Origin of the sequence: Hasllibacter halocynthiae, from assembly GCF_003003095.1 — a bacterium.
Classification (GTDB): domain Bacteria; phylum Pseudomonadota; class Alphaproteobacteria; order Rhodobacterales; family Rhodobacteraceae; genus Hasllibacter; species Hasllibacter halocynthiae.
Genome location: NZ_PVTT01000001.1, coordinates 822,843 through 934,012 on the forward strand (window position 1 = coordinate 822,843; position 111,170 = coordinate 934,012).

Genomic DNA, 111,170 nt, shown 5'->3' on the forward strand with positions numbered 1-111,170 from the left:
GGGTCCATGTCGGGCCTGCTGGGCAGCGCCGTCGCGGCCTACGGCCTCATGACCCAGAGCTTCTGGGTCTTTCTCCTCGGCTCGTACATGACGGGCATCTACATGTCCGCGCAGGGCTTCTACCGGTTCGCGGCGACGGACACGGCATCCGACGGGTTCAAGCCCAAGGCCATATCCTACGTGATGGCAGGCGGGCTGATCTCGGCGTTGATCGGGCCGCAGCTCGTGAAGGTGACGGCGGACGGGGCGGTCGCGGCCTCGCTCGGGCTGCCGCCGGTTCAATATCTCGGTACCTACGTAGCGGCGATGGGGATCAACCTCGTCGGCACGCTCTTCTTCTTCCTCCTCGACATCCCCCGGCCGGAGGCGCCGAGACCCACGGACGCGCCCGCCCGCTCGCGGCTGGACCTGCTGCGGACCCCGCGGATCGCGGTGGCGATCGTGGTGGCCATGGTGTCCTACGCGCTGATGAACCTCGTGATGACGTCGACGCCGCTGGCGGTGGTGGGCTGCGGGTTCCAGGGCACCCTCCTGCCCGGCCTCGACCTCGCCGCCCTGCCGGAGGACGACCTGCGAACGCGGTTCGTGGCCCATGCCTCGGACGTCGTGTCGCTGCACGTCATCGCGATGTTCGCCCCGTCCTTCTTCACCGGCCACCTGATCGTGCGCTTCGGGGTCGAGCGGATCATGGCGGCGGGCCTCGTCATCCTCGCGGCGGCAGGCGCGGTGGCGCTGGCCGGGACGGCGCTGCCGAACTTCTTCGGGGCGCTATTCCTGCTGGGTCTGGGCTGGAACTTCGGCTTCATCGGCGCGACCACGATGCTCGCCCAGGGCCACGCCCCGAGCGAGCGGGGGCGCGTGCAAGGCATGAACGACGCGCTGGTCTTCGGCATGGTGACGGTCGCCTCGCTGGCCTCGGGCGGACTGATGAACTGCTCGGGCGGCAGCGCGGTGCAGGGCTGGACGGCCGTGAACGTGGCCATGGCCCCTTTCCTCGCCCTTGCGGGGGGCGCGCTGATCTGGCTGGCCGTGCGCGGACGGCAGGGCCGGCGGGCCGGCTAGAGGCGGCCGGTCAGGGCGGCCTTCGCGAGGGCGACGGGGTCGCCGCCGGGGGCGAGCCGATCCTCGATCACGGCGTAGGGATCGCGCGCCGCGCGCCGCAGCACTGGGCGGGCCCGCCAAGCGGCGAGCATCGCCGGTGCGGCGGCCTTCGGCCAGCCCGCGCGGCGCGCCCCGGCCAGGCGGTCCAGCCCCCGCCGGGCCAGCGCCGCTACGGCATCCGGGCGCCCGTCCGGCAGCGGCCGCTTGCCTGCCGCCTCCAACGCGGGGACGGCCCGAAGCCAGGCGGCGAGGCCCTGGGCATGGGCCGCGCCCCGGATCGCCCCCTCGCCCTCGCCCGCCCCGAGGGCGCGCGCCGCGACCCAAAGGAGGTTCCCGGCCGTCGCGTCCAGATGCGCGTCCAGCGCCTCCCCGTCGTCCATGCCCTTCTCGTGCACGTCCCACCGCCGCGCCTCGACCGCCGCGGTCAGGAGGCGCGCGCCTTCCGCGTCCAGCACGGCAGCCAACGGGGTCGTCACCTCGTGGCGACGGACCTCGCCAAGCCCCGCGATCTCCTCCAGGGCGTCGATCCACCACTGAAGGCGCATCTCGGCGATCAGCGGCTCCTTCGTCAGCCAGGGCGCGCGCGAGACCTCGACGTTGAAGGCATAGAGGGGGAACAGGATCGCGCGCGCCGGAACCGCGGCGGCCATGGCGGCGCGGAACCGGTCGGGATCGCCCCGCTCGACCAGCGCGGCGCAGGCCTGCCAGCTCATTCGGCTGCTTCGGCGGCGGAGAGATCGCGCACCATCTTCCAGCGCACCGCGTCGAGCAGCGCCTCGAAAGACGCATCCACGATGTTCGCGCCGACGCCCACGGTGGACCAGCGCGCGCCCGCCCCGTCCTCGCTGTCGATGACGACGCGGGTGACCGCGTCCGTGCCCTTGCCTGTGATCCGGACCCGGTAGTCCACGAGGCGCATGTCGTTGACGACCTCCTGGAACGGCCCGAGGTCCTTGGCCAGCGCCCGCCAAAGCGCGTTGACCGGGCCCTTATCGCGCCCGTCAGGCCCGATGCTCTCCGAGACCGACAGCATCTTCTCGCCGCCGACCTTCACCACGACGACCGCCTCCGAAAGGCTGACCATGCGGCTCCGCCTGTCGCGCCGCCGCTCGACGGTGACGCGGTAGCGCTCGACCTCGAAGAAGGGTGGCAGACGGCCCAGCTCGGCCCGGGCGAGCAGCTCGAACGACGCTTGGGCGGTGTCGTAGGAATAGCCCTCCGCCTCGCGCGACTTGATCCGGTCGAGGATGCGGGCGAGCGCGGGATCGTCCGGGGCCGCATCGATCCCAGCGGCGGCGAGGCGCTGGCGGAGGTTCGACCGGCCTGCCTGATTGGACATCGGCACGACCCGTTCGTTGCCTACGGCCTTCGGGGGGACGTGCTCGTAGAGGGCGGGGGCCTTGCCGACGGCGCTGGCGTGCAGCCCGGCCTTGTGGGCGAAGGCGGCCGCGCCGACATAGGGCGCCTGCCGCCGGGGCACGCGGTTCAGGATGTCGTCCAGCATGCGGCTGGTGCGGGTCAGGCCCGCCAGCGCCTCGTCGGTGACGCCCGTGGCGAAGCGGTCCCGCCATGGCGCCTTCAGCTCGAGGGTGGCGATCAGGGTGGTGAGGTCGGCGTTGCCCGTCCGCTCGCCCAGGCCGTTGAGCGTGCCCTGGATCTGGCGCGCGCCTGCGTCCACCGCGGCGAGCGAGACGGCGACCGCCTGGCCGGTGTCGTCGTGGGCGTGGATGCCCGTCGCGCCCCCCGGGATCCCGGCCCGCAGCACGGCCTCGACGCCTTTCGCGGCGTCGGCGGGCATGGTGCCGCCGTTCGTGTCGCACAGCACGATCCAGCGCGCCCCGGCCTCATGGGCGGCGCGAAGGCATTCCAGCGCATAGCCCTGGTCGAGGGCGAGGCCGTCGAAGAAGTGCTCGGCGTCGAAGATCGCCTCGCGCCCTTCGGCGACGAGATGGGCGATCGACTCGCGGATGCTCTCCAGGTTCTCATCCGGGGCGATGCCCAGCGCCTGCTCGACATGCGCGGGGGAGGTCTTGCCGACGAGGCAGACCGCCGGGGTGCCGGCGTTCAGCACGGCCGCGAGCACGTCGTCGTTCGCGGCCGAGCGCCCGGCGCGCTTGGTCATCCCGAAGGCGCTCAGGGTCGCGCGCAAGGTCGGCGGCGCCTCGAAGAAGGCGTCGTCGGTGGGGTTCGTACCGGGCCAGCCGCCTTCCACGTAGTCCACCCCCAGCGCATCGAGCGCCCGCGCGATCCGCGCCTTCTCATGGGGCGAGAACTGGACGCCCTGCGTCTGCTGCCCGTCCCGCAGGGTGGTATCGTAGAGGGAGAGGCGGGTGGTCACAGCAACGCCTTCAGCGCGGCGCGGTCCACGCTGGGGCCGGGGGACCATTCGGTTCCGCCAGGGCCGTCGCGCACCTCGATCCCCGCCGCGACAAGACCGTCGCGAATCGCGTCGGCGCTGGCGAAGTCGCGGGTCCCCTTCGCTTCGCTGCGTTTCTCGAGCAGCTTCTCAACCAGTGGGACTACCTCGAATGCATTCTCGATTGTCGCTCGCAGTTGCTGCGAATCGTGCGCAGACGCCAGTGTCTTAGGATGATCCCAAAGGTTGAGCCCCAGTAGGGAGAATGACGCGGCGATGGCCTGTCCGCTCTCAATAAGCTCGGTGGCTGTGTATCGAACGGCCAAAGCACGACGTCGGAGAAGCTGAAGTGCACTTGCGGTATCCAAGTCATTCCGTAGGGCTTCGACGATCTCGGGAAGCGGCGATACCGTCCGATCTAGTCCACCTTCCTGTTCACGAATGCTGCCAAGGGTGCCGGTGAAGTCCCCAATCATCTTCGACGCTTCGTGCAGTCGCACAACCGAGAAATCGAGCGGCTCCCGGTAGCGAGTCATGAGGAATGCCGTTCGTATGGTCGGTCCGTCCACCGGAACCCCACCATGCCTGCCCGTCTCCAGCAAATCCCGCACCGTGAAGAAGTTGCCCAGGGACTTGGACATCTTCTGCCCCTCGACCCGCAGCATCTCGGAGTGGAGCCAGTAGTTCGCGAACCCCTCGTCCGGGTGGGCGCAGGTGCTCTGGGCGATCTCGTTCTCGTGGTGGGGGAACTTGAGGTCCGAGCCGCCGCCGTGAATGTCGAAATGCGGCCCTAGCAGCTCCGCCGACATGGCCGAGCATTCGATGTGCCAACCCGGGCGGCCGCGACCCCAGGGCGAGTCCCAGCCCGGCGTGGCGTCGTCCGAGGGCTTCCAGAGGACGAAGTCCATCGGATCGCGCTTGTAGGGCGCGACCTCGACCCGGGCGCCGGCGATCATGTCGTCGACCGATCGCTTCGACAGCACGCCGTAGCTCGGGTCGGTGCGGACCGCGAAGAGGACGTGACCCTCCGCCGCGTAGGCATGGCCCCTCGCGACGAGGTCCTCGATCATGGCGATCATCCCGGGAACGTGGTCCGTCGCGCGCGGCTCGTCCGTAGGGGGGAGGTTGCCCAGGGCCGCCATGTCCTCGTGGTACCAGTCGAGCGTCTCGTCCGTTATCTCGCGGATGGGGCGCCCGGTCTCGGCGGCGCGGGCGTTGATCTTGTCGTCCACGTCCGTGACGTTCCGGACGTAGCGTACATGATCTTCACCGTAGAGGTGCCTGAGGAGGCGGAACAACACGTCGAACGCGACGGCCGTGCGGGCATTCCCGAGATGCGCGCGGTCGTAGACCGTGGGCCCGCAGACGTAGAGGCGCACGTCCGACGGGTCGATGGGGACGAAAGGGCGCCTCGTCCCGGTCATGCTGTCGTGGAGCCTCAGGGTCGTCATGGCCATCTCCGGCGCTGGCTGCGCGCGGCGGGGGTCGTGACGATGGGATGCCGCGCGCGGAGGGTGTCAGTGGGTCCGGCAAATGCAGGTGCGGGCGGGCATGCCCGGCCGCTAGCCGGTCGTGGAGGCGATGTAAAGATCCTGCCCCCGCTACCCGGACCCTAACGTCCCCGGAAGAGGCCGCCGAGGAAGCCGCGCACCATCCGGCGGCCGGTCGTGCCCTTCAGCTCCTTCAGGACGACCGTGGCGAGGGCCCCGCCGATGCCGTCGACGAAGCCGCCGGAAGCCGGCTTGCGGCCCCGCGCGGCGGAGCGGCCGACCCGCTCGCCCGACCAGCGCCGGCCGGCCTGGTACTCGCGCTGGGCGGGCCCGGCATCCGCCTCGGCTTCCTCGGCGGCCTCGGCTTCCTCGGCGGCCTGCAGCGCGCGCTTCTTCAACCGCTCGTAGGCGGAGATGCGGTCGAACGCGGTCTCGTAGGTTCCTGCGACTGGGCTGGACGCTATGATTTCGGCCCGCTCGGCGTCCGTAATGGGCCCGAGCCGCGACGAGGGCGGGCGGATCAACGTGCGTTGCGCCACGCCCGGCGCGCCCTTGTCGTCGAGCAGGGAGGTCACGGCCTCGCCGGTGCCGACCTCGCGGATCGCGTCCTCGACGGAGAAGGCCGGGTTGTCGCGATAGGTCTCGGCCGCCTGGCGCAGCGCGCGGCGGTCGCGGGCGGTGAAGGCGCGCAGCGCGTGCTGAACCCGGTTGCCGAGCTGCCCCAGGACGTCATGGGGCACGTCGTCGGGGTTCTGCGTGACGAACCAGACGCCCACGCCCTTCGAGCGGATCAGCCGGGCGACCTGCTCGACCTTGTCGACGAGGGCCTTGGGGGCGTCGTCGAAGAGGAGGTGCGCCTCGTCGAAGAAGAAGACGAGGCGGGGCTTCTCAGGATCGCCCACCTCGGGAAGCTGCTCGAAGAGCTCGGAGAGGAGCCAGAGCAGGAACGTCGCGTAGAGGCGCGGCGAGGCCATCAAGCGGCCCGCGTCTATCACGTTGATCCGGCCCTCGCCGTCCGGCGTGGTCGCCATGAGGTCGCCGAGGTCGAGCGCCGGCTCGCCGAACAGGGCCTCGCCGCCCTGCTCCTCCAGGACGAGAAGGCGGCGCAGGATGCTGCCCACCGTCGCGCGCGAGACGTTGCCGTAACGCAGCGCCAGGGCCGATCGGTTCTCGCCCACCCAGACGAGCATGGCCTGCAGATCCTTGAGATCGAGAAGGGGCAGCCCCTCCTCGTCGGCGGTGCGGAAGGCGATGTTCAGCACCCCTTCCTGCGCTTCCGAGAGGTCCATGAGGCGCGACAGGAGGAGCGGCCCCATCTCGGCCACGGTGGTGCGGAGGGGATGCCCCCGTTCGCCGAAGAGGTCCCAGAAGGTGACGGGGAAGGCGCGGTGCTCGAGGTCGAGGCCGATGGTCGCGGCACGCTCGGCGAAGGCCTCGCGCATCTCCGGCCCGGGATCGCCGGCCTTCGCGAGACCCGCGAGGTCGCCCTTCACGTCCGCCAGGACCACCGGAACGCCGGCGGCCGAGAATCCCTCGGCCATGATCTGCAGCGTCACCGTCTTGCCTGTGCCCGTCGCCCCCGCGATCAAGCCATGGCGGTTGGCACGGCGCAGAAGCAGGTGCTGCGGCGTGGCGTAACCCTTGCCGCCGCCGCCGATGAAGATGGCGTCGTCCATTGTCGATCCCTTCGAGAAATTCACAGGCTCCATACAGGGACGATCCTGAGGCGCGCCAGACGGAACGCCGACTGCAAGGCGGTTTGCGCCGCACGACCTGAGCCCCCTCCCCGGTCAGCGGAAGCTGCGCCTTGCCATGCGCTTGACCCCCCCGGCAGCCGGACATAACGTTGCGTCCAATCAACGAGCCGGCCGGTCCGGCAGGGAGTGGGAGGGGGTCCGCGAGGGCCCCCTTCCTTCCGTTCGGAACGCCTCCCGCCGGCCTCGCCCCGCTGCGGGCACCCGCGTTCGAGGGCGGCGCTGACAGCGTCCGGACGCCGTGCTAGGCGGGCGCCAGCCACACTTCGAGGATCCTAAAGACATGACGACCAGGCCCATCGCCCTCTCCGCCCTTCTCGCCGCCACGCTGGCGGCCGCGCCTCTCTCGGCGCAGGACGCAGCGACCGACGACACAGCTGCGGACGCACCCGCGGGCGCACCGGCGGACGCCGGCGCTGCCGCGGCCGACGACGCCGCGCCGGCCGGGGGCGGCGACACGAACGGCGCCGCCGACGCCGGGGCGGAAGGCGCGGAAGACGGCGCCGAGGCGGAGGGCGGCACCAGCGTCGAGGATACGGACCTCAACCTGGCGCCCGACGTGATCGAGGTCGGCGACCGCTACATCGACGCCGAGTTCACCGATTGGCAGCGCCAATGCGTCCGTGCGCCCGAAGATCAGGAAGACGACTGCCAGCTCTACCAGCTCCTGCGCGACCAAGACGGCAACCCCACCGCCGAGATGAGCGTCTTTCCCGTGCCCGGCAACGGCGAGGCGGTCGCGGGCGCGACCATCATCACGCCGCTGGAGACGCTGCTTCCCGAGGGCCTGCGCCTTTCGGTCGACGGGGGCGAGGCACGGGGCTACCCGTTCACCTTCTGCGCCGCGATCGGCTGCTTCGCCCGGATCGGCTTCCGCCAGGCCGAGATCGACGCCCTCAAGCGCGGCAACGCGGCGACCATCGTGATCAACCCCGTCGCCGCGCCGGACACGGACGTAGAGCTGGACGTCTCCCTCTCCGGGTTCACCGCCGGATACGACTCGCTCTCGGAGTAGGGGACGGATCCCCGGGGGCGGCCTAGGCCGCCCTCAGGGCCAGGACCGCGTTGTGCCCGCCGAAGGCGAACGCGTTGGAGAGCGCGGCCCCCACCTTCGCCTCGCGCGCCTCGTTGGGTACGACGTCGAGCGGGCAGTCCGGGTCCGGCGCCTCGTGGTTGACCGTGGGCGCGACCAACCCGTCTCGCACCGCCATGATGACGGCCAGCAGCTCCACCGCGCCGGTGCCGCCGATCAGATGCGCGTGCATGGACTTGGTGGAGGACACCATCAGCCGGTCCGCATGGGCGCCGAACGCGTCCGCCAGGGCGGCGCACTCCGTCCTGTCGTTCGCGGCGGTGCCGGTACCGTGCGCGTTGACGTAGCCGACCTCGGACCGGTCCAGGCCGGCGTCCCGCAGCGCCCCCCGGATGGCCCGCGCCGCCCCTTCGCGCGAGGGCATGACGATGTCGCTCGCATCCGAGGTCATCGCGAAGCCGGCCACTTCGGCGAGGATGTCGGCCCCGCGGCGCATCGCGTGCTCGCGCTCCTCCAGGACGAAGGCGCCGGCACCCTCGCCCTGGACCATTCCCGTGCGGCCCAGGCTGAACGGTCGGCAGGTGTCGCGGGCCATGACGCGCAGCCCCTCCCACGCCTTGATGCCGCCGAAGTTCAGCATCGCCTCCGAACCGCCCGTGACCATCACCGGCGCCAGCCCCGACCGGACGAGCCAGAACGCCTGCCCGATCGCATGGTTGGACGACGCGCAGGCCGAGGCGACCGTGTAGGACGGACCCCTCAGGTCGTGCCGCATCGAGACGTGCGCGCAGGCCGCGTTGTTCATCAGCTTGGGCACGGTGAAGGGATGGACGCGGTTCTTCCCCTCCTCGTAGACCGCGCGGTAGCTCTCGTCCCGGGTGTTGTGGCCGCCGTCCGAGGTGCCGAGGACCACGCCCGACCTCTCCGCCAGCTCGCCGTCGAAGGAGAGGCCGGACTGGGCGATGGCCTCCTCCGCGGCGATGAGGGCGAACTGGGTGCAGCGGTCGTAGAGGGCGAGCTGCTGGCGGTCGAAGCGCGCCGCCGGATCGTAGCCCGGCACCTGTGCGCCGATCCGCACCGAGAGGCGGTCCACGTCGCGGAAGTCGAGCGGGCCGATGGCGCAGCGCCCCTCGCGCATCGCGGCGAGGGTGGCGGCCACGTCCGGGCCGAGCGGGTTGATCGTGCCCGCGCCCGTGACGACGACGCGCTTCATCGGGGCCGCCTCACGCCGCGCCCTTCTGCTCCCGCACGAGATGCTCGACGGCGCCGCAGATCGCCCCGACGGAGGAGATGTCGAACTCCGACGCCTGCGGGTCGTTCGCGTTGAACGGCACCTGGATGTCGAACGCCTCCTCGATGGCGAAGATGCTCTCCACCAGGGCGAGGGAGTCGATCCCCAGATCCTGCAGGCTCTGGTCGTCGGCGACGTCCGACGGGTTCAGCAGGGCCTGTTCGGCCAGGATCGTTCGGGTGCGGCTGCGGATGTCGGACGGCATGGGGGCGATCTACTCCCCCTCGGGCGGGGATTGAAGGCGGGATTTCAGGGCCTGCACGTCCCGGAACAGACGTGGCAGCCGCCGCCATGCCTTCTGTATCTCGATCTGGGTTTCCATCTTCGTCGCCGGGCTGCCGAGCAGCACCCGTCCCGCCGGCGCGTTGGTGTAGATGTTCGTGCCGCCCCCCGCGACCACGTCGTCGCCGACCGTGATGTTGTCCGAGACGCCGACCTTTCCGCCGAGGACGACGCGGTCGCCGATCCGCGCGCTGCCCGCGATGCCGACGAGGCCGCAGAGAAGACAGTCCTCCCCCACCACCACGTTGTGCCCGATCTGCACGAGGCTGTCGATCTTCGTGCGGCTTCCCACCCGCGTCGGGCGGATGGTCCCGGCGTCGAGCGTCGCGTTGGCGCCGATCTCGACGTCGTCGCCGATCAGCACGCCCCCGATGGAGTGGATGCGCGTCCAAGCCGCGTCACCCTGCCCGCCCCCCTCCCCGCCGAGCGAGGCGCGCGCCGCCTCCACCCCCGAACGTTCCGGCGTGACATAGGAGAAGCCGTCGCCGCCGATCACCGCGCCGGGCTGGGCGATGAACCCGTCGCCAACGCGCACCCCGCGGGCGATGCGGACCCCCTCGCGGATCAGCGCACCCGCCCCGAGCGCGCCCATGACCGACGCATGGGCGCCGATGCGGGCGTTCGGGCCGATCCGCGCCTCCGGGCCGATCACCGCGAGCGGGCCGATCGACGCGCCCGCGCCGATCTCGGCGGCAGGGTCGATCACGGCGGACGGATGGACGCCGGGCGCGATGCCGGCACCGGGGTCGAGATGCGCCGTCAGCCGGGCCAGCGCGTAGCGGGGCCGCGGCACGAAGATGGCCGCCTCGAGCCCCAGCGCCCGCCAGTCCGCGCCGTCCCAGAGGATCGCAGCGCGCGCCGCGCCCTCTCGCAGCCCTTCGGCGAACTTCGGCGACATCGCGAGGGCGAGGTCGTCCGCCCCGGCCTCCGACGGCTCGGCAGGGGCGAGGACGGCGAGCGCGTCGTTCCCCTCTACGCGGCCGCCGAGGGCCTTCGCGATGCTGGCGACGGTGTGCATGGCGCGACCTTCCCGGGGGCGGAGGGCCCCTTCACGCGATCTAGGTGCCGTCTGCGGGCGACGGAACCCCGGCCGCGAGCAGCGCTGCGAGGAGGCGGGCATCGCGCCCATAGACGTCGGGCCGCGTGTGCAGCGTGCCGCGATGATCGGTGAAGGCGGTCCGGTACACGAGGTGCACGGGGACCGGATCCTCGAGGTCCACGCGCCGCTCGGCCCTCGTGCCGAGGATGCTGTCGAAGAAGTCCTGCGGCTCGTCCTCCTGTGCCGCGAGGAGGTGGTAGGCGAACCCCAGCGGATCGTTCAGGCGGATGCACCCGTGCGAGAAGGCCCGCCGCTCGCGCGCGAAGAGGTCGCGGGCCGGCGTGTCGTGCAGGTAGATCGCGTAAGGGTTCGGGAACATGAACTTCACCCGCCCTAGCGCGTTCCGCGGCCCGGGGGGCTGGCGCATGGAGAACGGGAAGGTGCGGGCGGTATAGCCCGCGAAGGAGCGGCCGCGCGAGACGACGCGCCCGCTCCGGTCGATCACCTCGAGGTGCGGGACGGCGGCCGGGTTGGCCCTCAGGCGCGGCAGGTACTCGTTCACGGTGATCGAGCGGGGGACGTGCCAGGACGGGTTCACCACCATGTAGCTCATCGACTCCGAGAACTCGGGCGTCTCGCGTCCGTCGTGGTCGGCGCCGATCACGGCGCGGGTCCGGAAGGTGACGACGCCGTCGTCGACCACGGCCGCGTGGAAATCGGCGAGGTTCACCCAGACATGGCGGGCGCCACGCTCGCGGTCCATCCAGCGCTCGCGCTCCATGGCGACGAGGACGGCGCCCAGGCGCTCGGCGGCCGGAACGTTCACCGCCTCGATGGTCGAGGCGCCGGCGATGCCGTCCACCTCGAGGCCGGAGGCTTCCTGGAAGGTGCGGACGGCTTCGGTCAGCGCGTCGTCGTAGCGCGATGATACGGAGCGCCCCATGAAGCCCATCGCGCGGAGCCGGTCCCGCAAGGCGACGACCGCCTCGCCCGACGCGCCGGGCGCGAGACGGCCGGGCGGCACGGCCGGGCCCCATCCGCCGGACCCGACGATCTCGGCGAGGCGGCGGCGCTGCATCATCAAGCGGCCGTACTCGAAGCTGCGGGGTGCCAGCGCGCGCAGGGCCTCCGCCGGATCGCCCCCGTCCATCGCGTCGAGAAGCGCGCGATCGTCCGCGCGCGGAATCTCGCGGCGGATGTCGGGATCGACCCGCGAGGGATCGATTACGCCCGAGGTCAGCGCGTGCGCGAAGTCGAGGTAGGTCTCCGTGAGCTCGACCTCGAGCCGTCCGCGCGCCTGCGGCGCCCGCGCCGCCGCGATACGGGAACGAAGGCCCTCGGCGTCCCAGCGCGCGGAAGGAAGCCCGTGGGCTTCCGCATCCCGGATCGCCTCGAGGAGCGCCCCGAGTCGCGCGCGCGAAGGGAGGTCGCCCGCCGTCCAGAGGGGGGCGAAGTCGCGCATGCGATAGAACGCGGCGACCGGTCCGTCCGCGTCCTCCAGTGCCGCCACGCCTTCGGCCACGGCGAACTGCAGGGCGGTCGGCGCCGCGTCCCGGGCGACTGCCGGTCCGCAGAGGGTGACCGCAGCGACGGCGACGGCTCGAAGGGTCGGGAAGAACATGCTGCGGCTCCGAAGCGAATCGTCGGACCACCAGGCCCATGGGCGGGAGGTTAGGACGCTTCGCGCGGACATGCGATCACGATGCTCGGCGTTGCGTCAATGGCAGGTGCCATTGCAGATACCGCACAGGATGCCCCCGAAGCGGCAGGTTTCTGCCGAAAGGGTAACGGAATCATAAGAAAATTATTTCACAGGTTGGTCAGCGGCGCGTGACGTGACACCAAATCGGCATGCCCTGGGCAGGGGCAGCCGGATGAACGTCGAACACGGCGCGCTGGCTTTGGGGAAGCGACAAACGGGACAGGCAAAATGACAGCGATGACGCGCCGCGGCCTTCTGGCCGCCTTCGCCGCCACGAGTGTGGCTGCAGCACCAACGTTCGCCAACGCCGCCGGGTTCCTTCGGGGCGCCGGCGACATCCGGCGGCTGAAGGTCTACAACGGCCGCACGGGCGAGAGCCTCGACACCATCTACTGGATCGAGGGCAATTACGTCGGACCCGCGATGGCCGAGATCAACCACATCTGGCGCGACTGGCGGCAGAACGAGTCGATCGAGATCGACCGCCGGACCATCGACATCGCCGCGGCCGCGCACAACCTCCTCGACGTGGACGAGCCCTACATGCTGCTCTCGGGTTATCGCAGCCCGCGCACGAACCAGATGCTGCGCTCGCGCGGAAGCGGGGTCGCGCGCAACAGCCTGCACCTGCAAGGCCAGGCCGCCGACCTGCGCCTCGGCTCGCGCTCGGTGAACCAGATCTACCGCGCGGCCTTGGCATGCAACGCCGGCGGCGTCGGGCGCTACACCTCGTCCAACTTCGTGCACATGGATTGCGGCGCCGTCCGCAGCTGGGGGCGCTGAGGCACAGCCCGGCACCTTTCCCGGCTTCCCCGACGCCGCCCGGACCGCATGCGCGAATGGGCGGCGTTTTCGTTTGAACCCGCCGGCCGGGCGGGATAGCAGGCCCCCAAGGACCGTTAGCTCAGCTGGATAGAGCGCTGCCCTCCGAAGGCAGAGGCCAGAGGTTCGAATCCTCTACGGTCCGCCATATGCCTCTCCTCCTCGTCATCGCGCTCTATGCTGCCGGCCTCGTGGCCGCGGCGCAGTTCGCCAAGTTCGGCCTCGCGCTGGAGGTGTTCGGCGCCGCCTACCCCGGGGCCGGTCCGGTGCTGGGCTGGCTGGTCTCGCTCATCTCGGGGGTCGGCGTGGTACTCGGCATGGCCGCGGGCGCGCTGGCGGCGCGAATCGGGTTGCGGCGGCTGCTGCTGGCCGGGCTCGCGCTCGGGGCGGCGTGCTCGGCCTTGCAGGCGCCGATACCGCCCCTTCCGGTCATGCTCGGGCTGCGAGTGGTCGAGGGGCTCTCGCATCTGGCCATCGTCGTCGCGGCGCCGACCCTGATGGGTACGCTGGTCCCGGCGCGGTGGCGTGGCGCGGCCATGACCCTGTGGGGCACGTTCTTCGGCGTGGGGTTCGCGCTGACGGCCTGGGTCGGCGTGCCGCTGGCCGAGATGCGGGGGCCGGGCGCCCTTCTCGTCGCGCATGCGCTGGTCGCGATCCTCGCGACGTTCGCCGTGGCGACTGTCCTTCCGCGCCGGCGGCTGGTCCCGGAAGGGCCCCGCCCGACGCTGGCCTGGATCATGGGGCGGCACCGGGCGGCCTATTCCTCGCCCTCCGTGGCGGCGCCGGCAGCGGGCTGGGTGTTCTACACGCTGACCTTCACGGCGCTGATCGTGGTGCTTCCGCCCCTTCTGCCATCCGATCAAGGGCCGTGGGTCGCGGGGGCGATGCCGCTGATCTCGATCCTCTCATCTCTGACGCTCGGGGTGGCGCTGCTTCGGCACCTGCCGGCCGTCGGGGTCGTATGCCTCGGATTGGCGGCGGCGGCGGGCATCGCGGGAACGATGACCCTGGCGATAACGCCCGCGGGGTGCCTCGCGCTCTTCGCCGCCCTCGGGCTGATCCAGGGGGCCAGCTTCGCGGCGGTCCCGCAACTGAACCCGGGTGCCGAAGCGCAATCGCTCGCCAACGGGGGACTGGCGCAGGCGGGAAACATCGGAAACCTCCTTGGCACGCCCGCTGCCTTCGCGGCAGTGGCGTTGGCTGGCCCTTGGGCGGCGCCGGCGCTGGCGGCCCTGGCCTATCTCGCGGCGTTGGGGGCGCATGCCGCGTTGGCCCGGCGGCGCGCTCACGTCCAGTAGAGGAGCCGGGTGGAAGGGATCGCCTGCGACAGTGCCGCCTCCAACGCCTCGCGCATCTCGGTCATCAACGCCTTCGGGTAGACATATTTCCGTCCTCCGAACTTGTTGCGCTTCACCGCGCGCACGGCCTCGTCCATCTCGAGCGCTGTTGCCGGATACCAGCCGAGAAGGACGTCGCGTGACCCCGGCGTGAAGCGGTGGGTGATCAGCTCGGCAGTGACGTCGGCCGCCTCGGGCAGCGCGGCGGCAGCGCGGTGGAAGAGGTCGGCATAAGCGTCCCGCCACCCCTCGATCGGCATGATGGGCGCGACCGTCAGACCCACGGGATAGCCCGCGCGGGCGAGGCGGCCCATCGCGTCCAGGCGACCCTGCAGGGGGGCGGTACCCCCCTCGAACCGCCGGGTGACCGCTTCGGCGTTCACCGAGAACCGCGCACGGGTCCGGCCGCCGTGATTCGCGGCCTCCAGCGTAGAGGTACCCGCGAACTTGGTGGTGAAGCGCAAGGACATGTCCTCCGGGCGGCGGGCGAACCATTCCACCGTCTCGGCGAGGCCCCCGGTCAGCGGCTCGAAGGCCAGCGGGTCGGTGTAGCAGGACGCCTCGAAGGTCGTGCCCTCGTGCCGTCGGTGGTCCTGCCGCGAGGTGACCGTCCCTTGCCCCGCCAGCGGCGGGAGGCGATCCAGGATCTCCGAAAGGTTCGCAAAGAGGCGCGTGACCGGGGGGCCGGAGAGCGACCCGGCGAGATAGCAGTACTGGCAGTGCGCGGGGCAGCCCGTGGCCAGGTCGAAACGCCAATCGGCCGATGGCGGGATCGGCTGCGGGCGCATGGCCGAAGGGCTGGCGACGGTGACGGCCAGGGTGGACTTGGCGCGCCGATAGGTCTCGCGCTCGGTGTCGCCGCGCAGGCCGGTGATGCGGTCGCCCTTCAGCTCGACCACCTCCGCGCCCCGGGCGGCGGCCCGCTCGGCGACGCGGACGGCGAGGGGCCATTCGCGTGCGGCCCGGGTGATCAGGACGCGGCGGGGGCGCCATGCCTTGGCCTGGGCGGAAGGCAGCGCCTCCAACGTCTCGGGCAGCTTTCGGGGCGCCTCGGCGCGGGTGGGGGCGATGTGCGGGGCCTGCATGGACAGGCAACGCCCGTCCCCGGGGGGCGGGTTTCGCGAGACCTAGCCGAAGAGGTCGTGCGCCAGCTCCAGCGCGTCGACCAGCACGTCCACCTCGGCCTTGGTGTTGTAGGCGCCGAAGCTCGCGCGGCAGGTCGCCGGCACGCCCATGTGGTCCATCAGCGGCTGGGCGCAGTGATGGCCCGCGCGCACCGCGACGCCCTTCTTGTCGAGGATGGTCGAGATGTCGTGCGCATGGGCCGCCCCCTCCATCGTGAACGAGAAGATCGCCCCCTTCCCCGGCGCGTCGCCCTGCACGTTCAGCCAGTTGATCCCGTGCAGCCGCTCTTGCGCGTAGTCGCGCAAGGACGCCTCGTGCGCCGCGATCCCCTCCATCCCGAGGTCCATCATCCATTCCAAGGCAGCGCCGAGGCCGATCATCTGGACGATGCCGGGCGTGCCCGCCTCGAACATCATGGGGGGGTCGGCGAAGGTGATGCGCTCGCGCCCGACCTCGCGGATCATGTCGCCGCCGCCCATGAAGGGCCGCATCTGCGCCGCCCGGTCCGGCCGGATGTAGAGCGCGCCGGACCCCGACGGCCCGTAGAGCTTGTGACCCGTGATCGCGTAGAAGTCCGGATCGATCGCAGCGAGGTCCACCGGCATGTGCACCGCGGCCTGCGAGCCGTCGATCACCGTCGCGATGCCCCGCGCCCGCGCCTCGGCGCAGATGGGCGCGACGTCCACGACCGTCCCAAGGACGTTGGACATGTGCGTGCAGGCGATGACCTTCGTGCGGTCCGTGCAGGCCGCCAGCACCTTCTCCGCCGGCATGGAGCCGTCCGTCTCGGGCTCGACCCAGCGCAGGACCAAGCCCTGCCGCTCGCGCAGGAGGTGCCAGGGCACGATGTTGGCGTGATGCTCCATCACCGTCAGCACGACCTCGTCCCCGGCGGACAGGTTCGGCACGCCCCAGCCATAGGCGACCGTGTTGATGCCTTCCGTGGTGCCGGAGTTCATGACGATCCGATCCTCGGGGGCGTTCAGAAAGCGCCCGATGGTGCCGCGCACTGCCTCGTACCGTTCGGTCGCGATGGTCGAGAGGGCGTGGAGGCCGCGGTGGACGTTCGCGTACTCGTGCCCGTAGGCCCGCGTCACGGCGTCGATGACGGCCTGCGGCTTCTGGGCCGAGGCGCCGTTGTCGAGATAGACGAGCGGCTTGCCGTTCACCTCGCGCGAGAGGATCGGGAACTGCGCGCGAACGGCGTCCACGTCGTAGCCCTGCATGGTGTCCTTCATGATACGGCACCTCCCGCGGCGAGACCTAGCGCGGTCAAGAGGATGGAAAGGATCAGGACGAGCCCGAAGAATCCGACGACGAGGGCGACGACGACCTTGCCGACCGAAGGGAAATCCTGAACGACGGCCGTGAATCCGGCCAGCATCCAGAGGACCAGCGCGAACACCGCCACCTCGAGCAGCGGCGCGAGGCCGGGCAGCAGGACCAGCACGGGCAGCGCGACCAGCCCCAGCCCGATCTGGATCGCCTGCAGCCATGTCAGCGCCAGCGTCTGCTCGGCGAAGCGGCCGGTGCCGCCCGCCGCGCGCGAAAGGCCGTGGATCACGGCCGCCGCAAGGAGGAGGCCGCCGCCGACGAAGGCCGCCGTCTGAAGCCCGTTCGGCAGGACGAGCGGCGCCTCGGTGCCGTCGGGGGCCGTCACGGTCTCGGGCAGGGGCGCAAGAAGGAAGAACCCCTGCACTAGGATCGCCGCCAGCGTGATGACGGCGAGGAAGGCGGTCCAGTAATGCTGGACCGGCAGGCCGAGGTCGAGGACGCCGCGCATCCCTGCCCGCGGGTCGCGCACGGAGAGCCCCGCGAGGGGGAGGAGCTGCCGGAGGGCCATCTAGCGGACCACGGTCGACGGCCGCGCGGCGCTGAACGCGGCCCGCAGGCCGGACAGCCAGAAGAGGACGAAGGCCCCGAAGGCGACCGCCCCCACCGCCGTCAGCGAAGGCCCCCGCCCGATCATCCCCTGCGTCAGCCCGAAGAGCAGCCACGCCGGCATGGCCGCCATCAACGCCCAGAACAGGGTCATGCGCGCCGCGAACCCCCCGATGTCCCGACGCAGGAGGCGTGCCGCCACCCGCACGCCGAGCGCGATCGCGTAGAAGAGGACCGGCGCGACGAAGATCCAAGCCATCAGCGAAGCCCCCAGGAGAGGCTGAAGTTCCACATCCGCCATCAGCGCCCGGCGTTGCAGCGCGGGCCACTGGCCGACGAAGATCAGCCCGCAGGCGAGCATCAGGTACATCAACGCGAGATCCTCGCGCCCGGTCGCGATCTTCTCGGCCTGGACGGCGCCGGGACGTCGCCACGTCCGCGCGATATCGGGCAGCAGGGCCATCAGCGGCGTCGGGTCAGCCATTCCGCCAGACGGTCCCGAAGGTCCGCGGCAAGGGCGTCGTCGTCGATCTCCTCCAGCGCCTCGGCGAGGAAGGCGAGGGTCAGCAGGTCGGCCGCGTCCTCCGCCGGCACCCCGCGCGAGCGCAGGTAGAACAGCGCCGTCCCGTCGATCGCCCCCGAGGTCGAGCCGTGCGAGCAGACGACGTCGTCGGCGTAGATCTCCAACTCGGGCTTGGCGAGGAACTGCGAGTCGTCGTCGAGGAGGAGCGACTGGCTGATCTGATAGCCGTCGGTCTTCTGCGCCCCCTCCCTCACGAGGATCTTGCCTTGGAAGACGCCCCGCGCGCCATTGCGGAGGACCTTCTTGAAGACTTGGCGACTCTCGCACCGCTCGGCGTCGTGGGTAACGAACACGGTGTCGTCGTGGTGGAAGCGCCCCGTCGCCCCGTCGCCCACGGCGGCGCCCGCGACGTGGGCCACGGCGTCGTCGCCCGACAGCTCGACCACGTGCTCGTTGCGGGTGAGGACGCCGTTCACCGTCAGTGTGAACGACTTGTAGGTCGCCTCCGCCCCGAGGCGGGCGAACATCGCCGTGGCGGCGCGCCGGTCGTGATCGCGGCCCTGCGCGCGCACATGGTGGAAGGCGGCACGGTCGGCCACGTCCACCTCCAGGCACTTGTTGAAGCGGGCGGCGGCGGGCCCGGTCTCGAGCACGGTGACCTCGGCCCCCTCCTCGACCCGCACGACATGGTGCAAGACCGCGTCCGAGGTCGCGTCCTCGTGGCGATAGACGAGATGGATCGGCCGCGCCGCCCTCCCCGTCGCACGGATCAGCACGCCGTCGGTCGCGAAGGCCGTGTTGAACGCCGCGAGGGGCCGGTCGACGGGGTCCTGTCCGGCGGCCTCCAGCGCACCGTAGAGCCCGCGCGCCCAGTGGATGTCGGCGGCGTCCGCAAGGCGCGCGATCTCGACCCCTTCCACGGTCAAATCCCCGGAGGCGCCGGGATCGAACACGCCGTCCACGAACACGATCCGAAGCGCGTCCACCTCGCCGAAGACCTGCCCCTCGTCACCGCCCAGGGGCGCCGCGGAGGGCGCGCCCTGCCCGGTAAGGGTGGAAGGATCGGTGTAGCGCCAGTACTCGTCGGACCGGGCCGGCAGCCCCATGGCGCGCACCCGCTCCAAGGCTTCGGCGCGGGCATCGGCGGCCCAAACGGGTCCTTCGGGCGGCGAAAGCGGCGCCAGCCGGGCCTCGGTCGCATCGCGCTTGGCCTTCGCGTTCCTTGCGCGCCGGCCGTTCGGGTTCAGCCCGACGGGGGTTCCGGGATTCGCGGCCATCACGCCACCTCGGCGAGAATGTCGGAATAGCCGTTGTTCTCGACCTCTAGGGCAAGCTCCGGCCCCCCGGTCTTCACGATGCGCCCATCGGCCATGATGTGCACCACGTCAGGCCGGATATGATCCAGAAGCCGCTGGTAGTGCGTGATGACGAGGAACGAGCGACCCGCCTCGCGCAGGGCGTTCACCCCTTGGGCGACCAGCTTCATGGCATCCACGTCGAGGCCCGAATCCGTCTCGTCCAGGACGCACATCCGCGGCTCGAGCATGGCCATCTGCAGGATCTCGTTGCGCTTCTTCTCGCCCCCTGAGAACCCGACGTTCACCGGGCGCTTGAGCATGTCGGCGTCGATGTCCAGCTCCCTGGCCTTCTCGCGCACCAGCTTGAGGAAGTCGGTCGAGGACATCTCCTCCTGGCCGCGGGCCTTGCGCTGGGCGTTCACGGCCGTCCGCAGGAAGGTCATGTTCCCGACGCCGGGGATCTCGACTGGGTACTGGAACGCCAGGAACAGGCCCCCGGCCGCGCGCTCCTCGGGCTCCATCCCGAGGACGTCCTCGCCGCCCAGGATCGCGGTGCCTTCCGTCACCTCGTAGCCGTCGCGGCCTGCGAGAACATAGGACAGGGTCGACTTGCCCGAACCGTTCGGCCCCATGATCGCGTGGACCTTCCCGTCCTCGACCGTCAGGTCGACCCCCTTCAGGATCGGCTTCCCGTCTTCCTCGAGCGCCGCATGGAGGTTGGTGATTTCAAGCATGTGATCGTCCTAGCTCAGTGTGACGGCGGTGCCGGAGACGCTGACCATCAGCATGGAATCCCCGATCACCTCGTAATCCAGGTCGACGCCGATCACGGCGTCGGCGCCCAACTCGCCCGCGCGCTCCTCCAGCTCCCGGAAGGCGACGTCGCGCGCGTCGGCGAGCTTCCCCTCGTAGGCCCCGGAGCGGCCGCCGATCACGTCCGTGATCCTGGCGAACACGTCGCGGAAGACGTTCGCGCCCATGATCGCCTCGCCCACGACGACGCCGTGATAGCGCTGGACGGACCGCCCCTCGACCGAGTTCGTCGTCGTGACGATCATCCCACCGACCCCTCGAGCGAGATGGCGACGAGCTGCTGCGCCTCCATCGCGAACTCCATCGGCAGGGCCTGCAGCACCTCCTTGCAGAAGCCGTTGACAACGAGGGCAACGGCCTCCTCCTCGTCCATGCCGCGCTGGCGACAGTAGAAGAGCTGGTCGTCGTCCACCTTCGAGGTCGTCGCCTCGTGCTCGACCCGGGCCGAGTTGTTGCGGATCTCGATATAGGGGACCGTATGGGCCCCGCACTTGCCGCCGATCAGCAGGCTGTCGCACTGGGTGTAGTTGCGCGCCTCGGCGGCCTTGGGATGCATCGAGACCTGGCCGCGATAGGTGTTCTGCGCCCGCCCCGCGCTGATGCCCTTCGACACGATCCGGGACTTCGTATTCCTGCCCAAGTGGATCATCTTCGTGCCGGTGTCGGCCTGCTGGGCGTTGTTCGCGATCGCGATCGAGTAGAACTCACCCTGGCTGTCGTCCCCGCGCAGGATGCAGGACGGGTACTTCCAGGTCACGGCGGAGCCCGTCTCGACCTGGGTCCACATCACCTTCGAGCGGTCGCCCCGGCAGTCGGCGCGCTTCGTCACGAAGTTGTAGATGCCGCCACGCCCCTCCTCGTCGCCCGGATACCAGTTCTGGACCGTCGAGTACTTCACCTCCGCGTCCTCCAGCGCCACGATCTCGACGCAGGCGGCATGCAGCTGGTGCGTGTCCCGCTGCGGCGCGGTACACCCTTCGAGATAAGAGACGTAGGAACCCTTCTCCGCGATGATCAGCGTGCGCTCGAACTGGCCGGTGTTCTCGGCGTTGATGCGGAAGTAGGTCGACAGCTCCATCGGGCAGCGCACGCCCTCCGGGATGTAGACGAACGAGCCGTCCGAGAAGACAGCGCTGTTCAGGCAGGCGAAGAAGTTGTCGGCCTGCGGGATGACGCTGCCGAGGTACTTCTTCACCAGTTCGGGATGGTCGCGCAGCGCCTCGGAGATCGAGCAGAAGATCACGCCGGCCTTGGCCAGCTCCTCCTTGAACGTCGTGCCCACGGAGACGGAATCGAACACCGCGTCCACGGCGACCTTGCGGTTCGCGTCGGCCGCGCCTTCGACCCCGGCGAGGATCGCCTGCTCCTTCAGGGGGATGCCCAGCTTCTCGTAAGTGCGCAGGAGCTCAGGGTCGACCTCGTCCAGCGACTTGGGCTTGACCTCCATGCTCTTCGGGCGGGCGTAGTAGTACTGGTCCTGGTAGTCGATCGGCGGATAGCGAACCATCGACCAGTCCGGCTCGTCCATCTCCCGCCACTTGCGGAACGCCTCCAGCCGCCAGTCGAGCATCCACTCCGGCTCGCCGTTCTTCTCCGAGATCAGGCGCACGATGTCCTCGTTCAGCCCCTTGGGGGCGAACTCCATCTCGACGTCCGTCTCCCAGCCGTGCTTGTAGGCGCCGGCGAGGGCCGCCACCTGCTCCACGGTCTCGCGGTCGACGCCTTCGCGCACTTCGATCGGATCGGCTCCGTCCATGATACCTCCTCAGGCGGCCCGTTTCAGCCGCTTTGCGTAAGCGCCGCGCCAGGCATCCGCGAAGGCGCGTATCTCCCTTTCGGTCGTCGCGGGCCCAAGGGATGCCCTGATGGCGCAAGCCGCGTGCTCGCCCAGGCCCATCGCCGTCAGGACCCTGCTCTCCCGGACCTTCCCGGACGAGCAGGCCGACCCCGCCGAGATGGCGAACCCGGCGAGGTCCATCGCCATCACCTGCGTCTCGCCGCGCCATCCGGGCGCGATCATGCACAGGGTGTTCGGAAGCCGGGCCGCGCCCTTCCCAACTGAAATAGTCGGGCCCGGGCCGTCTTCCAAGAGTAATTCTAGAACGTTTCTAAGTTCGGTCACGCGCTCCCACGCCCCGCGCGCGAGCTCTTCCTGCGAAGCCCTTGCGGCGGCTGCGAAACCCGCGATCCCGATCAGGTTCTCCGTGCCCGCGCGGCGGGACTCCTCCTGCCCGCCGCCGCGCATCGCGGGCGTGACGCCCAGCCCCCGGCGCAGCACCAGCGCGCCCGCACCCTTCGGCCCGCCCACCTTGTGCGCCGAAAGGAGCGCCATTCCCGCGCCCGACCAGTCGAAGCCCCAAGGAACCTTTCCAAACGCCTGCACCGCGTCCGTCACCGCGATCCCCTTCGGCAAGTCCTGGCGCACCCCCGTCTCCGAGTTCGCGGCCTGCAGCGCCGATCCCGCAGGGTCTGCGACCGCCACCCGGCCGTCCGGGTCCACCGGCAACTTCCCATCCGTCCAGGCGGCGACACAATCATGCTCGACCCCCGCGCCCATCAGGCCGCGCCCCGCGCAGGCCAGCGCGGCGGCCTCCGTCGCGCCCGAGGTGAACACCACGTCCGCCGCGCCCGCTCCGGCCGCCTCGGCGACCTCGGCCCGGCACCGCTCCAGCAGCGCCTTGGCCGCCCGCCCCTCCGCGTGGACCGAGGACGGGTTTCCCGCGACGTCCATCGCCCCCGCCATCGCCTCGCGCGCCTCCGGGCGAAGGGGCGCGGTCGCGTTCCAGTCCAGGTAGACCCGCCTCACGCGCCCCGCCCCTCTTCGCCCGCAGAGACGGCCCCGGCGCCCAGGGGCGGCGCCCCCGGCCGGATCCGTCCGGCAGGGCCGAAGGCGCGAAAGGGCGGCCGCGCGCCCCTCACCCGTCCACCACCTCGAGCAGCGCGGGGACCGCCGGGCACGGGGCCAGCGCGTTGGCCGCCACGTCGGACAGCCGCGTCTGGTGGAGATAGACGTAGACCTGCGCCGAGAGCCCTTCCCACAGGCGGTTGGTCATCGACTGCGCGCGCGACCCCGATCGCGCGCCCGATGCGCCGACGCCGGGTTGCATGGCGCTGACCTGCTCGTCCACGGCGGCGAGGACGTCGAACACCCGGATCTCCGACGGCGCCCGCGCCAGGCGATAGCCTCCCGCCGCGCCGCGCATCGATTCGACGAGGCCCGCGCGCCGCAGCCGCGCGAAGAGCTGCTCGAGATAGGCGAGGCTGATGTCCTGCCGCCCCGAGATCGCCGCCAGCGGCACCGGCCCCTCGCCGCCGTGCAGCGCGAGATCGACGAGCGCCACCATCGCATAACGTCCCTTGGTGCTCAGCTTCATGGAGCGCGTCCCCGCGTTGACGCCCAGCGGGGCGCCCACTACCTGCAATCCGTCCCGGTGCGGCCACCTGCCGCAACCGGTTTAGAACGGTTCTAAAGGACGTGACCCGCCGCGGTCAACGCGCCGCCCACGAAGGACGCCCATGCCCGAAGTCATCTTCCCCGGCCCCGAGGGCCGCCTCGAAGGCCGCTACCATCCCGCAAAGCAGAAGGACGCGCCCATCGCCATCGTGCTGCACCCGCACCCGCAGTTCGGCGGCACGATGAACAACCGCGTGGTCTACAACCTGCACTACGCCTTCCACCAGATCGGCTTCTCGGTCCTGCGCTTCAACTTCCGCGGGGTCGGCCGCAGCCAAGGCGACTACGACCAGGGCGTGGGCGAGCTGTCGGACGCGGCCGCCGCCCTCGACTACCTCCAGCAGCTCAACCCGGACTCGAAGCATACCTGGGTCGCGGGCTTCTCCTTCGGGGCGTGGATCGGGATGCAGCTCCTCATGCGGCGGCCCGAGGTAACGGGCTTCATCTCCGCCTCGCCGCCGGCGAACATGTACGACTTCACCTTCCTCGCGCCCTGCCCGTCCTCGGGCCTGATCGTGAACGGCACCGCCGACCGCGTCGCGCCGCCCGCCGACACGCAGGCGCTGGTCGGCAAGCTGCACGAGCAGAAGGGCATCACGATCACCCATCACGAGATCGAAGGCGCCGGCCACTTCTTCGAGGAGCCGCACATGGAGACGATGCTCGGCTCCGTGCAGACCTACGTGAAGCGCCGGCTCACCGAGAACAGCCGCTAGCGCGCGACCCGCGCCGCCCACTCCGCGACCCTCTTCCCGAGGTGCCGGGCGGTGGCCAGATCGGCGGCCATCGGCTCCTCCTCGGGCGGGGCCTCCTGCCCGGCCTGCGCGGCGGCGCCCGCGAAGAAGCCCAGCCGGTTCAGGTTCCCCGCATCGTCGCATGGATGCTCCGGCCGGCCGGGCAGCAACCCCAGCCCAACCCAGACCATGCCGTGCTGCATCGCGAGCACCTGCATCCGCTGCAGCGTCGATTGCTTGTCGCCCCCCAAGCAGGCCGAGCAGGTGAACCCCGCCGCCAGCTTGTCCTTCCACTTCTGCTCGGCCCAGATGGGCGAGGCGGCGTCGACGAACGCCTCGAACGGCGCGGAGACCGAGCCGATGTAGGTGGGCGAGCCGAAGATGATCGCGTCGGCCTCGTGCAGCGGGGCCCACGCCTCGCCCGGCTCGCCGATCTCCTCCACGGTCAGGACGGTCACCTCGGCGCCCTCGCGCGCGCCATCCGCGACCGCCTCGGCGACCTTCGCGGTGTGGCCGTAGCCGGAATGGTGGAGGATGACGATCTTCGGCATGGAACCCGCTCCCTGAGTGGCAGTCGCCGGACAACGCCGCCCCCGTCCCCCGCGGTTCCGCCCTCCGCTGGCCTTCGCGCCGGCGCGGGGCTACTCGGGCCCGAAACCCGAGACCTCAAGGAGCGCCCATGCCCAAGATCAAGGTGGAGAACCCCGTCGTCGAGCTGGACGGGGACGAGATGACCCGCATCATCTGGCAGTTCATCAAGGACAAGCTGATCCTGCCCTATCTCGACGTGGATCTCCTCTACTACGACCTCGGGATTGAGTCGCGCGACGAGACGAACGACCAGATCACCGTCGATGCCGCCGAGAGGATCAAGGAGGTCGGCGTCGGCGTGAAGTGCGCCACCATCACCCCCGACGAGGGCCGGGTGGAGGAGTTCGGCCTCAAGAAGATGTGGCGCTCCCCCAACGGGACCATCCGCAACATCCTGGGCGGCGTCGTCTTCCGCGAGCCGATCATCTGCCGCAACGTGCCGCGCCTCGTGCCCGGCTGGACCAAGCCCATCGTGATCGGCCGCCACGCCTTCGGCGACCAGTACCGCGCTACCGACATGAAGTTCCCCGGGCCCGGCAAGCTCTCCATGAAGTTCGTGGGCGAGGACGGCACCGTCGAGGAGCACGAGGTCTTCGACGCCCCCTCCTCGGGCGTGTTCATGTCGATGTACAACCTCGACCAGTCGATCATCGACTTCGCGCGGGCATCCTTCAACTACGGCCTCAAGCGCGGCTACCCGGTCTACCTCTCGACGAAGAACACCATCCTCAAGCAGTACGATGGCCAGTTCATGATCCTCTTCCAGAAGATCTACGACGAGGAGTTCAAGGACCGCTTCGAGGAGGCCGGCATCCACTACGAGCACCGGCTGATCGACGACATGGTCGCCAGCGCCATGAAGTGGTCGGGCGGCTACGTCTGGGCCTGCAAGAACTACGACGGGGACGTTCAGTCCGACACGGTGGCGCAGGGCTTCGGCTCGCTGGGGCTGATGACCTCGCAGCTGATGACGCCCGATGGCAAGATCGTCGAATCCGAGGCCGCGCACGGCACCGTCACCCGCCACTACCGCCAGCACCAGAAGGGCGAGGCGACGTCCACGAACTCGATCGCGTCCATCTTCGCCTGGACCGGCGGCCTCAAGCACCGCGCCAGGCTGGACGGGAACGACGCGCTCGCCAACTTCGCCGAGACGCTGGAGGGGACGGTGGTGGCGACCGTCGAGGGCGGCCAGATGACCAAGGACCTCGCCCTCCTCGTCGGGCCGGACCAGAAATGGCTGACCACCCAGGGCTTCCTCGAGGCGGTGGACCAGAACCTGCAGAAGGCGCTGGGCTGATCGCGGCAGCGGGTCCCCGCGGCGGCGTCCGGTCCTCCGGCGCCCGTCGCGCGGCGGACCCACCCCCCACACAGACAGGCCCAAGCCCCCCCGTGAGCGAGCCCGCCCGCCATACGCCGATCGAGAACGCCCAGGGTCTCGTCTGCGGCACGATGCTCGTCGGGCTGGCGGTCTCGCTCCTCCTGCACCTCGGTCTCGTGACCGGACAGGTCGCGGGGGTCGCGGCCCTGACCTCCTATGTCACGGGCTGGTCCTATGGCGCGGTGTTCTTCGCCTTGAACCTGCCCTTCTACGTCTTCGGCTGGGCCAAGATGGGCGCGCGGTTCACCCTGATCTCGCTGGCCTGCGTGGCCACCGTCTCGCTCCTGACCGAATGGCTCCCGGCCGTGATCCCCTTCGGCGCGGTCGATCCATGGGCGGGATCGGTCTGGTTCGGGGTCATGGCGGGCTTCGGCTTCATCGCCATCTTCCGCCACGGCGCCAGCATGGGCGGGGTGGGCATCGTCGCGCTCTGGCTGCAGGACGCCACCGGCTTCCGCGCCGGCTGGACGCAGCTCATCGTCGATGCCGGCGTCTTCGCGGCGGCCTTCGCGATCCTCGACCCGATGCTCGTCCTCGTCTCGCTGCCGGGCACGATCATCCTGAACCTGATCATCGCCTTGAACCACCGCCGCGACCGCTACGTCGCCCGCTGAGGAGGCCAACGCATGCATCCCTACGCCTGGCTGACCCTCGCCATCGTGACCGAGGTGGTCGGCACCATCGCCCTCGCCGCGTCCGCGCAGTTCACCCGCCTCGTCCCCTCGCTCGTCGTAGTGGTCCTCTACGGCGCTTCGTTCTGGCTGCTCGCGGGCGCCCTCAGGACCATCCCGGTCGGGGTGGCCTACGCGATCTGGTCGGGTCTCGGCGTGGTGCTGATCGCGCTGATCGGGTGGGCCGCGCTGGGACAGCGGCTGGACTGGGGGGCGGTCCTCGGGATGGCGCTGATCGTCGCGGGGGTCCTCGTCATCCACCTCTTCTCGCGCACCGCGCCGCACTGACTTGCCGCGGCGCGGCGATGCGCTTACCTGCGCGGCAACTTCCCCGCTGCCGCGCCGCGACAAGGCGCCCCGATCCCCCGAGGTGCCGCCAATGGACCTGCGCAACGTCGCCATCATCGCCCACGTGGACCACGGCAAGACCACGCTCGTGGACGAGCTGCTGAAGCAGTCCGGAACCTACCGTGAGAACCAGGCCGTCGCCGAGCGGGCGATGGATTCGAACGACCTCGAGCGCGAGCGCGGCATCACCATCCTCGCCAAGGCCACGTCGGTCGAATGGCGGGGTACCCGGATCAACATCGTCGACACCCCCGGCCACGCCGACTTCGGCGGCGAGGTCGAGCGGATCCTGTCGATGGTCGACGGCGTCGTCCTGCTGGTCGATGCGGCCGAGGGGCCGATGCCGCAGACGAAGTTCGTGACCTCCAAGGCCCTCGCCCTCGGCCTGCGGCCCATCGTGGTGCTGAACAAGGTCGACAAGCCCGACGCCGAGCCCGACCGCGCCCTGGACGAGGTGTTCGACCTCTTCGCCGGGCTCGACGCGGACGACGACCAGCTCGACTTCCCGACCCTCTACGCCTCGGGCCGCTCCGGCTGGGCCGACGACGAGCTGGACGGGCCGCGCAAGGACCTCTCCGCCCTCTTCGAGATGATCGTCCGGCACGTGCCCAAGCCGCGTCAGGCCGCGAAGTCCGACCAGCCCTTCCAGATGCTCGCCACCACGCTCGGCGCGGATCCGTTCATCGGCCGCCTGCTGACCGGCCGGATCGAGGCGGGGGCCGTGAAGGCCGGCGACACGATCAAGGCCCTCTCCCGCGAGGGCGAGCGGATCGAGCAGTTCCGCGTCTCGAAGGTCCTCGCCTTCCGGGGCCTCCAGCAGCAGCCCATCGACGAAGGGGTGGCGGGCGACATCGTCTCCCTCGCGGGGATGGCGAAGGCCACCGTGGCCGACACCCTGTGCGATCCATCCATCGACATCCCCCTGCCCGCCCAGCCCATCGATCCTCCCACCATCTCCGTCACCTTCGGGATCAACGATTCCCCCCTCGCGGGACGCGACGGCAAGAAGGTCCAGTCCCGCGTCATCCGCGAGCGGCTGATGAAGGAGGCCGAGACCAACGTCGCGATCCGCGTCACCGACACCCCCGGCGGCGAGGCGTTCGACGTCGCGGGCCGGGGCGAGCTGCAGATGGGCGTCCTGATCGAGAACATGCGCCGCGAGGGGTTCGAGCTGTCGATCTCCCGCCCCCGCGTCCTCCTCCGGGAGGAGGGCGGCCAGACCCTCGAGCCCGTCGAGGAGGTCACGATCGACCTCGACGACGAGTTCGCGGGCGCCGTGATCGAGAAGCTGACCGGCCCCCGCCGCGGCGAGATGACCGAGATGCGCCAGGACGGCGGCAAGACCCGCATCGTGGCGCTGGTGCCGTCGCGCGGCCTGATCGGCTACCACGGCGAGTTCCTGACCGATACCCGCGGCACGGGCGTCCTGAACCGCGTCTTCCATTCCTGGGCCCCTCACAAGGGCCCGATTCCGGGCCGCCGCCAGGGCGTCCTCATCTCGATGGAGAACGGCGCCGCCGTCGCCTTCGCGCTCTGGAACCTCGAGGACCGGGGCCGAATGTTCGTCTCGCCCCAGGAGGCGGTCTACGAGGGCATGATCATCGGCGAGCACTCCCGCGACAACGACCTCGAGGTGAACCCCCTGAAGGGCAAGAAGCTGACGAACATCCGCGCCGCAGGCAGCGACGAGGCCGTCCGCCTGACGCCCCCGGTGAAGATGTCGCTCGAGCAGGCCATCGCCTATATCGACGACGACGAACTCGTCGAGGTCACGCCGAACGCCGTGCGCCTGCGAAAGCGCTTCCTCGACCCGCACGAGCGCAAGCGCGCTGCGCGCGCGGCCTCGTAAGGCGGGGCTCGCTCGGCCCCCCGGCCGTTCGGGGCGGACCCCGGTCCGCCCTACAGCCGCAGCTCCCCTTGCCGGGGATCGGCCTGGCGCGGCGGCGGGACGCGGGTGGCCCGCCCGGTGGGGCACAGGTCCAGGATCGGGCAGCGTCCGCATTCCGGCCCGCGCCAATGGCAGGTCTTCTGCCCCAGCCGCATGAACACCTGGTGGTGGTCGTAGACCTCCTGCGCGTCCCACTCGGGCGGCATCAGCGCCTCCAGCGCCGCGTGCGCGGGGCCCACGTCCATGTTCCTGGGGATCAGCCCCACCCGTTGCGCGACGCGGTGATGATGGCTGTCCACCGGCAGCGCCGCCTTGCGCAGGGTCGAGAAGCTCAGCACCGCCGCGCTGGTCTTCGGCCCGATGCCGGGGATGCGCTCCAGCCAGCGGCGGGCGTCGCGCACGGGCATGTCGGCCAGGAACTTCAAGGAAAGCTCCCCGCGCTCCTCCGTGATCGCCCGCAGGACGGATTGCACGCGCGGCGCCTTCTGCTCGGGCCAGTTCACGCCGTGGATCGCGTCCTGCACCTCCGGGGTCGGCGCGTCGCGGACCGCCTCCCAGGAAGGGAAAGCCTCGCGCAGCGCCTCGAAGGCAGCCTTGGCCTGCCGGTTCCGGGTGCGGTGGTTCAGAAGGGTCGAGACCAGCTCCGAGAGTGGGTCGAGATGCTGGAAGTAGTCGATGGGGCAGCCATAGACCGCGCAGAGCCGTTCGTGGATGGCGACGGCCTTCTCGGCCAGGGCGGGATCGACGTCGGCACTCATGGATTCAGAATCCGCGAGGGCCCCGCCGGTTCCGATCCCCCTCAGCCCGGCAGCACCGCGTCGCCGACGGCGATCCGGCCCGGCGCGTCCACTTCGGCATACCAGCCGCCATGGCCGCGGACGGCGTTGTAGCCGCCCTCGCCCAGCGCCTCCTCCATGCGCGAGCAAGGCGCGCAGGGTCCGGTGATCGTCACCACGGACCCGCCCACGCGAAGCCGCCTGCCGCGGCACGCCGCGAGGTTCAGCCCCGCCACGACGAGGTTCCGGCGCAGCGCCTCCGGCGTCGCCTCCCGCCCTGCGAGGGCGGAGATGACCGGCAGGTGCTCGGCCTGGATCAGCGTCACCGCCCGCTTGCCGGGCCGCGCATGGTCGCCCTCCAGCCCGTCCTCGCGCAGCGTCGCCGCGTCCGCGCGGATCGGCTCCGCCCGCCGCTCGGGCCGCAGCAGGATCGCCTCGACCCGGCCCGCGCGCGGAAAGGCCGAGGTCAGCTCCGCCAGGGTCCAGACGCGCCTGGTCAATCCATCTCGACGATGACGAGGTCCCGCTCGGACGCGCCCGCGGCATGGGACAGCGCCTCCTGGTAGCGGGGGCTCTCGTAGCAGGCGACGGCTGCCTCGAAGGACGGGAACCGCGCGACGACGTTGCGGGCATGCTCGCGCCCCTCCATCGTGCGGTAACGCCCGCCGCGCGCCTCGAAGACGCCGCCATGCTCGGCGATGGCTTCCGTGGCGATACGCGCGTACCGGGCGTAGCGCTCGTCGTCCGTGACCGTGACGTGCGCGATCCAGAAGGCCCCCTTGGTCATCCCGCCGCCTCCAGAAGCTTCACCGCCGCCTCCAGCGCGCCTTCCGCGTTCTCGGCCGAGGGGGCGCCTGCCTGCGCCATGTCCGGCCGCCCGCCGCCGCCCTTGCCCCCCAGCGCGGCGCCCGCCGCCCGCGCCAGGTCCACCGCGCTGACGCGGCCCGTCAAATCCGGCGTCACGCCCGCGGCCACCGCCGCCTTGCCGCCCGCATCCGACACGAGGACGACAACCCCCGAGCCGATCGACTGCTTATGGGCGTCGATCAGCGCCGGAAGCTCTTTGCCCGTCACCCCGTCAAGCGCTTGAAGAACCGCCTGCATGCCGTTGATCTCACGTGCCTCCGGTCCCGCGGCGGCGCTCCCCCCTAAAGCCGCCTCGCGCTTGAGGCGCGCGACCTCGGCCTGAAGCTGCCGCCGTTCGTCCAGAAGGATCGCGACGCGCGCCGGCACTTCCCCAGGGCCCGCCTTCAGGGCCGAGGCCGCCTCCAGCAGCCGCCCTTCCTGCTCCCGCAGGGCCCGCAGCGCCGCCGCGCCCGTCAGCGCCTCGATCCGCCGGACGCCCGACGAGGACGCGCTGTCCGACTGGATCGCGAAGAGGCCGATCTCGCCCGTCCGCCCCACATGGGTGCCGCCGCAGAGTTCGATGCTCCAGGTGTCGCCGTCCTGGCCCTTGCCCGTCGCGGCCCGGCCCATCGAGACGACCCGCACCTCGTCGCCGTACTTCTCGCCGAAGAGCGCCTGCGCTCCCAGCGCCCGCGCGTCGTCAGGCGCCATGATCCGCGTCGTCACTGCGCTGTCCTGCCGGATGAAGCGGTTCACGGCCTTCTCGACCACGCCGATCTCCTCTGCCGTCAGCGCCTTGCCGTGCGAGAAGTCGAAGCGCAGCCGGTCCGGCGCGTTCAGCGAGCCGCGCTGCGCCACATGCCCCCCCAGCGCATCCCGCAGCGCCTCGTGCAAGAGGTGCGTGGCCGAATGGTTGGCGCGGACCAGCGCGCGCCTCTCGTGATCCACCTCCAGCTCGACGGCGGCGCCGGGGGCCAGCGCCCCCTCCTCCACGCGGACGAAGTGCAGGAAGGCGCCCGCCTGCCTGCGGGTGTCCGTCACCCGCGCATGCCCGCCGCTCCAGCGTATCTCGCCCGTGTCGCCCACCTGGCCGCCGGCCTCGGCGTAGAATGGCGTCTGGTTGACCACGACGATCCCCTCGTCGCCGGCGGCCAGACCCTCGGCCCGCTCGCCGCCCTTCACCAAGGCGACCACCGCGGCCTCGGACGCCTCCGTGTCGTAGCCGAGGAACTCGGTCGCGCCATGCTCCTCGACGAGGTCGAACCAAAGCGCGGTCTCCCCCACCTCGCCGGTGCCCGCCCATGCCGCCCGGGCCTGCGCCTTCTGCGCGTCCATGGCCGATCCGAAGCCCGGCAGGTCCACCTCGCGCCCCATCTCGCGCAGGGCGTCCTGCGTCATGTCCAGCGGAAAGCCGTACGTGTCGTAGAGCTTGAACGCCGCCTCGCCTGACAGGGGCTCGCCCTCGCCCAGCTCCGCCACCTCCGCGTCGAGCAGCGACAGCCCCCGGTCGAGCGTCGTCTTGAATCGCTCCTCCTCGCCGCGCAGCGTCTCCTCGATCAGGGCCTGCGCCTGGCCCAGCTCGGGGTATGCAGCGCCCATCTGGCGGACCAGCTCGGGCACCAGCCGGTACATCAGCGGATCGCGCGCGCCCAGCAGGTGCGCGTGCCGCATCGCCCGCCGCATGATCCGCCGCAGGACGTAGCCCCGCCCGTCCTTGGACGGCAGCACCCCGTCGGCGATCAGGAAGGACGTCGACCGGATGTGGTCCGCGATCACCCGATGGTGCGTGCGCCCGTCCCCGTCGGGATCGGTGTTCGTGGCATGCGCCGACGCCTCGATCAGCGCGCGCATCAGATCGGTCGCGTAGTTGTCGTTCGTTCCCTGGAGGAGGGCGGCGACCCGCTCGATCCCCATGCCGGTGTCGATGCTGGGCCGGGGCAGCGGGGTGCGGGTGCCGTCCTCGTGCTGCTCGAACTGCATGAAGACGAGGTTCCAGATCTCGACGAACCGATCGCCGTCCTCCTCCGGGCTGCCCGGGGGGCCGCCCCAGTACGCCTCGCCATGATCGAAGAATATCTCCGAGCACGGGCCGCAGGGCCCGGTCGGCCCCATCATCCAGAAGTTGTCGGCCGTCGCGATGCGGATGATCCGCTCGTCCGGCAGGCCCGCCACCTTCTTCCAGAGGGCGGCCGCCTCGTCGTCGTCGTGATAGACCGTCACCAGAAGCCGCGAGGGGTCGATCCCCAGCTTGCCCGTCACGAGCTGCCAGGAATAGGGGATCGCCTCCTCCTTGAAGTAGTCGCCGAAGGAGAAGTTGCCGAGCATCTCGAAGAAGGTGTGGTGCCGGCGCGTATAGCCCACGTTGTCGAGGTCGTTGTGCTTGCCCCCCGCGCGCACGCATTTCTGCGCGCTGGTCGCGCGGGCGTAGTCGCGCGTCTCGACCCCGGTGAAGAGGTTCTTGAACTGCACCATGCCGCTGTTGGCGAACAGCAGCGTGGGATCGTTGCGCGGGACCAGCGGGCTCGAGGGAACGACAGCGTGCCCCTCTTCCGCGAAGTAGTCGAGGAAGGCGGCGCGGATGTCGGCGAGGTCGGTCATGATCTGGAATCGTCCGGGCGGTCTGAGGGGTCGGGCTGACCTAACCCCCGCCCCCGCCCCTGTCCACGCAGCAAAAGGGCGCCCCGCGGGACGCCCTTCGCCTTCAGGACCGCGGCGGGATCACTCCTCCAGGACGTTGTCGTCCTGCGCGCGATCCTGGTCTTCCTTCGGCATCTCGAAGTCGAGGCCGTGCGCCGCGCGGATCTTGTCCTCGATCGCGTAGGCGATCTGCTTGTTCTCCTTCAGGAAGGTCTTGGCGTTCTCGCGGCCCTGGCCGATCCGCTCGTCCCCGTAGGAGAACCAGGCACCGGACTTCTCGACCACGCCGGCCTTCACGCCGAGGTCCAGAAGCTCGCCCATCTTCGAGATGCCCTCGCCGTACATGATGTCGAACTCGACCTGCTTGAACGGCGGGGCGACCTTGTTCTTCACGACCTTCACGCGGGTCGCGTTGCCCACCACCTCGTCGCGGTCCTTGATCGCGCCGATCCGCCGGATGTCGAGGCGGACGGAGGCGTAGAACTTCAGCGCGTTACCCCCGGTCGTCGTCTCGGGCGAGCCGAACATGACGCCGATCTTCATCCGGATCTGGTTGATGAAGATGACCATGCAGTTCGACCGCGCGATCGAGCCCGTCAGCTTGCGCATCGCCTGGGACATCAGGCGCGCGTGCACCCCGACGGAGCTGTCGCCCATGTCGCCTTCCAACTCGGACTTCGGGGTCAGCGCGGCGACCGAATCGACCACCACCATGCTGACTGCGCCCGAGCGGACGAGCGTGTCCGTGATCTCCAGCGCCTGCTCGCCCGTGTCGGGCTGCGAGATCAGCAGCTCGTCGAGGTTCACGCCCAGCTTCTTGGCGTATTGCGGGTCGAGCGCGTGCTCGGCGTCGACGAAGGCGCACACGCCGCCCTTCTTCTGCTCCTCCGCGACGGCGTGGAGCGTCAGCGTCGTCTTGCCCGAGGATTCGGGGCCGTAGATCTCGACGATCCGGCCCTTCGGCAACCCGCCGATGCCCAGCGCGATGTCGAGGCCGAGCGAGCCGGTCGAGGTGGCCTCGATGTCCGGCAGCTGGTTCTCGCCGCCGAGCTTCATGATCGAGCCCTTGCCGAACTGCCGCTCGATCTGGGCGAGCGCGCTGTCGAGGGCCTTCTGCCGGTCGGCCTGCTTTCTGTCCGTCATGTCGAGGAGGGTCGCCGTTGCCATGGAGTTTCCCCTTGTTCGCACGGCTCTGGCGCCGCGTCCAATGATGCGTTCGTTCACGCCCTGTTCGTTCACGGGATATGCGAACTTACCGTGAACAAATCAAGTCGAATCCGATGGGGCCCACCATGTGTGGCAAGGGGTTAACAGCGGGTTACCGCCGATCGCGAAAGGCGCGACCCCGGCCGCCGGGGCGACTAGAACCCGCCGCATGCTGGTCTTCTTCAAGCAGTCCCTCGTCCTCCTCGCCGTGCCGAAGACCGGCACCACCGCTTATGCCGAGGCGCTGGGCGACCTGGCGACGATGCGCATCAGCGATCCGCCCGTGCTCAAGCACGCGCCCTTCTACCGCTACCACCGCTTCGTGCGACCGATGCTGGAGGACATCGCCGGCCGCCGGATGGAGACCGTCGCCGTCATCCGCGAGCCCATCTCGTGGCTCGGGTCCTGGTGGCGCTATCGCCAGCGGCCCGGCGTGCCGGATCCGCGCAACTCCACGAGGGGCATCGACTTCGACGCCTTCGCCCTCGCCTATTGCGAGCGCGAGCGCGCGCCTTTCGCGAACGTGGGCAGCCAGAACCGCTTCGTGCGGGGCCCGGGCGGGAAGATCGGCGTCGACCGCCTCTTCGCCTACGAGGATCGCGCGCGCCTCGACGCCTTCCTCTCCGAGCGGCTCGGCCGCCCCGTCATCGCCGAGCAGCGCAACATCTCCGCCCCCACCCCCAGCCGGGCACGCCTGTCGCCGGACGTCGACGCACGCCTGCGCAAAGCCGTCCCAGAGGAGTTCGCGATCTGGCGCCGCGCCGGCGAAGGATGATCCCCTTTGACCCGGCCGGCGGGGGCGCGGTGGCGAAGCCGATGCCGCGGGCGGCCCCTAGGGCGCCGCGGCGCCCCCCGGCCGCCCCCCCGGATCGGGCCGACCCGCACGCGAGGCGGCGGTCAGCAGATCGTCCCCCGCTGCCCCCCCTTCGGGGGAGGAGGACGCCCGGCGCCGGGGCGCGGCCCTGGCGCTTGCGCCGTGCCCCTCCAGCTGCCGCGCGACCGTCCGGCTCAGCGCCTCGAGGGAGAAGGGCTTGGGCAGGAACACCGAATGCGGGATCGCGCCCGCCGATCCGTCGAGCGCCTCCTCCGCGTAGCCCGACATGAAGACCACCCGAACGTCGGGCCGTTCCTGCCGCGCCCGCTGGACCCAGCTCGGGCCGTCGAGACCCGGCATGACGACATCCGTCACGAAGAGGTCGACCTTCAGCCGCGGATCCTCCAGCAGCTCCAACGCGGCCTCCGCGCTCTCGGCTTCGACGACCTCGTAGCCCTGCAGCTGCAGGGCGCGCGAGGCGAAGTTGCGGACCGGCGCCTCGTCTTCGACGAGAAGGATCATCCCGTCGCCGCGCGGTTCCGCGGCGGGCGCGACCTCGGGCTCCTCGGAGGGCGCAGCCGGCTCGTGCCTCGGGAACAGCAGCTGGAACGTCGTGCCCACGCCGACCTCGCTGTCCACGAAGATGAAGCCGCCCGTCTGCTTGACGATCCCGTACACGGTCGAAAGGCCTAGGCCCGTGCCCTCGCCGGGGCGCTTGGTGGTCCAGAACGGCTCGAAGATCTTGCCGAGCTGGTCGGGCGGGATGCCGCAGCCCTCGTCGGTGACGCGCAGCTCGACATAGGTGCCGGCGGGAACCTCCGCCCTGTCCCGAAGGAGCGGCGCCACGAGGTCGAGGTCGCCGCCCTCGATCCGGATCGCGCCCCCTTCGGGAAGGGCGTCGCGCGCGTTGACCACCAGGTTCATCAGGACCTGCTCCATCTGCCGCCGATCCGCGCGGATGCGCCCGACCTCCGCCGAGGGGTTCAGCGTCAGCGCGACCCGCTCGCCCACGAGGCGGTTCAGCAGATGCGTCAGCTCGGACAGGGTCTCGGCGACGTCGAGCACCTCCGGCTGAAGGTTCTGCTTGCGCGAGAACGCCAGCAACTGGCCGACCAGCCCCGCCGCGCGGTTGGCGTTCTGGTTGATCTGGACGAGGTCGGCATAGTCCGGGTCGTGCTGGTCGCGCCGCAGCATCAGCAGGTCGCAATGGCCCGAGATCGCGGTGAGCAGGTTGTTGAAATCGTGCGCGACCCCGCCGGCGAGCTGCCCGATCGCCTGCATCTTCTGGCCCTGCACGAACTGCGCCTCGAGCGTCTTGAACTCTGTGGCGTCGCTGAGATGGGCGATCAGCGTCGGCGCCCCGTCCCGCAGCACGCGGCCGAAGGTGACCTGGATGTAGGTCTCGGCCTGCGGCAGGCGCGCGCGCAGCACCTCCGGATGGCCCAGCCCACGTCCTTCCAGCGCGTCTTCGACCCAGTCGCGGATCGACCGGCCGAGGCCGCCGACGAGGTCCCGCAGATGGGGCGCCGTCCTCAGGTCGTGCGCGAGGAGCGCCTGCGCCCGCGGGTTGCCCGCATAGACGAACCCGCCCTCCCGGATCGCGACGAGGGCGACGGGCATCGCGGCGAACGCGTCCTCGAGGCCCCCGCCGAACTCGTGCGGGACGGCCGGGCGCGCGCTATCCTGACTGGGGGAATTGGCCGCCGCCCGGGCGGGCATGAAGTCGCGGCCATCGCGCGCTGCGCCGCCGGACGCATGGTGCCGGACGCTCCCCGTCGGCGCCAGGGGACCCGCGACCAGCCCCGGATCGGCATCGGGCGCAGTGGCGTCCATCGCGGGATCGCGGGTGGGCCCCGGCGCGCGCCGTCGCTTCGGAACGGCGGAGCCTCCGCCGAGGGCCAGCGCGCCCAACCCGGCCGAAAGGCCCAGCAACGCGAGCCGCAGCATCCCCTCCGGCAGCACGAGGAACGCCGCCATCCCGGCTGCGGCGATCAGAAGGCCGGCCGCGCGTCTCGGCGCGCCGCCGGCGATCCCGCTGCCATCCGTCATGCTCATCGCGATCCCCCATCCGATTCGCCCCAGCTTAGCAGCACCGGGTTAACCGCAGCCTAACGGCCCGCGGCGGCCCCGCCGGCGTGCCGGGCACGAAGCCTTACCGGCGCCCCAGCACGGCACCGCCGAAGCCGTCGCCCTCGGGACCGGGCTCGCGCAGCAGCGACGGGCCGCGCTCGAACGTGCCCCGGCGCCTGTCCAGGAAGGCCTCCACGACGCCCTCGTTCTCCCGCCGGAGGACCGAGCAGGTCGCATGGACCACCACGCCCCCCCTCCGGGCGAGGCTCGCGGCACGGTCCAGGATCCCACCCTGCAGGCGGACCAGTTCGGCCAGCCGCTCCGGCGTGATGCTCCAGCGCCCTTCGGGATCGCGCCGCCACGTGCCCGACCCCGAGCATGGCGAATCGCAGAGCACCGCGTCGAACGGCGCCCCGTCCTCCGGCTGGTCGAGCACGCGAACCTCTGCGCCCAGCCGCCGCGCGCGCTTCGGCAGGTCGGTCATGCGGGCGGGGGCGGCGTCCCAGGCGAAGACGGCGGCGCCGGGGCAGCGGGCCGCCATTCCCATGGCCTTGCCACCCCCGCCGGCGCAGAGGTCGAGCACCCGCATGCCCGGCGCCAGCGGCACCAAGGCGGCGACGGCCTGACTGCCGGCGTCCTGCGGCTCGACCAGGCCGTCCGCGAAGGCCCGCGACCCCCGCAGCGCCCGCCCGCCGGCGACCACCTCCAGCGCGGTCGCCACGCCGGGCACCGGCCGTGTCTCGATCCCCTCGCCGGCAAGGGCGGCTGCGGCGGATTCCCGATCCCCCTTCAGGAGGTTGGCGCGAAGATGCAGCGGCGCGCGGTTCCTGAGGGCCGCCGCGATGGGATCCAGCCGGCCCGGCCGGTCCTCCTCCAGCACGTGCTGGAACCAGTCGGGCAGATCGCGTGCCTCGGCCGTGGTGGGCGTCCGTCCGGCCTCGCCGGGGCCGGGTGGCAGGGGCGCGTGCCCGTTCCCGTCCATCAGCGCCCCGGGCTCCGTTCCCGCTTCGCGCAGAAGGCCGATCATCGCGCCGCGGCCGCCTTCGGACCCACCGCGAACGCAGGCGCTGCGCCAGCGCCGCAAGGCGTCGAAGACGTGGTCCCGCACGGCCGCCCGATCTTTCGAGCCTGCGTAGCGCGCGCCCCGCGACCAGCGCAGCAGCGCCCGCTCGGCGGGCGTTCCGCCCCGCCAGTCGTCCAGCACGCCGATCGCGGCGGCGATGCGCGCGCCCGGCGTCACCTAGCCGATCCTGTAGTTCGGGGCCTCGCGCGTGATCTGCACGTCGTGCACGTGGCTTTCCTTCAGCCCGGCGCCGGTGATGCGTGTGAAGCGGGCCTTCGCGCGCATCTCGTCCACGGTGGCGGCGCCGACATAGCCCATGGCCGCCCTTAGCCCGCCGACGAGCTGGTGGATCACCGCGCCCGCCGGCCCCTTGTAGGGCACCTGCCCCTCGATCCCCTCGGGGACCAGCTTGTCGCTCGCCGCGTCGTGCTGGAAGTAGCGGTCCGCGCTGCCCCGCGCCATCGCGCCGAGGCTGCCCATCCCCCGGTACGCCTTGAAGGACCGCCCCTGGTAGAGGATCACCTCGCCAGGGCTCTCGTCCGTGCCGGCGATCATGCTGCCGACCATGGCGCAGGAGGCCCCAGCCGCGATGGCCTTCGCGAAGTCGCCGGAGAACTTGATCCCCCCGTCGGCGATGACTGGCACGTCCCCCGCGGCCGACGCGGCGTCCATGATCGCGGTCAGCTGCGGCACCCCCACGCCCGCGACCATGCGCGTCGTGCAGATGCTGCCCGGTCCGATCCCGACCTTCACCGCGTCCGCGCCCGCGTCGATCAGCGCCCTGGCCCCTTCGGCGGTGGCGACGTTGCCCGCGACGATCCGCGTCTCGTTGCTCAGCAGCTTGGCCTTCTCGACCGCCCGGGCGACCCCTTCGGAATGGCCGTGCGCGGTGTCGATCACCAGAAGGTCCACGCCCGCGTCGACCAGGGCCTCGGACCGCTCGAAGCCCGCGTTCCCCACGGTGGTCGCCGCCGCGACCCGCAACCGGCCCAGCCCATCCTTGCAGGCATGGGGGTTCAGCACCGCCTGCTCGATGTCGCGGATGGTCAGGAGGCCTTTCAGACGCCCCTCGCCGTCCGTCACCAGCAGCTTCTCGATCCGGCGCTCGGCCATGACGCGCCGCGCTTCGGCAAGGTCGGCGGGCTCGCGCAGGACGGCCAGATCCTCGCCCGTCATCATGGCCGCGACGGGGGTCGCGTCGTCCGTGGCGAAGCGCATGTCGCGGTTGGTGACGATGCCGACCACCCGGCCGTCCCGGACCACGGGGAAGCCGGTGACGCAGTAGCGCTCCTGCAGGGCCTTGGCGTCCGCGAGGGTCTGGTCGGGGGCGAGTGTGATCGGGTTGTAGACCACGCCGGATTCGAACCGCTTGACCCGGCGCACCTCCTGCTGCTGGGCATCGACGTCGAGGTTGCGGTGGATCACCCCGATCCCCCCCGCCTGCGCCATGGCGATCGCCATCGGACCTTCGGTGACCGTGTCCATCGCCGAGGAGAGGAGCGGGATGTTCATCGTCACGTCCCGCGCCGCCCGCGTGCGCGTGTCGGCGGTCGACGGCAGGACGCTGGACGCTCCAGGAACCAGGAGGACGTCATCGAAGGTGAGCGCCTCGCGAATCTCCATCGGTCTCTCCCCGGAGGATTTCGGTTGGCGGCACCCCTTCCCACGTCTCGGGACGGGTTGAAAGCCCGCGCCCGCCATGCGCCCATGCGCCATGACAGCAAGCTACGACAGCGGGCGGCTCGACCTGCCCTTCACCGGCATCTGCACCTTCGGCCGGCACCCCCACCACCCGGACTGGAGCGCGCTGGACTGCGACGTCGTGATCCTGGGCGCGCCCTTCGACGGGGGCACCCAGTGGCGGCCCGGCGCGCGCTTCGGGCCGCGCGCGATCCGCGAGGCGTCGACCCTCTTCGCCTTCGGCCACGCGGGCGCCTACGACCACGAGGAGGACAGGACCTTCCTCGGGCCCGAGGTGCGCATCGCGGACATGGGCGACGCCGACATCGTCCACACGAATACTGAAAAGTCCCACGATAACATACGCTTCGGGGTCGAGGCCGCCTTGCGCGCGGGCGCCCTGCCCGTCGTCCTCGGCGGCGACCATTCGGTCCACATCCCCTGCATCGAGGCGATGGAGGGGCGCCCCTGCCACATCGTGCAGATCGACGCCCATCTCGACTTCGTCGACGTGCGGCATGGCGTCACGCGCGGGCACGGCAACGCCCTTCGCCGATCCCTTGAGAAGGACTGGGTGACCGGCTTGACCGCGCTGGGCATCCGCAACGTCTCCTCCACCGCGCGGGAAGGGTACGAGGCGGCGCGCGCCATGGGGGCCGACATCCTGTCGGTGCGCCAGGCTCGCGCGCTCGGGCCCGAGGGCATCGCCGCCCGCGTGCCGGAGGGCGACGTCTGGCTGACCATCGACATCGACGGGTTCGACCCTTCCATCGCGCCGGGCACCGGCACCCCGTCGCACGGCGGCTTCCTCTACTACGAGGTGCTCGAGACCCTGCGCGCGGTGGCCTACCGCTCCCACGTGGTGGGGATCGACCTTGTGGAGGTCGCGCCCGCCTACGACGCGGCTGACACGACGTCGATCCTGGCAGCGCAGCTTCTATTGAACACGCTCGGCTTCGTGATGGATGCGCGCTAGGCGGCGCGACGCCGCGAAGTCGGACGCGCCGGGAGCCAGCAAGCGACGAGGACGGTGATCGAGGCGGGGGCGGATCAGAAGGTGAGCGTGACCGCCTCCCGCACCGGAAAGGCCGCGATCACGAAGAGCATCTTCGAAAGCGCGACGAACGTCACGAGCCATCGCAGGAAGGTCATCCGCGATGCCGCGAGGAAGAGAAGCGCCCCGGCCACTGCCATCATTGCGGCCCGATGCGCCAGGAGCATGGCCGCCACCAAGTCGAGCTGCGCCGCGCGCAGGTCGTAGAGCCCGAGCAGGGTCAAAGGCGCAAGTCAGGGCCGCCCTCCGTGGACGGTGAGGGCGCCGATCGCGATCAGCGGGATCGCGAGGGTGAGGGGCGTCCGCTCCATGCGTCCGGCTAGCGCGAAACGCGCTGGGGCGGGCGCGGACCCGGCAGCCCCGCCCGATCTGGGCGGGGCGCACGCCTATTCCTGCAGCAAGGCCGCCATGCCCGCCTGCAGGCAGCCCGTGTCGCCCCCCAGCCCGAGGAAGATCACGCCCCGCCCCTCCCAGCGGCGGTGCGCCTCGCGCGTGAAGTCGACGATGCCGGCCGCCTTTCCCGCGCCGCGGATCGTCTCGATGGCGCCGTCGATCGCGGCCAGCACCTCCGGGTGGTCCGGCGCGCCGGGGTGGCCCAGGTCGGCGGACAGGTCGGCGGGCCCTACGAAGACGCAGTCGACGCCTTCCGTCCGGGCGATGGCGTCGAGGTTTCCCAGCGCCTCGGCCGTCTCGGCCTGGACGATCAGGCACTGATCCGCGTCTGCCTCCGCCACGTAGGCGGGGTTCGTTCCGTATCCGCTCGCCCGGGCGAGGCCCGCGCCGACCCCTCGCCGGCCCGATGGCGGATAGCGGACGGCGGCGACGGCGGCGGCCGCGGCCTCGGGCGTGTTCACCATCGGCACGAGGACGGACCTGCACCCGAGGTCGAGCACGCGCTTGATCTCGGCCTCGTCCAGCCGCGACACCCTCACGACCGGCTCCGGCCCCTGCCCCGACAGGGACGTGCCGGAGGCGATCGCCCGCAGCTGCGACAGGATCGACAGCGGGTCGTTCGGCCCATGCTCCGCGTCGATGAGCAGCCAGTCGAAGCCCGCGCCGGCCGCCACCTCGGCGACCGTGTCCGACGCAGTGGCGAGCCACAGCCCCCTCTGCAGGCGGCCCGCCCGCAGCGCCGCCTTCAGAGGGTTCAAGCGACCGCCGCGACCGGCCTGCCGGGCGTGCCGTCGCGCCAGGCCAGGGACCGTCCGTCGTGGAAGATGTGGACCTTCGCGGGGTCCGCACGCACGCGCGCCACGTTGCCCCGCAATCCTTCGTGGATGCCGGGAAGCTTCGCGATCACCGGCGGCGCCTCGCCCTCGGCCTCGAAGTAGAGCAGCGTCACCTCGCCGAGCGCCTCCGTGATGTCGACGCGGCCCTGATAGACGAAGTCGCCGCCTTCGCCGGCCGCGACGAAGTCCTCGGGGCGGACGCCGACGTTCACCTTCATTCCCATGTCCGAGGGCTGCGAAGCGACGTTGGACACCGCCGTCCCGCCGCCGGCCAGGGCGACGGTCGTCTGGGGGCCGGTGTTCGTGATCTCGCCCGCCAGAAGGTTCATCGAGGGCGAGCCGATGAACTGGGCGACGAACTCGTTCTCGGGCGTCTCGTATAGCTGCAGCGGGGTCCCCACCTGCGCGATGCCCTTGTTCGCCAGCACCACGATGCGGGTGGCCAGCGTCATCGCCTCCACCTGGTCGTGGGTCACGTAGATCATGGTCGATTCGGGCATCGACTCCTTCAGCTGGGCGATCTCGATCCGCGTGGCGACCCGCAGGGCCGCGTCGAGGTTCGAGAGCGGCTCGTCGAAGAGGTAGACCTTCGGATCGCGCACAATGGACCGCCCGATCGCGACCCGCTGGCGCTGGCCGCCCGAGAGCGCCTTGGGCAGCCGGTCGAGATAGGGCTCGAGCTGGAGGATGCGGGCGGCCTTGTCGACCGCGGCGTCGATCTCTTCGCGGGACTTCTTCGCGATCTTCAGCGCGAAGGTCATGTTGTCCCGCACCGTCATGTGCGGGTAGAGCGCGTAGGATTGGAACACCATGGCGATGCCCCGCTGCGAGGGGGGGACGTCGTTCACCACCTCGCCGTCGATCTCCAGCGTGCCGTGGCTGATGCTCTCCAGCCCGGCGATCATCCGCAGCAACGTCGATTTGCCGCAGCCTGAGGGGCCGACGAAGACGATCAGCTCGCCCTGCTCGATCTCCAGGTCGATGTGCTTGAGCACCTCGACCGTGCCCCCATAGGTCTTGCCGACGTCCGTCAGCTTGAGATCCGCCATTCTTCCCTCCCTTGCCGAGCCGGGCCCGGTCTATCGCTTCCTCAGGATCAGCGGCTGCCAAGCCTCCAGCGCCGCCGACCCGTCCGTGGAGGTCGACGCGCCGAGCACGCCGCCGCCGAGGTTCTCCCATTCTCCTTCGGGCACCGTAACCGATGCGGGCGCCTCGCCAAGGTTGAACGCGCAGAAGATCGTCTCCTCACCGTCCTCGCGCGTGAACCAGAGCAGATCGCCCCGCGCCTCGACGCGCGACTGCCCGCCGCCCCGCAGCACGGGATGCGCCTGCCGCAGCGCGATCGCCCGGCGGTAGTGATGAAGGACGTTCTCCTCGTCGCGCTCCATCGCGGAGACGGCGCGTTCGTAATGGGCCTCGGGCACCGGCAGCCAGGGCGTGCCGTCCGTGAATCCCGCGTTCGGGGCCTGCGCGTCCCAGGGCATGGGCGTCCGGCAGCCGTCGCGGCCCTTGAACTCGGGCCAGAAGCGGATGCCGTAGGGGTCCTGCAGGTCCTCGAAGGCGATCTCGGCCTCCGGCAGGCCCAGCTCCTCGCCCTGGTAGATGCAGGCCGACCCGCGCAGGCACATCATCAGCGTCGTGAAGCAGCGCCGGGCGTCGTGCGACAGCTGCCAGCGCGTCACGTGCCGCACGACGTCGTGGTTCGAGAAGGCCCAGCACGCCCAGCCGTCCGCCGCCACCCGGTCGAGCCGATGGAACACCTCCGCGATGCGCGGCGCCGTCGGCTGGTCCTTCGACAGAAGCTCGAAGGCGTAGCACATCTGCACGCCCTCGCCCCGGCGGGTGTACTGGCCCAGCAGCTCCAGCCCGAACTGCGCGTCCCCCACCTCGCCCACGGCGGCGGTGGGATGGGGCGCGGCATCCATCATCTCGCGGAAGCGCCTGAGGAAGACGAGGTTCTCGGGGCGGTTCTTCGAATAGATATGCTCCTGGTGGTTGTAGGGGTTCACCGCCGGCGCGATCGTCGCGTTCCGGTACTCCGGCGCGAGCGGCGGATTGTCCCGCAGCTGCTTGTCCGCGAAGTAGAAGTTGATCGTGTCGAGGCGGAATCCGTCCACCCCCCGGTCCAGCCAGAACCGCGCCACGTCGAGCAGCGCGTCCTGCACCGCCGGCTCGTGGAAGTTCAGGTCGGGCTGCGAAATGAGGAAGTTGTGCAGGTAGTACTGCTGTCGCCCGGGATCCCATTCCCATGCCGAGCCGCCGAAGATCGACAACCAGTTGTTGGGCGGCGTGCCGTCGGGCTTGGCGTCGGCCCAGACGTACCAGTCGGCCTTCGGGTTCGTCCGGTCGGCCGAGGACTCGACGAACCAGGGATGCTCGTCCGAGGTGTGCGAGAGCACGAGGTCGATCATGACCTTCAGGCCGTTGGCATGGGCCTCGGCCACCACAGCGTCGAAATCCCCGAGCGTGCCGAACATCGGGTCCACGCCGCGATAGTCGCTGACGTCGTAGCCGAAATCGTTCATGGGCGACGTGAAGAACGGGCTTATCCAGATCGCATCCACGCCGAGCGACGCGATGTAGGGGATGCGCCTGGCGATCCCGGCCAAATCGCCGATCCCGTCGCCCGAACTATCCTGATATGAGCGGGGGTAGATCTGGTAGATCACGGCGCCGCGCCACCAGTCGGCGTCCGCACGAGGTGCGTCGGCGGGCTTCGTCTCGGTCTGTGCGTTCACTTGCAGCGTCCCTACGCAGGAAGGGGGATGACGTCCCCCTTCCCCGTCATGCGTGCCGGCGCAAGCCCGCTTCTCACTTCACCGAACCGGCGAGGATGCCGCGCACGAGGTATCGCTGCATCGCGAAGAACACGACCAGCGGCACCACGATCGAGATGAAGGCCGCGGTGGCCAGGATCTCCCAGTCGCCGCCGCGGGTTCCGAGCAGCTCGACTATCTGGCGCGTCATCACCGTCGTCTGGCCGGACGAGTCGATCAGGAACACCAGCGCGACGAGCAGGTCGTTCCAAGTCCAGAGGAACTGGAAGATCGCGAAGGACGCGAGCGCGGGGAAGGACAGCGGAAGGATGATCTTCGTGAAGATCTGGAAGTCCGTCGCCCCGTCGACCTTCGCGTTCTCGATGATGTCGCGCGGCAACCCGACCATGTAGTTCCGCAGCAGGTAGATGGCGAGCGGCATCCCGAACCCCGTATGCGCGAGCCATACCCCAAGATAGCCCTTCCCGATCCCGATCTCGTTGTGGAGCTTCAGCAGCGGGATCAACGCGAGCTGCAGCGGCACGACCAGCAGCGCCACGACCGCCGCGACCAGCAGCGCGCGCCCGGGAAAGTCCATCCACGCCAGCGCATAGGCCGCGAAGGCCGCGATCAGGATGGGGATGATCGTCGCCGGGATCACCACGGTCAGCGTGTTGAAGAACGCCCTCGTCATCCCTTCGGAATTGCGCTCGTCCAGCAGCATGAACTCGTAGTTGGCGGTCGTGAACTCAGGCGGGGAAGTGACGGTCGCGAAGATGCGCTGCCCCCGGCCGGAGATCTGGTCGTCCGTGCCGGTCCAGACGTAGGACCCGTCGGGGTTCAGCACGAGGGTCTCGCCCTCGCCCATCTCGCTGACCTCGCCCGGCTCGAACGCGCCCACCGCACGGGACGAGGTGCCGTAGGCCGCTATGTCCAGGGGCTCGCCGCCCTCGAAGATGTCGCCCTCCACGACGAACAGGTCTCCGACCGGCACGCGCGCGTCGTCAGGATCGAGCGTGCGGAACTGAACGACCTGCTCCTGCGGGAGGAGCGCGGCCCACCAGCCCGAGGTGCCGATCTGGTCGCCCGTCCTGAACGAGCTGACGAGCAGCCCCACCGTCGGGAACACCCAGAGCAGGACGAGGAACGCCACCGATATGTGGACCGCCCAGGTCAGCGTGGACTTCTGGCCTGCCATTCCGTCTTCCACTAGACCCGCCCTCCGCGCTTCGTTCCGGCCATGCGACTTTCCATCAGCGCATCTCCTTGCGGGCGTTGTAGACGTTCCAGACCAGGATCGGCGTCACCAGCAGCATGATGATCATCGCCGCGGCCGAGCCGATTCCCCAATCGTTCGCCCGGAACAGCTTGTCGTACATGTAGTTCGCCAGGACCTGCGTCTCCCACTGGCCGTTGGTCATGGCGAAGACGATGTCGAAGACCTTGAGCACCGTGATCGTGATCGTCGTCCAGACGACGACGATCGTGCCCATGATCTGCGGGATCTTGATCTGGAAGAAGACCTGGAACGGGTTGGCGCCGTCCACGATGGCGGCCTCGACCGTCTCTTCCGGGATGCCCCTCAGCGCGGCCGAGAGGATGACCATCGCGAAGCCGGTCTGGATCCAGATCAGCACGATCATCAGGAAGAAGTTGTTCCAGAACGGAATCGTCAGCCATGTCTGCGGCTGGCCGTAGTCGAACTCGAACGTCGCCACGTCCAGCGCCTGCAGAACGGCCTCGGCGCCGAGCCATACCATGACGAGGGCGGCGAACAGCCGGCCGATCACCGCGCCCGCCCCTCCGCCGTCTCCGCGCAGGATCGGGCGGACGAGGATCCAGGCGACGTAGGCGAGGATCGCCGCGAACCCGAGGAAGAGGATGATCGGCAGCAGGCGCAGGAACAGGAACGAGCCGATCCCCCCTTCGAACTGCAGCCAGACCGCGTTGAGGATGCCGATCTGCGGCGCGTCGGCGGCGCGGGCCTCGTAGATCAGCTTGAAGATCACGGCCGCGCCCACGAACGAGATCGCCATCGGCATGAAGATGAGGGACTTCGCGACCGTCCCCCACCTGATCCGGTCGGTCAGCTGCGCGACCAGAAGCCCGATCGCGGTCGAGGCCGCGGGCACCACGACCAGCCATAGCATGTTGTTGCGCAGCGCCTCACCGAACTTCGGCTCGCCGAACATCTGGGCGTAGTTCTCGAAGCCGACGAACTCGGACCGGCCGCCCGGCAGGCGGTTCGACAGCGACAGACGCAGCGTCTCGAAGACGGGATAAGCGAGGTAGAGCCCCAGCGCGAACATCGCCGGGAAGAGGAAGAGCCAGGGGCGCACGGCCTCCGCGCGGCGGATGTTGCGGCCCGCGTCGCCGGCCTTGGGCGGGAAGATGAACCTGTCGAGGACGATGTTCGAAAGGTAGAAGTACCCGACGCATCCCCCCACGCCGACGATGATCGTGATGAGACCCTGCAAGGCGGGGTTCATGGCCGTTCCCTCCCGTGTCGGGGCCGGGTCTTCCCGTGCCCTCTTCTTCTCGTTGGGCCGGCCCGGGGCGGCGCCCCGGACCGGCCTTTCTCACGACCCTAGGGGGCTTGGCACGCCCCGCATAGGCCTCACTGCGGCCAGGACTGCTCGATGTCCGAGGTCACGTCCTCCGCCGAGGCGCCGCCGACGTAGTCGACCATGCCCGTCCAGAAGGTGCCCGCGCCGACCTCGCCCGGCATCAGGTCGGACGCGTCGAAGCGGAAGGTCGTGGCATCCAGCAGGATCTCGCCCTGACCGCGCAGCAGGTCGTCCGTGTAGGCGTCGAGGTTCACGCCCGAATGGGGCGTCAGGAAGCCCGTCTGCGCCATCATCACCTCGTTCGCGAAGGGCGTCTTGAGGAAATCGATGAAGGCCGTGGTCGCGTCGTTCGCATCCGTGATGGCCATCAGCGTGCCGCCGCCCAAGACCGGGTTGCCCAGGTCGCGCTCGGAGAACGCGGGGAAGTAGAAGAAGTCGTAGTCCTCGCCCGCCTCGGCGTCCTCGGGGAAGAAGGCGGGCGCGAACGACGCCTGCCGGTGCATGTAGCACTGCGGCGGCGACGCGAAGAGGCCCGCCGGGCTGTCGCGGAAGTCCGTCGAGGCCACCGCCCCCGCGCCGCCGTTCACGAACGCGTCGTCCTTGGCGAAGAAGCCGAACTGCTCGACCGCCTCGACCACCTGCGGGTCGTCGAACGGGATCTCGTGGGCGACCCACTGGTCGTAGACCTCCGGCGCGTGAAGCCGCAGCATCATGTCCTCGACCCAGTCCGTCGCCGGCCAGCCCGTCGCGGCGCCGGAGCCGAGGCCGATGCACCAGGGCGTCTCGCCGTCCTCGGCGATCTGCTCGGTCAGCGCGATCAGCTCCTCCATCGTCTCGGGCACCTCGTAGCCCGCGTCCTCGAAGTTCTCGGGCACGTACCAGACCAGGGACTTCACGTTGACGTTGAAGAAGAAGCCGAAGGGCTGATCCTCGCCGTTAGCGTCCGCATAGGTCCCGAGATCGAGCCAGGAGTCGCCGGCCGCGTAGTTCTCGGCGATCCACTCGCCGGTGCCCTCGGGCAGCGGGTCCAGAAGGCCCTGCGCGGCCATCGTCGAGGCGAGGCCGGGCTGCGGGAACACCGCGACGTTCGGGGCGGAGCCGGCCTCCGCGTCGATGACGATCTGCTGCTCGAAGCTGTCCGAGCCGGTATAGACCGCGTTCGCGCCCGTCGCCTCGTTGAAGTAGGCGAGCATGTTGCGGAACCGCTCGTCCTCGGGCGAGAGCCAGGGACCGAACACCGTCAGGTCCTGCCCCGACAGGTCGGGCGCGCCCTCCGCCCAAGCGTTGTAGCTGTCCCAGTTGAGGTCGCCCTCGCCCTCTTCGAAGATGAGGTTCTGGGCCACGGCGCCGCCGGCGACGAGCGCCATGGCAGAGCCTGCGAGAAGGGCCTTCTTCATGCGTATCCTCCCTTTCGCGCCTCCGGAATGGGGCGCGACCTTATCTTAGCGCACGTTCGCGCGCCTTGCATGACCGTTGATGGCCAGCGCCCGTGCAGGGTGTCAAGCGAAGGGCGGCCGCACCCGGCAGCCGCCCGCGGCGCGTCATTCGGACCAGCTGTCCTCGATCGCGCCCGTCACGTCCTCGGCCGAGGCGCCGCCGACATAGTCGACCATGCCCGTCCAGAAGGTGCCGGCGCCGACCTCGCCCGGCATCAGGTCCGATCCGTCGAAGCGGAAGGTCGTCGCGTCGCGCAGGATCTCGCCCTGACCGCGCAGCGTGTCGTCCTGATAGGCTTCGGGGTTCACCTCGAGATGCGGGGTCAGGAAGCCCGTCTGCGCCATCATCACCTCATGGGCGAGCGGAAGTTGCAGGAACTCCATGAAGGCCGTCGCCGCCGGGGACGGATCGGTGATGGCCATCAGCGTGCCGCCGCCCAGGACCGGGTTGCCCAGATCGCGGTCCGCGAAGCCCGGCAGGTAGAAGAAATCCGCATCCTCGCCAACGACCGTGCCGTCGGGGAAGAAGGCGGGCGTGAACGACGCCTGCCGGTGCATGTAGCACTGCGGCGGCGACGCGAAGAGGCCGGCCGGGCTGTCGCGGAAGTCCGTCGAGGCCACCGCCCCCGCGCCGCCGTTCACGAACGCGTCGTCCTTGGCGAAGAAGCCGAACTGCTCGACCGCCTCGACCACCTGCGGGTCGTCGAACGGGATCTCGTGGGCGACCCACTGGTCGTAGACCTCCGGCGCGTGAAGCCTCAGCATCATGTCCTCGACCCAGTCGGTCGCCGGCCAGCCGGTGGCCGGACCGGACGCCAGCCCGATGCACCAGGGCGTCTCGCCATCCTCGGCGATCTGCTCGGTCAGCGCGATCAGATCCTCCATCGTCTCGGGCACCTCGTAGCCCGCGTCCTCGAAGTTCTCGGGCACGTACCAGACCAGGGACTTCACGTTGACGTTGAAGAAGAAGCCGTAGAACTCCTCCTCGCCGCCGGCGTTCCCGTAGGTCCCCAGGGCGACCCAGGACGGGCCGGCGGCATAGTTCTCCTCGACCCACTCGGCCGCCTCCTCGCCCAGGGGCGAGAGGAGGCCCTGCGCGGCGATGTCGGCCGCGAGGCCCGGCTGCGGGAAAATCGCGACGTTCGGGGGCGATCCGGCCTCGACGTCGATGACGATCTGCTGCTCGAACCCGTCCGATCCGGTGTAGACCGCGTCCGCGCCCGTCGCCTCGTTGAAGAAGGCCAGCACGTCGCGGAACACGTCGTCGTCGGGGTCGAGCCAGGGACCGAACACGGTCAGCGTCTGACCCGACAGGTCGGGCGCGCCGTCGGCCCACGCCTCGTAGCTGTCCCAGCTGAAGGGCCCCTCGCCCGGCGTGAACATCTCCGAATGGGTGTCGGCGAAGGCCCCCCCGGCGGCGAGCGCCAGGGCCGATGCGGCGAGGTGAAGTCGGGTCATGCGTTCGTGTCCTCCCTTGCTGGTGCCGCCCCGGGCGGGCCGGCGGGGGCCGTCTGCGCGGCCATCGGTTCGATGTTCCCCTCGCGGCAGCCGTGTCGTCAACCCGAACGCCCCGCCCTTTTCGCCGCATGCAGAACGGGCTAGCTCGCCAGAGCATGGGCAAACGCATGACCTTCTCGCGCGCGGACCTTCCCGAAGGCTTCGTCTTCGGCACCGCCACATCGGCCTACCAGATCGAGGGGCACCGCTTCGGCGGCGCGGGCCCGACCCACTGGGACAGCTTCGCCGCCACCCCGGGCAACGTCGTCCGGGCGGAGGACGGCGCCACGGCCTGCGACCATTATCACCGCTGGGAGGAGGACCTCGACCTCGTCCGGGACGCGAACTTCGACGCCTATCGGTTCTCGACCTCCTGGGCGCGGGTCATGCCGGACGGGCGGACGGTGAACCCCGAGGGGCTCGACTTCTACGACCGCCTCGTCGACGGGATGCTGGAGCGGGGGATCAAGCCCGCCCTCACCCTCTACCACTGGGAGCTGCCGTCGGACCTCTCGGATCGGGGCGGCTGGACCAACGCGGACATGCCCGGCTGGTTCGGCGACTTCGCCGAGGTGGTGGCCCGCCGCATCGGCGACCGGGTCTGGTCCGTCGCCCCCATCAACGAGATGTGGTGCGTCGCCTGGCTGTCGCACTTCCTCGGCGAGCACGCGCCGGGCCTGCGCGACGTGCGCGCCGCCGCGCGAGCGGTACATCACGTCCTCGCTTCCCACGGACGGGCGGTCGAGGCGCTGCGCGGGGCTGGCGTCGCCAATGTCGGCGCGGTCTGCAACTTCGAGGATTCGCGTCCCGCCGACGCGAGCGCGGGGGCGGCCGAGGCGGCCGCGCGCTATCACGCGATCTACAACCTCCTCTTCCTCCAGCCCCTGACGGGCGGCGGCTACCCCGACCTCGTCCTCGAGGGGATCGGCGCGCACCTCCCCCGGGGATGGGAGGGCGACATGAAAGCCATCGCGGCACCGCTCGACTGGTTCGGGGTCAACTACTACACCCGGAGGAACATCGCGCCGAACGACGGCCCGTGGCCGCACCTCCACGACGTGCCCGGCCGCCTGGAGCGCACAGCAATGGGATGGGAGATCTGGCCCCAGGGCCTGAAGGCGACGCTCGAGCTGGTCGCCGGCCATGTGGACGTCCCCATCTACGTGACCGAGAACGGCATGGCCGCCCCCGACGAGGTCCACCGCGGCGAGGTGCGCGACCCCGCGCGGATCGACTTCCTGAACCGGCACGTGGACTGCGCCCGCGCCGCCATGGATGCCGGCGTCGACCTACGCGGCTACTTCGTCTGGTCGCTGCTCGACAACTACGAATGGGCGCTGGGCTACGAGAAGCGCTTCGGCCTCGTGCACGTCGACTTCGAGAGCCTGGAGAGGACGCCGAAGACCTCTTGGCACGCCATGCGCGATGCCCTTAGGCGCACGCCATGACGCCCAATACCTTCAGCCTCGTCGCCGACATCGGCGGCACCAACACGCGCTGCGCCCTCGCCGTCGGCCCCCAGGTGCAGGTGGCGACCATCCGCCGCTACCGCAACGCCGAGCACGCCGGCCTCGAGACGGTGATCCACGCGTTCATCGACGACATGGACGGCGTCGACTGCAAGGGCGCGGCGGTCGCGGTCGCCGGGCCGGTCCGGGACGGGGTCGGCACCATGACCAACCTCGATTGGGCGATCGACAAGCCCACCCTGGCCCGCGCCACGCGGGCCGAGGCCGTCGCGATCCTCAACGACTTGCAGGCGCAGGGCCAGGCGGTGGGCTACACGGACCCGTCGAACGTAACGCGGATCCTGTCGGGCCCGTCGGGCGATCCCGGGCCCCATGCCGCGAAGCTGGTGATCGGCGTCGGCACGGGCTTCAACGCCGCCCCCATCTGGGAGGCGGAGCAGGGACGCCTCGTCCCCCCTTCCGAGTGCGGCCACGCCAACCTTCCCATCCGCACCGAACGCGAGCTGCGCCTTTGCAAGTACGTCGAGACCGCCCACGGCTTCCCGGCGGTCGAGGACGTGCTTTCCGGCCGCGGGCTGGAGCGGGTGTACCGTTTCCTGGGCGCCGAGGCGGACGACCCCATCGAGAAGTCTGCCGCCGACATCATGGGCAGCCTTGATTCGGACCCGCGCGCGGAGGAGGCGGCGCGCTTCTTCACCAAGATACTCGGGACCGTCGCGGGGAACCTTTCGCTCATCCACCTGCCCTTCGGCGGCGTGTTCCTGATCGGCGGCGTCGCCCGCGCCTTCAAGGATCGACTGATCCCCTTCGGTTTCGGCGAGGCGTTCCGCGACAAGGGCCGCTTTGCGGGGTTCATGTCGAACTTCTCCGTCTCGATGATCGAGGACGACTACGCCGCCCTGACCGGCTTGGCCGCGCACCTCGCGCGCGAGATGGCGAACAGCGGCAACGCGGCGACGGACGCGGAGAGGGCTTGAAGAGAAGGTGGCGGTGGGACAGGGATTCGAACCCTGGAGACGGTTTCCCGCCTACACACTTTCCAGGCGTGCGCCTTCGACCACTCGGCCACCCCACCGTCGCGGGCGCAGATAGAGGAGGCGCGCGCCGTCCTCAACCCCGGGTGGGGGCCGCGTCCGGCGCCTCCGTCCGGCAGGCACCCCCGCGGGAAAGGGGCAGCGTCATTCGAACACCGCCGGTAGGTCGGCACGGTCGCGTCCTTCCAGCCAATCCGGCACGGGAAGGCCCTTGGAGCGCAGGAACCCGGGGTTGAATATCTTCGAGGCGTAGCGCGTGCCGTAGTCGCAGAGGATGGTGACGATCGTGTTCCCCGGTCCCATCTCGCGCGCCATGCGGACCGCGCCCGCGACGTTGATCCCGGACGAGCCGCCCAGGACCAGCCCCTCGTGCCGCAGCAGGTCGAACACGTAGGGCAGCGCCTCCTCGTCGGGGACCTGGCAGGCGAAGTCCGGCGTGAACCCTTCGAGGTTCGCGGTGATCCGGCCCTGCCCGATGCCTTCGGTGATCGACGCGCCCTCGGACCGAAGCTCTCCGCGGGCGTAGTGGTCGAAGAGGGCCGAGCCCATCGGGTCCGCGATCCCGCAGCGCACGCCCTTCGGCTGCAGCGCCATCGCCACCCCCGCCGCCGTCCCGCCCGAGCCGACGGCGCAGACGAAGCCGTCGACCTCGCCGTCGGTCTGGGCCCATATCTCGGGCCCCGTGCCTTCCACGTGGGCCTGGCGGTTGGCGACGTTGTCGAACTGGTTCGCCCAGACGGCGCCGTTCGGCTCGCTCTCGGCCAGCGCGGCGGCGAGACGGCCCGAGTAGCGGACGTAGTTGTTGGGATCGCGATAGGGCTTCGCGGGCACCTCCAGCAGGGTCGCGCCCGCCAGGCGGATCATCTCCTTCTTCTCGTCGGACTGGGTCTCGGGGATGACGATGACGGTGCGAAAGCCCATGGACGCCCCCACGAGCGCCAGGCCGATCCCCGTGTTGCCAGCCGTGCCCTCGACCACCGTGCCGCCGGGCCTGAGCGCGCCGGAGGCCACCGCGTCGCGGATGATCCAGAGGGCGGCGCGATCCTTGACCGACTGGCCGGGGTTCATGAACTCGGCCTTGCCGAGGATCTCGCATCCCGTCGCCTCCGACGGGCCGTTCAGGCGGATGAGCGGGGTGTTCCCGATGGCCGACGCCAGGTCGCGGTGGATGGTGGTCATGCGCTGCTCCTTCGGACGGAGAGGCTAGCGCCGCATCCGGTCGAGGGCGAGGGCCAGAAGGTGCAGCGGCGCGTTCCGCACCCGCCCCGCGACCGCATCGGCGACCAGCCGCCCGGCCGGGACCAAGGTGGCCTCGATGTCCTCTCCCTCGGCGTCGAGGCCGCCGATCCCGCCCGCGCCGTCAGGCAGGTCGCACTCGCCGATGAAGAGGAAGTGGTATTCCGTCGTCCCGCCCGGCGTCGGATACCCCTCGCCGACCGAGTGGAGGGCGTGGATGCGAAGCCCTCCCTCCTCCTCCGCCTCGCGGTGGGCAGCCTCCTCCGGGGTCTCGCCGGGGTCGATCAGCCCGGCCACGGGCTCGGTCGAGAAGGGATCCCGCTCGCCCCGGACGGCGAGCGCGGCGCGGAACTGACGGATCAGCATAACCCGGTCGCGCACCCGGTCCCAGGGCAGGACGATGGCGGCGTCGAACCCCGCGAGCGTCGTTCGATCCAACTCGTGCCGGGCCGACCCATCGAGGAGCGGGACCGACCAGCGTTGGTTCAGAAGCTCGTAGAAGGCGTCGTGAACACGCTTGGACGAGAGGAGCGCGACGTCCCCGGCGGGCCCGTCCCCCGCCCGCGCACGCGCTTCGGCGCGGCGGCGGATCGCGGTGATGCGCTTCGCGACCCGGGCGGGATCCTCTCCCAGTCGCTGCATGGCCGCGCGCGCCGCCAGCGTCGCGGTCCGGCCATGGCTTGTGGCCCAGTCGGACAGCGACCACCCCTCCGCTGCGGCCGGATCGCCCTCGGGCCGATACACTTCGGCGACCGTTCCATCGGCGAGGACGCATCGGGACCGGCGGTAGCCGAACAGGGCCTCGTACCAATCGGCGCGCTCGAGGGCTCCGCCGTCGAGGCGGGCGACCCCTCCTTCGGCCGCGCCGCCGGCCACCAGGACCGGCCAGTCGCCCTCCGCGGCCCGGCGAACGGACCAGCCCGCCAGCACGGCGGGCCGAACCTCGACCGTCCGGCCGAAGACCGCCCGCGCGAGGGGCGGGTGCCGCAACGTGCCGAACAGGAAGACCTCGACGACCGTCACCGCCGCCCCCCGAGTTCGGGCCTCAGCCCCAGGCGCGGTCCAGCCGGTTCGCCAGGAGCCCGGCCAGGACGCCCCCGCCCAGGACGGTCGCGACCAGCGCCGGCGAGAAGGCGAGCGGCGCATGCTCGACCGCGAGGGAGATCGCGGCGTTCACCGCCTCCAGCGGGTCCGCATAGACCGATCCAAGCGACCGGATCAGCATCATGCGCCATGCCCAGAAGGCCAGGATGAAGGTCGGCAGCAGGATCCCGGCGGTCAGCCCGGCCGCCATCGCCGGGCGCAGGCCCTCGCCCACGCGCGATCCTACGAACTTCCAGCCGAGGGTCAGACCCATCCCGGCCGCGACGAGGTTGAGGCCGTCCAGCTTGATCTCCGGCGGCACGGTGCGGGCCGCCAGCCAGACGGTCGCGAAGCCGATCCCGGCGAAGAGGAAGGCGCAGAGGAACTTGGCGGGCGTGGGCATGACGGGGGACCGGTGGCTGCTCTCGCCGGTGGCTTCGCATGCGGATGGGGCGCGAATGGGGCGCGATCATGCTAGCCGCCCGGTGCCGCGTGCCTGCCCCCGGCGAACCCCGCGCGTCCGTGCGGCACCGATCAGAAATCACGGGCCTCGTAAGCTTCGAGGGCGCGCCGGCGCCCTTCGGACGCGCCGACGACCGGGTCCGGATAGGCGTCGTCCGGCGACAGGTCCCAGCTCTCGGGTATCGCGTCGAAGAAGGCGCGCGCCGTTTCCGGGGGATCGTCCTGACCCTCCGCGATCCACCGGGCGGCATAGATGCCGTCCGGGTCGAACTTCTCCAGCTGGCTCTCGGGATTGAAGACGCGGAAGAACGGGGTCGCGTCGGGGCCCGACCCCGCCGACCATTGCCAGCCCAGCGCGTTGTTGGCGATGTCCCAGTCTATCAGATGGTCCGCGAAGAAGTCGCAGCCCAGCTTCCAGTGCGTCATCAGATGCTTGGTCAGATAGCTCGCCACGATCATCCGGCCGCGGTTGTGCATGGTGCCCTTCACCCACATCTCGCGCATGGCGGCGTCGACGAAGCGCATTCCCGTGCGGCCCCGCTTCCACGCCTCGGCCTCGGGGTTGTCGCCACGCCAGGGGAAGGCGTCCCACTCCCCGCGCCAGTTCCGTTCCGCGATGCGCGGCGTGTGGTGGAGGAGGTGGTAGGCGAACTCCCTCCAGGCCAGCTCCTTCAGGAACGTCTCGCGCCCCTCGCCGCCCGCGGAGGGGTCGCGATACCGGCCCAGGGCCGAGTGCCAGACCTCGCGGATGCCGATCTCGCCATAGGTCAGGTTCTCGCTGAGGCCCGAGGTGCCGTCCGTTCCCGGCACGTCGCGCATGGTCGCGTAGTCCGCCATCCGCTCCGCGACGAAACGCGCGAGGCGCTCGCGCGCGGCCTCCTCGCCGACGCAGACGTGCTCCGACACCACGGCGATCCCGCGCGGGTGCATCGCGTCGCCCATGCCCCAGTCAGCAAGATCGTCCGACGCGGGCCAGTCGTTCGTCCCCCGAAGGGCGTCGGGGGACGGGGCGGGCTTTGGCACCTCCATGTCCTTCACGGCACGCCACATCGGGGTGAACACCTTGAAGAAGCCGCCCGACTTCGTCTGCGCGATCCACGGCTCGCGCATCAGGTGGCCTTCGAAGGACCGGGCCTCCAGCCCTTCCTGGCGCAGACGCTCCTTCACGTCCTCATCGCGGCCCCGTGTGTCGGGCCCGTAGAGGCGCGACCACCAGACGTCGCCCGCCCCGGTCTGCCGCGCCAGCTCCAGCAGCGCGGGCGCCGCGTCGCCCCGGCGAAGGATCAGGCGGCTTCCCCGCGCGCCGAGCGCCGCGCCGAACGCCTCGACCGCGAGGCCCCAGCGCCATCTCGGCGCCGCCGGGGTCTCGGCCACGATGTCGTCGTGGATGAAGACGGGGATCAGCGGCCGGCCCGTCGCCGCCGCCTCGGCCAGCATCGGGTTGTCCGCGAGGCGCAGGTCGCGGCGGAACCAGAGGATGATGGGGCTGTCTGTCATCGATGGGCCTTCCCGGTGCTCCCGGGCCGAGCTAGGGCGCCTTCCCGCTCAGGCCACGGCGTCCAGCGCCTGGGCCACCCGCGCGCCGTCCGCCTCGGAGGTGTAATGCGCGAAGCTGATCCGCAGGACGCCGTGCGCGGGATCGATCCCCAGCGCGCGGAGCGTGCGACGGGCATGAAGGCCCTGCCCCGCCGCCATCACCCCCAGCGCGGCGAGGGGGGCGACATATGCGGCGCCGGCCTTCGGCATCTCGAACGCCATGGTCGGCACCCTGCCCTTCGCGCCGGGCGGCCCGAGCAGCCGCACGTCGTTCCGCCCCGAGGCCCAGTCCAGCACGGGCGTCATGGCACCGACCTCCTGCTCGCGCATCCACCCGCCGATGACGCCGGCGCGGCCGGCGCCGTCCCTGCCGGCCTTCTCGTGGTGCGCGTAGAGCGCGTCGAGATAGTCCGCGATCCCCGCGCAGGCCGCGACCTGGGCATGGTCGGCCCCCGCCGGCGCGAAGCGTATGCCGGGCTGGATGGCGTCATCCCCCTGCCCTTGGGAAGGCAGGCGCGAGGCAGCTTCCTTTCCCACCGCCATCAGGCCCTGATGCGGCCCGAACGTCTTGTGGGCGCTGAAGAGATAGACGTCCGCCCCCAGCTTTCGCACGTTCGGCAACCCGTGCGGCGCCGCGTTGACCCCGTCCACCACCGTCATCGCCCCGGCCCTGCGGGTGGCGGCGCAGATGGCGGCGGCGTCGTTCACCTCGCCCACCACGTCCGAGACGTGCGGGAAGGTCAGCACGTCGGCCCCTTCCAGAAGGGGCCGCAGGTCCTCCAGCCGAAGCGATCCGTCCCGCATGCGCCACTCGCGCACCTCCGCCCCGTCGCCGGCGAGGCGGCGCCAATGCTCGCCGCTGGCCTCGTGGTCCTGATCGGTCACGACCACCACCCCCGGACGCCCCTCGCCGCGCAGCATCTGCCGGACGGCGTTGGCCATCACGTAGGCGTTCGCCGTGGTCGACGGGCCGAAGTGGAGCTCGCCCACCTCGATTCCCAGCATCGGGGCGAGGCGCCAGCGCGCTTCGTCCATCTCGTCCTGCGCGGTGCGCGAGGCAGCGTAGTCGAACCCCGGCTGGACCTTCCGCTCCCGGTAGAAACGGTGCAGGCGCCAGATCACCTGCCGGCAGGGGAAGGACCCGCCGGCGTTCTCGGCGTGCACCCTGTTCCGCAACCCTGGTTCCTGGAAGGCCGGGAACTGGGCGCGCACGAAGTCGAGGTCCAGCCGCATGCCCCAGACCTATCTGAATGAACGGGGAAGCAGCTGCGACAGCCTGCCGCACCGTCAGAGTGGAAGCGCGTGCGTCGCCTTGATCTCCTCCATGGAGAGGAGGGCGGTGACGTTGTGCACCCGCACCTCCGAGATGAGCGCTTGGTAGAAGGCGTCGTAGGCGCGGGCGTTCGCGACGCGCACCTTCAGGATGTAATCGATGTCGCCTGCCAGGCGATGCGCCTCCTGCACCTCGGGCCGGTCGCGCAGGGCCTTCAGGAAGGTCCTCTGCCATTCCGCCTCGTGCTCGGAGGTGCGGATGAGGACGAAGAAGCAGGCCTCGAACCCCAACGCCTCGGGGTCGGGCACGACGACCGAGGGGCCGATTATGCCGGCTTCACGCATCTTGCGGATCCGATTCCAGACCGGCGTCTTCGAGGAGCCGACCTCGCGCGCGATCTCCTCCAGGGAGCGACCGGCGTCCCTTTGCAGCTCCGAGAGGATCTTCCGGTCCAGGGCATCGATCCGCGCCGCCATCCCGCGCACTCCTTCGTCTTGGGACGGAATGCCCCCGTCGATACGGTATCGGGACATACGTCCTTATTCGCAAGCCCAGGGTGCCGCCAGAAGGGAAATCCTCCTAGGTTACGCCGTGCAACCCGAGGACCGCGCCCATGCAGCACTTCCCCGTCTTCCTCAACCTCGCCGGCCGGCGCGTGGTCCTCTCGGGCGGGGGCGAGGCGGCGGTGGCGAAGCTGCGCCTCCTGCTGAAGACCGAGGCTAGCCTGACGGTCCATGCCGCGGCGCCCGACCCCTGGATCGAGGGGCAGGCCGCCGCCGGGCGGCTGCGGATCGTCCGCCGCCCCCTCGGCCCGGGCGACTGCCTCTGCGCCGCCCTCTTCTACGCCGCCGACGAGGACGCGGCCGAGGACCGGCGCACGATCGCCCTCGCCCGTGCGGACGGGGCGCTGGTGAACGTGGTGGACGATCTGGAGAACTCGCAGTTCATCACCCCCGCCATCGTGGACCGCGACCCCGTCACCGTGGCCATCGGCACGGAAGGCGCGGCCCCCGTCCTCGCCCGGCGGATCAAGGCCGATCTCGAGGCGCGGCTGCCCGCCCGCCTCGGCCCGCTCGCGCGGATCGGCAAGACCTTCCGCAAGGCCGCCGAGGCCCTGCCCATGGGCCGCGCGCGCCGCGCCTTCTGGGCGGAATACTACGACCGAACCGGCCCCGCCCTGCCCGACGCGGAGGAGGCGACCGTCCGCCCCGCGCTGGACGCGCTGCTCGAGAAGCACCTCGCCGCCGCGCCGGAACGGGGCCGCGTCACCTTCGTTGGCGCCGGTCCGGGCGATCCGGACCTCCTGACCTTGGCCGCCCGCCGCGCGCTGGACGAGGCCGACGTCGTCCTCCACGACCGCCTCGTTCCCCAGCCGATCTTGGAGCTGGCCCGCCGCGAGGCGGTGATCGTCGAGACCGGCAAGACCGGCTTCGGCCCCGCCATGTCCCAGCCCGAGATCGACGCCCTGATCGTCGGCCACGCCGCGAAGGGCGCCCAGGTCGTCCGCCTGAAGTCCGGCGATCCCGGCATCTACGGCCGCTTGGACGAGGAGCTCTCCGCCTGCGAGGCCGCGGGGGTCGAGACGCGCATCGTGCCCGGCATCACCTCCGCCCAGGCCGCCGCGGCCGCGCTGGGGCAGTCCCTGACCGCGCGGGGCCGGAACGCGGACCTGCGGATCGTCACGGGGCACGACGCGAGGGGCTACACCGATCAGGACTGGCGGGCCCTGGCCGCCCCCGGGGCGGTAGCGGCGATCTACATGGGCAAGCGGGCCGCGCGGTTCATCCAGGGCCGCCTCCTGATGCACGGGGCCGGGCCCGGCACCCCCGTCACGGCGGTCGAGAACGCTTCGCGCCCCGACCAGCGGGTGCACGCCGCGACCCTCGCCACCCTGTCCGAGACCCTCGTCGGGATCGCCGGCCCGGCGGTGCTCCTCCTCGGGCTGGCGCCGAGAGAGGCGGGGGCCCCTTCGCGACGCTCGGTCACCCAGACCCCATCCCTGGAGGCCCTCTGATGCCCCGTGCCTTCGCCGCGAAAGTGCTGACCGCCAACGACCTGCTCGAGGGCGATGTCGTCTATCTGGCGGCCGACGACCGCTGGGTGCGCGACCATCGCGAGGCCGAGCTGCTGGAGGACGAGGCGGTCGCGGAGGACCGTCTCCTCTACGCCGAGAGCCGGGCCGCGGAGGTGGTCGGCCCCTACCTCGCCGACGCGCGCGGCGGGCCGGACGGGCCCGAGCCGATCCATTTCCGCGAAGCGTTCCGCACGCGCGGGCCGTCCAACTACCCGCACGGGAAGCAAGCCGATGTATGAGTATTCCGAGGCCGACCACGCCTTCCTGGCGGAGCGCAACCGCCAGTTCCGCGCCCAGGTCGAACGGCGCGTCGACGGCAGCCTGACGGAGGAGGAGTTCAAGCCCCTGCGGCTGATGAACGGCCTCTACCTGCAGCTTCATGCCTACATGCTCAGAGTAGCCATTCCGTATGGGACGCTGAGTTCAGATCAGTTGCGCAAGCTGGCGGAGATCGCCGAGCGGTGGGACAAGGGCTACGGCCACTTCACCACGCGGCAGAACATCCAGTTCAACTGGCCCCGCCTGCGCGACGTGCCGGACATGCTGGACGCTTTGGCCGAGGTCGGGCTGCACGCCATCCAGACCTCGGGGAACACGATCCGCAACGTGACCGCGGACCATTTCGCCGGCGCCGCCGCGGACGAGGTCGCCGATCCCCGCCCTCATGCCGAGCTGCTGCGCCAGTGGTCCACGGACCACCCCGAGTTCCAGTTCCTGCCCCGCAAGTTCAAGATCGCCGTGACCGGGTCGGCCGCCGATCGCGCGGTGATCCGCGCCCATGATATCGGGCTGGAGCTGCGCGAGAAGGACGGCAAGATCGGCTTCCGCGTCCTCGTCGGCGGCGGGCTGGGGCGGACGCCCATGATCGGCAAGGTCCTGCGCGACTGGCTGCCGGAAGCGGACCTGCTGCCCTATTGCGAGGCGATCGTCAGCGTCTACAACCTGCTCGGGCGGCGGGACAACAAGTACAAGGCCCGCATCAAGATCACCGTGCACGAGCATGGCATCGAAGAGATTTCTCGCTTGGTCGAAGAGCGGTTCGCGCTGATCCGCCCGGCTTTCCGTGGCGCCGACCGCACCTTGCTGAACCGTATCCGGGCGATGTTCGCGCCCCCCGAGTGGGCGGACCTGCCCGTGCCCCCGCTACCGGACGATCCCGGCCTCCGCGCCTGGGCCGACGTGAACGTCGCCTCGCACCGCAACCCGGGCTACGCGATCGTCACCGTCTCGCTGAAGAAGCACGGGGCGACCCCAGGCGACGCGACGGCAGGCCAGATGCGGGTGCTGGCGGACCTCGCCGCGCGCTACGCCCATGACGAGCTGCGCATCTCGCACGAGCAGAACGTCGTCCTGCCCCATGTTCACCGCGCGCACCTCGCAGCGGTCCATGCGGCCCTGAAGGCGGCGGACCTCGCCACCGCGAACGTGGGTCTGGCTTCGGACATCATCGCCTGCCCCGGCATGGATTACTGCGCCCTGGCCACCGCGCGCAGCATCCCCGTCGCCCAGGGCATCGCCGAGCGGATCGAGGCGCTTCGCATCGAGCGGGACGTCGGCGAGCTGCAGATCAAGATCTCGGGCTGCATCAACGCCTGCGGCCATCACCATGTCGGCCATATCGGCATACTCGGCCTGGACCGCGCGGGGGTCGAGAACTACCAGATCACGCTGGGCGGCAGCGCCGGGCCCGACGCGGCCATCGGCGAGAGGGCCGGCCCCGGCTTCGCCTATGACGAGATCGTGCCCGCCGTCGAGCGTCTGCTGACCGCCTACCTCGCCCTGCGCGAGGAGCCCGGCGAGCGGTTCGTCGACGCCTACCGCCGCCTCGGCCCCGCGCCGTTCAAGGCAGCCCTGTACCCCGAGGCGGCGCGCGATGCGGCTTGAGGCGGCGCCCTTCGTCCCGGCCGCGTCCGACGACGCCGAGGCCATCCTGCGGACCGTCCTGCCCTCGCGCCGGACGGCGCTGGTCAGCAGCTTCGGCGCGGATTCGGCGGTGCTGCTGCACATGGTCTCGCGGATCGACGCGGAGACGCCGGTCGTCTTCGTGGACACGGAGATGCTGTTCGCCGAGACGCTGGCCTATCAGCGCGACCTGGCAGCGCGGCTGGGTCTGCGGGACGTGCGCCGCGTGACCCCGGACCGGGCGGCGGTCTTCGGACGCGACGGCGACGGGCTGCTGCACCGCCGTGATCCGGACGCCTGCTGCACCCTGCGCAAGGTCGAGCCGCTCGAGCGCGCGTTGGAGGGTTTCGACGCCTGGATCACCGGGCGGCGCCGGCATCAGGCCGGGCGCGGGGCGCTGCGGGCGTTCGAGAGGGCCGGCGGCCGGACGAAGGTGAACCCCCTTGCCCATTGGCCGCGCGAGCGGGTGGCGCACTACCTTGATGCGCACGACCTGCCGCGCCACCCGTTGACCCAGCGGGGCTTCGCCTCGCTCGGCTGCGCGCCCTGCACCAGCGCCGTGCGCCCCGACGAGGACGAGCGCGCCGGCCGCTGGCGGGGCCGGGGGAAGACCGAATGCGGCATCCACTTCGAGAATGGAAAGGCGGTGCGCGCATGAGCGTTATCGTGACCGACGGGGGCTTCGGCCCGGACGACTTCGAAGGCTGCCGCGCCGCATGGGACGCCTTGCCGGCGAATGCGGGCGGGTGCGCGGTTGACCTGCCCTCCGACTGCGACCCGTCCGCCCTGCCGGGGATCGTCGCCGCCGCGCCCGTCATGGTGCGGATCGCCTTCCCCTCCTTCGCTGACGGGCGCGGGTTCACGCTCGCGCGCCTTCTGAGGGCGTTCGGCTACGACGGGCGGCTGCGCGCGGCCGGGCATGTGATCGCCGACCAGTACGCCATGGCGCGCCGGGCAGGGTTCGACGAGGTCGAGATCGACGACCTCCTCGCCGCGCGCCAGCCCGAGGCGCAGTGGCTCGCCCGGGCCGACTGGCGCGCGCACGACCATCAGGCCCGGCTGCGGGCCTGACTTCCCCTTAACCGTCAGACATGCGAGGAGCGGGCGCGCAGCCCCAGATCACATGAATCAGATGACTATGCCCGCCGCCGCCGCGCCGACCCTTCCGGACGCCCAGACCGTCACCTCCGTCCGGCACTGGACCGACCGGCTGTTCTCGTTCCGGTGCTCGCGCCCCGCGTCCCTGCGGTTCCGCTCGGGCGAGTTCGTGATGATCGGCCTCCTGGGCGACAACGGGCGGCCGCTGCTGCGAGCCTACTCGATCGCCTCGCCCTCCTGGGACGACGAGCTGGAGTTCTACTCGATCAAGGTGCCGGACGGGCCGCTGACCAGCCGCCTGCAGCACATCCAGCCGGGCGAGCAGATCATCCTGCGGCCCAAGCCGGTCGGCACCCTCGTCCACGACGCGCTGACGGACGGCAGGCGCCTCTGGATGTTCGCGACCGGCACGGGGATCGCGCCCTTCGCCTCGCTGATCCGCGATCCCGAGACCTACGAGCGCTTCGACGACGTGATCCTGACCCATACCTGCCGCGACGTGGCCGAGTTGGAGTACGGGCGTGCGCTGGTGGAGGGGGTCCGCACGGACAAGATGCTGGGCGAGCTGCTGGAAGGTCGGCAGGAGCGGCTGCGCTACTATCCCACCACCACGCGGGAGGAATCGCCCAAGATGGGGCGGATCACCGACCTTCTGCGCGCGGGCGAGGTGCAGCGGGAGCTGGGGATCGAGCGGATCGAACCGGGGACGGACCGGGCGATGATCTGCGGCTCGATGGGGCTGAACACCGATCTCAAGGAGATCCTCGAGGGATACGGCCTGCGCGAGGGCGCCAACAGCGACCCGGCAGATTACGTGCTGGAGAAGGCCTTCGTCGGCGACGGCATCTAGGGCCCGGTCCGACCCGACCGAAAAGGGCCGCCCGGCAAGGCGGCCCTTCGCGTTCGCGCTTCGGAAGAGGCGTCAGTCGATATCGGTCAGCGTCACGATCTGCTCGAGGACCTGGGCCAGCCGCTGGGGATCGTCGCGCGCCGCGTCGAGGCCGTTCACGATGGTGATCTTCTGCGTGGCGGACAGCGAATCGCTGTCTTCCACCAGGGTCGCCAGCATCTGGATCTGCTCGGGGCCCATGACGACGTTGTCCGTGTCCAGCATTGCCAGCTCGGACAGCGAATCGATCCCGTCGGTGGCGACGTCGTCGATCTCCTCGACCTGGGCCTGCGCGGAGGCGTCGGGCGCCACGATGGCTTCGGCGTCGGTCCCGTCCTCCGTGGACGAAAGCTCCTCCGGGTCGAGGACGGTGACGTTGTTGGACAGGGTGATCGCCTCGTCCTCGTCAACGGGTGCGCCGGCCAGCTCGTTGCCCTCGGCGGCCTCGGACACGGGGGCGTCCTGGACGATGGCGCCGTCCGCCAGCACCTCGGCCTCCGTCTCCTCTTCGACTCGCTCGACTGCGGCGCTATCGACTTCGTCGACGACGATCTCGGGCTCTTCGGCGAGGGTCTCGGCGCCCGCGGCCCCGACGTCCGTGTCGAGCTCCTCCTCGACGCCGGCGATGCTGGCGGGCAGGTCCTCCTCCGTCTCGTCGAGCACGACCGCCTCCTCCTCGGCGGGCTCGGCGTCGACCGGCGCCTCGACCACGACGACGCCGTCCTCGACGGGCTCGGCGGCGTCCTCGGTCATGATGACCGGATCGGGCTCGGGCTCGGCGGCGGGCGCATCCTCCGTGACGATGACGGGCTCCTCCTCGACGAGGACCTCGTCGCCATCCGGCTCGGCATCGACGATCTCGACCTCGTCGACGACGGCGGCGTCGCCGACCTCGTCGTCGTCATCGCAGGCGACGAGCGCGGTCGTCGCCATCAGCAGTGCGGTTGCGGTGGTCAGGCGAAGTCCCATCTGGGCATCCCTCATCTATGTCTGTTTCAACGACGGCAGCAGCAGGGCCCTCGCGACCCTTCGTTTCGATGCCCCAACGTCGCCTCGCGCGGCGCGGTTCCTGCTCGCCGTATGTCCCATGACACGGCCATGCCGAGGGACCAACCGGCGAAGGGGGCGGGCCCGGCGCGCGCGGCGATCCTCCGCTTGAACAGAACGACCACCCGCATTACCTTCCGCCCTCGTTTCGAACACGATCCCCGCCAACGATCAGAGGACAGAACGCCATCGCCCGCAGACCCCACCACGCCCCGCCGACGCGGGACACCGGCCCCCGCGTGAACGGACGCATCCGCGCCCCGGAGATTCGCCTCATCGGCGCGGAAGGCGAGAACGTCGGCGTCGTGCCGCCGGCCCGCGCCATGGCCATGGCCGAGGAGGCCGGGCTCGACCTCGTCGAGATCAGCCCGAACGCGAGCCCGCCGGTCTGCAAGATCATGGACTTCGGCAAGTTCAAGTACGAGACGCAGAAGCGCGAATCCGAGGCCCGCAAGAAGCAGAAGACCATCGAGGTGAAGGAGGTGAAGTTCCGCCCCAACACCGACACGCACGACTACAGCGTGAAGATGCGGAACGTCACGCGCTTCCTCGAGGCGGGCGACAAGGTGAAGGTCACGCTGCGCTTCCGGGGCCGCGAGATGGCGCATCAGAACCTCGGGCGGGACCTCCTGAACAAGGTGGCCGACGACGTGGACGGCTTGGGCAAGGTGGAATCCCTTCCCCGCACGGAAGGCCGCCAGATGGTCATGATGATCGGGCCGATCCGGAACTAGGATTCGGCATCCGCCGGCATGGAAGGCCCCGTCCGAAAGGCGGGGCCTTCGTCGTGTCAGGCCCCTGCGGAGCTGAGGCCGCCGGTCCCGTCCAGCGCCGCGCGGACCGCGCGGCGGGTCATCACGGCGCAGAGATGCCGGCGGTAGTCGGCCGTGCCGTGCAGGTCGGCGATCATCGGCCCCTCGGGCTGCCCCGTGACGACCTCCGGCGAGAAGTCCGCCGACAGCGCCCCCTCGGCCTCGCGCCAGCGGAAGACGCCGTCCTCCGATGCGCCGGTGATGGCGACGCGCACCCCGTCCGGGAACCTCGCCACGAACGCCGCGACCAGCGGAAAGCGCGAGGCGGGCTGGATCATCTTGGAATAGGCGGACGCCTCCGGGACCGGGAACCGGACCGCGGTGACGATCTCGCCGTCCTCCAGGGCGGTGGTGAACATGCCCTGGAAGAAGTCGTCGGCCGCGATCTCGCGCGCGTCGGTGACGATCGTGGCACCCAGGCCGAGCGCGCCAGCCGGCCAGCAAGCCGAAGGGTCGTCGTTCGCCAGGCTGCCACCGATGGTGCCGCGGTTGCGGACCGCCGGATCGCCGATGCGCGAGGCGAGGTAGGCAAGGCCGGGGATCGCGTCCTTCAGCCCCTCGGCCGCCTCGGCATGGGTCGTGCCCCCGCCGATGGCGACGCCGTCCGGTCCGGAAGTCACGCCCTTCATCTCGGCGATGCCGGAGAGGCAGACGAGCGTGCCGGGGTCGGCCAGCCGCTGCTTCAGCGTCGGGATCAGCGTCTGCCCGCCGCCCAGCGCCTGCGCCTCGCCTGCGAGGAGGGCCTTGGCATCCGCGAGCGAGGTCGGGCGCTCGATGTCGAAAGCGTACATGATGTCCTCCTCAGGTACGGGTGGCCGGGCCGCCGACCGAGCGCGCCTCGGTCGTCGCGTCCGTACGGGCGGCGGGCTGGGCCGCCCCCATGTTCGGCACCGCGCCGTTCATGGCGGCCCAGACGCGCGCGGGGGTCAGGGGCATGTCGATGTGGCCGACACGGTGCCCGCCCGAGTGGAGCGCGTCGATCACCGCGTTGACCACCGAAGGGGGCGACCCGATGGCCCCCGCCTCGCCGCAGCCCTTCACCCCGAGGGGGTTGTGCGTGCAGGGCGTCCGGGAGGACGAGTCCACCGTGAACATCGGCAGGTCGTGCGCCCGCGGCATGGCGTAGTCCATGTAGGAAGCCGAAAGTAGCTGCCCCTCCTCGTCATAGGCGCAGCTCTCCAGCAGGGCCTGGCCGATCCCCTGGGCGAGGCCGCCATGGACCTGCCCCTCGACGATCATCGGGTTCACGACGTTGCCGAAGTCGTCGGCGGCGGTGAACCGCTCGACCGTGACCTGCCCCGTCTCGGGGTCGACCTCGACCTCGCAGGCATAGGCGCCCGCGGGGTAGGTGAAGTTGTTGGGATCGTAGAACGCCGTCTCCTCCAGGCCGGGCTCGATCTCCTCCAGGGGGTAGTTGTGGGGCACGTAGGCGGCTAACGTCACGTCGCCCCACGCCACCTCCTTGTCGGTGCCGGCGACGGTGAACGTGCCGTCCTTCAGCTCGATGTCGCCCTCGGAGGCCTCCATCAGGTGCGCGGCGATCTTCTTGGCCTTGGCGACGATCTTCTCCGTCGCCCGCACCATCGCCGAGCCCCCCACCGCGAGCGAGCGCGAGCCGTAGGTACCCATGCCCATGGGGGTGTTGGCGGTGTCGCCATGCTCGATCTCGACCATGTCCTCGGGCAGGCCGATCATGTCGGCGACCACCTGGGCGAAGGACGTCTCGTGCCCCTGCCCGTGGGAGTGCGAGCCGGTCATCACCGTGATCCCGCCGGTCGCGTTCACCCGGACGGTCGCGCTCTCGTAGAGGCCGGCGCGCGCGCCGAGTTGGCCGACCAGCTTTGACGGGGCGATCCCGCAGGCTTCGATGTAGCAGTTCACGCCGAGGCCGCGCATCTTGCCCTTGGCCTCGGATTCCTTCCGGCGGGCGGCGAAGCCGGCGAGGTCGGCCTTCTCCTCCAGCACCTTCATGGTGCCCTCGTAGTCGCCGGTGTCGTACTCGACCGCGACGGGGGTCTGGTAGGGGAACTCGGTGATGAAGTTCTGCCGGCGCAGGGCGATGGGATCGACGCCCAGCTCGCGCGCGGCGAGGTCGATCACCCGCTCCAGCTGGAACGTCGCCTCAGGCCGGCCGGCGCCGCGATAGGCGTCGACGGGCACGGTGTTGGTGAACACGGCCTTCACGTTCACGTAGACCAGCGGGGTCCTGTAGTTCCCCGCCATCAGCGTGCCGTGCAGCCAGGTCGGCACGCTCGGCGCGAAGGTCGAGAGATAGGCCCCCATGTTGGCGTAGGTCTCGGTCCGAAGGGCGGTGAAGTTGTTCTGGGCGTCCAGGGCCAGCTCGATCTTCGTGACGTGGTCGCGGCCATGGGCGTCGGACATGAACGCCTCCGAGCGCGAGGACGTCCACTTGACCGGCCGTCCCAGCGCCTTGGCGGCGAAGGTGCAGAACGCTTCCTCCGCGTAATGGAAGATCTTGGTGCCGAAGCCGCCGCCCACGTCGGGGGCCACGACGCGCAGCTTGTGCTCGGGGATGCCGAGGACGAAGGCCCCCATCAGGAGGCGGATGACGTGCGGGTTCTGCGAGGTGGTGTAGAGCGTATGGTCGCCCGTCGCGGCGTTGAAGTCGCCCACCGCGACGCGCGGCTCCATCGGGTTGGCGATCAGGCGGTTGTTGACCAGCTCCAGCGTGGTGACGTGGGCGGCCTCGGCGAACGCCTCGTCGGTCGCGGCCTTGTTCTCCTCCACGAAGCCCCAGTCGTAGCAGAGGTTCGACGTCAGGTCGTCGTGCACCTTGGGGGCGTCCTCGGCGAGGGCGGCCTTCATGTCGATGACGGCCGGCAGCTCCTCCAGGTCGGGCATGATGGCCTCGGCGGCGTCGCGGGCCTGCTGCCGCGTCTCCGCGACGACCGCGGCGATGGGATCGCCCACGTGCCGGACCTTGCCCTGGGCCAGGACGGGATGCGCGGGCTCCTGCATGGGCTGGCCGTGGCGGTCGGTGATCTGCCAGCCGCAGGGCAGCCCCCCGACGCCCTCGAAGTCTCGGCCGGTGAAGACGCGGATCACGCCGGGCATCGCCTCGGCCTCGGACGTGTCGATGCCGCCTATCCTTGCATGCGCGACGTCCGAGCGCAGGAAGACCACGTGGGCCTGGCCGCGCACGTCGATGTCGTCGGTGTAGCGGCCCTTCCCGGTCAGGAAGCGCACGTCCTCGCGCCGCTTGGTGCTGGCGCCGATTCCGGTGTCCTTGGGCATTGTCGATCCTCCCTGTGGCGCCCTCTTGGCGGGGCGTGGCGGCGGCATGGGGCCGCCGGCGGCGTCATTCGGCGGCGACGGGTTCGACCTCCTGGCCGCTGGCGGCCATGATCGCCTTGACGATGTTGTGGTAGCCCGTGCAGCGGCAGATGTTCCCCTCGAGGTACTGGCGGACGTCCGCCTCGCTCGGGCGGGGGTTCTCCTCGAGGAGGGCGGCGCCCGCCATCACCATGCCGGGCGTGCAGAACCCGCACTGAAGCCCGTGATAGTCCTGGAACGCCTGCTGCACGGCCGAGAGCGAGCCGTCGGCGCCCGCCATCCCCTCGATCGTAGTGACCTCCGCGCCGTCCAGCTCGGCGGCGAAGGCGGTGCAGGCCTTGACCAGCTTGCCATCCACGTGAACCGCGCAAGCCCCGCACTGGGACGTGTCGCATCCCACATGGGTGCCGGTCAGGCGCAAACCCTCGCGCAGGAACTCGACGAGAAGGGTACGGCCCTCGACCTCGCCCGAGACGGCGCGGCCGTTCACGGTCATGGATACCTGGGGCATCCGGTTCCTCCCTCTGGTTCTTGTTTTGCCGCGAGTAAGGCACGGGCGGGCCCCGTCTGGGAACCCCCATGCTGTCGCAGCCTCACCCCTCGCGCGGGCGGCCGCGTGCGGGGGATTCCTTCAGGAGCCCCCCGACGCCCATGCGGGCGATGTCCCCCGGGGACGGGGGCACGCCGCAGATCGTCCGCTCGATCACCCAGTCGGCGCCGTTGGGCGCGGGGCTGCGGGCGCAGCCGGGCAGCCCGATCACCGGGCGCCCCCGCAGCGTGCCGGCGAAGAGGAGGTTGCCGGGATCGACCGGCATCCCGAAACGATGGAGCGTGCCGCCCGCCGCGACGAGAGCGGCGGGTCCGGTGTCCCGCGCGTCCGACGTGGCCGAAGCGGTCAGGACCAGCACCAGCCCCGCGCCCGCGTCAGACGCGACGAGAAGCGCGGCGGCGATGGCCCCCTCGTCGTGCGGCACGAAGGCCGGCGGGTGCATGGCGACGCCCAGGGCGCCCAGCCGCCCCTCCACCGACCGCACGCCCTTGGAGGCGGAGGGCCCGCCCGGAACCTCCGACAGGATCAGCGCGGCGGTCGGGATCACCGGCGGCAGCAGCGACAGCGCCTCCAGCCCCGCCTCGCACGCCCGATCCAGCGCGGGGCGCGGCACCGCGTAGGGGATGATCTTGGCGGTCGCGACCAGCTCGCCCGCGCGGCAGCGGTGGAAGGGCGCGGCCGTGGCCACCGTGATGCCCGGGTCGACGGCGTTCAGCGCGTGCAACCCGCTAGCGTCGACGCGCAGGAGGCCCGGCCCGGCCGCGCGAAGGTTGACCCGACCCGTCGCGGCGCGGTCCTCCCGCAGCCCGGCCCCCCGCACGGCCGCCCCGAGCCGGCGCGCGGCCTCGTCCTCCGCCACGTCGTCCGGCCCCGGGCGGGCGACGGTGACATGCCGCTGCCCGGCCTCGCGCAGCGCGGCGAGGTCGGCGGGGGTCAGCACCCTGCCCTTGCGCAGCCGCCCCTCCGGCAGCGCGACGGAATGGGCCAGGATCGCGCCCTCGGCCTCCTCCAGTGGGACGGGCCCGAACCTCACGGCCGGCGCAGGGCCATCGTCATGGCCCCGAGGATCGCCACCGCGATCTCCGCCGGACCCCGCGCCCCGATGTCGAGGCCCACGGGCGCGTCGATCCGCGCGACGTCCCGTTCCGCCATCCCGGCTGCCCGCAGCCGCCCCAGCCGCGAGGCATGCGTCCGGGAGGAGCCGAGGGCGCCGATGTAGAAAGCCGTGCTCGCCAGCGCCTGGACCAGGGCGGGATCGTCCAGCTTGGGATCGTGCGTCAGAAGGACCACGGCCGTGCGGGCGTCGGGCGCGAACGCCTCCATCGCCGCGTCGGGCCAGTCGTGGACAAGGGCCGCGCCGGGGAACCGCGCGGCGCTGGCGAAGGCCTCGCGCGGGTCGATCACCGTGGGCGCGTAGCCCGCGATGCGGGCCATGGGGACGAGGGCCTGCGCGATGTGGACCCCGCCGACCACCGCGAGGCGCAGGGGCGGGTTCATCACGGCGACGAACGCGCCGTCCTCCTCGCCCGAACGGTCGGCGGCGAAGGCCTCCGGCGCGTCGCCGGGGCCGATCACAGCCCCCTGCCCGTCAGGCCCGGCGCGCCAACCCACGGGCCGGGCGGCGGCGCGGGCGGCGACGATGCGGGCGAGCGCTTCCTCTGAGAGGGGGCCGCCCACCGGCTCGACCAGGATGCGGATCGTGCCGCCGCAGGCCAGGCCCACCGCGAAGGCGTCGCCGTCCGGGACCCCGTACTCCAGATGCCGCCGCGCGCCGTCCGCGAGCGCGTCCTGCGCCTCCAGCACCACCGCCCCCTCGACGCACCCCCCCGAGACGGAGCCGGCCATCTCGCCGTCCCCGGCCACCGCCAGCATCGAGCCGGCCGGCACGGGCGCGCTGCCCCAGGTGCGGGTGACGAACGCGATCGCCGCCCCCCGCCCCTCCCGGTGCCAGCGCAGCGCAGTCTCGGGAACGCCCTTCATCCCGCGAGCCTAGGCCGCCGGGCGCGGTGCCGCTAGGCCCGGACGGCGCGGGTCAGCCAACAGTTGTTCCGCGCCGAGCGGACGTCGACCCAGGCCAGCCGGTCGCCGGCCAGCAGGTCCGCGGCGTAGCCGGCGACGTCCCCGTGCGCGGTGATCCGGCCGGTCCCGTAGGCGATGCGGCCCTCCGCGGTGTAGCCCTTCAGGAGGTAGTCTGGCGATTCCGCCAGGATCGGGGGCGGCCCCTCGCCCGAGAAGGGGGCGCACGCGTCGGCGTGGAGGAAGGCGGGGCCGGTCTCGGCATAGGGATGGAGGGTCTCGAAGGGGCGGATCGCGAAAATCAGCATCGGCGCGCCCTCGGAGATGTTCCGCAGGCAGTGTCGACACGGGTTTCCGGGGCCATCGGACACGGCGCGCTCGGGCGGCTGTCCGTTCGCGTCGGGGCCGCCGGCCCGCAGGGCGGCGGCGGTCTCGGACGGTATGGAGAGGAAGCGGATCGGCATGGGGCCCTCCCAAACGTGGAACGGGCCGGGGATGGCATTCCCCGGCCCGCCTGCTCGACCCGTTTCCTGCGGGTTCGGTCGGTCCTAGGCGCCCTGCAGCAGCGGCGTGATTCGGCGCACGCTGGCGCGGCGGTTCGCCCGCTCGGCCTCGAGGGTCGGCACCAGGAGATTCGACTCGCCATAGCCCTGCACGACCATGTTCTCGGGTGGGACGCCGAAATACTCGGTCAGCGCGCGGGCGACCGATTCCGCGCGGCGGTCCGACAGGGCGAGGTTCAGCGCCGCGCCGCCGGTCGCGTCGGTGTGCCCCTCGATCAGGAACACCTCGCTCGGGTTGCGGGCGATGGCGGCGGCCATCTCGTTGCCGATGTCTGCGAGGTCGCGCGCCTCCTCGGAGGTGATCGCCGCGCTGCCCAGGGCGAAGTTCACGTCGCTGAGGTCGATCGTCGGCACGAGGTTCCGCACGGCCCGGACGTTCCGCACCTGCTGCAGCGTGAAGCGGCGGTCGGACAGGCCCGCCTCGGCCTCCAGCGCGCGGCGCAGGGCGGCGGCCTCGTCCTCGGCCAGGTCGGCGCGGGTATTGGCGGCGGCCTCCGCGGCGCGCAGGCGCTCGATCTCCGTCAGGGTCAGCGCGGGGGCGTCGACCGTGTCGTCGAAGAGGACCACCTCCGTCCCGTCGGCAAGGATGCGCGTGCGGCGCAGGACCTGGCCCGTGGCCGAGCGGATCGTCACCACCTGGCTGCCGTCCTCGCGCGTGGCGACCGTGCGGGTGGAGCCGTCGGCGTATTCCTGGGTCGAGATGCGGGTGCCCGGCTGGCGGATCACCGCGTCGTCGTCCTTCAGCACGACGAGCTCGCCGTCCTGCAGGAGGACCACCCGATCGCCGGTGTTCTCGACGACCTGGGCGGTGCCGGCGTCGTTCCCGATACCCTGCACGATCGAGCCGACCGCCACCGCCCCGAGCCCGAGGAGGAGCGCGCGCTCGAAGTTCGAGAACCGGTCCTCGTCAGCGCCCTCGTCAGCGCTCGCGCTGGTGGTGGCGAACTCCTGGTCGGAGGTCTGGACGTCCTCGGGGGTCAGCACGACCTCCTCGCTGGCGACGACATCGGCGTCCCCGGGATCGGCCGCGGCCACCTCCGCGGGGGCGGCGTTCGCGATCTCGGCGGAGACCTCGTTGTCCTGCTGCGAGACGTCCGCGACGTCGGCGACGTCCGTCACCTCGCCGACCTCGCCCGCGGGCGTCAGCGCGGTCTCGATCTGCTCCTCCAGGGCGGCGGCCTCCTCCTCGGACGGGACCTCGAGGTCGCCGGCGACCTCCTCGTCCGCGGCGGGGACCTCCTCCTGCGCGTCGGCATCGAGCGCGGCCGCCAGGTCGTCTTCGGAGACCATCTCGCCCGGGGTCTCGGCGGTCTCCGTCTCGGCGTCCCCGTCCTCCACGGTCGAGACTTCGGCGGGGGTGTCGGCCTCGATGTCCGTCACCGCGTCGGCGGCCTCCTCCTCGGGGGCGGCGTCCCCGGGGGCGTCCATGGCCATGTCCGCCTCAGGCGCGGCCTCCTCGGCCAGCGGCTCCTCGGTCATGGGCTCCTCGAGGATCTCGGCCACGTCGTCGTTCGCCGGCTCGGCGACATCCTCGACGAGCGTCTCCTCCTCCAGCGTGGCATCGCCCGGAACGGCCTCGACCTCGTCGAGGTCTCCGATCTCCTCGCCGTCGACCTCCACGTCGACGTCGCCGCTCTCCAGCCCGGCCGCGTCGTCCAGGGCTTCGGCCAGCTCGTCCTCGGATATCGCTTCCTCGGCGGCCTCGTCGGCGATCTCCGCCGTCGTCTCGTCCTCCGCCGACATCTCGGCCTCGGGCTCGGCCTCAGGGGCCTCGGCGGTGATCTCCTCGGGTTCGACCATGTCGGCCTCGGACTGATCGGCCTCCGCCTGGTCGGTCTCGGGGGGCCCGGCGGGCTCCTCCATGCCCTCGACCTCGGCGCGCACGTCCTCGATCGGACGCACGAGCCCGTCCGCGTCGACGAGGAACTCGCAGCCCTCGGGCAGCGCGGTGTCCGCGGGAAGCTGGACGCCGGTCATGGGCGCGATCTGCTCGGCCACGATCAGGCAGTCCTCCGGGGAGGTCGCGGCCTCCTGCGCGAAGGCGCCGTGCGGCGCGGCGAGGGAGAGGGCGGCCATCATGGCCGTGCTGCTCGAGAGGGTCCTGCGGGTCATGGTCTGCCTTCCATGTGGTGCTGCACGTCGCGGGAGAAGCGTCCGCGCCCGGGGGCAGGTTCCCGTTCCGGTTCCGTCATCGAAGGACCGGGCCGGGCCGGGCCGGCGGAACCCCGCCGTCATGGGATGACAGTGCAGCGCCCAGCGCGGCTAGCGAGGCGACCGAATGCCCGGGCACCAGCCGGTCCACATGGGGCAGCATCGCCCGGATCCCGGCGGCCCTCGGCGCGAACCCGTCCCAGCGCAGCAAGGGGTTGATCCAGACCACCCGCCGGGCGGTGAGCGCCAGCCGCTCCATCTCCGCGGCGAGGCGGCCGGGCTCGCCCCGCTCCAGCCCGTCCGTCACCAGGAGGACGGCCGCGCCCCGCCCCAGCACCCGCCGGCCCCAGCGGCGGTTGAAGTCGCCCAGGCACTCGCCGATGCGGGTCCCCCCCTCCCAGTCCTGCGCCTCGGCCCCCGCGGCCGCGAGGGCGGCGTCCACGTCGCGCCGTCGCAGGTGGCGCGTGACGTTCGTCAGGCGGGTGCCGAAGGTGAAGGCGTGGACGTGGTTCCAGGTCGGCCCGGGCTGCGCCGCGACCGCATGGAGGAAATGCAGCACCATCCGGGAGTAGGAGGACATGCTACCCGAGATGTCGCAGAGCGCCACGAGGTCGGGCCAGCGCGTCGCCGGCCGCTTGCGCCGCAGGGTGGCGAGCCCCCCGGTCCGGGCCATCGCGCGCAGGGTGGCGCGGGGGTCGGGACGGCCCCGATGGGCCGCGCGGTCCCGGCGGGAGGGCAGCGGCGCGACCGGCAGGCGCAGGCGGGCGATCATGCGCCGGGCCTCCGCGATCTCGGCCGCGTTCATCTGCTCGAAGTCGAGGCTGCGCAGGCGCTCCTCGCCCGAGGCGGTCGCGGCCGCCTGGACCTCGATCTCCTCGCCCTCCTCCTCGGCGATGTCGGGGATCACCCGATCCACGCCGTCCAGCAGCCCCTCGGCGGCGCGCCTCTCGGCGGGCCGGGCCTCGCGCTCCTCGGCGACGCCGCGGATGGCGGGGATCATGTAGCCCATCATGTGCTCGAGATAGCGGGGGTCGCGCCAATAGAGGCGGAAGACCTGCGCGAAGACGGCGCGATCCTCCGGCCGGCGGACGAGGACGGCGTGGAGCATCCAGAAGAAGTCCGAGCGGTCGGTGAAGCCGCCCGCCGCCACCGCCCGGGCAGCATCGGCCACCTGCCCCGGTCCGACCCGCATCCCCGCGGCGCGCAGGGCGCGGGCGAAATGGCCGATGTTCTCGGCCAAGCGGGGGCGGTCGGGGAGGTCGAGGGGAATATGCTCCATGACCCTCTCTCCGTAGGTCCGAATATCTCCGCCGGAGGCTTACGCCGCCAGCCCCCGCCGCACCTCCTCCAGCAGCCGCTTCGCCTCCGATCCTTCGATCTTCTGGATGTCGTCCTGGTATTTCAGGATCGCGCCCAGGGTGTCGGCGATGACCTCGGGGGTGAGGGCGATGACGTCGAGGGCCAGGAGGCACTTGGCCCAGTCGATGCTCTCGGCGACGCCGGGCTTCTTGAAGAGGTCCTCGGCCCGCAGGGCCTGCACGAAGGCGACCACCTCGCGCGACAGGGCCTCGGCCGCCTCGGGGGCGCGGGCGTGGAGGATCGCCATCTCGCGCGCGGCGTCGGGGTAGTCGACCCAGGCGTAGAGGCAGCGGCGCTTGAGGGCGTCGTGCACCTCTCGCGTGCGGTTGGAGGTGAGGATGACGATGGGCGGCTCGGGGGCCTCGATCCGGCCCAGCTCGGGGATGGTGACGGCGAAGTCCGACAGGGCTTCGAGGAGGAACGCCTCGAAGGGGGCGTCCGTGCGGTCCAGCTCGTCGATCAGGAGGACGGGGGGGCCGCCCGCGTGGGGCCGCATGGCCTGGAGGAGCGGGCGCTCAATCAGGAAGCGCGGGTCGAACGGGTCGACCGGCGCGCCCCCCGCCTCGGCGGCGCGGATGGCGACCATCTGGGCGGCGAAGTTCCATTCGTAGACGGCCTCGGCGGCGCCCAGGCCCTCGTAGCACTGGAGCCGGATCAGGTCACGGCCCAAGGCGGCGGCCAGCGCCTTCGCGATCTCCGTCTTGCCGGTCCCGGGCTCGCCCTCGAGGAAGAGGGGCTTGCCGAGGCGCAGCGCGAGGAACACGGCCGTGGCCAGCGGGCGCGGGCAGACATAGCCCTGGCCTTGAAGCGTCTCGACGACGGACTCGATGCTCTCGGGCTTCATGGCGCCACCGTGGCCGGGCGCATCGCCCGCGTCAAACCGCGACCGTGGCGGCGCGGGGCCGCAGGTGGTATCGAAGCCGGAGAGGAGGCCCGCCCATGAAGGACAACCTGATGACCCCCGCCGACACCCCGCCCGGCTTCGGCCCGGCGCTGGGGCGCTTCGACTGGGCCGATCCCTTCCGGCTGGAGGACCAGCTCTCGGAGGAGGAGCGGATGCTGCGGGACGCCGCGCGCGAGTTCGCGCAGGCCGAGCTGGCGCCCCGTGTGGCGCAGGCCGCGCGCGACGAGGTCGCGGACCCGGAGGTCTTCCGCCTGATGGGCGGCGCGGGCCTTCTCGGCGTGACCGTCCCGGAGGAGTTCGGCGGCCTCGGCGCGGGTTACGTGACCTATGGCCTCGTCGCGCGCGAGGTCGAGCGGGTCGACTCGGGCTACCGCTCGATGATGTCGGTCCAGTCCAGCCTGGTGATGTATCCGGTCCATGCCTACGGCTCGGAGGAGCAGAAGGCGCGGTGGTTGCCGCCCCTCGCCTCGGGCGAGGCGATCGGCTGCTTCGGCCTGACCGAGCCGGACGCGGGATCCGACCCGGGGGGGATGAAGACCGTCGCGCAGGCCGTTGACGGCGGATACAGAATCACCGGCACGAAGATGTGGATCAGCAACGCGCCGATCGCGGATCTGTTCGTGGTCTGGGCCAAGCTCGACGGGGTGATCCGGGGCTTCCTGCTGGAGAAGGGGATGCCGGGGCTCTCGGCGCCCAAGATCGGCGGCAAGCTGTCCTTGCGCGCCTCCGTCACGGGCGAGATCGTGATGGAGGGGGTCGAGGTTCCCGCAGAGGCGATGCTTCCGCACGTTTCAGGTCTCAAGGGCCCGTTCGGCTGCCTGAACCGGGCGCGCTACGGCATCTCGTGGGGGGTGATGGGCGCGGCCGAGGCGTGCTGGCACGCAGCGCGGGAATACGGCCTCGACCGCAAGCAGTTCGGCCGGCCCCTGGCGCAGACGCAGCTGTTCCAGCGCAAGCTGGCCGACATGCAGACGGAGGTGGCGCTGGGGCTTCAGGGTAGCCTGCGGCTGGGGCGGATGCTGGAGGACGGGACCGCCAGCCCGGAGCTGATCTCGCTGATGAAGCGCAACAACTGCGGCAAGGCGCTGGACGCGGCACGGCTGGCGCGGGACATGCACGGGGGCAACGGAATCTCGGAGGAGTTCAAGGTGATGCGGCACATGCTGAACCTGGAGACCGTGAACACCTACGAGGGCACGCACGACGTCCACGCCCTGATTCTGGGACGCGCGCAGACGGGGCTTCAGGCGTTCTTCTGAGCCGCGGCCGGCGCTTACTCGAAGGCGAGCTCCCGGAGGCCGGTCCCGGGGTCCTCGGGGCGGGTGAAGCGAACGCCGCCGGCCAAGGCGATCACCACCTCGGCCGTGGTCCGCACCACCGAGCCGTCGAGGAGGTGGCCGCCCGTCATGCGGCCGTCCGCGTTGGCGACGGCGAGGTGTAGATGCGGGCCGTCCGCCGAGAAGGTGCCCGAAAGGGTCATGATCTCGAGGTCGCCGATGATGTCGCGCGGCTCGGTCAGGCCGGCGGGGCGCAGGCGGGCATGGACGAGCGAGCCGACGGCGGCGGCGAGGAACCCCCCCTCCTCCGGCTGTGCGTCGAAGGCCTCCTGCAGGGATTCGCGCAGGGGCGCGCCCTCGGGCAGGCGCAGGGCTAGGAAGCGGGTCGCGGCGGCGGGCCAGGATAGGGTGTCCATCCGCGAGGGTTAGCCCCTGGGGCCCCGCAAGGGGAAGGATGGGCCCGAGAGGACTGGCGGGAGGCCGCGCATGGTGCTAGCCTGCCCCGGCGAGTGCCGGACGCGGACGCGGCGGCGGGCCGGGGCTGCGCCCGGGCCAAGCCGGAGGATAGGATGTCCCAATCATGGAAGCGGCTTGATCCGACATGCCCCTCGTCATCCTGATCGCCCTGCCGCTCTTCGAGCCGGCGAACCACCTGACCTCGCTGATGGCGGTGCTGCCCGTGATGGCCTCGGCGGGGGTTTTCTGAGGTGCCGCTGGAGACCTGGCTGACGCTGCTGGCGGCGACGGTGGTGGTCTTCGCCATACCGGGGCCGACCGTGCTGATGGTGGTGACGCTGGCGGCCGCGCGGGGGCGGCGGGTGGCGCTGGCGGCGGCGACGGGCGTGGCGCTGGGGGACTTCGTCGCGGCGCTGGCGGTGATGGCGGGGCTCGGCGCCCTCGTGCTGGCGTCGGCCACGGCTTTCACGGTGCTCAAATGGCTGGGGGCGGCCTGGCTGATATGGCTCGGGATCAGGATGTTGCGGGCCGAAGCCGATCCCGCCGGCGCGGCGGAGCCAGCCCCGGGCGAGGGCTGGGCCGTCCTGCGGGGCACCTTCGCCGTGACCGCGCTGAACCCCAAGTCCATCGGGTTCCTCGTCGCCTTCGTGCCGCAGTTCGTCGACCCCGCCCGCCCCGCGCTGCCGCAGCTCGCCGCCGTGGTGGGGACCATGGCCGCGGTGGGGTTCGCGAACTCGGGCACCTATGCGCTGCTGGCGGCCTGGGCCGGGGGGCGGCTGCGGCGGCCTTCCGTCCGGCGGGCGATGACGCGGGCGGGTGGCGCCGTCCTGATCGGCATGGGGTTGCTGACGGCCACCGCGCGGCGCGCGTGACGCAACGGCCCCCGCGCCTTGCGGGCAACGGGCGCGGAGGGGCGCGGGCGCGCCGGTTCAGGCCCGGCGCACGGTGCGTTAACACACCCGAAACACCCGTGGGCGATGATGCCCCCATGACGCCGGAAGCCCGCATATCGTGACCGCGACCGAACGCCCCCTCGCGCTCGACCCCGAGCCGCCGGGCCTGCCCGATCCCTCGGGCGGCTGGTCGGTCGCCCTGCGCGAGGTCGAGGGCGCCGTGGTCCTGCCGCCGGAGGAATCCGCCCTCTCGCAGCCCTGCGGGGTGCGGGACGCGCAAGGGGCCTGGGTGCCGGAATCGGCGATGTACCGGAGCGGGCGGGTCACGAACTCGGCCCCGCCGGCGGCGGAGGCTGCCGAAACGCTGGAGGGGCGGCACCTCTATGCGGGGCAGTTCTGGGTGCATTTCGGGCATTTCCTCTGCGAGTCGACCGCCCGCCTCTGGCCGGATCCCTCCGACTTGGACGGGATCGTGTTCGTGCCGAAGCGGCCCGCGCGGAACGTCGAGCCGCTGGGATGGCAGCGCGACTTCCTCGCCGCGGCGGGGCTGGGCCACCTGCCCGTCCGCATCCTGAAGGCGCCCACGCGGGTCGAGCGGCTGGTCGTGCCGGGCCAGGGCTTCGGGCTGGGGCCGATCGCGCGGGGGACCGCGCCCATGCACGATTTCGCGCGGCGGCTCGCGGGGCGCGTGCGGCCGGCGGAGCGGTCGGGGCCGCTCTACCTCTCGCGCACGGGCCTCGGGGGGCGCGAGGGGGGCGCGCTGCTGGAGGACGTCTTGGAGGAGAACCTCGCCGCCTCGGGCTACGAGATCTACCACCCGCAGGAGCACCCCCTCGCCGAGCAGCTCGCGCGGTACCGCACGGCCGAAAGGGTCGTCGGCCTCGACGGGAGCGCGCTGCACCTCTACGGGTTCGCCGCGCCCGAGGGGGCGAGGGTCGGGATCGTGCTGCGCCGCTCCTCCCGCGCGTGGGAGAACATCGGGCGGCAGCTGGAGGGGTTCGGCGGCATCGATCCGGTCGCGATCGACGCGGTGGAGAGCGAATGGGCCCCCGAGAGCGCGGGGTTCGGCGACCGGCAGAGCTGGGGGCACCTGAGCTTCGAGCGGCTGCGCGAGGGGCTGGTCGCGGGCGGGCTGATCGAGGAGGGGGCGCCCTGGCGGGTGCCGTCCTTCCGCGAGGGCAAGCGCGCCGCGATGGCCGTGGGACGCGCGCGGGGCGAGCCGATGAAGCGCCGCAAGAGGCGCCCGGAATGACCTTCGCCGCCGCCGTGACCTGCGTGAAGAACGAGGGGCCGTTCCTTCTGGAGTGGATCGCGTGGAACCGGTGCCTCGGGATCGAGGGGCACCTCTTCTACTCGAACGACTGCGACGACGGGACGGACGCCTTGCTGGACGCGCTGGCGGGGCACGGGATCGTGGTGCACCTGCCGAACCCGGCGGAGGGGCGCAACTACCAGATGGAGGCGCTGAAGGCGGCGGCGCACCATCCGCTGGTGCTGGGGGCCGAGTGGGTCTGGATCGCCGACGTGGACGAGTTCCTGAACGTCCATGCCGGGGACGGGACGCTCGCCGACCTCGTGGCGACCTGCGGGGACCCCCAGGCGATCAGCCTGACGTTCCAGTTCATGGCCTCGGGCGGGGTCGAGCGGTTCGAGGACCGGCCGGTGATCGGGCAGTTCACCCGGACGCACGATCCCGACTGCTGGAACGGCGAGACGGCGATCGAGGTCAAGACGCTGGTGCGGGCGGACTTTCCCTTGAAGTACTTCGGCGCGCACAGGCCCTTCGCGAAGGACCGGCGGTTGCGGAGCGACCCGCCCCGCTGGACGGACGGGTCCGGGCGCGAGGTGCCGGATCGGTTCCTGGCGGCGGCGAACAGGCGGCGCATCCGCAAGTTCCCCGCCAAGGGCGCGCGCCGCTTCGCCACGCTGAACCATTATGCGCTGCGGTCCCTCGGGTCGTACCTCGTGAAGAACGACCGTGGCGACGTGAACCGCGAGAACCGGGCCTTCGACGATCGCTACTGGCGCGAGCGGAACGACGACGCCTGGGAGGACCGGTCCATCCTGCGCTGGCTGCCCCGGCTGGAAGCGGAGGTGGCGCGGCTGAAGGCGCTGGACGGGATCGCGGCGCTGCACGACGCCGCCGTCGCCGCGCACCGCGCGAAGGAGGAGCGGCTGCTGCGGGAGTGGCCGGACCTGGCCGCCCGGCTGAGGGCGGCGCCGACGATCCCCCCCGCGGAGCTGGCGCTGATCGAGGAAGTCGGGCTGTGAGGGAGGTCGTCCTTCACGTCGGCCTGCCGGGCACCCATCCGGGACGCGTGCAGGAGGCGCTGGCCCAGGCGCGGGGCCGGATGGCGCGGGGGGGCGCGGTGTTCCCGCTGGCGCCGGGGCGGCGGAACCACGTCCGGCTGTGGCTGGCCTCGACCTCGCCGGGGGCGCCGGACGCGCTGCGCGCGGCGCGCGGCTTGGCCGATCCGGCCGCGCAGGAGGCGCTGCGCCTGAAGCTCGCCGAGGAGCTGGCGCGGGAGTGCGCGGAGGCCGGCCGCGTGGTGCTGAGCTGCCCCGAGCTGGCGTGGCTGGTGGATCCGGAGGAGCGGGAGCGGCTGGCCGCCCTGGTCCGTCCGCTGGGGCGGGTGACGGTCCTGGCGCATGTCGCGCCCGTGGGCGCCATGCTGGCGCGCGTGACCGAGGATCAGGCGCGGCAGGGCCGGCTGGCGCCCCTCGGGGCGGAGGTGGCGCTGGCCGGGCACGCGCGGGATCGCTGGTGGGACGCCGCCTGGGCGGCCTTGCCGCCACGCGACGCGGGCGCCGGCCTCTTCCCGGAGCTGGAGGGGCCCGCGCCCTGGCTGGACGTCGCCGGGCTGCGCCGCGCCTGGGAGGAGACGTTCGGGAAAGGGTCCGTGCGGCTGCGGCCCTTCGACATGGGGCGCTGGCAGAACGCCATGCCGGACGTGCTGGGGGAGGATTTCGGGTTGGGGCACGTGCCGGCGCGGGCGCCGGACTGGGCGCCGCCGGCCCCCGCCTCGGCCCGGAGCGTGGCCCGCTGGATCGAGGTCAACGGCGCGCTGGCGAAGTGGTGCGCCGCGAAGGGCGCGCCCCCGCCGCAGCCGCGCACCCGCGCCGCGATCCTGGACGACGCGGCCGTGGACGGCCCGCCCTTGGACCCCGCGGCGTTCGGCGCGGTCGCGGAGGCGGCCGGAGGGGGGACGGGCCCGTCCGGGGCGCCGGGCGCGCGCGCGTTCGAGGCGCCGGAGACGGGCCTCGGCTTTCGCGCTTCGGCCCGCCTCCTCGCGGCGCGGGCGCGGCTGGAGGCGGACGCGAGGGCGCAGGGCGGGACGGGAGACGAGGCGACCCGCATCGAGCTGACCCCGGGGGGCGCGCGGCTGCTGCCAGCGCTGGCCAGGCGGGAGCTGCCGGGGCTGCTGGCGGGACGGTTCGCGCCGCATGACGACCTCGCCCCCCGAGGCGAGGGGGATGTCCCGCCCCCCTACCCCGCCGCGGCGCGGGGCGGCGACGGGCGGCCCTTCGTCATCGTCGGCTGCATGAAGAACGAGGCGCCCTACGTCGTCGAATGGGTGGCCCATCACCGCGCGGCGGGCTTCGACGGGTTCTTGATCTACACCAATGGCTGCACGGATGGCACGGACGCGATCCTGGACCGGCTGCAGGCCATGGGCGTGGTCGAGCACCGGTCCAACGACGACTGGCGCGGCAACTCGCCCCAGCAATACGCGCTGAACCGCGCGATGAGGGAGCCGGCGATCCGGGACGCCGAGTGGATCGCGCATCTCGACGTGGACGAGTTCGTGAACGTCCGGGGCGGAGACGGCACGATCCAGTGGTTCCTCGGCCAGTGCCCGGAGGAGACGACCAACGTCGCGATGACCTGGCGCCTCTTCGGGCACGGGGGCGTGCGTAGGCTGTCGGGTCGCCCCGTGATCGAGGAGTTCGAGTGGGCGGCGCCTAAGTACCTGCCCAAGCCCCATACGGCGTGGGGCTTCAAGACGATGACGCGCAACCTCGGCCTCTACGGGAAGCTGTCCTGCCACCGGCCGAACAAGCCCGTCGCCCCGGGCCGGGCGGTCTGGGTGAACGGCGCGGGAAAGCGGATGCCCGAACGCTATGCGGAGCGCGGATGGCGGAGCGACCTGCAGTCGATCGGATACGATCTGCTGCAACTGAACCATTACGCCCTGCGCTCGGCGGAAAGCTTCCTGGTAAAGCGTCAGAGGGGGCGGGCGCTGCACGTGGACCGGTCGATCGGGCTGAACTACTGGGTGCGGATGGACTGGTCGGACGTGCGCGACCGGACGATCCAGGCCAGCCTGCCGCGCATGAAGGCCGGGATGGCCGAGCTGCTGGCCGACCCGGATCTGGCGCGCCTGCACGCCGCCGGGCTGGACTGGCACCGCGAGAAGGCCGAGGAGCTGAAGGGCATCCCCGAGTTCCGCGAGCTGTGGGACCGCGCGCTGGAGATCGATGTCGCCCCGGCGGAGCGGGTGGCATGGGCCCTCGCCCTCGACATGGAGAGCTGAACTTGGACGATCCCGCCCCCTACGTCGAATGCCGCGGCGTGCGCTTCCCCCGCGAGGACGGGCTGCCCGACGGGGAGACGCTGCGCGCGCTGCGCCGCGGGACCTACGAGCGCAAGGAGGCCGACGCGGCGCACCGGCTGCTGCGCCGGCCCGACCGGGTGCTGGAGATCGGGGCAGGCATCGGCTTCATGTCCACCTTCGCCGCGAAGGTCTGCCGGGTCGAGGCGGCCCATTGCTACGAGGCGAACCCGGCGCTGATCCCCTATATCCGCCGCGTCCACGAGGCGAACGGGGTCGAGGGGCGGGCGACGGCGCACAACGCCCTGCTCGCGCCCGATGGCGAGGCGGCCGGCGGCGCCAGGTTCTACATCCGCGAGGCGTTCGTCGCCTCGTCCATGGACCCGGGCCCGCCGGGGATCGTCCGCGAGGAGACCGTGCCCCTGAAGGGGATGTCGGAGGCCTTCGCCGAGGCGGAGCCGACCGCGCTGATCTGCGACATCGAGGGGGCGGAGGCGGACCTGGTGCCGCGGATGCCGCTGGAGGGGCTGCGGCTGGCCATCCTGGAGCTGCACCCGCAATGGATCGGCAAGGACGGCGTCGCGGCGGTGTTCGACGCGATGCACAGGGCGGGGCTGGTGTTCTTCCCCAAGGCCAGCAACGGCAAGGTCGCCGCGTTCAAGCGCCGGTGGTGAGCGGGCCGCGCATCGCCGCGGTCCTCACGGTTCGGGACGAGGGCGCGCGGCTGGTGGACTGGCTTGCCCATGCGCGGGCGGCGGGGGTGACGGACGTCCTGGCCTTCTCGAACGACTGCGGGGACGGGACGGACCGCATGCTGGAGGCGCTGGCACCCGCCGGGGTGGTCCACGTGCCGAACCCCGGGCCGCACGGCAACAAGGGGCCGCAGTTCGCCGCGCTGAAGGCGGCCGCGCGGCATCCGCTGGTGCGGGCGGCGGAGTGGGTGCTGCCCATGGACGTGGACGAGTTCCCCGTGGTCCGCGTCGGCGGCGGCAGGCTGCCCGACCTGATCGGGGCGCTGCCCGAGGCGGGGGGGATCGCGCTGGGATGGAAGATCTTCGGCTCGGGCGGGGCGAAGGCGCTGACGGAGGGGCCGGTGCCGGACCTCTTCGTGCGGGCCGCGCCGCGGATCGCGGCCTGGCCCTGGAAGGCGGCGATGTTCAAGGGGCTCGTGCGGCGGGACGGGACGTGGAACCGCCTCGGGGTCCATCGCCCGCGCGGGGGGCGCGGCGGGATGGTCTGGTTCGACACCTCCGGTCGGCGGATGCCGGACGGGTGGGACCGCCTGTTCCTGCCCTTCGGGCGCGACAACCATCGGCTGGCGCAGCTGAACCACTATCCGCTGGGCTCGGCCGCGGACTACGTCCTGAAGGCGGCGCGCGGGCGGGCCGCGCATCCCGGGGACGCCCTGGGCATGGACTACTGGGCGGAGCGGGACTTCGACGCGGAGGAGGACCGCTCGGCGGAGGCGCTCGGCCCCGCGCGGCGCGAGGAAGCGGCGCGCCTGATGGCCCTGCCGGGGGTCGCGGCGCTGCACGAGGCGGCGCTGGATTGGCGGCGGCGGCGGCTGAGGGCGCTGCTGGAGGAGGAGCGTTTCCGCGCGTTGATGGGCCGTCTGCTGATGGCGCGCCCGATCCGCGCGCTGCGGCCGGAGGAGGCCGCGCCCCTTCTCGCCGCGGCGAGAAGGGCGGTGGACGCGGGTCGCTGACCGCGCCGGGGCGGCCGCCCGGATCCGGGAGGGGCGGAAACCCGCGACCACCGGCCGCGTTGGAGCACCGGGCCCGCGATCCGGCCGCTGGCGGCCACGCCCCGGCAGGCGAGGGTTCGGACGGCGCCCGGAAAGGTTCGAGGATGCCGAACGAGCTTGGCAGGGGGTCGAAGGCCCTGGCCGCCTGGAAGGAGCGGCACGCGCCGGACGGGGCGGCGGTGCGGTCCGGCGGCGGGATCCACGTGGTGGACGTGCCCGGCGGGCGGCGGGCGGGAACGCTGCTGGTGCACTTCGCGGCGCTCGACCGGGCGGAGGCGGAGAAGGACCTGCCCGGCGATCCGGCGGCCGTGGCGGCGCGGGCCGGCTGGACGGGCCTGCACGTCCTCTCCGAGGGGCGGTCCTGGTTCCGCGAGCCCTTCGTCACGGGTCTCTTCGACGGGCGGAACGAGGGCGAGTGGTTCGACGGGTTCGAGCAGATCGTCTTCCACGGCACCGGGCCCGCCGGCTACGCGGCCGCCGCCTACAGCCTCGCCGCGCCGGGCGCGCGGGTCGTGGCGATCGCCCCGGTCGCGACGCTGGACCCCCGCGTCGCGCCCTGGGACCGCCGCACGCCGGAGGGTCGGCGCCTCGACTGGTGGGGGCCCTATGCCTATGCGCCGGACATGGCGCGGGGCGCCGGTGCGGCTTTCGTCCTCTTCGATCCGCAGGTCGACGAGGACGCGATGCACGCGGCGCTGTTCCTCGGGGCCGGGGCGACGGCGCTGCGGATGCGGGGGGCCGGGCCCGCGCCGGAGGTCGTGCTGCGGCAGGGCGGGGGCATGGGCCGCCTCCTGGGAAGCGCGGCGCTGGGCGACCTCGACCCGGAGAGCTTCGCCGAGATCTGGCGCGACGCGCGGCGGAGCTCGCCCCTCTACCTGATGCGGCTGGCGGACCGGCTGCACGCGGCACGGCGGCCGGCCCTCCTGTCGGCGGTCCTGCGGCACGGGGCCGGCGCGGTCCCCTATCGCCGCTTCGCGCGCCTCGCCCGCCTGGCAGGCGTCACGAAGGGCTAGGAAGGCCGCCTACCTCGCGCAGGAGGGCGGCGACCTCCGACGCGCCGCGGCCGGCGCGCAGCTCGGCCAGGACCCAGGGACGGCCCGCGCGCGCGGCGTCGAGATCGGCGCGGTAGCGCCCGAGGTCTACGCCGCAATGGGGCGCGAGGTCGGCCTTGTTCGCCACCAGCACGTCCGAGCGGGTCATCCCGAGACCCCGCTTTCGGGGGATGTCGCCCCCTGCGGCCACGTCGATCACGTAGACGGTCACGTCGGCCAGCTCGGGCGTGAAGGTCGCCGCAAGGTTGTCGCCCCCGCTCTCGATCAGGACGACGTCGAGATCGGGGTAGGCGCCGTTCAGCTCGGCCACGGCGGCGAGGTTGACGCTGGCGTCCTCGCGGATGGCGGTGTGGGGGCAGCCGCCCGTCTCGACCCCGCGGATGCGGTCGGCCGGAAGGGCCTGGGCGCGGACCAGCGCCTCGGCGTCCTCGCGGGTGTAGATGTCGTTCGTGACGACCGCGACGGAGAGGTCGGCGAGCTCGCGGCAGAGGGCGGCCGTCAAGGTGGTCTTGCCGGCCCCGACGGGCCCGCCGATGCCGACGCGCAGGGGGCCGTTCATGGACGGAGGCCCTTCGTCGCAGAGGTCTTCCTAGGGATCACGTGCGGAACATCCGTGGCTGGAGCGTCTCGTGCCGCATGGCGGCGACCTCGCCGGCGAAGGCCGCGGTGGTCAGCGCCTCGGGCGGCGTGGCGGCGGCCGCCTCGGCGGTCCGCAGGACGAGGGGGCGCAGGGCGGCGAGGTGGGCCTGCGCCTCGGTCTGGGGGAGGGGCAGGAGGCGCTGCGCCGCCGAAAGGACCATCGACGCGAAGGCCTGGACTTGGCTGGCCGCCACGGTGGCGGGCGGCAGCCCCAGCGGGCGCGCGGCGAGGCCGAGGACGACCGGCACCGGGCCGTCCGGCACGGCCGTTCCGGCGGCGCGCAGGGCGGCGGCCATCGCGGCGCCCTGCCCCGCCGTCTCGCGCCAGCGCCCTTCCGAACCGGCGAGCGCGGCGGCGAGGGCCGTCATCTCGCCGGGGTCGCGCCCCCCGAGGACCGCGGCGAGGATGGTGGCGTCCTGCCGGCCCGCGCCGTGCGCGATCACGTCCGAGAGCCAGCGCCCGATGTCCTCGCGCCCGACCTCGCCCGCCGCGTGCGCGGCCTCCAGCCCGTGGGAATGGGCGAAGGCCCCGGTCGGGAAGGCCGGGGAGAGCCATTGCTGGAGGGAGAGGAGCGCCTCAGCCTTAGCCATGGGGGTGCGCCTGGGGATGGTCGTGGTCGTGCGGCAGGGTCCGGCCCATCCCGTAGGCGCCGCCCTCGGGCTCGAACGGGCCCTCGACCTCCTCCAGCCGCGCGCCGAGGCGGCGGAGCATGTCCGCGAGCACGGGGTCCCGGCGCAGCACGAGGCGGTCCGGCTCGATCCGGCAGGGGGTGTGCCGATTGCCCACGTGCCAGGCCAGTCGCGCGAGGTCGGGCGCGCGGGCGACCATCAGCGCCTCGGGCGCGGCCTCGACGGCGACATGACGGCCGTCCTCGAGCGCGAAACGGTCCCCCGGCGAGAGGCTGACCGTTTCCGGCAGGTCGGCGACGAACGCGAGGCCCCCGCGTCCGGCGAGGCGCCGGCGGCGCAGCATCCGGCCCTCGTAGTCGAGGGACACGGCGTCGTCCGAGGGGCCGGGAGGGGCGATGGCGGGGGCGCGGGGAAGGGTCATGGGCAGCTCAGAAGAGGTAGTAGCGCTGGGCGAGCGGCAGCTCGGTCGCCGGCTCGCAGGTGAGGAGGGCGCCGTCGGCCCGGACCTCGTAGGTCTCGGGGTCGACCTCGATATGCGGGGCGGCGTCGTTCAGGACCATGTCCGCCTTGCCCACGGCGCGGGTGCCCTCGATGGGCGCCGTGGCGCGGTTCAGGCCGATCCGCTCGCGCAGGCCCCCATCGTGCGCCTCGGCCGAGACGAAGGCGACGGCGGAATGCTCGACCGCGCGGCCCATGGCGCCGAACATCGGACGCGAGTGGACCGGCTGGGGCGTGGGGATCGAGGCGTTGGGGTCGCCCATCTGCGCCACCGCGATCATGCCGCCCAGCAGCACCATGTCGGGCTTGGCGCCGAAGAAGGCGGGCGACCAGAGGACGAGGTCGGCGCGCTTGCCGACCTCGACGCTGCCGATCTCGGCCGAGAGGCCGTGGGCGATGGCGGGGTTGATCGTGTACTTGGCGACGTAGCGCCGGGCGCGGAGGTTGTCGGCCTCGCCGTCGCCGTCCAGCGCCCCGCGCTGGACCTTCATCTTGTGCGCCGTCTGCCAGGTGCGGGTCACCACCTCGCCCACCCGGCCCATGGCCTGGGAATCGCTGGCGATGATCGAGAAGGCGCCGAGGTCGTGGAGGATGTCCTCGGCGGCGATCGTCTCCTTGCGGATGCGGGATTCGGCGAAGGCGACGTCCTCGGGGATCTGCCTGCTCAGGTGATGGCACACCATGAGCATGTCGAGATGCTCCTCCAGGGTGTTGGCCGTGTAGGGCCGGGTCGGGTTGGTGGAGGAGGGGATGACGTTGGGCAGGCCGGCGACCTTGATGATGTCGGGTGCGTGCCCGCCCCCGGCCCCTTCGGTGTGGAAGGCGTGGATGCCGCGCCCCGCGATGGCGTCCACGGTGGATTCGACGAAGCCGGATTCGTTCAGCGTGTCGGTGTGGATCATCACCTGGACGCCGGTCGCGTCGGCGACCCGCAGGCAGGTGTCGATGGCCGAAGGGGTGGTGCCCCAGTCCTCGTGCAGCTTGAGGGCGCAGGCCCCGGCCTCGACCATCTCGCGCAGGGGCGCCTCGGCGGAGGCGTTGCCCTTGCCGGCGACGGCGACGTTCATCGGCACGCCGTCCATCGCCTGCAGCATCCGGGCGATGTGCCAGGGGCCGGGGGTGCAGGTGGTCGCCAGGGTGCCGTGCGCGGGCCCCGTGCCGCCGCCGAGCATGGTGGTGATCCCCGAATGCAGCGCGTCGTCGATCTGCTGGGGGCAGATCCAATGGATGTGCGCGTCGAAGCCGCCGGGGGTCAGGATGCGCCCCTCGCCGGCGATGATCTCGGTCCCGGGGCCGATGGGGATGTCGACGCCGGGCTGCACGTCCGGGTTTCCGGCCTTGCCGACCGCCATGATGCGCCCGTCCCGGATCGCCACGTCGCCCTTCACGACGCCCTGATGGTCCAGGATCACCGCGTTGGTGATCACCGTGTCCGGCGTGCCGTCCGCCCGCGCGAGCTGCCCCTGCCCCATACCGTCGCGGATCACCTTGCCGCCGCCGAACACGACCTCCTCCCCGTAGGTGGTCAGGTCCCGCTCGACCTCGATCCAGAGGGCGGTGTCCCCCAGACGCACCCGGTCGCCCGTGGTGGGGCCGTACATGTCGGCGTAGCGGGCGCGGGGGATGGCGGTCGGCATGGGGTCCGGTGGGCGGCGCGGGCGTTCGGTGCCCGCCCCCGTCCTAGGCCCGGCTGCGTCCGCCCGGCCATCCTTGGCCGCCCGAGATGGGGCACGGACCGTCCGCGATGCCCGTTTTCCGGGCAGATCGCGGGCGGGACGCCTAGGTCAGCGCGATGACCCGGGCGGGGCCGCCGGTGCCGCCCTCGTGCTTGGGGGCGCCGACGACGAGGGTGGCGCCGGTGGCGGGCACCCGGTCGAGGCCCGCGAGGCATTCGATCCCGTAGCGGCCCGCCGGCAGCCAGAGGTAGTGGGTGGCGAAATCGGTCGACGGCCCGTGGTCGAGCGAGAGGGTGTCGACCGCCAGCGCCGCCGCGCCCGTCTCCAGCAGCATGGCGGCGGCGTCGGGGTGGAATCCGGGGAAGTGCATCACCCCTTCGGCGTCGGCGTTGCGGAAGCCGTCCGCGGGCGCCTTCTCAGCCCAGCCTGAGAACATCGCCACGCAGGCCCCGTCCGGGATGGGGCCGTTGGCGTCCGTCCAGGCGGCGACGTCGTCGGGGGTGACCTGGGCGTCGGGATCATCGGCCGCGCGGGCGGCGATGTCGATCACGCAGAGCGGGCAGACGAGGCTCTCGACCGGAATCTGGTCCACGGACGCCCCGTCCGCCGAGAAGTGCAGCGGGGCGTCGATATGGGTGCCCGTATGCTCGTTGATGGTCAGCTCGAGAAGGTTGAAGCCGTCCGTCTCGAAGGACGCGCCCCGCTCGGCCGCGAAGCCGGGGGTGCCGAAATAGGTCGGGAAGGCGGCGGACAGGGTGTGCGTCATGTCGACGGGCGTTCCCGCCGCCGCCTGGGCCCGCGCCGGGCGGGCGCCGGCCAGCGGCAGGGCCGCCGCCGCGGCGGCGCCAGCGCCCAGCATGGCGCGCCGGGAGAGCATCCGTTCCTTCACGCCTTCGATCACGCAATGGTCGCACATGGGCGGTCCTCCTCTGCCGGGGCCCCGTCCATCCGGGGCCCTTCTATCCGATGCGGGGGCCGCGCCGCCCGAGACGCCGGGCGTTCGCGCGGGCGGTGCGGCGCAGCGGGCGGGTCCAGGCGTCGAGCACCTGATCGGGCCGCTTGCCCGCCATCGCGGCGGCGCCGGCGGCCTGCGCGGCCTCGGCGAAGGCGGGCGCCTTCTCGTCCATCATGCGCCGGTTCTCCGTCGGAAGGACGGACCATGCGCCCATCATCCCGGCCGTCCGCATCGCCATTACCATCTGCGCCTCGAGAGCCAGCATCCCGAGGCCGAGCCCGGCCCGCGTCCAATCGCCCGGCATGGTCATCGCGCGTCTCCTCGCTGCGGCGCGGCATCGCACCTGGGTGGCAACGATCCGGCCCCCCCGCGGGGTCCGTCACGAAAGCTCCTCCGCGTAGAGGCACAGGTCGCCGGTGCGGGCCTCGGTCAGCCGCCGCATGCATTCGAGGAGGACAAGGCCGGCGCCCGTGCCGCCGCGGGACGGGCCCGCCTCGGCCTCGCAGGCGGCGTCGCGATAGGCGACCCAGGCGCGCTGCGCCCCGCGCACGAGGTCCCCGTTCGGGACCGGGCCCGGGACGGCCGCCGCGAAGTCCGCGTCACGGGCCGCGGCGAGGGCGGCGACGTAGGCCCCGTCCAGCTCGGCTTCGGCGGCCCGCAGGGCGCGTTCCTCGCAGATGGCCCGCTGGGTCGTGGCGCCGGGGCTCGCGCAGTCCACCCCCTGCGCGGCGGCCGGCAGCGAGGCGAGCGCGAGGAAGGCCGCGGCCCTCATGCGCCCTCGCCCCGGAAGCCCGTGACGCGGCCCGAGCCGCCGAAGGGGATCAGGGCGACCGTGCGGGTCTGGCCCGGCTCGAACCGGACGGCGGTGCCGGCGGGGATGTCCAGGCGCCGGCCGCGCGCGGCCGCGCGGTCGAAGGAAAGGGCCGGGTTGGCTTCCGCGAAGTGGTAGTGGGAGCCGACCTGGACGGGCCGGTCGCCGGTGTTCGCGACCTCCAGCGTCGCGGCCTCGCGCCCCTCGTTCAGGACGACGTCGCCCGGGGCGGCGCGGACCTCGCCGGGGATCATGCCGCCCCCCCCGCGACGGCCCGCGCCTGCGCCAGGGCTTCGTCGAACCGCTCCTCCAGCGCGGGGTCGACGCCGCGCAGCCCCTCGCCCACCGCGGCGCCCCATTCGACGTAGGCGGCGCCGCGCGCGCCGTCGCCGCCATGGCGGACGACCTCGAGGAGGTTGGCGGTCTTGTCGGCCAGCTTCAGCCGCTTGGCGGCGTCCGACAGGCGGGGCGCATGCTCGACCTGGCGGGCCCGGCGCCGATCCTCCGAGAGGCCGGAGGGGTCCGTCACCTCCGCCACGATCCCGGCGATGGCGGGGCCGAACCGCTCCTCCACGTCGCGCAGGGTGGCGTCCGTGTCCTCGACCACGTCGTGGAGGATCGCGGCGGCGACCAGCGCCTCGTCCGCCCCGGCCGCGGCGACGCGCCGCGCCACCTCGATCACGTGGTTGACGTAGGGATCGCCCGAGAGCGGGGCGCGCTGGCCCGCGTGCCGGCGGGCGGCGAAGAGGGCGGCGTCCATCGCCACCCTCACCCGCCGCCCCCGCGTATGGGGTGATGGACCGTCACCAGCTTCGTGCCGTCGGGGAAGGTCGCCTCGACCTGGACGTCGTGGATCATGGCGGGGACGCCTTCCATGCACCGATCGGCGGTGACGACATGGGCGCCCGCCTCCATGAGGTCGGCGACGGAGCGGCCGTCGCGGGCGCCCTCGACGACGAACTCGGTGATGAGGGCGATCGCCTCGGGGTGGTTCAGCTTCACGCCCCGTTCCATCCGGGCCCGGGCCACCTGCGCCGCCATGGCGACGAGGAGCTTGTCCTTCTCGCGCGGGGAAAGGTTCATCCCGCCTCCCTCTGCCATACGAGGGGGAGCGGCCCCCCCAGCCGTTCGGCCGCCTGCGCCATCGCGCGCCGCACCTCGGCCGCCGGGCCGAGGGCGCGGGCGACGCACCGCCCGTCCCCGCCCGCGACCGCCCAGCCCGAGACGGCGAGGCCGGGCACGTGCGCCCGAAGCCCTTCTGCGGCATCCTCCGCGCCGGGGGCCACGAAGGCAAGCGTGGCGAGCGCGCGGCACCCGCCGGTCAGCGCCGATGCGCGCCGGTCGAGCAGGTCGCCTGTCAGGCGCAGCGGCTCGAGGAGGACGGGGCGGCCCGCGCGGCGTACCTCGCGCCGGTCGAGCAGGTCGAGGGCGCGCACGCTCTCGCCCATGGCCTCACGACCGAGGACGAGCATCTCGAGCAGGAGGAGCGAGGCGCCGGGCGCCAGCTCGGCCACGGTGGAGCGGTGGAGGGCGGCGCGGTCGTAGAGGATCGTCTCCTGCGGGAGCCAGCGGAGCGCGGCGCCCGGCCCGGCGACGAGGTCGACGCGCACCTCAGCGGGGCCGTGCGGCGCGGCGTAGGCCCGCTCGGCCGCCTGGGTGGTGCCGGCGGCGCGGCCCGCCCGGAGGTCGAGCGCGTAGCGGAGGCGGTCGCCGGAGGTCAGGCCGCCGGAGGTGTTGAGGAACACGGCCTCGGCCGCGCCGTGGGTGCGGGGCAGGATGGCCTTGCCGCAGCCCGACTGCCGCAGGCCGATCACCCCGCCCGCGCCCAGCACCACGGCGGCCTCGCCTCGGGCGCGCTGAAGGGGGGCGAGGGGCCGCATCTCCATCCCGGCACCCTGCCCCGCCGGCCGCGGCACGGCTAGCCCCCGCGCCCCGGGCGCGCTAGGCGGCGACGCGATGGACAGCCTTCGGATTCGCCGGCCCGACGACATGCACCTGCACCTGCGGGACGGGGCCATGCTGCGCGCGGTGCTGCCGGCCACGGCCCGGGTGTTCGGGCGGGCGCTGGTGATGCCGAACCTCGTGCCGCCCGTCGCCCTGCCGCGCGAGGCGGCCGAGTACCGCGACCGCATCTACGCCGCCCTAGGTCCCGGAACTGGGTTCAGGCCCCTGATGACGCTCTACCTGACAGAGGAGACGCGGCCCGCGGACCTCCAGGCCGCGCACGAGGCCCGGCTGGTGACGGCGGTAAAGCTCTACCCCGCGGGGGCGACGACGAACTCGGCCTCGGGCGTGCGGGACATGGACCGCGTGCGCCCGGCGCTGGAGACGATGGCGAGGGTCGGGCTGCCGCTGTGCGTCCACGGCGAGGTGACGGACCCCGACGTGGACATCTTCGACCGCGAGGCCCGGTTCATCGAGGAGGTGCTGGACCCCCTGCGCCGCGCGGTGCCGGGGCTGCGCGTGGTGATGGAGCACGTGACCACGAAGGACGCGGTCGACTACGTGTCCGGGCAGCGGGACATGGGCGCGACCGTCACGCCCCAGCACCTGATGCTGGACCGGAACGCGATGCTCGTCGGCGGGGTGCGGCCGCACTACTACTGCCTGCCGATCCTCAAGCGCCGCGAGCATCGCGAGGCGCTGCGCGCCTTCGCGGCCTCGGGCGACCCGCGCCTCTTCCTCGGCACGGACAGCGCGCCGCATCCCACGGGCGCCAAGGAGGCGGCCTGCGGCTGCGCGGGATGCTTCTCGGCCCCCGTCGCGCTGGGATGCTACGCGCAGGTCTTCGACGAGATGGGGGCCCTGGGGCATCTGGAGGCCTTCGCGTCCGAGAACGGCGCGGCGTTCTACCGCCTGCCGCCGAACGAGGGCACCGTGCTGCTGGAGCGCACGGAGGCGGCACGCATCCCCCCGCCGCTGGAGGTGGACGGCGACACGGTGACGGTGTTCGACCCGGGCCGCGCGCCCGGCTGGCAGGTCAAGGAGACGGCATGATCCCCACGAGCTTCCCCCCGCGCGAGGAGATGGCCACCCGCGCCGCCGCGGCCCTGCTGGAGACCCGCTCGGTCCATTTCCGCCCGGAGGAGCCCTACACCCTGGCCTCGGGGCTGCCCTCGCCGGTCTACATCGACTGCCGCCGGCTGATCGGCTTTCCGCGGGTGCGGTCCATGCTGATGGACCACCTCGCCATGACCGTGATGCGGGACGCGGGCGCCGAGGCGTTCGACGTCGTCGCGGGGGGCGAGACCGCGGGCATCCCCTTCGCCGCCCTCGTGGCCGAGCGGCTGGCCCTGCCGATGGCCTACGTGCGCAAGAAGCCCAAGGGCTACGGCCGCAACGCGCGGATCGAGGGGCCGATGGCCGAGGGGCAGCGGGTGCTGCTGATCGAGGACCTGACCACGGACGGCGGATCGAAGCTGAGCTTCGTCGACGCGATCCGCGAGACGGGGGCGACCTGCGCGCACACGGCGGTCGTCTTCTCCTACGGGATCTTCCCGGAGACGGAGGGGGTGCTGGGCGGGCACGGCGTGACGCTGCATTCGCTGTGCACCTGGTGGGACGTGCTGGGGGCTGCCGCGCGGTCGGGGGCGTTCGAGGCGTCGACCCTCGTGGCGGTCGAGGGGTTCCTGCACGATCCGCGCGCCTGGCAGGCGGCGCGGGGCTAGGGGCCGCCCGTCCGGCGTGTCCCCGAAAGGGATATTTCCGCAGGTCGATAAAGGGTTGGAGGTCGTTCCTCGACCGGCGCCGTGTTGCGGATGTGCAATCCACAGGCCGCCCACAGGGATATGAACAAATTGCGACTCGGGGCGGGCGCGCGCTAGGTATCCGGGACACGCGCGGGGGGTGGCCAGCATGAACGACCTGACGGTTCCGGGGGGCGGCATGCCCGTGGCGGGGGCCGAAGGCGCGGCCCCCCACAACGTCGAGGCCGAGCAGCAGCTGCTCGGCGCGCTCCTGACCAACAACGAGCTCTACGACCGCATCGCGGGAACCGTGAAGCCCGAGCACTTCGCCGATCCCGTCCACGCGCGCATCTTCGACCTGATCGCCGCGCGGGTGGCGAAGAACGCCCTGGCCTCGCCCGTCACCCTGAAGCCCTTCCTGGAGGACGAGCCCGCCCTGGCCGAGTACGGGGGCGTCGGCTACCTCGCGCGGCTGGCGGGGGCGTCGATCTCCTCCTTCGCGATCAGGGACTACGCGCAGACCGTCTACGACCTGGCGATCCGTCGGCAGCTGATGCAGCTGGGGCGCGACATCGCCGAGAAGGCGCAGCGGGTCGACGTCGCATCCGAGCCGAAGGAGCAGATCGTCGAGGCCGAATCCGCCCTCTACGCCCTGGGCGAGCAGGGGCAGACGCAGTCGGGCTTCGTGTCGTTCCTCCATGCCACGACGCAGGCGGTGAAGGAGGCGAACGCCGCCTATCAGCGCGACGGCGGGATGGCGGGGATCGCGACGAACCTCGTGGACCTCGACCGCAAGCTGGGGGGGCTGCACCGCAGCGACCTCCTGATCCTCGCGGGGCGGCCCTCGATGGGGAAGACCTCGCTGGCGACGAACGTGGCGTTCCAGATCGCCAAGTCCTACCGCAAGGGAACCAAGCCGGACGGCACCGAAGGGGCGGTGAACGGGGGCGTCGTGGGGTTCTTCTCGCTCGAGATGTCGTCCGAGCAGCTGGCCGCGCGCATCCTGTCGGAGGCGGCCGAGGTCCCCTCCGAGCAGATCCGCCGGGGCGACATGACCGAAGGCGAGTTCAGGCGCTTCGTGCAGGCGGCGAAGGACCTGGAGGCCTGCCCGCTCTACATCGACGACACGCCTGCGCTGCCCATCTCGCAGCTCGCGGCGCGGGCGCGGCGGCTGAAGCGGACCTTCGGCCTCGACGTGCTGATCGTGGACTACCTCCAGCTCGTCCGCCCCGCGTCCGCCAAGGACAGCCGGGTGAACGAGGTCTCGGAGATCACCCAGGGCCTCAAGGCCATCGCCAAGGAGCTGGACGTGCCGGTCATCGCCCTCTCGCAGCTGTCGCGGGCGGTGGAGGCGCGGGAGGACAAGCGCCCGCAGCTTTCCGACCTGCGCGAATCGGGCTCGATCGAGCAGGACGCCGACGTGGTGATGTTCGTCTTCCGCGAGGAATACTACGCCGAGCGCGAGAAGCCCGGCGACGACAAGCTGGAGCAGATGGCCGAGTGGCAGTCCCGGATGGAGCGGCTGCACGGCAAGGCCGAGGTCATCATCGGCAAGCAGCGGCACGGCCCCATCGGCACCGTCGAGCTGAGCTTCGAAGGCCGGTTCACGCGCTTCGGCAACCTCGCGCGGGAGCGGCAGGGCGGCGGCTACGGCGACTTCTAGGCGGAACGGCGCGCGGATCGGCGGAACGGCGCGCGGGGCGGCTTCGGACGCCTTCCCACGCGGAGCGCGGCGCCCCATCTCGTGGCGCGTGCCGCGCGTCCGCGGCGCACGGCGCCCCCCGTCATCCGTTGGGGCGGTTCACGACCATGAGACACGTTCGCACCGCGATCTTCGCGCTCCTCCTCGGGGCGATGGGCGCGCCGATGCTCCTCTCCCTCCTGCCGCCCGCCGAGGCGCAGGCGCATCTTGCGGAACCCGGGGTCGCATCGCGCCGCTGACGCGTTGACCCCCCCGCCCCGCGCGGCCAAGACCGCGCGGATGGCGACGGGCACGCTTCATATCGACCTGGGCGCCGTCCGCCGGAACTGGCGGGCGCTGGACCGTCTGTCGGGCGGGGCCGAGTGCGGAGCCGTGGTGAAGGCGGACGGCTACGGGCTAGGCGCGGGCCCCGTGGCCCGTGCGCTGGCGGCCGAAGGGGCGCGGACCTTCTTCGTGGCGGTGGCCAGCGAGGGGGCCGCCGTGCGCGCGGCGGCGCCGGACGCGCGGGTGTTTGTCTTCTCGGGCCACATGGCGGGGGACGCCGCGTCCTTGCGCGGTCACGGGCTGATCCCCCTGATCAACTCGCCCGAGCAGTGGCGCAGGCACCGCGAGGCGCTGCCGGGGCATCCGTTCGGCGTGCAGGTCGACACGGGCATGGGGCGGCTGGGGCTGCAGCCGTCCGACTGGGCCGCCCTGCGCGGCGAGATGACGGGCGCGGCCCTCGCGATGAGCCACCTCGCCTGCGCGGACGCGCCGGACGATCCCGCGAACGACGCGCAGCTGCGGGCCTTCCGCGCGATGACGGAGGGCATGGGCGCGCCGCGCAGCCTCGCCGCGACGGGCGGGACGCTGCTGGGCCCGGCGTTCCGGTTCGATCTGGTGCGCCCCGGCATCGGCCTTTACGGCGGGCTGCCCTTCGGGGGGGCCGAGCCGGTCGTCCGTCTCTCCGTGCCGGTCGTGCAGGTGCGAGACGTGCCCGAAGGCGCGGGCGTGGGCTACGGGATGACCTGGCGGGCGAGGCGGCCCAGCCGGATCGCGACCCTTTCGGCAGGGTACGCGGACGGGCTGATCCGGGCGATGGGGAACCGCGCGCGCCTCTGGGCGGGGGACCGGGCGGTGCCGCTGGCCGGCCGGGTGTCGATGGACCTCCTGACGGCGGACGTGACGGACCTGCCCGACGTGCCCGAGGCGTTGGAGGTCCTGGGCCCGCACCAGGGGGTGGACGCCTTGGCCGAGGCGGCGGGCACGATCGGCTACGAGATCCTCACCGCGCTGGGGCCGCGCTACGCGCGCAGGATCGTCGGCACCTAGCGGACGCGGACACGCGACGCGGAAAATGACGTCGCGTCACCGAGCGTCCGCCGCCGCCCCGGACTTCGCCTTGGAAACATGATCGTGCGTGCGCGCGCGCAGGTCAGGACGCCCGCAAGAACCCGGTCGACATACGTTCCTGCGGAACCCTTCGGATGCAACCCCGTTCTTTCGTCGAACCGGCAAGGAAATGCCGATCGAAGCGTCAGGGCGCCACCTGCCGAGGGAAAGGGTGGCCTGCGTACCCGCCATGAGGACCGTGATCGATGACACGTTTTGCGATGAACCTTCGACTGGCCCTGCAATACGCGGGCATCGGGATAGTGGCCCTCGCCGCGACCGCGGCGGTGGTGGCGACGCTGGCCTCGGCCCTGGGCGTGCTTCCGTGGCTCGACCTGTCGGCGCTGGGCCTCGCTGGGGCCGGGCCCTGGGTGCAGGCCGCCGGCGCGGCGCTTCTCGTGGCGCTGGCCTCGTTTCTGCCGGGCGCCACGCGGGTCCTGCGGCTCGAGCATGCGCACCGGTCGTTCAACCTGAAGATGGAGGATGTCGCCCGGGCCTATCACGTCGCGCATGCCGACGACCGGGCCGGCGCCTTCCGCATGAAGCACGAGTTCGACGCCGTTCGCGAGCGCCTCGCCCATCTGCGCGAGCATCCCGAACTGTCCGCGATGGAGCCCGACGTCCTGGAGGTCGCGGCGCAGATGTCGGCGCAGTCGGCTCGCCTCGCCAGCGTCTACTCGGACGAGAAGGTCGACCGCGCCCGCCGCTTCCTCGAGCAGCGCCAGGAAGAGGTCGAGCGGACCCGCGAGCTGATCGCGAAGGCCCACCATTCCGGGCGCGAGCTGAAGAAGTGGGTCGAGACGATCGAGCTGGAGGAGCAGGTGACGGACAACCAGCTCGTCCGGCTGGAGGAGGAGCTGGACGAGGTCCTGCCGCGCCTCGGCTTCTCGCGGGTGAGCGACCATCACAACGTCGTGCGGATGCCTCCGGCGACCGCCGCCGAGTGATCTCGGCCGGATGATCCAGGAAGGGCCCCCTCGCGGGGCCCTTCTTCGTCTCTGGCAGGGTTCTCCGCGAATGGGACGATATCGCATGTTCCTGCTTTATTCCCGCAGCGGGACATCCTAGATCGGGCCCATGCCTAAGGACACCCGCACCTTCGCCTGCACCAAGTGCGGCGCCGCCCATCCCCGCTGGTCCGGCCGCTGCGGCGATTGCGGGGCCTGGAACTCCATCGAGGAGGAGCAGGCGCTTTCCGTGGCGGGCCCGTCGAAGAAGTCGCTGGGCATGGCGAAGGGTCGGGCGGTGCCGCTGACGGACCTTTCGGTCCAGGAGGAGGCGCCCCGGCGCGCCCTCTCCGGCATCGGCGAGCTGGACCGCGTGCTGGGCGGCGGGCTGACGCGGGCCTCGGCGACGCTGGTGGGGGGCGATCCGGGCATCGGGAAGTCGACGCTGCTGCTGCAGGCCGCGGCGATGCTGGGGCGGTCGGGCGCGAAGGTCATCTACGTCTCGGGCGAGGAGGCGTCAGCGCAGGTTGCGATGCGTGCGCGGCGGCTGGGCTTGGCGGACGCGCCCGTCAAGTTGGCGGCGGAGACGAACCTGCGGGACATCCTGACGACGCTGGACAAGGAGATGCCGGACGTCGCGGTCATCGATTCGATCCAGACGATGTGGGCGGACCACGTGGACAGCGCGCCTGGCAGCGTCTCGCAGGTCAGGGCGGCGGCGCACGAGCTGACGAGCTTCGCCAAGAAGCGCGGGATCGCCGTGATCCTCGTCGGGCACGTCACGAAGGAGGGGCAGATCGCCGGCCCCCGCGTGGTCGAGCACATGGTCGACACCGTCCTCTACTTCGAGGGGGAGCGAGGGCACCCGTTCCGCATCCTGCGCGCGGTGAAGAACCGCTTTGGCCCGGCCGACGAGATCGGGGTGTTCGAGATGACCGGCGCCGGGCTGGCCGAGGTGGGCAACCCTTCCGCCCTCTTCCTGTCGGATCAGGAGAAGCCCTCCCCCGGGGCCTGCGTCTTCGCGGGGATCGAGGGCACGCGCCCCGTCCTGACGGAGTTCCAGGCCCTCGTCGCCCCCGCCCCGCACGGCACCCCGCGCCGGACGGTCGTGGGCTGGGACGGCGGGCGGCTGGCGATGATCCTCGCCGTGCTGGAGGCGCGCTGCGGCATCCCGTTCACCGGGCTCGACGTCTATCTCAACGTGGCCGGCGGCATCCGCGTGTCCGAGCCGGCGGCGGACCTGGCCGTCGCGTGTGCGCTGCTTTCCGCCCGCGAAGATGCCCTGATGCCGCCACATTGCGTTGTGTTCGGGGAACTCTCGCTGTCCGGTGCGCTCAGACCCGCCGTTCAGACCGAAAATCGCTTGAACGAGGCCGGGCGCCTGGGTTTCAAGCAGGCGATCGCGCCCGCCGGGTCCAAGCTCGGCGGCAGCGGGCTAGAGGTGCGGGCCTTCCCGGACCTTCCGGCGGTCGCGGGACAGGTGTTCGGGGCCGGCTGACGCCTTCCCCGGCGGAAGGGGACGAATGGAAGGCTTCACCTGGATCGACGGGGTCGTCGCGGCCATCGTGGTGCTGTCGGCGCTGCTGGCCTATTCGCGCGGCCTCGTCCGCGAGAGCATGGCGATCGGCGGCTGGATCGTCGCGGCCCTGCTCGCGTTCGCCCTTGCGCCCGTGGCAGCGCCACTGGTGGCCGAGACGCCCTATCTGGACCAGTTCATCGGCGATTCCTGCGAGCTGAGCCTCATCGCCGCCCTGGCCATCGTGTTCGCGCTGGGGCTGGTCGTGGTCTCGCTGTTCACGCCGCTCCTCTCCTCGGTGCTGCACGGCAACGCGGTGCTGGGGGGGACGGACCGGGCGCTTGGGTTCGTGTTCGGCGCGCTTCGGGGGGTCCTTCTCGTGGCGATCGCGCTGATCGTCTACGAGCGCTTCTCACCCGCCGGGATCGAGGTCGTCGAGGCGAGCCGGACGGTTTCGGCCTTCGAGGGGGTGACCCGCGCCATCGAGGAGCGCCTGCCGACGGAGACCCCGGTCTGGATCACCTCGCGGTCGGAGAACCTGGCGGCGACCTGCGCGGGCTAGGCCGGGCGCAGGCCCCCTGCCCCGTGACAAGCCGTTCCGGCACGCCTAGGTGATCGGGGACGACTCAGCCGGGAACGCCCGATGACCGAGCGACGCCTTTCCGACCAGCCCCCCTTCCGCGCGCACCCGTTCGACGACGCGAAGCTGAAGGAGGAATGCGGCATCTTCGGCGTCGTCGGCGTCGAGAGCGCGGCGCCCATGGTGGCGCTGGGCCTGCACGCGCTTCAGCACCGCGGCCAGGAGGCGGCGGGCGTCGTGGTCCACGACCCCGAGGCGGGCTTCAACAGCGCGCGCCGCTTCGGCTACGTGCGGGACAACTTCACCGATGCGGAGGTCATCGATTCGCTGCCCGGCCCGATCGGGATCGGGCACGTGCGCTACAGCACGGCGGGCTCGAAGGGGGCGACCGCGATCCGCGACGTGCAGCCCTTCTTCGGCGAGTTCGCAATGGGCGGCGCCGCGATCGCCCATAACGGCAACATCACCAATGCCGAGAGCCTGCGCCGCGAGATGATCGAGCGGGGCAGCATCTTCCAGTCCTCCAGCGACAGCGAATGCATCATCCACCTGATGGCCCGGTCCCTGCAGCGCACCATCCCCGAGCGGATGGAGGACGCGCTGCGGCGGGTCGAGGGGGCGTTCAGCGTGATCGCGATGACCCGGACCAAGCTGATCGGCGTGCGCGATCCGCTAGGGGTGCGGCCGTTGGTGCTGGGCCGGGTCGGGGACGGCTGGGCCCTGGCCTCGGAGACCTGCGCGCTGGACATCATCGGCGCCGAGTTCCTGCGCGAGGTCGAGCCCGGCGAGATGGTAGTCGCAACGCCCGAAGGCGTGACGTCCGAGCGTCCGTTCCGGTCGAAGCGGCCACGCTTCTGCATCTTCGAGCACGTCTACTTCTCGCGCCCCGACAGCCAGTTGGGCGGGCGCTCGGTCTATGAGACGCGCCGGCAGATCGGCGTGGAGCTGGCCCGCGAGGCCCCGGTCGAGGCGGACCTCGTCTGCCCCGTGCCCGATTCGGGAACCCCCGCCGCGATCGGCTTCGGACAGGAGAGCGGCATCCCCTACGCGATGGGGATCGTGCGGAACCAGTACGTCGGCCGCACCTTCATCGAGCCGACCGAGCAGATCCGGAACATGGGGGTGCGGCTGAAGCTGAACGTGAACCGCGCCCTCGTGCGGGGCAAGCGGGTCGTGCTGGTGGACGACAGCGTGGTGCGGGGCACGACATCCCGCAAGATCAAGGAGATGATCCTGGACGCCGGCGCCAGCGAGGTCCATTTCCGAATCGCCTCGCCGCCGACCGCTTGGCCCTGCTTCTACGGGGTGGACACGCCGGAGCGTGAGAAGCTCCTGGCGTCGTCGATGTCCGAAGACGAGATGCGTGAGCATCTGGGCGTGGATTCCCTGCGGTTCGTCACGCTGGACGGCCTCTACCGTGCGGTGGGCGAGGCGGGGGGGCGCGACGCGCGGGCGCCGCAATACTGCGACGCCTGCTTCTCGGGCGAGTATCCGGTCGAGCCGGCCGACCAGGTCGGGCGGGGGTTCCGGCTGAAGGCCGCGGAGTAGGCCAAGCGGCTGACGGGATTCGATTCCTTGCCCCTCGTTCCCTGCGTGCGCCGCGTTCACCTTCTCTAAACTTCTGCCGCCTATGCTGGTCCGCATGAGGGTGGAATCATCATGGCGGGGCGGCGATCCCGGCGGCTTCGGCCCGGCCGGCGGCGGGGGCGCGCTTGCGCTCGGCGTTCCCTTGGGCGAATGCGCGCGCCATGACGCGCCCCGCCCTCGTGACCGGCGCCTCGCGGGGCCTGGGCTTCGCGGTGGCCGAAGCCCTTGCGAAAGCCGATCCCGGACGGCCCGTGGTCGCGGTCGCCCGCACCGCGGGGGGGCTGGAGGCGCTGGACGACCGCATCCGGGCCATGGGGGGCTCTGCGACGCTGGCGCCCATGGACGTGACGGTGGACGCGGCGATGCAGCAGCTCTGCCGTTCGATCCACGATCGCTGGGGGGGCCTGTCCCTCTGGGTGCACACGGCCATCGAGGCGCCGCCCCTGTCGCCCGCGCCCATGGTGGCGCCGAAGGACCTGGCGAAGGCGTGGGCGGTGAACGTCGCCGCGACGGCGCGGCTGATCGGCTATGTCGCGCCCCTTCTGGGCACGGACGGAGCCGCCGTGGTGCCGGAGGACGACCGCGCGGGCGCGAAGCACTTCGCGGCCTATGGTGCGACGAAGGCGGCGCAGTCGGCGCTGGTCCGGTCCTGGGGAGAGGAATCGACCGCGCCCCGGATCGTGCGCTTCACGCCCCGGCCCATGCCGACCGCGCTTCGCGCCCGCTTCTTCCCGGGCGAGGACACCTCCGCCCTGACCCCTTGCGCGGACGAGGCGGCGCGGCTTCTCGCCGCGCTCTAGCCGCCGAGGATGGCGCGGACGTATCCTTGCGTCTCGCGGAAGGGGGGGATGCCCCCGTGGCGCTGCACGGCCTCGGGCCCGGCGTTGTATGCGGCGAGGGCGAGGCGCCAGGTGCCGAACCTATCGTACTGCATCCGAAGGTAGCGTGCGCCCCCTTCGAGGTTCTCCCGCGGGTCCTGCGGGTCCACCCCAAGAAGGCGCGCGGTCCCCGGCATGAGCTGCGCCAGCCCGATCGCGCCGCGATGGGAGACGGCGCCGGGATTCCAGCCCGATTCCTGCTGGACAAGGCGCGCGAAGAGTTCCTCCGGGATGCCGTGGCGGCGGGCCATGCCGTGGGCGTGGGCGAGGAACTCGCCCCGGTAGCGGCCCGTGTAGGCGGGGACGGCGATCTCGGGCTCGGCGGGGGCGGCGCCCTCGGGGCGCAGCCGGGACGAGCCGGCGTATTGCTGCGACGCGCGCCCGTCGAGAAGGGCGAAGCGGCCGTCGCTCTGTCCCGAGGTGCCGATGCGCAGCCCCTGCGCCTCGGCGGTGGTCAGGGCCCCGCCCAAAGCGAGGGCGGCGATCGTGAGCGCGCGCATGGCCTTCCCCTTCCCGGTCCTTCCAAGCGTTCTAGCGCGGGGATCGCGCGCGGGGAAGCCGGACGGGCGGCAATGGCGGCGGGCCGGCCGGGAGGGGGCGATTCCAGGGCCCCGCAGCGCCCCGCTGCCATGGCCATCCCGCAGCGCCCATGATAGGCGGAACGCCAACGAAAGATGGGGGAGAGCGGCGATGGCAGGCTCGGTGAACAAGGTGATCCTGATCGGCAATCTCGGGCGCGACCCCGAGGTGCGGACCTTCCAGAACGGCGGCAAGGTGGTGAACCTTCGCATCGCCACGTCCGAGAACTGGAAGGACAAGAACTCCGGCGAGCGCCGCGAGAAGACCGAGTGGCACAGCGTGGCCATCTTCTCCGAGCCGCTGGGGCGGGTGGCCGAGCAGTACCTGAAGAAGGGCTCGAAGGTATATCTCGAGGGGCAGCTCGAGACGCGCAAGTGGCAGGACCAGTCCGGCAACGACCGCTACTCGACCGAGGTGGTGCTGCGGCCCTACCGGTCCGAGCTGACCATGCTGGACGGCCGCGGCGAGGGCGGCGGCGGCGGTTACGGCGAGGACCGGGGCGGCGGCTCGGGCGGGGGGGGCTACGGCGGCTCGGGCTCGGGCGGGTACCAGGGGCCGTCGGGCGGCATTGACGACGACGAGATCCCGTTCTGACGGCGCCCGCCCTCTGGCCGCCGGAGCTGCAGCTCCTCGCGGTCAACGCGGGCGTGCTGCTGGTGGCCTATGGCGGCCTCTACCCCGCGCTGCGGGAGAAGACGCTGCCGGCCATGATCCGGATCGACCTGGTATGCGGGACGCTTGCGCTTCTCGTGGCGGGGCTGCTCTTCGCGGGGGGCGGGACGGGCTTCTCGCTGGTCCTGCTCGACGTGCCCTGGTGGGCCTTCTCGGTCCTGACCTTCGCGATCCTGGAGGTGCCGTTCTTCCTCTGGTTCGTGAGGCGGCACGACCTCGACCTCGGGCCCTGAGGCTACTCGGCGAGGGCGTCCTCCAGCAGGGACAGCACCTCGCCCTCCGGCACGTTCTCGGCGACGAAGGCCTCGCCGATCGCCCGGAGGAGGACGAAGCGCAGGCGCCCGGCGCGGACCTTCTTGTCCTGGCGCATCAGCTCGAGAAGCGCGGGGGCGCCGGGAAGCGCGCCCGGGATCGCGGAGAGGCGCGTCGGCAGGCCCACCGCGCCGAGATGCGCGGCGACGCGGCTGGGGGCTTCCTGCGGCAGAAGGCCGAGACGCGCCGAGAGGCGCGCGGCCAGAAGGCAGCCCAGCGCGACCCCCTCGCCGTGGAGGAGGCGGTCCGAATAGCCCGTCGCGGCCTCCAGCGCGTGGCCGAAGGTGTGGCCGAGGTTGAGGAGGGCACGCTCGCCGGCCTCGCGCTCGTCGCGCAGGACGATGTGCGCCTTCATCTCGACCGACCGCTCGACCGCGCGCAGGAGGGCCGGCCCGTCCCCGCGCAGGCCGGGGCCCGCGCCCTCGAGCCATTCGAAGAAGGCGGCGTCCCCGAGGAGGCCGTATTTCAGCACCTCGCCGTAGCCCGCGCGGAAGTCGCGGGGGGCGAGGGTGCGCAGCGTCCCGGTGTCGGCCAGCACGAGCGAGGGCTGATGGAAGGCACCGACGAGGTTCTTGCCCTGGGACGAGTTGATCCCCGTCTTCCCCCCGACGGAGCTGTCCACCTGCGCGAGCAGCGTCGTCGGCACCTGCACGAAGCGCACCCCCCGCCGCAGCACGGCCGCGGCGAAGCCCGCGAGGTCGCCGATCACCCCGCCGCCGAGGGCCAGGACGAGGTCGTCCCGCTCGACCCCTTCGGCGAGGAGCCATTCGACCGACCGCTCTAGCATCGCCCAGCGCTTGGTGCCCTCGCCCGGAGGCAGGGCGAGCGCGGGGGCCTCGATCCCCTCCTCGCCGAGGGCGGCGCGAAGGGGGGCGAGCCAGTGGGCGGCGACGGTCTCGTCGGTGAGGATCGCGACGCGCGGGCGCCCGAGCAGCGGCGCCACCTCGCCGCCCGCGCGGGCGATGAGGCCGGGGCCGATGCGCACGTCGTAGGCGCGGCCGGGAAGCGGAACCGGAACGGTGCGGGTCATGGCAGCAGCTCCGGGCGGGCGCGGCGGACGGCCCTCTCCACCGCGAGGGCGGTGTCGCCGATGCTGCGCCCCTCCTCGCCCGGGATCACGGCGTCGGCGAGGGCGTAGGACGGCGCCCGCGCGGCGTGGAGGGCGGCGAGGCGCGCCTTGGCGTCCGGCCGGTCGAGGAGCGGGCGGTGCGCCTTGCCCCGCACCCGCGACCAGAGGAGGTCCACGGATCCCTCCAGCCAGACCGACACCGCGCCGGCATCGCGTATCGCAGCGCGGTTGGCCTCCGACGCGAACACCCCGCCGCCCGTCGCCAGGATGCCCGGCGGGCCGGCGAGCAGGCGGGCGAGCACCTCGGATTCGCGGGCGCGGAAGAAAGCCTCGCCGTCCTGGGCGAAGATCTCGGACACGGTCATGCGGGCGGCCTCCTCGATGGCGGCGTCGCTGTCGACGAAGGGAAGGTCCAGCCGCGCGGCCAAGGCACGGCCCACGACGGACTTGCCGGCGCCCATCAACCCGACGAGCACGATCCAGCCCTGCGCGCCCGGTTCGGCCATCTTACGCCACACCCCCGATCATCGCGCCGTCATGGCGTGATCTTCACCCGAGGACCAGATACGAACCGGGCACGGCGGGGTCCGAGGGGGGCCGTGCCGCGACGGCACAGGCTTGGGGACGGCATCGGAATGTGGCGGCTTTTTAAGGTGTTGATCGTGCTCGCGGTCCTGGGCATCATCGCGTTGGCGGCCTTCGCCTATCTCGGCGACATCGAGCCCGAGCCCCGCGAGACGCGCGTTCCGGTCCTTCTCGAGCCGTGAGGGGGGCGGCCTTCGCCTTGCTGGCGGCGCTGCCGGCGGGCGCGCAGGACGCGCCCACCGCGACCTCGATCCCGACAGGGACGATCGAGGTCATGCCGCTGGGCGCCCCGGCGACGGGCAGCGCGGGCCTGCTGCCGGCCACGGTCACGGGGCTTCCGGACACCCTTTGGGCCGGCAGCCGCGCATCCGACCTGGCAGCCCGGATCGATGCGCTGCCCATCTCGGGCGTGGGGGCGGTCGACGCCCTGGCCGAGACGCTCCTGCTGGCGGAGGCCGCGCCGCCCATCGGCGATCCGGCCCCCGTGCTGGAGGCGCGCGTCCGGCAGCTGATCGGGCGGGGGCGCCTTCAGGCGGCGGACGCGCTGCTGCGACGGGCGGGCGCGCGCACCACGCCCCTGCGGCGGCTGGCCTTCGACGTCGCGCTGCTGACCGGGGACGAGACGGCGGCCTGCGCCCGCACCGAGCCCGTGCCCGAAGCGCCGGAGGACTACGCCCGCCGGGTGTTCTGCCTTCTTCGGGGGGGCGACTGGGCGGCAGCGCTGACGACCTTCGACGCCGTGGTCGCGCTGGGCGGGCTGGACCCGGTGACGGCGGGCCTTCTGAACCACTTCCTCGACCCCGAGCTGGAGGGGGTGCCCCTGCCCCCGCCGCCCGCCCAGCCGACGCCGCTGCAGTTCCGCCTCTACGAGGCCCTGGGCGAGCCGATGCAGACGCGCGGGCTGCCCCTGTCCTTCGCCCATGCCGACATGCTGCCGCAGAAGCCCTGGCGCACGCGGCTCGACGCGGCCGAGCGGCTGGCGCGCGCCGGCGCCATCGAGGGGGGCGAGCTGCTCGCCCTCTACTCGGAGCGGCGGCCTCCCGCCTCCGGGCGGCAATGGGACCGGATCGCCGCCGTCCAGGCGCTGGACGAGGCGCTGGTGCGGGCCAGGCCGGCCGCGGTCGCCGAGGCCCTGCCCGCGGCCTGGTCCGCGATGCGCGACGCGGGCCTCGGGGTGGCCTTCGCCCGCAGCATCGCCCCCCGCCTGACCGGCCTGCCCCTGCCCGCGGAGGCCAACGCGCTGGCGCTGGAGATGGGGCTGCTGTCGGGCGGCTACGAGGCCGCGGTGGCCGAGCGGGCGCGCCCCGGCGACCCGGCCGTGGCCGCCGGCGCCGCCTTCGCCCGCGGCGAGCCCCCCGCCGAACCCGACGGCCCGCTGGAGGAGGCGCTGGCCGCCGGCTTCGGGGACGCGGAGGCGCCGGAGGAATGGCGCGCCATGGCCGCCGACGACCGGCTGGGCGAGGCGCTGCTGCTGGCGCTGGAGGACCTCGCGCATGGGGTGGAGGGGGACCGCGCGCGCCTCGTCCCCGCGCTGGCCTTCCTGCGCGAGGCCGGGCTGGAGGACAGCGCCCGCCGCATCGCGCTGGAGCTGCTGTCCGCCGAAGGCCCGGCATGAACGCCCACGCGCGGATCGAGGCCTTCCTCGAGGCGATGGCCGCCGAGCGGGGGGCGGCGCGCAACACGCTGCTGGCCTATGGGCGCGACCTGAAGGACTTCGCCCGGTGGATGGAGCGGCGGGGCGCGCGCTTCGAGGACGTGACCCGCGACCAGATCGAGGACCACCTCGTCGGGCTGGAGGCGGCAGGGATGGCCAAGTCCACGCGGGCGCGGCGGCTGGCGGCGATACGGCAGATCACCCGCTTCGCCTTCGAGGAGGGCTGGCGCGGCGACGACCCCGCGATCCGCATCCGGGGGCCGGGGCGCGAGCGAAAGCTGCCCCGGACCCTCTCGGAGGAGGAGGTCGGGCGCCTTCTCGCGGCGTCGGCGGACGGGGCGAACGCCTTGCGCGACGCCTGCCTGATGCAGGTGCTCTACGCCACGGGCCTGCGGGTCAGCGAGCTGGTGTCGCTGCCCGTCCGCGCCGCGCGGGGCGACCCGCGCTGGCTGCTGGTGAAGGGCAAGGGCGGCAAGGAGCGGATGGTCCCGCTGACCCCGGACGCGCGCGCGGCCCTTGCGGCGTGGCTGCCCGAGCGGGATCGCGCGGATGAGCGGGCGGTTCGGGACGGCGCGAGGTCCTCGCCCCACCTCTTCCCATCGCACGGGGCCGAGGGACATCTGACGCGGCACCGTTTCTACACCCTCTGCAAGGAGATCGCGGTGCGGGCGGGCGTCTCGCCGGGCAAGGTCACGCCGCACGCCCTGCGCCACGCCTTCGCCACGCACCTCTTGGCGAACGGCGCGGACTTGCGGTCGATCCAGACGCTGCTGGGCCATGCCGACGTGGCGACGACCGAGATCTACACCCACGTCCTCGACGCGCGCCTGCGCGAGCTGGTGCTGACCAAGCACCCGATGGCCGAGGACGCGGGATAGGCGGCCCCTAGAAGCGGTAGGCGACCGTGATCTGCGCGGTCACGACGTCGACCTCCACGTCCGTGGCACGGAACTCGTCGAACTCGTGATACAGGATCTCGCCGCCGACGGAGAAGCCGTTCTCCATCAGCCGCTCGTAGCCGAGGCCCGCGAAGTAGCCGTCCGAATCGCCGAAGGGCGTGTCGTCGGCCGGCTCGTCGCCGTCGCTGCCTTCAGTGTAGGCGCGCGCCCAGCCGCCGGCGAGGTAGAAGAGGTTCCGGTCCCGGGCGAGGCCCAGCCGCAGCCCGGCCCGGGCGATCGCCTCCAGCTCGCCCGCGCCGCCGAAATCGGTGGCCGAGCGGTCGTAGGCCGCCATGGCGCCGACGACGACGTTCTCGAACCGGAGGTCGTAGCCGGCCCTCAGGCCGATCGTGCCGCCCGCGTGGTCGTCGCCGCCGCCGTCGATGTCGTCGTCGGGCAGCCAGTCGGGGTCGGCGTCGTCGCCGGTCTCGTTCTCGGCGCTCAGGCCGAGGGCGCCGATGGCGCCGCCGACCCAGGGGCCGGAGAAGCGGAGCGGCTCCTCGACGACGAGGACGGGCTGGACGACGAACGCCTCGTCGGCGAGGCCCCCGGCATGGACCGGCAGGCCGAGCGCGAGCCCCGGGAGAAGCCCGGCGGCGGCAATCCTGATGTTC

109 protein-coding genes and 2 tRNA genes (2 of these 111 cut by a window edge) are annotated in these 111,170 nt (G+C 71.9%); 43 read left to right on the forward strand and 68 right to left on the reverse strand.

Going from position 1 to position 111,170, the window contains the following annotated elements; genetic code table 11:
- Positions 1–1,062: the 3' portion of an MFS transporter gene (locus BCF33_RS04165; protein WP_245883713.1), read on the forward strand. 315 nt of this gene lie to the left of the window's left edge; only the last 1,062 of its 1,377 coding nucleotides appear in the window; its start codon lies beyond the left edge, outside the window; its stop codon occupies positions 1,060–1,062.
- Here BCF33_RS04165 and BCF33_RS04170 read toward each other — a convergent pair.
- From BCF33_RS04170 to BCF33_RS04185, 4 genes are all read right to left on the reverse strand, one after another.
- Positions 1,059–1,814, reverse strand: a complete 756-nt coding sequence (locus tag BCF33_RS04170; RefSeq protein WP_106159629.1) for a squalene/phytoene synthase family protein — start codon at positions 1,812–1,814, stop codon at positions 1,059–1,061. The two genes, BCF33_RS04165 and BCF33_RS04170, sit on opposite strands and share 4 nt — an antisense overlap.
- Complete coding sequence (gene cimA, locus BCF33_RS04175) at positions 1,811–3,439, reverse strand: citramalate synthase (RefSeq protein ID WP_425432746.1); 1,629 nt, start codon at positions 3,437–3,439, stop codon at positions 1,811–1,813. Before cimA ends, BCF33_RS04170 begins: the two co-directional genes overlap by 4 nt.
- Positions 3,436–4,908: a cysteine--tRNA ligase gene (cysS, locus tag BCF33_RS04180; RefSeq protein WP_106159631.1), complete on the reverse strand. Its 1,473-nt coding sequence runs from the start codon at positions 4,906–4,908 to the stop codon at positions 3,436–3,438. The genes cimA and cysS overlap by 4 nt, the downstream gene beginning before the upstream one ends.
- 161 nt (positions 4,909–5,069) lie before the next feature.
- Positions 5,070–6,623, reverse strand: a complete 1,554-nt coding sequence (locus tag BCF33_RS04185) for a helicase HerA-like domain-containing protein (RefSeq protein ID WP_106159632.1) — start codon at positions 6,621–6,623, stop codon at positions 5,070–5,072.
- Between the two features lie 361 nt (positions 6,624–6,984).
- Here BCF33_RS04185 and BCF33_RS04190 point away from each other — a divergent pair, with 361 nt between their 5' ends.
- Positions 6,985–7,716 (forward strand): invasion associated locus B family protein, encoded by a 732-nt coding sequence (locus BCF33_RS04190; protein ID WP_106159633.1) that lies wholly within the window; start codon positions 6,985–6,987, stop codon positions 7,714–7,716.
- 22 nt (positions 7,717–7,738) lie between these two features.
- On the opposite strand, the gene BCF33_RS04195 is transcribed toward BCF33_RS04190, so the two are convergent.
- From BCF33_RS04195 to BCF33_RS04210, 4 genes are read right to left on the reverse strand one after another with little or no spacing between them, the layout of a single operon-like run.
- Positions 7,739–8,947 carry a beta-ketoacyl-[acyl-carrier-protein] synthase family protein gene (locus tag BCF33_RS04195; RefSeq protein ID WP_106159634.1) on the reverse strand — a complete coding sequence of 403 codons (1,209 nt, stop codon included), beginning with the start codon at positions 8,945–8,947 and terminating at the stop codon, positions 7,739–7,741.
- Positions 8,948–8,957: 10 nt separating this feature from the next.
- Positions 8,958–9,230 (reverse strand): acyl carrier protein, encoded by a 273-nt coding sequence (locus BCF33_RS04200; RefSeq protein WP_106159635.1) that lies wholly within the window; start codon positions 9,228–9,230, stop codon positions 8,958–8,960.
- A 9-nt stretch (positions 9,231–9,239) separates the two neighbouring features.
- Entirely contained in the window at positions 9,240–10,325 is a 1,086-nt protein-coding gene (locus BCF33_RS04205) for a UDP-3-O-(3-hydroxymyristoyl)glucosamine N-acyltransferase (protein WP_106159636.1), read from the reverse strand.
- Positions 10,326–10,365: 40 nt separating this feature from the next.
- A complete protein-coding gene (locus tag BCF33_RS04210) occupies positions 10,366–11,967 on the reverse strand; it encodes a L,D-transpeptidase family protein (protein WP_106159637.1) in 1,602 nt (533 codons plus the stop codon).
- Between the two features lie 318 nt (positions 11,968–12,285).
- On the opposite strand from BCF33_RS04210, the gene mepK reads away from it, so the two are divergent.
- The 3 genes from mepK to BCF33_RS04225 all read left to right on the forward strand — a co-directional run bounded on the left by mepK (position 12,286) and on the right by BCF33_RS04225 (position 14,168).
- Positions 12,286–12,831, forward strand: coding sequence for a peptidoglycan L,D-endopeptidase MepK (gene mepK / locus BCF33_RS04215; protein ID WP_106159638.1), 546 nt, complete (start codon positions 12,286–12,288; stop codon positions 12,829–12,831).
- Between the two features lie 110 nt (positions 12,832–12,941).
- Positions 12,942–13,018: transfer RNA gene (locus tag BCF33_RS04220), tRNA-Arg, on the forward strand.
- Between the two features lies 1 nt (position 13,019).
- Positions 13,020–14,168: an MFS transporter gene (locus BCF33_RS04225; protein ID WP_106159639.1), complete on the forward strand. Its 1,149-nt coding sequence runs from the start codon at positions 13,020–13,022 to the stop codon at positions 14,166–14,168.
- Here BCF33_RS04225 and BCF33_RS04230 read toward each other — a convergent pair.
- The 10 genes from BCF33_RS04230 to BCF33_RS04275 form a co-directional block, all read right to left on the reverse strand.
- On the reverse strand, positions 14,156–15,292 hold the full coding sequence (locus tag BCF33_RS04230; RefSeq protein WP_245883714.1) for a spore photoproduct lyase family protein: 1,137 nt from the start codon (positions 15,290–15,292) through the stop codon (positions 14,156–14,158). The two genes, BCF33_RS04225 and BCF33_RS04230, sit on opposite strands and share 13 nt — an antisense overlap.
- 42 nt (positions 15,293–15,334) lie before the next feature.
- Positions 15,335–16,570, reverse strand: a complete 1,236-nt coding sequence (locus BCF33_RS04235) for a cysteine desulfurase (protein ID WP_245883715.1) — start codon at positions 16,568–16,570, stop codon at positions 15,335–15,337.
- A complete protein-coding gene (locus BCF33_RS04240) occupies positions 16,567–17,175 on the reverse strand; it encodes a YIP1 family protein (RefSeq protein ID WP_106159642.1) in 609 nt (202 codons plus the stop codon). Before BCF33_RS04240 ends, BCF33_RS04235 begins: the two co-directional genes overlap by 4 nt.
- Positions 17,176–17,697, reverse strand: coding sequence for a YIP1 family protein (locus BCF33_RS04245; RefSeq protein ID WP_245883716.1), 522 nt, complete (start codon positions 17,695–17,697; stop codon positions 17,176–17,178).
- Complete coding sequence (locus tag BCF33_RS04250) at positions 17,676–19,013, reverse strand: SufB/SufD family protein (RefSeq protein ID WP_106159643.1); 1,338 nt, start codon at positions 19,011–19,013, stop codon at positions 17,676–17,678. The genes BCF33_RS04245 and BCF33_RS04250 overlap by 22 nt, the downstream gene beginning before the upstream one ends.
- Positions 19,013–19,768, reverse strand: coding sequence for a Fe-S cluster assembly ATPase SufC (sufC, locus tag BCF33_RS04255; RefSeq protein WP_106159644.1), 756 nt, complete (start codon positions 19,766–19,768; stop codon positions 19,013–19,015). The genes BCF33_RS04250 and sufC overlap by 1 nt, the downstream gene beginning before the upstream one ends.
- 9 nt (positions 19,769–19,777) lie before the next feature.
- Positions 19,778–20,092, reverse strand: coding sequence for a heavy metal-binding domain-containing protein (locus BCF33_RS04260; RefSeq protein ID WP_106159645.1), 315 nt, complete (start codon positions 20,090–20,092; stop codon positions 19,778–19,780).
- Positions 20,089–21,603, reverse strand: a complete 1,515-nt coding sequence (sufB, locus tag BCF33_RS04265) for a Fe-S cluster assembly protein SufB (protein WP_106159646.1) — start codon at positions 21,601–21,603, stop codon at positions 20,089–20,091. The genes BCF33_RS04260 and sufB overlap by 4 nt, the downstream gene beginning before the upstream one ends.
- A 9-nt stretch (positions 21,604–21,612) precedes the next feature.
- A complete protein-coding gene (locus BCF33_RS04270; RefSeq protein WP_106159647.1) occupies positions 21,613–22,653 on the reverse strand; it encodes a cysteine desulfurase family protein in 1,041 nt (346 codons plus the stop codon).
- Positions 22,654–22,762: 109 nt separating this feature from the next.
- A complete protein-coding gene (locus tag BCF33_RS04275; protein WP_106160210.1) occupies positions 22,763–23,221 on the reverse strand; it encodes an Rrf2 family transcriptional regulator in 459 nt (152 codons plus the stop codon).
- Positions 23,222–23,363: 142 nt separating this feature from the next.
- Between BCF33_RS04275 and BCF33_RS04280 the strand changes: the two genes are divergently transcribed.
- On the forward strand, positions 23,364–24,017 hold the full coding sequence (locus tag BCF33_RS04280) for an alpha/beta hydrolase (protein WP_106159648.1): 654 nt from the start codon (positions 23,364–23,366) through the stop codon (positions 24,015–24,017).
- On the opposite strand, the gene BCF33_RS04285 is transcribed toward BCF33_RS04280, so the two are convergent.
- Positions 24,014–24,586 carry a flavodoxin family protein gene (locus tag BCF33_RS04285; protein WP_106159649.1) on the reverse strand — a complete coding sequence of 191 codons (573 nt, stop codon included), beginning with the start codon at positions 24,584–24,586 and terminating at the stop codon, positions 24,014–24,016. The genes BCF33_RS04280 and BCF33_RS04285 overlap by 4 nt on opposite strands.
- A 128-nt stretch (positions 24,587–24,714) precedes the next feature.
- Between BCF33_RS04285 and BCF33_RS04290 the strand changes: the two genes are divergently transcribed.
- From BCF33_RS04290 to typA, 4 genes are all read left to right on the forward strand, one after another.
- Positions 24,715–25,926: an NADP-dependent isocitrate dehydrogenase gene (locus tag BCF33_RS04290; protein WP_106159650.1), complete on the forward strand. Its 1,212-nt coding sequence runs from the start codon at positions 24,715–24,717 to the stop codon at positions 25,924–25,926.
- 92 nt (positions 25,927–26,018) lie between these two features.
- Positions 26,019–26,621 (forward strand): YitT family protein, encoded by a 603-nt coding sequence (locus BCF33_RS04295; RefSeq protein ID WP_170073273.1) that lies wholly within the window; start codon positions 26,019–26,021, stop codon positions 26,619–26,621.
- A 12-nt stretch (positions 26,622–26,633) separates the two neighbouring features.
- Positions 26,634–26,966, forward strand: coding sequence for an SMR family transporter (locus tag BCF33_RS04300; protein ID WP_106159651.1), 333 nt, complete (start codon positions 26,634–26,636; stop codon positions 26,964–26,966).
- Between the two features lie 91 nt (positions 26,967–27,057).
- The gene (gene typA, locus BCF33_RS04305; protein ID WP_106159652.1) at positions 27,058–28,875 is read left to right on the forward strand and encodes a translational GTPase TypA; all 1,818 of its coding nucleotides are present in this window, start codon (positions 27,058–27,060) and stop codon (positions 28,873–28,875) included.
- Between the two features lie 50 nt (positions 28,876–28,925).
- On the opposite strand, the gene BCF33_RS04310 is transcribed toward typA, so the two are convergent.
- From BCF33_RS04310 to recA, 5 genes are all read right to left on the reverse strand, one after another.
- Positions 28,926–29,672 (reverse strand): endonuclease III domain-containing protein, encoded by a 747-nt coding sequence (locus tag BCF33_RS04310; protein WP_106159653.1) that lies wholly within the window; start codon positions 29,670–29,672, stop codon positions 28,926–28,928.
- Positions 29,673–29,713: 41 nt separating this feature from the next.
- Entirely contained in the window at positions 29,714–30,190 is a 477-nt protein-coding gene (locus tag BCF33_RS04315; protein ID WP_245883717.1) for an MOSC domain-containing protein, read from the reverse strand.
- Positions 30,187–30,477: a DUF1330 domain-containing protein gene (locus BCF33_RS04320; RefSeq protein ID WP_106159654.1), complete on the reverse strand. Its 291-nt coding sequence runs from the start codon at positions 30,475–30,477 to the stop codon at positions 30,187–30,189. The genes BCF33_RS04315 and BCF33_RS04320 overlap by 4 nt, the downstream gene beginning before the upstream one ends.
- On the reverse strand, positions 30,474–33,134 hold the full coding sequence (gene alaS / locus BCF33_RS04325) for an alanine--tRNA ligase (RefSeq protein ID WP_106159655.1): 2,661 nt from the start codon (positions 33,132–33,134) through the stop codon (positions 30,474–30,476). The genes BCF33_RS04320 and alaS overlap by 4 nt, the downstream gene beginning before the upstream one ends.
- A gap of 120 nt (positions 33,135–33,254) precedes the next feature.
- Positions 33,255–34,340, reverse strand: coding sequence for a recombinase RecA (gene recA / locus BCF33_RS04330; protein WP_106159656.1), 1,086 nt, complete (start codon positions 34,338–34,340; stop codon positions 33,255–33,257).
- Positions 34,341–34,548: 208 nt separating this feature from the next.
- Between recA and BCF33_RS04335 the strand changes: the two genes are divergently transcribed.
- A complete protein-coding gene (locus BCF33_RS04335; RefSeq protein WP_106159657.1) occupies positions 34,549–35,154 on the forward strand; it encodes a gamma-glutamyl kinase in 606 nt (201 codons plus the stop codon).
- 57 nt (positions 35,155–35,211) lie between these two features.
- Here the strand turns inward: BCF33_RS04335 and BCF33_RS04340 are convergent, their stop codons facing one another.
- The 3 genes from BCF33_RS04340 to guaB form a co-directional block, all read right to left on the reverse strand.
- On the reverse strand, positions 35,212–37,248 hold the full coding sequence (locus tag BCF33_RS04340; RefSeq protein WP_106159658.1) for an ATP-binding protein: 2,037 nt from the start codon (positions 37,246–37,248) through the stop codon (positions 35,212–35,214).
- A gap of 97 nt (positions 37,249–37,345) precedes the next feature.
- Complete coding sequence (locus tag BCF33_RS04345) at positions 37,346–38,503, reverse strand: RsmB/NOP family class I SAM-dependent RNA methyltransferase (protein WP_106159659.1); 1,158 nt, start codon at positions 38,501–38,503, stop codon at positions 37,346–37,348.
- Positions 38,504–39,949, reverse strand: coding sequence for an IMP dehydrogenase (gene guaB / locus BCF33_RS04350; RefSeq protein ID WP_106159660.1), 1,446 nt, complete (start codon positions 39,947–39,949; stop codon positions 38,504–38,506).
- Between the two features lie 91 nt (positions 39,950–40,040).
- On the opposite strand from guaB, the gene BCF33_RS04355 reads away from it, so the two are divergent.
- Complete coding sequence (locus BCF33_RS04355) at positions 40,041–40,982, forward strand: agmatinase (protein ID WP_106159661.1); 942 nt, start codon at positions 40,041–40,043, stop codon at positions 40,980–40,982.
- Between the two features lie 74 nt (positions 40,983–41,056).
- Here BCF33_RS04355 and BCF33_RS04360 read toward each other — a convergent pair whose 3' ends face one another.
- The 8 genes from BCF33_RS04360 to BCF33_RS04395 form a co-directional block, all read right to left on the reverse strand.
- A complete protein-coding gene (locus tag BCF33_RS04360) occupies positions 41,057–41,284 on the reverse strand; it encodes a hypothetical protein (RefSeq protein ID WP_106159662.1) in 228 nt (75 codons plus the stop codon).
- Positions 41,285–41,446: 162 nt separating this feature from the next.
- Complete coding sequence (locus BCF33_RS04365; RefSeq protein ID WP_245883718.1) at positions 41,447–42,211, reverse strand: HpcH/HpaI aldolase family protein; 765 nt, start codon at positions 42,209–42,211, stop codon at positions 41,447–41,449.
- Positions 42,208–43,338, reverse strand: coding sequence for an ABC transporter ATP-binding protein (locus tag BCF33_RS04370; protein WP_106159663.1), 1,131 nt, complete (start codon positions 43,336–43,338; stop codon positions 42,208–42,210). The genes BCF33_RS04365 and BCF33_RS04370 overlap by 4 nt, the downstream gene beginning before the upstream one ends.
- A 30-nt stretch (positions 43,339–43,368) precedes the next feature.
- On the reverse strand, positions 43,369–45,027 hold the full coding sequence (locus BCF33_RS04375; RefSeq protein ID WP_106159664.1) for an alpha-amylase family glycosyl hydrolase: 1,659 nt from the start codon (positions 45,025–45,027) through the stop codon (positions 43,369–43,371).
- Between the two features lie 73 nt (positions 45,028–45,100).
- Positions 45,101–46,243, reverse strand: coding sequence for a carbohydrate ABC transporter permease (locus BCF33_RS04380; protein WP_106159665.1), 1,143 nt, complete (start codon positions 46,241–46,243; stop codon positions 45,101–45,103).
- 55 nt (positions 46,244–46,298) lie between these two features.
- Positions 46,299–47,534, reverse strand: a complete 1,236-nt coding sequence (locus BCF33_RS04385) for a carbohydrate ABC transporter permease (protein ID WP_106159666.1) — start codon at positions 47,532–47,534, stop codon at positions 46,299–46,301.
- Between the two features lie 128 nt (positions 47,535–47,662).
- Positions 47,663–49,009, reverse strand: a complete 1,347-nt coding sequence (locus BCF33_RS04390) for an ABC transporter substrate-binding protein (RefSeq protein ID WP_106159667.1) — start codon at positions 49,007–49,009, stop codon at positions 47,663–47,665.
- 144 nt (positions 49,010–49,153) lie between these two features.
- The gene (locus tag BCF33_RS04395; RefSeq protein WP_106159668.1) at positions 49,154–50,506 is read right to left on the reverse strand and encodes an ABC transporter substrate-binding protein; all 1,353 of its coding nucleotides are present in this window, start codon (positions 50,504–50,506) and stop codon (positions 49,154–49,156) included.
- A 167-nt stretch (positions 50,507–50,673) separates the two neighbouring features.
- On the opposite strand from BCF33_RS04395, the gene BCF33_RS04400 reads away from it, so the two are divergent.
- Both BCF33_RS04400 and BCF33_RS04405 read left to right on the forward strand, forming a co-directional pair.
- Positions 50,674–51,993: a GH1 family beta-glucosidase gene (locus BCF33_RS04400; RefSeq protein WP_106159669.1), complete on the forward strand. Its 1,320-nt coding sequence runs from the start codon at positions 50,674–50,676 to the stop codon at positions 51,991–51,993.
- A complete protein-coding gene (locus BCF33_RS04405) occupies positions 51,990–52,991 on the forward strand; it encodes a glucokinase (RefSeq protein ID WP_106159670.1) in 1,002 nt (333 codons plus the stop codon). The genes BCF33_RS04400 and BCF33_RS04405 overlap by 4 nt, the downstream gene beginning before the upstream one ends.
- Before the next feature lie 8 nt (positions 52,992–52,999).
- Here BCF33_RS04405 and BCF33_RS04410 read toward each other — a convergent pair.
- The 7 genes from BCF33_RS04410 to BCF33_RS04440 all read right to left on the reverse strand — a co-directional run bounded on the left by BCF33_RS04410 (position 53,000) and on the right by BCF33_RS04440 (position 59,114).
- A tRNA-Ser gene (locus BCF33_RS04410) sits at positions 53,000–53,089 on the reverse strand.
- Between the two features lie 103 nt (positions 53,090–53,192).
- Positions 53,193–54,227 (reverse strand): cysteine synthase A, encoded by a 1,035-nt coding sequence (locus tag BCF33_RS04415; RefSeq protein WP_106159671.1) that lies wholly within the window; start codon positions 54,225–54,227, stop codon positions 53,193–53,195.
- A gap of 24 nt (positions 54,228–54,251) precedes the next feature.
- Positions 54,252–55,307 carry an NUDIX domain-containing protein gene (locus BCF33_RS04420; protein WP_106159672.1) on the reverse strand — a complete coding sequence of 352 codons (1,056 nt, stop codon included), beginning with the start codon at positions 55,305–55,307 and terminating at the stop codon, positions 54,252–54,254.
- 22 nt (positions 55,308–55,329) lie between these two features.
- Positions 55,330–55,770 (reverse strand): TrgA family protein, encoded by a 441-nt coding sequence (locus BCF33_RS04425; RefSeq protein ID WP_106159673.1) that lies wholly within the window; start codon positions 55,768–55,770, stop codon positions 55,330–55,332.
- 131 nt (positions 55,771–55,901) lie between these two features.
- Positions 55,902–57,326 (reverse strand): cryptochrome/photolyase family protein, encoded by a 1,425-nt coding sequence (locus BCF33_RS04430; RefSeq protein WP_106159674.1) that lies wholly within the window; start codon positions 57,324–57,326, stop codon positions 55,902–55,904.
- A 48-nt stretch (positions 57,327–57,374) separates the two neighbouring features.
- Positions 57,375–58,598, reverse strand: coding sequence for an aminotransferase class V-fold PLP-dependent enzyme (locus tag BCF33_RS04435; RefSeq protein WP_106159675.1), 1,224 nt, complete (start codon positions 58,596–58,598; stop codon positions 57,375–57,377).
- A gap of 54 nt (positions 58,599–58,652) precedes the next feature.
- Positions 58,653–59,114 (reverse strand): Lrp/AsnC family transcriptional regulator, encoded by a 462-nt coding sequence (locus BCF33_RS04440; protein ID WP_106159676.1) that lies wholly within the window; start codon positions 59,112–59,114, stop codon positions 58,653–58,655.
- Between the two features lie 137 nt (positions 59,115–59,251).
- On the opposite strand from BCF33_RS04440, the gene cysG reads away from it, so the two are divergent.
- From cysG to BCF33_RS04470, 6 genes are read left to right on the forward strand one after another with little or no spacing between them, the layout of a single operon-like run.
- Positions 59,252–60,652 carry a siroheme synthase CysG gene (gene cysG / locus BCF33_RS04445; RefSeq protein WP_106159677.1) on the forward strand — a complete coding sequence of 467 codons (1,401 nt, stop codon included), beginning with the start codon at positions 59,252–59,254 and terminating at the stop codon, positions 60,650–60,652.
- A complete protein-coding gene (locus BCF33_RS04450; RefSeq protein WP_106159678.1) occupies positions 60,652–60,951 on the forward strand; it encodes a DUF2849 domain-containing protein in 300 nt (99 codons plus the stop codon). Before cysG ends, BCF33_RS04450 begins: the two co-directional genes overlap by 1 nt.
- Entirely contained in the window at positions 60,944–62,596 is a 1,653-nt protein-coding gene (locus tag BCF33_RS04455) for a nitrite/sulfite reductase (protein WP_106159679.1), read from the forward strand. Before BCF33_RS04450 ends, BCF33_RS04455 begins: the two co-directional genes overlap by 8 nt.
- Complete coding sequence (locus BCF33_RS04460) at positions 62,586–63,272, forward strand: phosphoadenylyl-sulfate reductase (protein WP_106159680.1); 687 nt, start codon at positions 62,586–62,588, stop codon at positions 63,270–63,272. The genes BCF33_RS04455 and BCF33_RS04460 overlap by 11 nt, the downstream gene beginning before the upstream one ends.
- Complete coding sequence (locus tag BCF33_RS04465; RefSeq protein ID WP_106159681.1) at positions 63,269–63,685, forward strand: DUF934 domain-containing protein; 417 nt, start codon at positions 63,269–63,271, stop codon at positions 63,683–63,685. Before BCF33_RS04460 ends, BCF33_RS04465 begins: the two co-directional genes overlap by 4 nt.
- Before the next feature lie 52 nt (positions 63,686–63,737).
- On the forward strand, positions 63,738–64,562 hold the full coding sequence (locus BCF33_RS04470) for a ferredoxin--NADP reductase (protein ID WP_106159682.1): 825 nt from the start codon (positions 63,738–63,740) through the stop codon (positions 64,560–64,562).
- A gap of 72 nt (positions 64,563–64,634) precedes the next feature.
- Here the strand turns inward: BCF33_RS04470 and BCF33_RS04475 are convergent, their stop codons facing one another.
- Positions 64,635–65,585: a hypothetical protein gene (locus BCF33_RS04475; protein WP_146132780.1), complete on the reverse strand. Its 951-nt coding sequence runs from the start codon at positions 65,583–65,585 to the stop codon at positions 64,635–64,637.
- Between the two features lie 302 nt (positions 65,586–65,887).
- On the opposite strand from BCF33_RS04475, the gene infC reads away from it, so the two are divergent.
- Complete coding sequence (gene infC, locus BCF33_RS04480) at positions 65,888–66,382, forward strand: translation initiation factor IF-3 (RefSeq protein ID WP_245883719.1); 495 nt, start codon at positions 65,888–65,890, stop codon at positions 66,380–66,382.
- A 56-nt stretch (positions 66,383–66,438) separates the two neighbouring features.
- On the opposite strand, the gene BCF33_RS04485 is transcribed toward infC, so the two are convergent.
- The 9 genes from BCF33_RS04485 to BCF33_RS04525 form a co-directional block, all read right to left on the reverse strand.
- Positions 66,439–67,251 (reverse strand): FAD binding domain-containing protein, encoded by an 813-nt coding sequence (locus tag BCF33_RS04485; protein ID WP_106159685.1) that lies wholly within the window; start codon positions 67,249–67,251, stop codon positions 66,439–66,441.
- A gap of 10 nt (positions 67,252–67,261) precedes the next feature.
- Positions 67,262–69,715, reverse strand: coding sequence for a xanthine dehydrogenase family protein molybdopterin-binding subunit (locus BCF33_RS04490; protein ID WP_106159686.1), 2,454 nt, complete (start codon positions 69,713–69,715; stop codon positions 67,262–67,264).
- A gap of 64 nt (positions 69,716–69,779) precedes the next feature.
- Complete coding sequence (locus BCF33_RS04495; protein ID WP_106159687.1) at positions 69,780–70,265, reverse strand: (2Fe-2S)-binding protein; 486 nt, start codon at positions 70,263–70,265, stop codon at positions 69,780–69,782.
- A gap of 82 nt (positions 70,266–70,347) precedes the next feature.
- On the reverse strand, positions 70,348–71,337 hold the full coding sequence (locus BCF33_RS04500; RefSeq protein WP_106159688.1) for a molybdopterin-binding protein: 990 nt from the start codon (positions 71,335–71,337) through the stop codon (positions 70,348–70,350).
- Positions 71,334–72,284, reverse strand: a complete 951-nt coding sequence (locus tag BCF33_RS04505) for an XdhC family protein (protein ID WP_106159689.1) — start codon at positions 72,282–72,284, stop codon at positions 71,334–71,336. The genes BCF33_RS04500 and BCF33_RS04505 overlap by 4 nt, the downstream gene beginning before the upstream one ends.
- 32 nt (positions 72,285–72,316) lie before the next feature.
- Positions 72,317–72,784, reverse strand: a complete 468-nt coding sequence (locus BCF33_RS04510) for a DUF1203 domain-containing protein (protein ID WP_106159690.1) — start codon at positions 72,782–72,784, stop codon at positions 72,317–72,319.
- An 84-nt stretch (positions 72,785–72,868) separates the two neighbouring features.
- Positions 72,869–74,995: an OmpA family protein gene (locus BCF33_RS04515; protein ID WP_106159691.1), complete on the reverse strand. Its 2,127-nt coding sequence runs from the start codon at positions 74,993–74,995 to the stop codon at positions 72,869–72,871.
- Between the two features lie 76 nt (positions 74,996–75,071).
- A complete protein-coding gene (locus BCF33_RS04520) occupies positions 75,072–76,313 on the reverse strand; it encodes a vWA domain-containing protein (RefSeq protein WP_106159692.1) in 1,242 nt (413 codons plus the stop codon).
- 39 nt (positions 76,314–76,352) lie between these two features.
- On the reverse strand, positions 76,353–77,237 hold the full coding sequence (locus BCF33_RS04525; RefSeq protein WP_106159693.1) for an AAA family ATPase: 885 nt from the start codon (positions 77,235–77,237) through the stop codon (positions 76,353–76,355).
- Between the two features lie 110 nt (positions 77,238–77,347).
- On the opposite strand from BCF33_RS04525, the gene BCF33_RS04530 reads away from it, so the two are divergent.
- A complete protein-coding gene (locus tag BCF33_RS04530; RefSeq protein ID WP_106160214.1) occupies positions 77,348–78,556 on the forward strand; it encodes an acyl-CoA dehydrogenase in 1,209 nt (402 codons plus the stop codon).
- A gap of 14 nt (positions 78,557–78,570) precedes the next feature.
- Here BCF33_RS04530 and BCF33_RS04535 read toward each other — a convergent pair whose 3' ends face one another.
- Positions 78,571–78,990: a PPC domain-containing DNA-binding protein gene (locus tag BCF33_RS04535; RefSeq protein WP_106159694.1), complete on the reverse strand. Its 420-nt coding sequence runs from the start codon at positions 78,988–78,990 to the stop codon at positions 78,571–78,573.
- 291 nt (positions 78,991–79,281) lie between these two features.
- Between BCF33_RS04535 and BCF33_RS04540 the strand changes: the two genes are divergently transcribed.
- The 7 genes from BCF33_RS04540 to BCF33_RS04570 all read left to right on the forward strand — a co-directional run bounded on the left by BCF33_RS04540 (position 79,282) and on the right by BCF33_RS04570 (position 87,233).
- Complete coding sequence (locus BCF33_RS04540) at positions 79,282–79,902, forward strand: LysE family translocator (protein WP_106159695.1); 621 nt, start codon at positions 79,282–79,284, stop codon at positions 79,900–79,902.
- A gap of 139 nt (positions 79,903–80,041) precedes the next feature.
- Entirely contained in the window at positions 80,042–81,175 is a 1,134-nt protein-coding gene (locus BCF33_RS04545; RefSeq protein ID WP_106159696.1) for a glycosyltransferase family 61 protein, read from the forward strand.
- A complete protein-coding gene (locus BCF33_RS04550; RefSeq protein ID WP_106159697.1) occupies positions 81,172–82,194 on the forward strand; it encodes a glycosyltransferase family 2 protein in 1,023 nt (340 codons plus the stop codon). Before BCF33_RS04545 ends, BCF33_RS04550 begins: the two co-directional genes overlap by 4 nt.
- The gene (locus BCF33_RS14435) at positions 82,191–84,458 is read left to right on the forward strand and encodes a glycosyltransferase family 2 protein (RefSeq protein ID WP_281260000.1); all 2,268 of its coding nucleotides are present in this window, start codon (positions 82,191–82,193) and stop codon (positions 84,456–84,458) included. Before BCF33_RS04550 ends, BCF33_RS14435 begins: the two co-directional genes overlap by 4 nt.
- Before the next feature lie 2 nt (positions 84,459–84,460).
- Positions 84,461–85,150, forward strand: a complete 690-nt coding sequence (locus tag BCF33_RS04560) for an FkbM family methyltransferase (protein WP_170073274.1) — start codon at positions 84,461–84,463, stop codon at positions 85,148–85,150.
- Entirely contained in the window at positions 85,147–86,181 is a 1,035-nt protein-coding gene (locus tag BCF33_RS04565) for a glycosyltransferase family 2 protein (protein ID WP_245883721.1), read from the forward strand. Before BCF33_RS04560 ends, BCF33_RS04565 begins: the two co-directional genes overlap by 4 nt.
- A 143-nt stretch (positions 86,182–86,324) precedes the next feature.
- Positions 86,325–87,233, forward strand: a complete 909-nt coding sequence (locus tag BCF33_RS04570; RefSeq protein ID WP_106159700.1) for a phosphoadenosine phosphosulfate reductase — start codon at positions 86,325–86,327, stop codon at positions 87,231–87,233.
- Here BCF33_RS04570 and ureG read toward each other — a convergent pair.
- The 11 genes from ureG to BCF33_RS04625 form a co-directional block, all read right to left on the reverse strand.
- Positions 87,220–87,831 (reverse strand): urease accessory protein UreG, encoded by a 612-nt coding sequence (ureG, locus tag BCF33_RS04575; RefSeq protein ID WP_106159701.1) that lies wholly within the window; start codon positions 87,829–87,831, stop codon positions 87,220–87,222. The two genes, BCF33_RS04570 and ureG, sit on opposite strands and share 14 nt — an antisense overlap.
- Before the next feature lie 37 nt (positions 87,832–87,868).
- On the reverse strand, positions 87,869–88,501 hold the full coding sequence (locus tag BCF33_RS04580) for an urease accessory protein UreF (RefSeq protein ID WP_106159702.1): 633 nt from the start codon (positions 88,499–88,501) through the stop codon (positions 87,869–87,871).
- Positions 88,494–88,961 carry an urease accessory protein UreE gene (locus tag BCF33_RS04585; RefSeq protein ID WP_106159703.1) on the reverse strand — a complete coding sequence of 156 codons (468 nt, stop codon included), beginning with the start codon at positions 88,959–88,961 and terminating at the stop codon, positions 88,494–88,496. The genes BCF33_RS04580 and BCF33_RS04585 overlap by 8 nt, the downstream gene beginning before the upstream one ends.
- 7 nt (positions 88,962–88,968) lie before the next feature.
- Entirely contained in the window at positions 88,969–90,675 is a 1,707-nt protein-coding gene (gene ureC / locus BCF33_RS04590) for an urease subunit alpha (RefSeq protein ID WP_106159704.1), read from the reverse strand.
- Positions 90,676–90,817: 142 nt separating this feature from the next.
- Complete coding sequence (locus BCF33_RS04595) at positions 90,818–91,630, reverse strand: cyclase family protein (RefSeq protein WP_106159705.1); 813 nt, start codon at positions 91,628–91,630, stop codon at positions 90,818–90,820.
- A gap of 43 nt (positions 91,631–91,673) precedes the next feature.
- Positions 91,674–91,979, reverse strand: coding sequence for an antifreeze protein (locus tag BCF33_RS04600; RefSeq protein ID WP_106159706.1), 306 nt, complete (start codon positions 91,977–91,979; stop codon positions 91,674–91,676).
- Positions 91,980–92,048: 69 nt separating this feature from the next.
- Positions 92,049–92,441, reverse strand: coding sequence for a lysozyme inhibitor LprI family protein (locus BCF33_RS04605; RefSeq protein ID WP_106159707.1), 393 nt, complete (start codon positions 92,439–92,441; stop codon positions 92,049–92,051).
- The gene (locus BCF33_RS04610; RefSeq protein ID WP_106159708.1) at positions 92,438–92,734 is read right to left on the reverse strand and encodes an urease subunit beta; all 297 of its coding nucleotides are present in this window, start codon (positions 92,732–92,734) and stop codon (positions 92,438–92,440) included. The genes BCF33_RS04605 and BCF33_RS04610 overlap by 4 nt, the downstream gene beginning before the upstream one ends.
- Positions 92,731–93,240 carry an HD domain-containing protein gene (locus BCF33_RS04615; RefSeq protein ID WP_106160216.1) on the reverse strand — a complete coding sequence of 170 codons (510 nt, stop codon included), beginning with the start codon at positions 93,238–93,240 and terminating at the stop codon, positions 92,731–92,733. Before BCF33_RS04615 ends, BCF33_RS04610 begins: the two co-directional genes overlap by 4 nt.
- An 8-nt stretch (positions 93,241–93,248) precedes the next feature.
- On the reverse strand, positions 93,249–93,563 hold the full coding sequence (locus tag BCF33_RS04620; protein ID WP_106159709.1) for an urease subunit gamma: 315 nt from the start codon (positions 93,561–93,563) through the stop codon (positions 93,249–93,251).
- On the reverse strand, positions 93,560–94,366 hold the full coding sequence (locus BCF33_RS04625) for an urease accessory protein UreD (RefSeq protein ID WP_106159710.1): 807 nt from the start codon (positions 94,364–94,366) through the stop codon (positions 93,560–93,562). Before BCF33_RS04625 ends, BCF33_RS04620 begins: the two co-directional genes overlap by 4 nt.
- Before the next feature lie 70 nt (positions 94,367–94,436).
- On the opposite strand from BCF33_RS04625, the gene pyrC reads away from it, so the two are divergent.
- From pyrC to BCF33_RS04670, 10 genes are all read left to right on the forward strand, one after another.
- Complete coding sequence (gene pyrC / locus BCF33_RS04630; RefSeq protein WP_106159711.1) at positions 94,437–95,477, forward strand: dihydroorotase; 1,041 nt, start codon at positions 94,437–94,439, stop codon at positions 95,475–95,477.
- Positions 95,474–96,148, forward strand: coding sequence for an orotate phosphoribosyltransferase (locus BCF33_RS04635; protein WP_106159712.1), 675 nt, complete (start codon positions 95,474–95,476; stop codon positions 96,146–96,148). The genes pyrC and BCF33_RS04635 overlap by 4 nt, the downstream gene beginning before the upstream one ends.
- Positions 96,149–96,335: 187 nt before the next feature.
- Entirely contained in the window at positions 96,336–97,829 is a 1,494-nt protein-coding gene (locus tag BCF33_RS04640) for a replicative DNA helicase (protein ID WP_106159713.1), read from the forward strand.
- A gap of 146 nt (positions 97,830–97,975) precedes the next feature.
- A complete protein-coding gene (locus tag BCF33_RS14440) occupies positions 97,976–98,107 on the forward strand; it encodes a hypothetical protein (protein WP_281260001.1) in 132 nt (43 codons plus the stop codon).
- Positions 98,108–98,147: 40 nt separating this feature from the next.
- Positions 98,148–99,179 carry an alanine racemase gene (gene alr / locus BCF33_RS04645; RefSeq protein ID WP_106159714.1) on the forward strand — a complete coding sequence of 344 codons (1,032 nt, stop codon included), beginning with the start codon at positions 98,148–98,150 and terminating at the stop codon, positions 99,177–99,179.
- Positions 99,180–99,460: 281 nt separating this feature from the next.
- Positions 99,461–100,186 carry a DNA repair protein gene (locus BCF33_RS04650; protein ID WP_245883722.1) on the forward strand — a complete coding sequence of 242 codons (726 nt, stop codon included), beginning with the start codon at positions 99,461–99,463 and terminating at the stop codon, positions 100,184–100,186.
- 130 nt (positions 100,187–100,316) lie between these two features.
- Positions 100,317–101,684, forward strand: coding sequence for a DNA repair protein RadA (gene radA, locus BCF33_RS04655; RefSeq protein WP_106159716.1), 1,368 nt, complete (start codon positions 100,317–100,319; stop codon positions 101,682–101,684).
- 25 nt (positions 101,685–101,709) lie between these two features.
- Positions 101,710–102,264: a CvpA family protein gene (locus BCF33_RS04660; RefSeq protein WP_106159717.1), complete on the forward strand. Its 555-nt coding sequence runs from the start codon at positions 101,710–101,712 to the stop codon at positions 102,262–102,264.
- A gap of 81 nt (positions 102,265–102,345) precedes the next feature.
- Positions 102,346–103,830 (forward strand): amidophosphoribosyltransferase, encoded by a 1,485-nt coding sequence (gene purF, locus BCF33_RS04665; protein ID WP_106159718.1) that lies wholly within the window; start codon positions 102,346–102,348, stop codon positions 103,828–103,830.
- A 200-nt stretch (positions 103,831–104,030) separates the two neighbouring features.
- Positions 104,031–104,669 carry an SDR family NAD(P)-dependent oxidoreductase gene (locus tag BCF33_RS04670; RefSeq protein WP_106159719.1) on the forward strand — a complete coding sequence of 213 codons (639 nt, stop codon included), beginning with the start codon at positions 104,031–104,033 and terminating at the stop codon, positions 104,667–104,669.
- On the opposite strand, the gene BCF33_RS04675 is transcribed toward BCF33_RS04670, so the two are convergent.
- Positions 104,666–105,247: a lytic transglycosylase domain-containing protein gene (locus tag BCF33_RS04675; protein ID WP_106159720.1), complete on the reverse strand. Its 582-nt coding sequence runs from the start codon at positions 105,245–105,247 to the stop codon at positions 104,666–104,668. The two genes, BCF33_RS04670 and BCF33_RS04675, sit on opposite strands and share 4 nt — an antisense overlap.
- Before the next feature lie 190 nt (positions 105,248–105,437).
- On the opposite strand from BCF33_RS04675, the gene ssb reads away from it, so the two are divergent.
- On the forward strand, positions 105,438–105,920 hold the full coding sequence (gene ssb / locus BCF33_RS04680; RefSeq protein ID WP_106159721.1) for a single-stranded DNA-binding protein: 483 nt from the start codon (positions 105,438–105,440) through the stop codon (positions 105,918–105,920).
- 53 nt (positions 105,921–105,973) lie between these two features.
- On the forward strand, positions 105,974–106,231 hold the full coding sequence (locus tag BCF33_RS04685; protein WP_106159722.1) for a hypothetical protein: 258 nt from the start codon (positions 105,974–105,976) through the stop codon (positions 106,229–106,231).
- A gap of 2 nt (positions 106,232–106,233) precedes the next feature.
- On the opposite strand, the gene aroB is transcribed toward BCF33_RS04685, so the two are convergent.
- Together aroB and BCF33_RS04695 are read right to left on the reverse strand one after the other, a co-directional pair.
- On the reverse strand, positions 106,234–107,340 hold the full coding sequence (gene aroB / locus BCF33_RS04690; protein ID WP_106159723.1) for a 3-dehydroquinate synthase: 1,107 nt from the start codon (positions 107,338–107,340) through the stop codon (positions 106,234–106,236).
- Entirely contained in the window at positions 107,337–107,885 is a 549-nt protein-coding gene (locus BCF33_RS04695; protein ID WP_106159724.1) for a shikimate kinase, read from the reverse strand. Before BCF33_RS04695 ends, aroB begins: the two co-directional genes overlap by 4 nt.
- A 257-nt stretch (positions 107,886–108,142) precedes the next feature.
- Here BCF33_RS04695 and BCF33_RS04700 point away from each other — a divergent pair, with 257 nt between their 5' ends.
- Positions 108,143–109,579, forward strand: coding sequence for a hypothetical protein (locus BCF33_RS04700; RefSeq protein WP_106159725.1), 1,437 nt, complete (start codon positions 108,143–108,145; stop codon positions 109,577–109,579).
- Positions 109,576–110,496 (forward strand): site-specific tyrosine recombinase XerD, encoded by a 921-nt coding sequence (locus BCF33_RS04705; protein ID WP_106159726.1) that lies wholly within the window; start codon positions 109,576–109,578, stop codon positions 110,494–110,496. Before BCF33_RS04700 ends, BCF33_RS04705 begins: the two co-directional genes overlap by 4 nt.
- Positions 110,497–110,503: 7 nt before the next feature.
- On the opposite strand, the gene BCF33_RS04710 is transcribed toward BCF33_RS04705, so the two are convergent.
- Positions 110,504–111,170, reverse strand: partial view of an outer membrane protein gene (locus tag BCF33_RS04710; protein ID WP_106159727.1) — the 3' portion only. It continues 2 nt past the right edge of the window; only the last 667 of its 669 coding nucleotides appear in the window; only part of the start codon is in view: it crosses the right edge, with 1 base visible at position 111,170; the stop codon is at positions 110,504–110,506.

Excerpts from the sequence above, each read along its gene's own strand:
- BCF33_RS04170 (WP_106159629.1), bottom strand. The coding sequence starts at position 1,814 with ATGAGCTGGCAGGCCTGCGCCGCGCTGGTCGAGCGGGGCGATCCCGAC.
- cysS (WP_106159631.1), bottom strand. The coding sequence starts at position 4,908 with ATGACGACCCTGAGGCTCCACGACAGCATGACCGGGACGAGGCGCCCT.
- BCF33_RS04185 (WP_106159632.1), bottom strand. The coding sequence starts at position 6,623 with ATGGACGACGCCATCTTCATCGGCGGCGGCGGCAAGGGTTACGCCACG.
- BCF33_RS04190 (WP_106159633.1), top strand. The coding sequence starts at position 6,985 with ATGACGACCAGGCCCATCGCCCTCTCCGCCCTTCTCGCCGCCACGCTG.
- BCF33_RS04195 (WP_106159634.1), bottom strand. The coding sequence starts at position 8,947 with ATGAAGCGCGTCGTCGTCACGGGCGCGGGCACGATCAACCCGCTCGGC.
- BCF33_RS04200 (WP_106159635.1), bottom strand. The coding sequence starts at position 9,230 with ATGCCGTCCGACATCCGCAGCCGCACCCGAACGATCCTGGCCGAACAG.
- BCF33_RS04205 (WP_106159636.1), bottom strand. The coding sequence starts at position 10,325 with ATGCACACCGTCGCCAGCATCGCGAAGGCCCTCGGCGGCCGCGTAGAG.
- BCF33_RS04210 (WP_106159637.1), bottom strand. The coding sequence starts at position 11,967 with ATGTTCTTCCCGACCCTTCGAGCCGTCGCCGTCGCTGCGGTCACCCTC.
- mepK (WP_106159638.1), top strand. The coding sequence starts at position 12,286 with ATGACGCGCCGCGGCCTTCTGGCCGCCTTCGCCGCCACGAGTGTGGCT.
- BCF33_RS04225 (WP_106159639.1), top strand. The coding sequence starts at position 13,020 with ATGCCTCTCCTCCTCGTCATCGCGCTCTATGCTGCCGGCCTCGTGGCC.
- BCF33_RS04230 (WP_245883714.1), bottom strand. The coding sequence starts at position 15,292 with ATGCAGGCCCCGCACATCGCCCCCACCCGCGCCGAGGCGCCCCGAAAG.
- BCF33_RS04235 (WP_245883715.1), bottom strand. The coding sequence starts at position 16,570 with ATGAAGGACACCATGCAGGGCTACGACGTGGACGCCGTTCGCGCGCAG.
- BCF33_RS04240 (WP_106159642.1), bottom strand. The coding sequence starts at position 17,175 with ATGGCCCTCCGGCAGCTCCTCCCCCTCGCGGGGCTCTCCGTGCGCGAC.
- BCF33_RS04245 (WP_245883716.1), bottom strand. The coding sequence starts at position 17,697 with ATGGCTGACCCGACGCCGCTGATGGCCCTGCTGCCCGATATCGCGCGG.
- BCF33_RS04250 (WP_106159643.1), bottom strand. The coding sequence starts at position 19,013 with ATGGCCGCGAATCCCGGAACCCCCGTCGGGCTGAACCCGAACGGCCGG.
- sufC (WP_106159644.1), bottom strand. The coding sequence starts at position 19,768 with ATGCTTGAAATCACCAACCTCCATGCGGCGCTCGAGGAAGACGGGAAG.
- BCF33_RS04260 (WP_106159645.1), bottom strand. The coding sequence starts at position 20,092 with ATGATCGTCACGACGACGAACTCGGTCGAGGGGCGGTCCGTCCAGCGC.
- sufB (WP_106159646.1), bottom strand. The coding sequence starts at position 21,603 with ATGGACGGAGCCGATCCGATCGAAGTGCGCGAAGGCGTCGACCGCGAG.
- BCF33_RS04275 (WP_106160210.1), bottom strand. The coding sequence starts at position 23,221 with ATGAAGCTGAGCACCAAGGGACGTTATGCGATGGTGGCGCTCGTCGAT.
- BCF33_RS04280 (WP_106159648.1), top strand. The coding sequence starts at position 23,364 with ATGCCCGAAGTCATCTTCCCCGGCCCCGAGGGCCGCCTCGAAGGCCGC.
- BCF33_RS04285 (WP_106159649.1), bottom strand. The coding sequence starts at position 24,586 with ATGCCGAAGATCGTCATCCTCCACCATTCCGGCTACGGCCACACCGCG.
- BCF33_RS04290 (WP_106159650.1), top strand. The coding sequence starts at position 24,715 with ATGCCCAAGATCAAGGTGGAGAACCCCGTCGTCGAGCTGGACGGGGAC.
- BCF33_RS04300 (WP_106159651.1), top strand. The coding sequence starts at position 26,634 with ATGCATCCCTACGCCTGGCTGACCCTCGCCATCGTGACCGAGGTGGTC.
- typA (WP_106159652.1), top strand. The coding sequence starts at position 27,058 with ATGGACCTGCGCAACGTCGCCATCATCGCCCACGTGGACCACGGCAAG.
- BCF33_RS04310 (WP_106159653.1), bottom strand. The coding sequence starts at position 29,672 with ATGAGTGCCGACGTCGATCCCGCCCTGGCCGAGAAGGCCGTCGCCATC.
- BCF33_RS04320 (WP_106159654.1), bottom strand. The coding sequence starts at position 30,477 with ATGACCAAGGGGGCCTTCTGGATCGCGCACGTCACGGTCACGGACGAC.
- alaS (WP_106159655.1), bottom strand. The coding sequence starts at position 33,134 with ATGACCGACCTCGCCGACATCCGCGCCGCCTTCCTCGACTACTTCGCG.
- recA (WP_106159656.1), bottom strand. The coding sequence starts at position 34,340 with ATGGCAACGGCGACCCTCCTCGACATGACGGACAGAAAGCAGGCCGAC.
- BCF33_RS04335 (WP_106159657.1), top strand. The coding sequence starts at position 34,549 with ATGCTGGTCTTCTTCAAGCAGTCCCTCGTCCTCCTCGCCGTGCCGAAG.
- BCF33_RS04340 (WP_106159658.1), bottom strand. The coding sequence starts at position 37,248 with ATGAGCATGACGGATGGCAGCGGGATCGCCGGCGGCGCGCCGAGACGC.
- guaB (WP_106159660.1), bottom strand. The coding sequence starts at position 39,949 with ATGGAGATTCGCGAGGCGCTCACCTTCGATGACGTCCTCCTGGTTCCT.
- BCF33_RS04355 (WP_106159661.1), top strand. The coding sequence starts at position 40,041 with ATGACAGCAAGCTACGACAGCGGGCGGCTCGACCTGCCCTTCACCGGC.
- BCF33_RS04370 (WP_106159663.1), bottom strand. The coding sequence starts at position 43,338 with ATGGCGGATCTCAAGCTGACGGACGTCGGCAAGACCTATGGGGGCACG.
- BCF33_RS04380 (WP_106159665.1), bottom strand. The coding sequence starts at position 46,243 with ATGGCAGGCCAGAAGTCCACGCTGACCTGGGCGGTCCACATATCGGTG.
- BCF33_RS04385 (WP_106159666.1), bottom strand. The coding sequence starts at position 47,534 with ATGAACCCCGCCTTGCAGGGTCTCATCACGATCATCGTCGGCGTGGGG.
- BCF33_RS04390 (WP_106159667.1), bottom strand. The coding sequence starts at position 49,009 with ATGAAGAAGGCCCTTCTCGCAGGCTCTGCCATGGCGCTCGTCGCCGGC.
- BCF33_RS04395 (WP_106159668.1), bottom strand. The coding sequence starts at position 50,506 with ATGACCCGACTTCACCTCGCCGCATCGGCCCTGGCGCTCGCCGCCGGG.
- BCF33_RS04400 (WP_106159669.1), top strand. The coding sequence starts at position 50,674 with ATGACCTTCTCGCGCGCGGACCTTCCCGAAGGCTTCGTCTTCGGCACC.
- BCF33_RS04405 (WP_106159670.1), top strand. The coding sequence starts at position 51,990 with ATGACGCCCAATACCTTCAGCCTCGTCGCCGACATCGGCGGCACCAAC.
- BCF33_RS04415 (WP_106159671.1), bottom strand. The coding sequence starts at position 54,227 with ATGACCACCATCCACCGCGACCTGGCGTCGGCCATCGGGAACACCCCG.
- BCF33_RS04425 (WP_106159673.1), bottom strand. The coding sequence starts at position 55,770 with ATGCCCACGCCCGCCAAGTTCCTCTGCGCCTTCCTCTTCGCCGGGATC.
- BCF33_RS04430 (WP_106159674.1), bottom strand. The coding sequence starts at position 57,326 with ATGACAGACAGCCCCATCATCCTCTGGTTCCGCCGCGACCTGCGCCTC.
- BCF33_RS04435 (WP_106159675.1), bottom strand. The coding sequence starts at position 58,598 with ATGCGGCTGGACCTCGACTTCGTGCGCGCCCAGTTCCCGGCCTTCCAG.
- BCF33_RS04440 (WP_106159676.1), bottom strand. The coding sequence starts at position 59,114 with ATGGCGGCGCGGATCGATGCCCTGGACCGGAAGATCCTCTCGGAGCTG.
- cysG (WP_106159677.1), top strand. The coding sequence starts at position 59,252 with ATGCAGCACTTCCCCGTCTTCCTCAACCTCGCCGGCCGGCGCGTGGTC.
- BCF33_RS04450 (WP_106159678.1), top strand. The coding sequence starts at position 60,652 with ATGCCCCGTGCCTTCGCCGCGAAAGTGCTGACCGCCAACGACCTGCTC.
- BCF33_RS04455 (WP_106159679.1), top strand. The coding sequence starts at position 60,944 with ATGTATGAGTATTCCGAGGCCGACCACGCCTTCCTGGCGGAGCGCAAC.
- BCF33_RS04460 (WP_106159680.1), top strand. The coding sequence starts at position 62,586 with ATGCGGCTTGAGGCGGCGCCCTTCGTCCCGGCCGCGTCCGACGACGCC.
- BCF33_RS04465 (WP_106159681.1), top strand. The coding sequence starts at position 63,269 with ATGAGCGTTATCGTGACCGACGGGGGCTTCGGCCCGGACGACTTCGAA.
- BCF33_RS04470 (WP_106159682.1), top strand. The coding sequence starts at position 63,738 with ATGAATCAGATGACTATGCCCGCCGCCGCCGCGCCGACCCTTCCGGAC.
- BCF33_RS04475 (WP_146132780.1), bottom strand. The coding sequence starts at position 65,585 with ATGAGGGATGCCCAGATGGGACTTCGCCTGACCACCGCAACCGCACTG.
- BCF33_RS04485 (WP_106159685.1), bottom strand. The coding sequence starts at position 67,251 with ATGTACGCTTTCGACATCGAGCGCCCGACCTCGCTCGCGGATGCCAAG.
- BCF33_RS04490 (WP_106159686.1), bottom strand. The coding sequence starts at position 69,715 with ATGCCCAAGGACACCGGAATCGGCGCCAGCACCAAGCGGCGCGAGGAC.
- BCF33_RS04495 (WP_106159687.1), bottom strand. The coding sequence starts at position 70,265 with ATGCCCCAGGTATCCATGACCGTGAACGGCCGCGCCGTCTCGGGCGAG.
- BCF33_RS04505 (WP_106159689.1), bottom strand. The coding sequence starts at position 72,284 with ATGAAGGGCGTTCCCGAGACTGCGCTGCGCTGGCACCGGGAGGGGCGG.
- BCF33_RS04510 (WP_106159690.1), bottom strand. The coding sequence starts at position 72,784 with ATGCCGATCCGCTTCCTCTCCATACCGTCCGAGACCGCCGCCGCCCTG.
- BCF33_RS04515 (WP_106159691.1), bottom strand. The coding sequence starts at position 74,995 with ATGACCCGCAGGACCCTCTCGAGCAGCACGGCCATGATGGCCGCCCTC.
- BCF33_RS04520 (WP_106159692.1), bottom strand. The coding sequence starts at position 76,313 with ATGGAGCATATTCCCCTCGACCTCCCCGACCGCCCCCGCTTGGCCGAG.
- BCF33_RS04525 (WP_106159693.1), bottom strand. The coding sequence starts at position 77,237 with ATGAAGCCCGAGAGCATCGAGTCCGTCGTCGAGACGCTTCAAGGCCAG.
- BCF33_RS04530 (WP_106160214.1), top strand. The coding sequence starts at position 77,348 with ATGACCCCCGCCGACACCCCGCCCGGCTTCGGCCCGGCGCTGGGGCGC.
- BCF33_RS04535 (WP_106159694.1), bottom strand. The coding sequence starts at position 78,990 with ATGGACACCCTATCCTGGCCCGCCGCCGCGACCCGCTTCCTAGCCCTG.
- BCF33_RS04550 (WP_106159697.1), top strand. The coding sequence starts at position 81,172 with ATGACCTTCGCCGCCGCCGTGACCTGCGTGAAGAACGAGGGGCCGTTC.
- BCF33_RS04570 (WP_106159700.1), top strand. The coding sequence starts at position 86,325 with ATGCCGAACGAGCTTGGCAGGGGGTCGAAGGCCCTGGCCGCCTGGAAG.
- ureG (WP_106159701.1), bottom strand. The coding sequence starts at position 87,831 with ATGAACGGCCCCCTGCGCGTCGGCATCGGCGGGCCCGTCGGGGCCGGC.
- BCF33_RS04580 (WP_106159702.1), bottom strand. The coding sequence starts at position 88,501 with ATGGCTAAGGCTGAGGCGCTCCTCTCCCTCCAGCAATGGCTCTCCCCG.
- BCF33_RS04585 (WP_106159703.1), bottom strand. The coding sequence starts at position 88,961 with ATGACCCTTCCCCGCGCCCCCGCCATCGCCCCTCCCGGCCCCTCGGAC.
- ureC (WP_106159704.1), bottom strand. The coding sequence starts at position 90,675 with ATGCCGACCGCCATCCCCCGCGCCCGCTACGCCGACATGTACGGCCCC.
- BCF33_RS04595 (WP_106159705.1), bottom strand. The coding sequence starts at position 91,630 with ATGTGCGACCATTGCGTGATCGAAGGCGTGAAGGAACGGATGCTCTCC.
- BCF33_RS04600 (WP_106159706.1), bottom strand. The coding sequence starts at position 91,979 with ATGACCATGCCGGGCGATTGGACGCGGGCCGGGCTCGGCCTCGGGATG.
- BCF33_RS04605 (WP_106159707.1), bottom strand. The coding sequence starts at position 92,441 with ATGAGGGCCGCGGCCTTCCTCGCGCTCGCCTCGCTGCCGGCCGCCGCG.
- BCF33_RS04610 (WP_106159708.1), bottom strand. The coding sequence starts at position 92,734 with ATGATCCCCGGCGAGGTCCGCGCCGCCCCGGGCGACGTCGTCCTGAAC.
- BCF33_RS04615 (WP_106160216.1), bottom strand. The coding sequence starts at position 93,240 with ATGGACGCCGCCCTCTTCGCCGCCCGCCGGCACGCGGGCCAGCGCGCC.
- BCF33_RS04620 (WP_106159709.1), bottom strand. The coding sequence starts at position 93,563 with ATGAACCTTTCCCCGCGCGAGAAGGACAAGCTCCTCGTCGCCATGGCG.
- BCF33_RS04625 (WP_106159710.1), bottom strand. The coding sequence starts at position 94,366 with ATGGAGATGCGGCCCCTCGCCCCCCTTCAGCGCGCCCGAGGCGAGGCC.
- pyrC (WP_106159711.1), top strand. The coding sequence starts at position 94,437 with ATGGACAGCCTTCGGATTCGCCGGCCCGACGACATGCACCTGCACCTG.
- BCF33_RS04635 (WP_106159712.1), top strand. The coding sequence starts at position 95,474 with ATGATCCCCACGAGCTTCCCCCCGCGCGAGGAGATGGCCACCCGCGCC.
- BCF33_RS04640 (WP_106159713.1), top strand. The coding sequence starts at position 96,336 with ATGAACGACCTGACGGTTCCGGGGGGCGGCATGCCCGTGGCGGGGGCC.
- BCF33_RS14440 (WP_281260001.1), top strand. The coding sequence starts at position 97,976 with ATGAGACACGTTCGCACCGCGATCTTCGCGCTCCTCCTCGGGGCGATG.
- alr (WP_106159714.1), top strand. The coding sequence starts at position 98,148 with ATGGCGACGGGCACGCTTCATATCGACCTGGGCGCCGTCCGCCGGAAC.
- BCF33_RS04650 (WP_245883722.1), top strand. The coding sequence starts at position 99,461 with ATGAACCTTCGACTGGCCCTGCAATACGCGGGCATCGGGATAGTGGCC.
- radA (WP_106159716.1), top strand. The coding sequence starts at position 100,317 with ATGCCTAAGGACACCCGCACCTTCGCCTGCACCAAGTGCGGCGCCGCC.
- BCF33_RS04660 (WP_106159717.1), top strand. The coding sequence starts at position 101,710 with ATGGAAGGCTTCACCTGGATCGACGGGGTCGTCGCGGCCATCGTGGTG.
- purF (WP_106159718.1), top strand. The coding sequence starts at position 102,346 with ATGACCGAGCGACGCCTTTCCGACCAGCCCCCCTTCCGCGCGCACCCG.
- BCF33_RS04670 (WP_106159719.1), top strand. The coding sequence starts at position 104,031 with ATGACGCGCCCCGCCCTCGTGACCGGCGCCTCGCGGGGCCTGGGCTTC.
- BCF33_RS04675 (WP_106159720.1), bottom strand. The coding sequence starts at position 105,247 with ATGCGCGCGCTCACGATCGCCGCCCTCGCTTTGGGCGGGGCCCTGACC.
- ssb (WP_106159721.1), top strand. The coding sequence starts at position 105,438 with ATGGCAGGCTCGGTGAACAAGGTGATCCTGATCGGCAATCTCGGGCGC.
- aroB (WP_106159723.1), bottom strand. The coding sequence starts at position 107,340 with ATGACCCGCACCGTTCCGGTTCCGCTTCCCGGCCGCGCCTACGACGTG.
- BCF33_RS04695 (WP_106159724.1), bottom strand. The coding sequence starts at position 107,885 with ATGGCCGAACCGGGCGCGCAGGGCTGGATCGTGCTCGTCGGGTTGATG.
- BCF33_RS04705 (WP_106159726.1), top strand. The coding sequence starts at position 109,576 with ATGAACGCCCACGCGCGGATCGAGGCCTTCCTCGAGGCGATGGCCGCC.